This is a genomic window from Flavobacterium sp. WC2409 (assembly GCF_041200085.1).
Taxonomy (GTDB): domain Bacteria; phylum Bacteroidota; class Bacteroidia; order Flavobacteriales; family Flavobacteriaceae; genus Flavobacterium.
This window is the reverse complement of the sequence record NZ_CP165625.1, coordinates 1,146,714-1,262,056: the sequence shown is the minus strand read 5'-3', so window position 1 is coordinate 1,262,056 and position 115,343 is coordinate 1,146,714. Positions and strand designations below refer to the sequence as shown.

Below are 115,343 nucleotides of genomic sequence, written 5' to 3'. Positions count from 1 at the left end.
AAAAGAGTTAGGAATGAGTCCGATTGAATTTGTTATCAATGAAAAAATTCGTTGTGCTAAGAAATTACTAAAAAATCCAAGCATACAAATTAATGAAGTTTGCCATTTATCGGGTTTTGAAGACAGCAATTACTTCATTAGATTGTTTAAAAAACACGAAGGAATTACCCCTAAACAATACCAGTTATTGTACGTGAATTAATTTATTCAATATATTTTACGGGTTCTAAAGTGAGTTCTTCTTCAGGAGTAAAAATCCGATAATCAATTTGAAAGGTTTTCTTCAAGGGCGTTTCTAGTGAAAATCCACCTACTCCGAATGCATCAATTACTTTTAAAGTAAAATGGGCATGTTTCCAGTATTCAAATAAATCTTTATCAACCCAGAATTCGGTTTCTTCAATGGTACCAATACATACATCGCCCATTCTTTGATAAAAACCTCCTTTTTCAAAACACTGTGGTTGCGTTCCTTCACAACAGCCACCTGCTTGATAAAACATTAAATCACCATGTTTTTCTTTGAGTATTTTTATTAATTCTATTGCGTTTTCTGTGGCATCAATTCTTTTTATCATTTTTTTATATTTAAAATAAAACCTGACAAATCATACAATCTGTCAGGTTTATCATTAACAATAATCTCAATCTACTAAAAGAAACCTAATTTCTTTTTATCGTAAGAAATCAACATATTTTTTGTTTGACGGTAATGACCTAACATCATTTTATGGTTTTCACGTCCAATTCCTGATTGTTTGTATCCTCCAAAAGGAGCGCCTGCTGGATAAGAATGGTATTGATTAATCCAAACACGACCCGCTTGAATAGCTCTTGGTACTTGATAAATTTCATGTGCATCACGTGTCCAAACTCCTGCACCTAATCCATACATAGTATCATTTGCAATAGCGATAGCCTCTTCAGTAGTTTTGAAAGTAGTAACAGCCAATACTGGTCCGAAAATTTCTTCTTGAAAAATCCTCATTTTATTATTTCCTTTAAAAAGTGTTGGCTGAATGTAATATCCACCCTCTAGGTCACCTCCAAAATGATTGGCATCCCCACCTATTAATAACTCGGCACCTTCTTCTTTACCCAGTTTTATATAAGACATGATTTTTTCTTTTTGAACTAATGAAGCCTGTGCTCCCATCATAGTCGTTCTGTCTAATGGATTACCCACTTTGATTGCTGCCGTTCTTTCAATTACTCTAGCTATGAATTTTTCATAAATATCTTCATGCACTAATAATCGAGAAGGACAAGTACAAATTTCTCCTTGATTTAAGGCAAACATTACTGCACCTTCAACCGCTTTGTCAAAGAAATCATCATCAGCATCACCTACTGATTTCATAAAAATATTAGGAGACTTCCCTCCTAGTTCCAGCGTTACTGGAATAATATTCTCAGTAGCGTATTGCATTACTAAACGTCCTGTAGTTGTAGATCCTGTAAAAGCAGCTTTAGATACTTTTTTATTAGTAACCAAAGCTCTACCTAGCTCAGCTCCAAAACCATTCACTATATTAATCACTCCTGGAGGTAATATATCCCCTATCAATTCCATTAATACAAGTATTGAAATTGGTGTACTTTCTGCAGGTTTTAAAACTACTGTATTTCCAGCAGCCAATGCTGGAGCTAATTTCCAAACGGCCATTAGTATTGGAAAGTTCCAAGGTATAATTTGTGCTATTACTCCTAATGGTTCACTTAATGCAATTGAAACTGTTTGTGAATCCAGTTCGGCAATCGAACTTTCTTCAGCTCTAATTACTCCTGCAAAATATCTGAAATGGTCAATTGCCAAAGGAATATCAGCAGCTAAAGTTTCCCGTATAGCTTTACCATTGTCTATTGTTTCAACTGTGGCAATATATTCCAAGTTATCTTCGATTACTTGTGCAATTTTATTTAATAAATTACTACGTTCCGTCACAGAGGTTTTACCCCAAGTTTGAAACGCTTCATATGCTGCATCCACAGCTACATCCAAATCTGCTTTGGTTGAATGCGCTGCTCTTGTAAATACTTTTCCATCAATAGGAGAAACCACGTCAAAATATTGACCTCCGATTGGTGCTACAAATTTTCCACCTATATAATTATCATACGTTGCCTTAAATTCAGGTCTTTTTGCTATGTTGCTCATACTATCTCGATTTTTAATTTTATCAAATTTACCTTAACCATTTCAATTTATGTAGCATTATTCATTCAGTTAATAGCATAAAATTTACATATTCGTTTATTTAACATAATATTAATAATTTATTCGTAAATAATTTAGATTAAAATTACACTATTTCTATTTTAAAGTCATTATAGACATTAAAATAATGTACCAAAAAACCAAAAAAATTGTTTCTTACTACAAACTGCAATCCTTATATTTGCAACCTTATTAAAAATGACAGATGAAAATATCTTACAACTGGTTAAAACAGTTCCTTAAAACAGATTGGAATTCCGAAGAAACAGCAGCTTTACTTACTGATCTAGGTTTAGAAGTAGAAGTAGTTGAAAAATACCAATCCGTAAAAGGAGGTTTAGAAGGTATTGTAGTAGGGCATGTACTTACTTGTGTTCCCCATCCAGATGCTGACAGACTAAAATTAACAACAGTTGATCTTGGAACTGGCACACCTATACAAATAGTATGTGGAGCTGCTAATGTAGATGCTGGGCAAAAAGTACCCGTTGCAACTATAGGAACCGTTTTATATGACAAAGAAGGAGCAGCTTTTACTATTAAAAAAGGGAAGATACGCGGACAAGAAAGTCATGGAATGATATGTGCCGAAGATGAATTAGGCCTTGGAACAAGCCATGATGGAATCATGATTCTTGACGCGTCTTTAGTTCCTGGAACAAAAGCATCTGAAGTTTTTAAAATAGAAAATGATGAAGTATTCGAAATTGGATTAACGCCCAATCGTGCGGATGCGATGAGTCATTTAGGTACGGCCAGAGATTTAAGAGCTGGATTATTACAAAGTGGTGTAAACGTTGAATTGATTACGCCTTCTGTTAGTAATTTTAGAGTGGACATGAGAACCTTAAAAATAGATACCATTATTGAAGAGACAACATTAGCTCCTAGGTATTGTGGTGTGACTATTTCTGGAATTACAGTAAAACCATCACCTAGTTGGTTGCAAGATCGTTTAAAAGCGATTGGAATCAATCCAAAAAATAATATTGTCGATGTTACTAATTATGTTTTACATGAATTGGGACAACCGCTTCACGCTTTTGATGCATCAAAAATAAACGGGAAAATTATTGTAAAAACAGTACCTGCAGGAACCAAGTTTACAACTCTTGATGATGTAGAAAGAACGTTACATGAGGAAGATTTAATGATTTGTGACGAAAAAGGACCTTTGTGTATTGCAGGAGTTTTTGGAGGGAAAAATTCAGGAGTATCTGAACATACTACTTCTATTTTCTTAGAAAGTGCTTATTTCAATCCTGTTAGTATTCGAAAAACAGCCAAAAGACATCAATTGAATACCGATGCTTCTTTTAGATTTGAAAGAGGAATCGACCCAACCATTACGGCATATGCCTTAAAACGCGCTGCTATTTTAATTCAAGAAATGGCAGGTGGAGAAATCACATCGGATGTAAGTGATGTATATCAAAAGAAAATTGAAGATTTTTCAGTGTTTCTAAATTTTGCTAATGTGGCAAAAATTATTGGTCAGGAAATTCCAAAAGATACAATTAAACAAATTTTAGTTTCTCTAGAAATAAAAGTAAATAGCATTTCAGAGGCAGGATTAGGATTAACAATTCCTTCTTACCGTGTAGATGTACAAAGAGAAATTGACGTTATTGAAGAAATTCTTAGAGTGTATGGATACAATAACATTAGCTTTTCTAAAAAATTCAATGCCACTGTTTCTAATTCACCACGAAATGAAGATTATAAATTACAAAATATAATTGCCACACAATTAAATTCACAAGGATTTAATGAAATGATGGCCAATTCATTGACTACTGCGTCTTATGTTCAACTTTCGGATATGTTGAAAGAAGAATATAATGTGACTATGTTGAATCCATTGAGTAATGATTTAGCTACTTTAAGACAATCATTATTGTTTTCTGGATTAGAAGCTTTATCATACAATATCAATCGTAAAAATAGTGATTTAAAACTTTTTGAATTTGGAAAAACATACCATAAATTCCTTTCTGGATTTGAAGAACACAAGCATTTAACTTTATTTCTTACAGGAAATAGAAATCAAGAAAGCTGGACAAGTGCTCAAAAACCATCTGATTTCTTTTTATTTAAAGGATACGTAGATGCAATTCTTGCCCGATTTGGAATACAAAAGACACAAAATAGCCCAGTAACATCAGATGTATTCTCAGAAGGAATAGCAATAGGAACTGGACACAATGCTTTGGTTGAATTTGGAGTAGTTAAAAAATCAATACTAAAACATTTTGGCATTAAACAGGAAGTGTTTTATGCTGATTTTAATTGGGATGTAATTATAAAAATGATTTCAAGTAAAATCAAATTTGTTGAAATTCCAAAATATCCTGAAGTTCGAAGAGACTTAGCTTTACTAATTGATCAAAGTGTTACTTATGATAACATTTATGCTATTGCTAGAAAAACAGAAAAAACACTTTTAAAAGACATTAATTTATTTGATGTTTACGAAGGGCAAAATCTTCCAGAAGGTAAAAAATCCTATGCTTTAAGCTTTATCATTCAAGATAGTACAAAAACATTGACTGATGCACAAATTGATAAAATCATGGGCAAACTGCAACATAATTTTGAATCTGAACTTGGAGCAATCTTAAGATAAGTTAAACTATTTATAAAATAAAAATCCCAATTCTAAAAATAGAATTGGGATTTTTTTTAATTGAAAAAGTCTTGACTAAATCAAGACTTTTCAATTAAAAACCAACCTTTTAAGATCAATTAGTTTTTAGGCAATAAAACCGCATCTACAACGTGAATTACACCATTTGATTGATTAACATCAGCAATTGTAACTTGAGACATACCTCCTTTTTCATCAGTGATGTATAATTTTTTACCTTTCATCCAAGCAGTCAATGTACCACCACTAACGGTTTTCAACATGGCTTTACCATGACCTTTCTTAATCGCCATAGCAATATCTGAAGAATTCATTTTTCCTGCAACTACATGATACGTAAGTATCGTTTGCAACATTTTTTTATTCTCTGGTTTCAATAGCGTTTCTACAGTACCCATTGGCAATTTAGCAAATGCTTCGTTTGTTGGTGCAAAAACAGTAAACGGTCCTTTTCCTTGTAGCGTTTCAACAAGATCTGCTGCTTTTACTGCGGCAACTAATGTAGTATGGTCTTTAGAATTAACTGCATTTTCGATAATATTTTTCGAAGGATACATAGCTGCTCCACCAACCATAACTGTTTTTTGAGCGAAAGATGTTGCTCCAAATACTAATGCAAATAATGCTACTGATAAAAATTTTCTAGTTTTCATAAATCTATTTATTAAGTTATATAAAAGCATTTACGCTAAGAAAACGGATATGGTTTTAAAAAAAAATATTTTTTTTTTAAACACCATCTAATCAATACTATGAAAACAAATTTATCTAAGAATAAAATCTCATTTAATCGTATAAAATAAAAAAGCGCTCCTTTGCAGGAACGCTTTTTTATTTTATTATTTATTTAAATTTAGAAAATATATCTGATTCCAAATTGAGCTTGCCATCTAGACAACAAACTAGCGTCATAATTGAATGTTTTAGTTTGACTACCACTAAATGTATATGTTGGAATTTTTGTTGTTGGATCAACAGAAACACCTATTGGCTGCACACTTGTTGGAACTTGAACTAATCCCCAGTCAGAATTAATTAAATTCCCTAAGTTCAACACGTCTAAACTAAGTTGAATTGTATTCGTTTTGTTAGAACTAGAAGAAGGTTTAAAGTTATAATCTTGCATTAATTTAAGATCCCATTTTCCTCTCCATGGAGACAAAGCACCATAGCGTTCTGCATACTGACCTCTTCTTCCGCTTAAATAACTATCTTGACTGATGAATTTATCAAAAGCCACACCTTGTCCAGCCCCAGAGAAAATCATTGTACTAATTTGAGCAGTAGTTGGAATATAAATTAAATCATTTCCAGATGCTCCATCATTATTGATATCTCCTCCGTAAGTATAGTTAAAACGTCCACCTTGAGCATATTCAAAAAATGTAGAAACTGTAGTTGCCCATTTGTCATTACCGTATTTCCATACTTTAGAAGCCACTCCAATAAAACGGTGTGTATCTCCATATTTAGAATTTGCTAAAACAGCATCATTCACATTTCCTAAAGCTGGATTAAATGAAAAAGCATCACCTGTAATTTCTGCTTCAATCGAGTTCACATCTTTTGATTTTAAATAGTTATATGCCAAACTAGCAAATAAACCATTGTCAAATGTTTTTTGAACTTTTACTGACGTATTAAAAGCACTTCCTTTATTTGTATTTGTTAATACATATCCATTAGTTCTTGCTGGAAAACCATAATCAGTCCAAACACCATAGTCAGAATCGCCATATATAGCTCTGTTATCAGCACCTGCTAAAGTACTAGTTGGTTTTTTCAATCCCCAGTTTTGAATGTGTACTCCATTTATATCTTTATTGTATGACATATCAACTGTAACAATAAAGTTATTGTCAAATTTATGATCAACTCCTATGCTTGTTCTCCAAACTTGAGGGAATTTAAAGTTTTCATCAACCACTTCATAGAAAAATGGATCAGTACCACCTACTTGATTACCTATCCACACAAATGGTAGTTTACCAGTAAAAATACCAGTACCTCCTCTTAACTGTGTCGTTTTATCTCCATTCACATCCCAATTAAAACCTAATCTAGGAGACCACAATAAAGCATTTCCAGGTAATTTTGTTGAATCAAATTTCTTAACACTACCGTCATTTGGATTGTAATATTCAATATTTGGAACATATCCTTCTGAATTATCTGTGTCAATAAATTTTTGAATTAATTTTGAAGTATTAAAGTATAAAGGCTTATCAGCTCTTAAACCGTAAATCAATTTGAAGTTGTCATTAATATTCCATTCATCTTGAGCATAAAAAGCCAATTGACCTACATTCAGTTCAGCTAAATTCCAACCACCATTTGAACCATCAGGAAGTTTGTTTTTTGTATCGTAGGTTGCTTGCGCATCAGCAATTGCAGACGCGTAATATCCACTTGCAATGTTAGCATCAAAACCAGCCATATCAGTACTACCAAACACATCAAAACCATATCCTTTAAGGTTAAAAGAGTTTTTAAAACTGAATTTTTCAAAAGAGAAACCAGCTGTAAAAATATGATTACCCTTTACAATATTTAAATTGTTTGTAATTTGAATTACTTTTTGATCCAATTTATTGTTGATAGAAAATGGTTCATGTCCAGCAATAATATATGGAGAACCATCTTTTGTTATATTAATTACTGGAGCTGGAGCAGAAAACGGGTCTCTAAAGTCATTGAAATGCGTATAACCCGCTTGTAGTTTATTAGAAACTGTTTCACTGAATTTTGAATTCAATTCAACCAAAAAAGAACTAATTTGATTATTTATTTGATATCCTGAATTTTGAAATTGCAATGTATTAGCATCAGGTCCTCTACGTAAAATTGCAGTAGGGTGTGCTGGCTTGTCTTTAGATGCATCTAAAAAATTATAGATAAATGCTAACTTATGATTGTCATTAATATTCCAATCAAACTTGATAATTCCTTTATTTGAATTAGAATTATGAGTAAAACCTTGATAAGCACCGGTATCATAACCTAATTTACCCAACTCTGTAGAAACATGCATTAAATCAGTTGCTAGCACTCTAGACTCATTTACATCTGTAGTTCCATTTCCATCGTTAGCAACAAAATTAGAACCTAAATCACTTCTTTGATCTATTTCATAATTTGCAAAGAAAAATAATTTGTTTTTAACAATTGGTCCACCAATGCTAAAACCAGCTTGAGTTTGCTCCAATGAAGGAACAAATATTTTTTCTCCTTTTATTTTATTACCCGTTAAATCTTGATTTCTATAGAAAGCATAAGCTGTTCCATGAAATTCATTCGTTCCTGACTTGGTAACGGCATTTACAGAAGCACCTGTAAATCCAGATAATGTTACATCATATGGTGCCGTAGCCACTTGAATTTGATCAATTGCATCAAGAGATATTGGTTGAGAACCTGTTTGCCCTCCTGGAGTAGCAGCGTCTAACCCAAAAGGATTATTAAACACGGCACCGTTCAAAGAGTAATTGTTGTATTTGTTATTTCTCCCACCAAAAGAACCACCACTTGCAGAAGGCTCTAAACGAGTAAAATCATCAGCTGATCTAGAAATCGTAGGCAAGGCCGACAATTCTCTTCTACCAATTGTAGTTTCAGCACCGGTTTTTCCACTTTGAAAAACTTTGTTCTTAGATCCTGTAATTTTAACTTCATTTAGTTGCTGACTTTCATCTTTCAGAAGAACATTTAAATTAAATGGTTTTCCCAATTCCAAGAAAATATCATTAAATTCCTGAGTTTGAAAACCAATAAAAGTAACAATAACTTTGTAAGGGCCTCCCACTCTCATATTCAACATATTATATCTTCCGTCTTCATTTGATAATGAAGAATACTTAGATCCTGTTGGAATATGAATTGCAAGCACAGTTGCTCCTGGAAGCGACTCTGTTTCAGAACTTTTTACAGTTCCCTTTATACTCGACGTAGTAGTTTGGGCTATCATGGAATGCAGACCAAAAACCAGAACCAAAAAAGTAATAATTTTTTTCATTTGTTATATTTTGCGTTATTTAGCGCAAAATTAGACAAAAAAAAATCACTCCGAAGAGTGATTTTTACATTTTATTAACAAACAGTTAACAAACTGTTATTATTCTGCGATAATTTCATAAGGTAATTCAACAATTACATCTCTATGTAAACGAACACTTGCAGTGTATTTACCAGTACGTTTAACGATACCGCTAGTGATGAATTTTCTGTCAATTACTTGACCACCTTTTGATAAAGCTTCAGCGATGTCAATATTCGTGATTGAACCAAATAATTTTTCTCCACCTGCTTTAGCAGTAATTTTAATTTCGATAGCTTTAATAGTTTCAGCTAATGCATTTGCATCTGCTACTACTTTAGCTTCTTTATGTGCTCTTTGTTTTAGGTTTTCAGCCAATACTTTCTTTGCAGAAGCAGTTGCTAATTGTGCGTGACCTTGAGGAATTAAAAAGTTACGACCGTAACCATTTTTTACCGTTACCACATCATCTTTAAAACCTAAATTTTGAACGTCTTGTTTTAAAATCAATTCCATGTTGTTGTCCTTTATTATAGAAGTTAGTCCCGATAGTTATCGGGACAACAAACTTTATTTTTAATATTATTTAAGTAAATCAGCCACGTATGGCATTAAAGCTAAGTGACGTGCTCTTTTAACAGCAACTGACACTTTTCTTTGGTATTTTAATGAAGTTCCTGTTAAACGACGAGGAAGAATTTTTCCTTGTTCGTTTACGAATTTCAATAAGAAATCAGCATCTTTATAATCGATATATTTAATACCTGATTTTTTGAAACGACAGTATTTCTTTTGTTTGTTAGTTTCTATGTTTAAAGGTGTAAGATATCTGATATCCCCGTCTTTTTTTCCTGAAGCAGATTGTTGTAATGTTGCCATGATAATTAAGCTTTTTGAGATTTAAGTTTTGCTCTTCTTCTTTCAGCCCAAGAGATAGCATGTTTGTCAAGACTTACAGTTAAGAAACGCATAACTCTTTCGTCACGTCTAAATTCAGTTTCAAAAGCAATAAGAACTTCACCTGATACTTTAAATTCGAACAAATGGTAAAAACCACTTTTCTTGTTTTGGATTTCGTAAGCCATCTTTTTAAGACCCCAGTCTTCTTTAGATACCATTTCTGCTCCTCTACTAGTAAGAAAATCTTCAAATTTGCTTACTGTTTCCTTTACCTGAACATCAGATAAAACGGGATTTAAAATGAAAACAGTTTCATAATGATTCATAAATATATATTTATTTGTTATTTTGGGTGCAAAAGTAGTCTTTATTTCTGAATAACCTAATGTTTTTTCTATTTAATCGTTAAAAGGTAAAAAAAACAAGATAAAGTATAAATATTTTAAAATTTTAAATTATATTTACTATTCCAAATCTTAAATTATGAAATTATGAAACTAAACTGTGTCGTTGTCGATGATAGTTCTATACAAAGAATGATCATCGCAAAGTTAGTCAATAATCATCCAAACTTACACTTAATAGGAGACTTTTCTAATGCTATTGAGGCAAGAAGTTGTATGTCTATACATAATGTAGACCTAATATTTCTTGATATTGAAATGCCTGTTATAAGTGGTTTTGATTTTTTGGATGGATTAAAAATTAAACCACAAATCATTTTCATTACTTCCAAAGCGGAATACGCTATGAAAGCTTTTGATTATGATGCTACCGACTATCTTCAAAAACCTATTGCAATAGATCGTTTCAACGCTTCTGTTAAAAGAGCTGTAGATGTACATCTATATAAAAAGGATATTAAAGAAGAAGAAGGAGAACACATATTCATTAAAAGTAATTTAAAAAAACTAAAAGTTTTCACTGCTAAAATAAAATGGATTGAAGCTTTTGGTGATTATGTAAGAGTCGTTACTGAAGATGATAGTAATTTAGTTCTTTCTACAATGAAATCTTTTGAGAATGATCTTTCTAAAAAGAAATTTGTAAGAGTTCATAAGTCATATATTATTAATATTGATAAGGTAGAACGTTTCAATAGTAAGTTTGCTGAAATTGGCGTTACTAAAATACCTTTGAGTAGAAACAAAAAAGAAGATCTAGTAAAAGCCTTATCATTTGCATAAAAACTACTTTTAATAAAAATCTACATTTATCATAACTTTTATAGCTCTGTATTGAGCAACTGCATCAAAACTATTCAACATCTTTTGAATAGTTTTTTTTGTGTTTACTATAGACGAGTTTTGTGGAATTTTAATAATTATAGTTCTGATATACTCATTCCTAATTCTGTTTATTGCTGGCTCTTCTGGTCCAAGTACAGGTACATTCAAATTTTGACTTATAACTTGATACAACCACATTGCACCTTCTTTTAATTTATCAAAATCACGATGTTTTAAGGTGACTTTTATAATTCTAAAATAAGGTGGATATTTATAAATTTGCCTGTCATACAATTGCTCATTATACATCCCTATATAATCATTCTTAGTAACTTGCTGTATGGTATTATGATCCGGATTATAAGTTTGAATAATTACTTTTCCTTGCTTACCAGATCGTCCTGATCTCCCTGAAACCTGCATCATCATTTGAAAACTTCTTTCAAAGGCTCTAAAATCTGGATGATACAACATATTATCTGCGTTCATGATTCCAACTAAACTCACATTGTCAAAGTCCAATCCTTTGGCCAACATTTGTGTCCCTACCAAAATATCTACTTCCCTATTTTTAAAACTATCAATAATTTTTTCGAAACCAAATTTTCCTCTCGTAGTATCCTGATCCATTCTCCCGATTTTATAATCGGGAAATAAAATCGTCAATTCTTGCTGAATTTGCTCTGTTCCAAAACCTTTAGTGGTCAAATGAACACTAGAACAACTATGACAATGTGTAGGTTTTGCGATAGAATACCCACAATAGTGACAACGCAATTGATTTTTATGCTTGTGATACGTTAAACTCACATCACATTGCTGGCATTGTGGCACATGGCCGCAAGTCAAACATTCTAATAAAGGGGAATATCCTCTTCTATTTTGAAACAATATTACCTGCTCCCCAATCGATACGGCATTAGTTATACTTTCAATTAAGACATCGCTAAAATGTCCATTCATTCGTTTTCTAAAATATTTATCTTTTAAATCAACCAGTTCAATATCAGGCATCATGACATTCCCATATCGTTTTGTGATTTCAACTAATCCATACTTTTCTGACTTCGCATTAAAATAGGTTTCGATACTTGGTGTTGCTGAACCCAACAAAACTTTAGCTTTATGAAAATTGGCTAAAACAATTGCAGCATCACGCGCATGATACCTAGGAGCAGGATCCATTTGCTTAAAAGTTTGCTCATGTTCTTCATCTACAATGATGAACCCTAAATTAAGAAAAGGCAAGAATAATGCCGATCTCGCTCCTATCACTATCTGTGCTTTTTCTGAATTTTGCAATACTTGATTCCAAACCTCAATACGTTCGTTATGATTATATTTCGAATGAAAAACAGCCACTTTATTTCCAAAATGAGCACTCAGTCTACTTACTAATTGTGTGGTAAGCGCGATCTCTGGTAACAAATACAAAACTTGTTTTTCTGAAAGAAGATACTCTTCAATCAATTTTATATAGATTTCCGTTTTACCACTTGAAGTTACCCCATGCAAAAGACAAACTTCTTTTTTATTTAAGGACTCTTTAATTTCATTCAGACTTTTATGTTGAATTTCACTCAATCGCAATTCATTTTCCTTGCCATTACCTGAGAAACTTACCCTATCTTCTTGCAAATAGTAGTCTTCAAATATCTGTTTGTCGATTAATGTTTTTATAATTGCCGAAGTCGAATTAGCAGTATCTATTAATTTTTTTACTGTTAATGGCTTCTTTTCTGTAGCAAGTAATTGAAAATAAGTAAGAACAATCTCTTTTTGTTTATTCGCATTCTTAAGGGTTTCCAGCAATTCCCCTAAACCGTTATTAGATTCGTATTTTGAATGTAGCCGAACATACCGCACCAATTTAGGTTTATAGTTTTCCAACATTTCTTCTTGCAGCACTATAATTCCTTTATCAATCAGTTTCTGAATAACAGGAAAAATATTTTTCTTATTTAAAATTGATGCGATATCATTTATTTTAAGTGAAGATTGCAACTGTAGCGCCTGATAAATTAAATACTCTTCATCTGAAAGTAAACTTTCATCAACAAAATCAGTTGCTTTTTGAGATATTATAGTTTCACTTTCTAATAATAAAGCGCTTGGCATTGCCCCACGATATACATCCCCAATGGCACACATATAATAACTGGCAATCCATTGCCAATGCGCAATTTGAATTTCAGTAACAATAGGGTTTTCATCAAGGATTTGATGTATTTCTTTTGCTTCGTACAGGGTTGGTTTCTCTTGATGTTTATCTATAACCAGAGCGGTATAGATTTTATTTTTACCAAAAGGAACTGCAACTCGCATTCCTTTTTTAACATAAAGATACTCTGATTCCGAAACGCAATAAGTAAAGGTTTTAGCAAGGGAAAGCGGTAAAATAACTTCGACAAAAAAAAGCATTCAATAAAATGTTATAATTAAAAAAGACAAGAAGAAAAAGCTACTTCACTCTATACCAGTATTGTGTTCTTCCTAATAATGCAAATCCAATATAACCACGAATTTTAAGTTTTTCATTACTCTCTAAAACAATATAACATTTATACACTTTTCCAGTTTTAGGATCCATAATTTTCCCCGAATTATATTCGTTACCATCTTTCGAAAGTCCTTTTAAGATAGTCATGCCAATAATAGGTTTGTTATAATCTTCTCCACCACATTCATGACAAAGATCTTTTTTATGTTCTTTATCCAAAATATCAATTACTTTCCCATAAACTTTTCCTGATTTCTCATAAATTTCTATAATTGATTTGGCTTCACCGGTTTCATCATCTATTGTTTTCCATTTTCCCGTAACACTATGATTTTGAGCAAAAAAAAACGTACTAATAAAGAGTGCTATAATTGTAATTGTATTTTTCATGACTTTAATTTTTAATTTTGATTAAACTAAGATTGTAAAATTGCTTGTATCTCTAAAGGTTAAAATCAAAATAGTTCTTAATTTTAGTGACCACAACTATAAAGTTAGCTAAATTATTTCTGCAATTTTAGAACTATTATTTTTCTTTTTTAATTTATTTATCGCTGCATTCAATTCAAAACCTAATAATAATATCATGCAATTAATCCAAATATAAAACATTACGATTAACAAAGTACCTATTGAGCCATAAAGCTGGTTGTATTGTGAAAACCGTATTACCCAAATTCCGAAAAAATAAGAGATAATTATCGTCAATATTGTTGTGAAAACGGAGCCTATTGATATAAATGCCCTCGATTTATCATGTTTGGTTCCAAACTTAAAAAGGATAGAAGTTGTAATTAAAATCATTAGAATTAAAAAACCATATCTCCCCATAACGATCAAAGGAATCTGATCATTTAAAACTTGATGCGCGTTTAATTTTTGAATAAAAACCTCAAAAACAACGATTATCGCAACCGTAAGTATCAATAAAATTGATAACAATACTGACATACCAACTGCTACAAAATATTGCTGAAAAAAACCTCTTTTCACTAATACATGACGAGAAGTTTCAAAACCTCCTAAAATAGCATTCAATCCATTTGCCATCAATAAAATAGACAATAAAAATCCCCAAGACAACAATCCTGAATGACTGTTGTGTAGAATATCATCAATAATATTTGCAATTGCATAATAAGTATTTGGAGGAACTCCTTCAGAAACAAATTTCAAAAAATCTTCTTGAAAACCTTCGATAGGAATATAAGGAATAAGATTTAAAATAAATAATGTAAAAGGGAATAATGCCATAAAAAAACTAAATGCAATAGAACCTGCACGATTAGATAAAGCTCCTTCAGCAATACCAATTCCATATAGCTCTAATAAGTCATAAAGCGTCAATCCTTCTAACCAAGGCAATTTTACCTTTTTTAGATAGCTGGCTAAATCCCTAAGTACTGGTATTCTTTGAATACTTTCTTCTATTTCTGCTGACATTAAATATAAATCACTTTAAAATTAAGTTCTTTTATTAGTTGCAATTCTATTTAAATCGCTTTTAAACTTAAATCCATGTTATAAATAGAATGAGTTAATGCTCCTGATGAAATATAATCAACACCACATTGTGCATAACTACGAATCGTATCTTCATTAATATTTCCCGAGGATTCTGTTAGACAGGAATCTCCTATCAAAGTTACCGCTTTTCTAGTTGTTTCATAATCAAAGTTATCTAGTAGAATTCTATACACCCCTTTACAGTCCAATATTTCTTTTACTTCCTCTATATTTCTGGCCTCCACTATAATTTTCAAATCACGGTTCTCTTTCTTAAGATACTCTTTTGTTTTAGCTATTGCTAAAGTAATTCCACCTGCAAAATCAATATGATTGTCCTTAAGCATAATCATATCATACAGAGCAAAACGATGATTCTCTCCACCTCCTATTTTTACAGCCCATTTTTCGGCTACCCGAAAACCAGGTGTCGTTTTACGAGTATCTAATATTTTTGTATTTGTTCCATCTAACAATTTTACGTAACTATTTGTCTTAGTAGCTATCGCAGACATTCTTTGCATCGAATTTAATACCATTCGTTCTGCCTTTAAAATAGATTGTGAACTTCCCGAAACATGAAAAACAACATCTCCATATTTAACTGGAGTACCATCTTCAATAAAAGTTTCAACTTTCATGTTTGGATCAACATAATTAAAAATCATTTTCGCAAATGCAACTCCTGCTATGATTCCATTGTCTTTAACTAAAAGTTTTGCATTACCTTGTGCTTCTACTGGAATACAAGCCAATGAACTATGGTCACCATCCCCTACATCTTCGCGGATAGCATTAGATATTAGTATTTGTAACTCGTCTTGAAATTGTGTTTCACTAATCATTTTTCAAAAAATTATATTTACTGCTAATGTAGTAGTTTTTTTGTGGATTGAAAAACTTGTTATAAAACCCTTTTCTAATAAATTACAACTTCTGTACTATCATTTTAATAAATCATTAAAAATAAGTACTTTAATAGAGCAACGTGGTGGCAGTAGGATTTACATTCATTAAACCTGAAAATAATGTTTGAATTTACATTAGACTATTTTTCTTTAAAATGAAACTTTAGACTATTGAAAATGAAACTAGAATAACCTACGCGCTCCATTTCTTTTTAATAAGTTAGTACTCTTCTAATTTCTATCAAAGATGAATAGATCTCATAAACGCTAGGTACGATTACAGTAAACTTGTTAATTAAAAAATTGGTGTCAGTAAAGCTTGAAAGTCACACTAATACTCAAAACTACAAAAGGATTAGGCGTTTTAAGTAAATACAACGCGTTACAATTTTTAGCTATTTAAATAAAAAGGTGTTAATTTAGTCCCAAAGCTATATTTATGAAAGAAAACGTACTCTTTGTCATGCAACGTATAAAAGAAAAATTATGGTTCAGACCCTTAATATTTTGTTTTGTTTCGATTTTAGCTGCTTTAATTGCTCAAATTGCCGATAGTACAAGACTACATGAAATTGTTCCGGATATTAAAACCGAATCACTATCTGAGTTACTCAATATAATTTCAGCAAGCATGCTTGTGATTGCCATTTTTACTGTAGGATCAATGATATCCGCATTTGCTGCAGCAAGCAATACTGCTACACCCCGCTCTTTTAAATTAATTATCGCAGATGATGTTTCTCAGAATGCATTATCTGTTTTTATTGGCTCTTTTATATTTAGCATTGTTGCTCTAGTAGCGCTTAAAAATGGTTATTACGGCAGAGCAGGTTATTTCACACTATTTATTTTTACACTCTTATTTTTTAGTTTAGTAATTCTAACTTTCTTACGATGGGTAGAGCGAATATCTAAATTGGGCAGAATGGGACATACAATTCAATTAGTTGAAGATGCAACTACAAATGCCATTCAAAATCGCTTAGTATCACCTACTCTAAACGGAATTGCAGTCCATCCTTCAAAAAATAAAGGGGAAGCCTTGTATAGCGATCTAACAGGCTACATTCAACAAATTAACATGTCTGAATTGCAAAAAATAGCCAAAAAGATGGACGCCGTTTTTACTATAAATGCGATCCCTGGAAAACTCGTTTCCATAGATCAGCCCTTGTTATTTATTGCTTTAAAAAACAAAGAGGAAAAAATAGACTACAATACTATAAAAAATGCATTTACGGTTGGTAATATGCGTTATTTTGACCAAGACCCCCGTTTTGGTTTAATCACCTTAACTGAGATTGCTAGTCGAGCTCTTTCACCTGCTGTCAATGATCCAGGAACGGCAATTCAAATCATAAGTAGCCACATTAGACTGTTCTCCTTATGGAATTCCGTTAAAGAAACAATTCCAGTTAAAGAAGACCTTTTTGATCGTATTGCTGTTCCTCAATTAGAACTATCCGATTTATTTGAAGATGCGTTTAGACCTATAGCCCGCGATGGTGCATCAAACATTGAAGTAATGATCAGACTCCAAAAATGTTTTCAAATTCTTTCTAAAAATAGCAATACAGCGATTCAAAAATCTAGTTTTTATAATTCTAAACAAGCATTTGAAAGAGCAAAAATGGAAATGAAACTTGAAGCTGATATACTACTTTTAAAAGAAAACTGTTTATTTGTATAAAAGTCATAACTTTCCAATCAAATTATTTTATGTTTCGATCTAAAAAAAAAATAGCACTATCCATCACCGTAAAAACTCTTATTCTAAGTTTTTTTGTGGTTCTTTTTACTCAAAAAACAGTAGCACAACAAGATAGTATCAATAAAAAGAATGATTCGTTAAACACTTCCATAATTAAAAATTTCAATGAAAAACTGGCAATAATTGAAGGACAGCGTGTCAGTGATTCCATTAAAAAATCAGAATTAGAGACACAGCTTTTATCATTAAAAAAAACCGATAATTTAAAAAAAGAAGCGCTACAAAAAGAATTAGAAGTATTAAATACGAAAGAATATAAAAGGCTTGCCGAAAAAAAAGCTCAAATTGATTCTTTGCGCTTAACCGCAAAAGGATACCCAGTAACTGGATTTTTCAACGATACCTTATTCACTATTTATAGTAAATTGGGAAGCTTTTCGGCAAAAGACAGAGCAGATGCCATAAGTGTTCGAATTAAAAATCTCTCTGATCAATTTAGATTTAAGGGTGACTCAATAAAAATTGTTGATGCCGAAACCACTATAGATCTAGTATATAAAGAAGGTATTATTATTAGCGTTTCTGAAAATGATGCGATTTGGAATAACAGTACCAAATTAGAATTGGCAAAAAAATATCAAGACATTATCAAGAAAGCTTTAGCTCTGTATAAAAGTGAAACTAGTGTGTCGACTTTAGCAAAAGAAATTGGATTGGCACTTTTAGTTTTAGTAATAATGTTTTTTTTAATATCAAATTTAAGAAGGTTTTTTCGCTGGACTGCACAAAAAATAGAACACGAAGAAAACAAACGCATTCAAGGAATTAAGATCCGAAACTTCACTCTATTTGATGCTAAACAGCAAGTAAATGCTTTATTGAACGTTAACACCACTTTAAAATGGGTTCTCATCTTATTATTAGTTTATATTGCTTTACCTATACTTTTTGGAATTTTTCCTTGGACAAAAGATTTCGCAGCTACTCTTTTTGGTTATATACTAAATCCTCTTAAAAAAATAGCTTTAGGTTTTTGGAATTATCTTCCTAATTTAATTACTATACTAGTTATCATTTTTGTATTTAGATATGTTTTAAAAGGAATTCATTTTCTAAAAAATGAAATCGAAAAAGGAAATTTAGAACTACCTGGTTTTTATGCCGATTGGGCAAACCCTACGTATCAAATTGTACGAGTAATCGTTTTTGCTTTTATGGTAGTGGTAATTTTCCCGTACTTGCCTGGTAGTGATTCTCCCGTTTTTCAAGGGGTTTCCGTTTTTCTAGGTTTCTTATTTACTTTTGGTTCAGCAGGATCGCTTTCGAATATCATTGCTGGTTTAATCCTTACTTATATGCGATTATTTAAAATTGGAGACCGAGTTAAAATTGGCGAAGTCGTGGGGGATATTATCGAAAAATCATTGTTGGTAACCCGAATTAGAACCATAAAAAATGAAATTATTTCTATTCCAAACTCAACTGTAATGAGTAGTCATACTATAAATTACAGTAGTGATGCTCCTGAAAAAGGATTGATTATCCACTCGACTGTTACCATCGGTTATGATGTACTCTGGAAAGAGATGCATCAAGCTTTAATAGATGCTGCCTCTAAAACAGAGTTTGTATTACAAGAACCAAAACCTTTTGTATTACAAACTAGTTTAGATGATTTTTATGTCTCGTATGAAATCAATGCATACATAAAAGAACCTAATAAACAAGCAGTTATCTATTCTAATTTGCACCAAAACATTCAAGATGTTTGCAATGAAAGAAACATTGAAATTATGTCTCCACATTATCGTGCAGCAAGAGACGGGAATAAAACCACAATTCCAGAAAACTATTTGGATAAAAATTATAAAACACCCCCTTTTAATGTGAATTTTAAAAATGACAACACTATTTAACGTTTCATTTTAAATTTTTAAACTTTAAAATAGCTAGAAACATTTTGTTTTATTCTTTTAATAAAACAAAATGTACTGCTAACATGTATTTATCAGCGGTTTTTTTTATTCTATTTATAACTTATATTTGTCTCAATTTTGAACAAAAAAAGTAAACTAAAAACAATGAGTTTCTAGTTTGTTAATATATAAATCAAGGTTATATCTTAAAAAAACGCTATGAAGTTATTATATACATTAATTTTTTCAGTTATACTTAATATTGGATATTCACAATCTTCAGTAAATCAATACTTCGAAAAAATTAGAAACAATGAAGCCGCATTGACCGCTTTCTTTTCTCAGATGCCAAAAGGTGGGGATTTACATCACCATTATAGTGGCTCAATTTATGCCGAACCCTTATTAGAAGATGCCATATCAGCTGATTTTTACTTAAATACAGCAACTATGCAAGTTCTAAAAGAAAAGCTTACAACTGGAAACTGGGAACTTTTTTCTACACTAAAAAGTCGCGGAGAATTGAATAGCTACAAACAAAAAATAATGGAAAAATGGTCCGTGAAGGACTACAATCATGTTGACTACCCTTCTGATAAATTATTTTTTGAATCTTTCGGTAAATTTAGTCCCGCAATAGTAGGTAATTTTGGACAAGGATTATTAGAACTAAAAAATAGAGCTATTACTGAAAATGTAAGTTATATTGAAACCCAACTTTCAACTATTCCTTCCAATATAAACACGGACGATCTAACTGATTTTAATGCTAAATTAAGAGCACTGGCTATAAATAGAGATGAAGCTGGAGTTACCCAACTACTCGATTCCATTTATGGAACTTTATTACAAAGGGACGCTGCCGTTTATGCCGAAGATTTCAACACCAATTTTGTCGCTAAATTGCATAATGATCTTAAAATTGACGATGATCGTTTCACCATGCGTTACCAAAACTTTGTATTGCGCTTTATGGAACCCGTTGACCTTTTTAAAAATTTAGTAGTTGCTTTCATTTCAGCTGATACGAGTTCGCTAATGGCAGGTGTAAATATCGTTTCACCTGAAGATGGCGAAACAGCAATGAAAGATTATTGGTTGCACATGGTGATGTTTAAGTATTGTCATTCTCAATTCCCAACAGTAAAATACTCCATGCATGCAGGTGAACTTACCTTAGGATTAGTTCAACCTGAAGATTTAACTTGGCATATTCGAGATGCTGTATATACAGCGGGAGCCTACCGCATAGGTCATGGTGTAGATATGGCCTATGAAGAAAAATCATATGAACTTTTACGATATATGGCTAAAAATAACATTGCGATCGAAATTAACTTAGTGAGCAATGAATTTATTTTAAAAGTAAAAGACAGTCGCCATCCTATAACATTGTATAAAGAATTTGGAGTTCCAATTGTAATCAGTACTGACGATGCTGGTATTCTTCGAACAAACATGACGGAACAATATGTGTTACTTGCCAAACGTTACAAGCAAGTTTCGTATGTCAATATCAAACAATATGTATATAACAGTATCTATTATAGTTTTATAAAAGACGAGCAATTAAAAAAACAATTAATATCAGATTTAGATTTACGATTTAAAACCTTTGAAGCTAATTTTCCTTCTAATTAAATAAAATATGATTTTAGAAACGGCAATTCTTTATGTAAAAAAAGGAGAAGAAAAACAGTTTGAACATGATTTCAAAATTGCAGGTCAATACATTAGCGCAATAGATGGCTATCTTGGACACAGTTTAAGAAAATGTATCGAACAAGAAAATAAATATTTACTACTGGTAGATTGGGAGAAACTAGAAGACCATACTATTGCTTTTAGACAATCTGAACAATATTTAGAATGGAAAAAGCTACTACATCATTATTATGATCCTTTCCCTATAGTGGAACATTATGAAGTCATTTTAGAAAAAATTAAATTAGCATAACTCAAAAATATTGATTGATTACTTTTGTAATCCTGTAAAAAATCAAAAATGAATATCAAACTCATCGCCATTGGCAAAACCGATAACAAAGCATTACAATCTTTAATTGACGATTACACGAAACGTTTGTCTTTTTACATCAAGTTTGATTTAGATATTATTCCGGATATCAAGAATGTAAAAAAATTATCGGAAAGCCAACAGAAAGAAAAAGAAGGGGAATTAATTTTGTCCAAAATTGCACCAACAGACCAACTTATTTTATTGGATGAAAATGGAAAAAACTTCTCTAGTGTGGGTTTTTCAGAGGAATTGCAAAAGAAAATGAATTCTGGTGTAAAAACATTAGTTTTTGTTATTGGAGGACCTTATGGCTTTTCGGATACCGTTTATGCTTCTGCAAAAGGTAAAATTTCGCTTTCGCAAATGACTTTTTCTCATCAAATGGTGCGCCTGTTTTTTATCGAACAATTGTACCGTGGATTTACGATTTTGAGAAATGAACCGTATCATCATCAGTAAAAAAAAAGTTTAAAGTTTAGAAGATGAATTCTTTTTCGTGATTAATCCAGATTCCTTTTTTCGTGATTTTTAATTTTTTAATAAGAATTTTGCTTTGAAGATATTCCCCGTAAGACATATTTTTATCGAAAGAAAATATAATTTCAGATTCATGCTCAATAAATAAATTATTTAGAACACTTTCTAATTTTTCTTTTGGAAATGGGTTTTCATTCGATTGATTAAATTCAATCATTCCACCTTTTATAAACCGCAAAAAGCTTGTGAAAACAGGTGGTTTCACCATTTTATAATACACATTTGTAAAAGGAATAAAAGCCATATTTTTACCTATACTATCTGCATAGGAATAGTAGTTTTCGGCTTTTTCATTTTTATGTGCTTTTTCTTTGCGTTTTTTGTCTTGTAGTTTCATAACCTCCGGAATCACGATTCGTAAAGGCAAACGCTTGTCTATATTCAGAATCCAATTGGTAGTGATAATACTGTTTTTTCTATTGACCTCGGCTAGAGTGTCTTTATCTTTAGTTCTAAAAAAAATATAAATAGGTGAATGATCTTGCACATCCTTTACGATCGTAACATTCGATTTTGGCAATAAGATATCCTCTTTGTTTCCGCACGAAAGAAATAAAAACACAACAATCAGGCTTAAATATTTCATATTTAAAAATTCAATTTTTCATATAATTTCACACACTCAACCGCTTCTTTTACGTCATGAACTCTCAATATATTTGCACCTTTTGTCAGTCCAATTGTATTTAGAAAAGTGGTTCCATTTAGAGCTTCATTAGCAGTTGTTTCTAATACTTTATAAATCATAGATTTTCTAGAAATTCCTACCAATAATGGCAAATCTAACATTTGAAATAATTCCATTTTTTTCATCACCTCATAATTTTGCTCCAATGTTTTAGCAAAACCAAAACCTGGATCAATAATTAAATCATTAATTCCAAAACTTCTAGCTTTGGCAATTTTTTCAGAAAAATAAAAAAGCATTTCTTTGACAATATCATTATAACTTGTCATGGTTTGCATCGTTTTAGGTGTACCTCTCATTTGCATCATGATGTAAGGAACATTATACTCTGCTACAACTTCAAACATTTTTTCATCTAGGTTGCCTGCGGCAATATCATTAATAAGTGCAGCACCATTTTCTAGAGAAGCCTTTGCAACTCCAGCTCTAAAAGTATCAATAGAAAGTAACGTTTCTGGATACTGTTTTAAAATTAATTGAATGACAGGAACAATTCGGGCAATTTCCTCTTCTTCAGTAACAAACTCCGCATTAGGCTTACTAGAATAGGCACCAATATCTATAAAAGTAGCCCCCTCATTTAGCATTTTCTTAACCTGAGAAAGTATTTCATTTTCATCATTGTACTTTCCTCCGTCAAAAAAAGAGTTAGGCGTTACATTTAAAATTCCCATCACTTTTGGATGCGCTAAATCAATCAGTTGCCCTTTACAATTTATTGTCATTACTTCTTTATTTAAAGTTTCTAGTTTAAAGTTTAATGATCTTGACCAATAAAACGGATGCATTCCTGCAACTTTAAACTTTAAACGCTAATTTTTTTTAAATTTTATCCCTATTTTTGAGAAAATTTTAGACAAATATACATCAATAATGAAGAATACTTCTCAAGAATATGATAACATAGTCGCAATTTGTCGATCACTATTTATCAATAAAATGAAAGATTATGGAAGTGCTTGGCGCATATTAAGACTGCCATCATTAACCGATCAAATTTTCATCAAAGCACAAAGAATTAGAAGTTTACAAGAAAATGAAATCCGTAAAGTCGACGAAGATGAAACCGGTGAATTCATAGGAATTATCAACTATTCGATAATGGCATTAATTCAATTAGAATTGGGCGTAGTCGACCAACCTGATTTGAATGTTGAAAAAGCTACCGAATTATATGATGCCCAAATTAAATTAACCAAAGAATTAATGGAAGCCAAAAATCATGACTACGGTGAAGCTTGGCGTGAAATGCGTGTGAGTTCTTTGACCGATTTAATTTTACAAAAATTACTTCGAGTAAAACAAATAGAAGATAATAAAGGGAAAACCATCGTATCTGAAGGAATTGATGCCAATTATCAAGATATGATTAACTATTCGATTTTTGCACTTATATTAATGAATTTTAAAGGAAAATAATGAAAAACTTAATTACTCAATTCTCTAGGATTTTCGTAGGATTACTATTTATTATTTCAGGATTAATAAAACTAAATGACCCTGTAGGTTTCTCTTATAAATTAGCCGAATATTTTAGTGAACCTGTATTTAACATGCCTTTTTTAGTGCCATTTGCTTTAGGTTTGGCCTTGTTTCTAGTAATTGTAGAAGTGGTTTTGGGTGTCATGTTACTCATTGGATATAAATCAAAGTTTACTATTTGGAGTTTGCTTCTTATGATTGTGTTTTTTACTTTTTTAACATTCTATTCTGCTTATTATGATGTGGTGAAGGATTGTGGTTGTTTTGGTGACGCACTACACTTAACTCCATGGCAATCATTTGCTAAGGATATTGTTTTATTGTTTTTTATATTAATTTTATTCATCAACAAACGACTAGTAAAACCTTTATTTCAAAATAGCATACAAAATATTATTGCCTATGCAAGTATTCTTTTATGCATGCTGATGGCGGTTTGGGTACTAAATCACTTGCCTATTATTGATTTCCGACCTTATAAAGTAGGAAACAATATTGAAAAAGGAATGGAAATTCCAGAAGGCGCTCCAAAATCCGTTGTGGAAATGACTTTTATATACAAAGTGAATGGTGTTGACAAAGAATTCTCAGAAAATGATTTGATGAATCTGCCTGAAGGAGCTGAATTTGTTGATAGAAAAGACAAAGTTATCACTGAAGGTTACGTTCCTCCTATTCATGATTTTACGATGATGAAAGACGATTCAGACTATAAAGAAGAATTGTTACAAGAACCTAAATTATTGATGATTGTTACTTATGATTTAATTACAGCTGAAGAAGGTGGTATGGTAAAACTAGAAAAGTTAAATCAAGAAGCTACTGCTAAAGGATATAAAGTAATAGGGATGACGAACTCCTCTTTAGAAGAAATTGCTAAAGCAAAGAAAAAATACGGACTTCAATTTGACTTTTATACATGTGACGCAATAGCCTTAAAAACAATTGAAAGAGCAAATCCTAGTATTGTAATTCTTGAAAAAGGAACTATCAAACAAAAAGTGCATTATAATGATATTAAAGATTTAAAGTTGTAATAATATAGGTTTTACAAATTGCTATTAATTTGATTCTTTAAAAAAAATAATTTATGCAAAATTTATTTAAAATTTTATTGCTAGTCTTAATAGTTGTATTTGTAGGATGTACCAATCAATTAGAATCAAATCGAAAATTATGTTTCACTCCACCAAGTGGTTTTAATTTTGAAATTGTAAATAAAACTTCAGGAGAAAATCTATTCACAAATGGAACGTATCAATCCAATCAAATTACAATAATTGACTTATCAAACAATAGCAAAGTGCCTTTTACATTTATTGCGGAAAACGGACAAAACATCATCAGTATCCATACTATTGGTTGGAAAACAGAAAAAATAAATTATTCTATTACAATACAAGAAAAAGCACTTTTTAGTTTATATGTAGATGCATCCAGAATAAGTGATGGTTGTAGTTACACCGAATTTAATGAAGTTGCCATAAAGAATTCTGATTTTGAATTCAATCAAAATACAGGAATTTATAAAATTTTTGTTCCGTAACTAATTCTGAAAAAAAAACGAATAAGCCACGTATGAACTCAAATCATCGTGGCTTTTTTCAATCGTTTTGTGTCTATTTTGTTATTTTTACTAACTATATCGATATTGTTTTTGTAATTTCAAATTCTATTTTCAAAAAATGATATTCTATATATTACTTTCCAATTGTTTGTTTAACTTTACTAAAATTTTTATTTAATGAAAAAAATACTGGCTCTATTCGTTGCATTCGCTACATTTTCATGTTCAAATGCACAAAAAACGGAATTTACAAAAGAAGCATTATCTGAAACATTATTAACTCCAGAAGGAAACCAAGTAGCTTTTCAAGATATAATCAAAAAAGCGGAAGGAAAAACGGTAGTAATTGAAATTTGGGCTTCCTGGTGTGGTGACTGTGTAAAAGCAATGCCAAAAATAAAAGAATTACAAGCCAAAAATCCTGATGTAGCCTACATATTCATTTCAATGGACAAAACAGCTGATAAATGGATCGCAGGAATTGAAAAACACGAACTTAAAGGGGATCATTATATGGCTAATGATCAAATGAAAGGTGTTTTTGGAAATGCTATTGATTTAGATTGGATTCCAAGATATATTATCCTTGACAAAACAGGAAAAATAGTTTTATACCGAGCAATTGAAACTGATTTTGATAAAATCAATGCCACATTAGCTAAATTAAAATAAACGTTACACAATAAAGAACTAAAAACAAATATTGAAATATAATACAAACTAAAATGAGAAAAAAGATAGTTGCAGGAAACTGGAAAATGCATAAAAATGCAGAGCAAACAGAAGATTTATTGAATGAATTAATTGCTAAAATACCTACTGATACAGATGCTAAAGTTATTGTAGCTCCTACATTCGTAAATCTAGCTTCAGCAGTTGATCATTTACAGTTTACTAATATCGACGTTGCTGCACAAAATGTACATCAAGCAGAAAGTGGCGCTTTTACAGGTGAAATTTCAGCAGATATGTTAAAAAGTGTTGGTGTAGATATTGTTATACTTGGACACTCTGAGCGTAGAGCTATTTTCAATGAAACGGATGCTTTAATTGCAAGTAAAGTAAATACTGCTTTAGAGCATGACATGATGGTTATTTTCTGTTTTGGAGAAGAATTGAAAGATCGTCAATCTCAAAACCATTTCAACATTGTTGAAAACCAACTAAGAGATGGATTGTTCCAAATCGAAGCAAAAGATTGGGAACATGTTGTTTTAGCTTATGAGCCAGTATGGGCAATAGGAACTGGAGAAACTGCTTCACCAGAACAAGCACAAGAAATGCATGAATTCATTAGAGAAACGGTTCGCAAAGCTTTCGGAAGTGATATTGCTGAAGATGTTTCAATCCTTTATGGAGGTAGCGTTAAACCAGAAAATGCAAAAGAAATTTTCTCTAAACCAGATGTAGACGGTGGTCTTATTGGTGGTGCTGCATTAAAAGCTGATGATTTTGTTGCAATTGTAAATGCAATCTAAAATAAAATTAACATATTAAAAAAGCGGTAAAATGTATTTTACCGCTTTTTTTATTTTTATATAATTCCATAAAAAGAGAAATACTACCTTTGCAAAAAAATTAAACATGTCAAATATTTATATAGGATACCATTTTACAATTGAACCAAAAGAAATGGGTTCAGAAATATTAATTGCAGAGTTAGGTGAAACTGCTTTTGAAAGTTTTACTGAAACTGAATCTGGTATATCCGCTTTTGTACAAAAAGATTTATGGGATGAAATGATTCTGGAGAACATCAATATTTTAAAATCGGAAGAATTTGAAATTGATTACACTTTTGAAGAAATAGATCAAGTGAACTGGAACGAGGAATGGGAAAAGAATTTTGAACCTATCGATGTAGAAGGAAACTGTCATGTACGTGCACCTTTTCACCCAAAAACGGATGCTGAATTTGATATCTTAATTGAACCAAAAATGAGTTTTGGTACAGGTCATCATGAAACTACACATATGATGATTCAACATTTATTAGAAATTGACGTAACTGGTATGAAAACCCTAGATATGGGATGTGGAACTGCTATTTTAGCTATTCTTGCTGAAATGAAAGGAGCGCAACCAATTGATGCAATAGATATCGATAACTGGTGTTACTTGAATTCTATTGAAAATGCAGAGCGCAACCACTGCAAACACATTACAGTTTATGAAGGTGAAGTTTCTTTATTAGAAGGAAAAAAATATGATCTAATCATTGCTAATATCAATCGAAATATTTTGTTGAACGATATGCAAGCGTACGTAGATTGTCTAAATCCAAAAGGAACCCTTCTTTTAAGTGGTTTTTACACGGAAGACATCCCTTTTATAGATGCTTCATGTACAGAAAAAGGGTTAACTTATGTTAAAAAATTTGAAAGAAATAACTGGGTTTCATTAAAATACGTAAATTAGTATTAGTTTTATTAATAACGAAAGTACAAAAACCTACAAAATGAGTACTAAAGAAAAAATAAGAGAAAAAGTAAGTCGAAAAGAAGCACCTACATTAAACAACGAAATTATCGTGTATAATGATGATGTAAATACTTTTGACCATGTAATCGACACTCTAATGCGTGTTTGTGAACATACACCTGAACAAGCGGAACAATGTTCTTTAATTGTACATTATAATGGGAAATGTACTGTGAAAACAGGACCTATTGATAAATTGAAACCACAATGTACACAATTACTAGAAGCAGGATTAAGTGCTGAAATTGTTTGATTTCAAACAATAAGGCAATTAAATAGCTTTTTATTTAACGATAATTCATTAAACGTTCTATTTTATTCTATATTTGAATAAAATAGAACGTTTTTTTTTATGGAAGAATATGGTAAAATATTAATCATTGCGATGCCTCTTTTTTTGGTACTAATTATTATTGAAAAAATGTATGATTTATACAAAGGGGAGAATCATGTTCCATTAATGGACAGCGTTTCCAGTATTAGTTCCGGAATTACAAACGCAGTTAAAGATGTATTAGGACTTAGTATTACTTTTATTTCTTATGAATGGATCGTTTCAAAAATAGCTATTTATCATATTGAAAATACTATTGCAACCTATTTAGTAGCTTTTATTGTCATCGATTTTTATGGATACTGGACACATCGATTGTCACATCAAGTAAATTTTTTCTGGAATAAACATGCTATACATCATAGTAGTGAGGAGTTTAACCTAGCTTGTGCTTTACGTCAAACGGTTTCCAGTTTTATTAATCTATTTACTTTTATACTTATTCCAGCAGCACTTCTGGGCGTTCCTGCTAAAGTAATTGCAATAACACTACCTATTCAACTATTTTTACAATTTTGGTACCACACAAAACATATTAAAAAAATGGGGTTTTTAGAGCATGTCCTTGTAACTCCATCACATCATCGAGTTCATCACGCTATAAATCCAGAATATCTTGATAAAAATCATTCACAAATTTTTATTATTTGGGACAAATGGTTTGGTACTTTTCAAGAAGAATTAGACGAAGTACCACCCGCTTTTGGAATAACTAGACCAGCCGGAACTTGGAACCCTATTCGAATAAATTATCAACATTTAGGACTATTAATTATGGATGCTTGGCGTACCGAAAGCTGGAAAGACAAATTGACAATTTGGTTTAAACCCACTGGCTGGCGACCAGAGCATTTTGAAGAAAAATATCCAGTAAAAAAAATATCAGATGTTTATAATTTTAAAAAATATGGTGCCGAGAACTCAACTAAATTAATTAGTTGGTCTATTATTCAAGCACTGATTACTTTACTATTTGTTAGCTATTTATTTAACAATATAGCCCAAATAGGTTTGCCTAATATCTTCATTTATGGATTTTTTATTTTTATAACTATTTTCAGTTATACGGAATTAATGGATAAAAATAGATTTTCAATCTATTGGGAAACCTTCCGATTGTTATTTGGTCTTGGGATTTTAATTTACTTTGGAGATTGGTTTGGACTAAATTCTATTTTACCTATGGGTAATTATATAATAATTACTTACCTCCTATTTTCATTGGGAATAGCAATTTATTTTACGCTATTTGATTTCAAAATAAAAAGTGCTGTATCTGTTAACTTATAAACTCATAACATGAAAAATAATAAATTATTAATTGGATATTTGGGTTTAAGTATTGTTTATTTACTCCTTCTCCTTGTTGATCAAGAATCAATTGCTTGGTTTATGAAACCCCTTTTGCTTCCGTTTCTTATTTTAGGAGTTTATTTTAGTGGAGCGTTTTCTTCTAAAAAATACCTTTTAGCAGCATTAACTTTTTCATGGTTTGGAGACATCATTCTCCTTTTTGCAGATCGTGACGAACTATTTTTTATAGTGGGGTTAATTGCATTTTTGATTTCCCATATTATCTATATATTGCTTTTCAATAAACAATTAAGATATAAAAACAGAAAAAACAAAGCGGTATTCTGGATTGGAGTTACTACAATTATAATGTACTTAATCATTATGATTTCTATTCTACTACCCAATCTAGGTGATTTAACAATACCTGTATTTATGTATGCTCTAGTTATTTCCACTATGCTTTTATTTGCCTTTAAAGGTTTTTTGAACTGGGAAGAACCAGGCAACTGGTACATTTTGATTGGTGCAATCGCTTTTGTAACTTCAGATAGTATTTTGGCGTTCAATAAGTTTTATACCCCTGTTGTAATGAGTTCATTTTTCATTATGATAACCTATCTAATTGCTCAATATTTGATTGTAGTGGGAATTTTAAAATTAAATAAAAAAAATAGCATTCCCTTTTTATAGAAAATGCTATCAATAATGCAATTATAATAAATGTTAATGAGGTAATTTATCTTTAAAAAATCCATACAAATAGGTTCCAAATAAAGCGCCAAAAAGCACAATAAGAATACTCCAAAAACCAGCTCCTAATAATATATAAATAGGTCCTGGACAAGCACCAACTAATGCCCAACCCAATCCAAATAAAATACCACCAACCCAATAGCGGATTGATCCTGGTTCTTTATCTACAATTTCAATTGGCCTCCCTTTTATGTCTTTAATGTTTTTCCTTTTTATAATTTGGATACCAATAACACCCGTACCAATTGCGACCATAATGATTCCGTACATATGGAAAGATTGAAACTGAAACATTTCATAAATTCGGTACCAAGAAACGGCTTCCGACTTTGTTAATACAATTCCGAATACAAAACCAACTAATAAATATTTTAATACTTTCATTTTCTAAAAAATTAATGGGAATATAAAATAAGCCATAATTAAACCACCAACAAAAAAACCAATAACTGCTTTTAAAGAAGGAATTTGTAAATTACTCAATCCCGAAATAGCATGCCCAGAAGTACATCCACCGGCATATCTAGTACCAAAACCAATAAGTAGACCACCAATAAGAAGAATCAGGATACTTTTGGGTGATTGAAAAACTTGAGGGCCAAAGAGTGAATCAGGAACTAACTTCCCATTTGGAGCATCAATTCCTAGTTGAGCTAATTGCTCAATAGTCTTAGGGTTAATTGAAACATTTGATGGATCACTCATGAAATGTACTGCTACAAAACCACCTAACATAGCACCTAAAACTACAACTAAATTCCATCGCTGTGATTTCCAGTCAAAGTCAAAAAAAGCAGTGCGCTTCCCTGCCCCTAATATCGTACACATTGACCGAAGATTAGATGACATTCCGAACGATTTACCAAAATAAGTTAAACATAGCATGATCAATCCAATTAAAAAACCAGATATGTACCAAGGCCAAGTTTGAAAAAAGATACCCATAATTAATTCTATTTTGATGCAAAAGTAAGGATTCTACTATTTACAATTCTAAGAATTTCATCACAAATATTTATTGTAGTAGTAATCCCCTATATAGTTCTCAGTATATTTGTACTACAATAAATTTAAAAGAATCTAATTTCATCACAATCATGAAAAAAGTCCTGCTTTATTTTGCATTAGTATCATTTGCCATTTCATGTGTAAGTACCAAGTCAACTTTGAAAAACGTTGATGATAATGCCCCAATTCCAAAATTAACCTCTGATAATACTTTTGTAATTACCGAGTATAGTAAAGACAAAAAATACGGATATGATAAAGATTATCCGATCAATGTATTTTATTATAGCACGCGAAATGAAACCATCAATCAAGAACGTTTTTTGAATGCCTTAACTGGACCAAAAGGGGAAAAAATAAGCTTTAGTAAATTAGAAAGTTGTTGTCCATTCCCAACAAAAAGAAGCGAAATGGGTGCAGGATTTCTTGATGTATATGAAGTAAAATGGGATGGTTTAAAAAAACCTATTCTATTGTATATGAACATTTATGAAAAAGGAATTTTGAAAGTTCCAGTTGGCTTTGGATTGAAGAAAAATAATCAATAAACAACTCCCCTAGCCCTGATAGAAGCGGTATCCTTCTTGTTTTTCTTTTAAAAACAAGAAGATACAAGCGTATAGCAGGAAATAGCTCCAAAACATACTATTATTCTCTATAAAAAATGTTAATAAGTAAAGACTAAATCGTAAATCATAACTACCTTTGCACTTTAAAAAATCATACTCAAATGAACATACAACATATCCCACAAATTAAGCATACTGATAGCGGAAACTTCTTTTTATTAGCTGGTCCTTGTGCCATTGAAGGCGAAGAAATGGCGATGAGAATTGCTGAAAAACTGATTGGTATCACTGATAAATTACAAATTCCTTATGTTTTTAAAGGATCTTTTAAGAAAGCAAATCGCTCTAGAATTGATAGTTTTTCAGGAATTGGTGATGAAAAAGCTTTAAAAATTTTAAGAAAAGTTTCGGAAACTTTTGGAGTTCCAACTGTGACTGATATTCATACAAATGAGGATGCGGCAATGGCAGCTCAATATGTAGATATTTTACAAATCCCAGCTTTTTTAGTACGTCAAACGGATTTAGTTGTGGCTGCTGCCAATACTGGTAAAGTAGTCAACTTGAAAAAAGGACAATTCATGAGTCCAGAAAGCATGAAACATGCAGTACAAAAAGTATTGGATTGCAATAATGAGAACGTAATGGTTACAGATCGTGGAACTATGTTTGGCTACCAAGACATGATTGTTGATTTTAGAGGAATTCCTACTATGCAACATTATGCTTCGACAGTACTAGATGTAACACATTCTTTACAACAACCCAATCAAACTGCTGGTGTAACTGGTGGAAGACCAGACATGATTGAAACGATTGCCAAAGCAGGAATTGCTGTAGGTGTAGATGGTATTTTTATTGAAACTCATTTTGATCCAGCAAATGCAAAAAGTGATGGTGCTAACATGTTACATTTAGATTATTTTGAAGCTTTAATGACCAAGTTAGTCGCTATTAGACAAACGGTTAATAAATTTTAATTTTTATAATACACGCATTGAAAAAGATATTTTTATATACAGCATTCTTAGCTTTATGCCTTTCTAATATAGCAAACGCTCAAGAAGAAATTAAAATACAAGATAAATATACTGCTCACAACAAAGGAAAATTCTTTGTGTCATGGGGAGGAAATAGAGAGAGCTACACCACATCGGATGTGAATTTTCGTGGTAAAGATTACAATTTTACTTTGGATAACATGACTGCACATGACAAACCAAAAGGATGGCATGTGGACTATATAAATCCTACAAGAATGACTATTCCTCAAACGAATTTCAGAATGGGGTATTTCATTAATGACCATTATAGCATTGCTCTTGGTGTGGACCATATGAAGTATGTTATGACACAAGATCAAACCGTAAATGTGACTGGAACAATCGCAACTGGATCAGAGTTTGATGGGACGTACAACAATACTCCAACAGTAATGACTGAAAAATTCTTGATGTATGAACATACAGATGGTTTGAATTATGTGAACACTGAATTTTCAAGACATGATGATATTTCATCATTATTTAAAATAGGGAATACTGATAAAATCCAAGTAAATTTAACTGAAGGTGTTGGTGTAGGTTTATTATATCCCAAAACGAATACAACACTATTAGGTAAAGAACGCCACGATGATTTTCATGTTTCAGGATATGGAACTTCATTGAAAGCAGGTTTAAATGTCACTTTTTTCAAACATTTTTATGTTCAGGGAGAATTAAAAGGTGGTTATATAAATATGCAAGATATTCGTACAACACAAAGTGCCGAAGATCGTGCTTCACAAGACTTTTTCTTTTTTCAAAGACTAATTGCTTTTGGAGGGATTTTTAAAATATAATTAAAGTTGTTTAGCTTAAAAAAAGGAGATTGTTAATTCTAACAATCTCCTTTTTTATTTTAAATCTATAGGTATTTATACTCTAAAATAAGCAAAAACCCTTATTTTATAATAGTTTTGGCTCATAAATTGGGTGCTATTTAATTTATAATTGTTACTTTAGTAATATTAAAAGATGGTTTTAGTTTTAATTTATAAAATTCTGTAAAATAAAAAATTAAACAAAATGATACGAGCTGAAGGAAAAGCGGTAAATCATGACCCAGAAACATTCAAAAATTTTGAGATTTTTTTCGATACGTCTCCTGATTTATTATGTGTCGCTGGTTATGATGGTTTTTTTAAGAGGATAAACCCTGCCGTTTCTAAATTACTAGGATATACTGAAGAAGAATTACTGTCAAGACCTATCAATGATTTTGTATACACTGATGACAAAAACAGTACTGAATCGGCTCGAAATGAGCTAAAAAAGAAAATTCCATTATTCAATTTCGAAAACAGGTATTTAACTAAAAATGGGACAATCGTTTGGTTGTTATGGACGTCTTTACCTATAGACCATGATCAATTAGTTTATGCAATAGCAAAAAACATAACTTACAAAAAAGAAATTGAACATGAACGAAACATCCATATTGCAGAACTAACAAAAATCAATGAAGATTACAAACAGCTTACTTATACCTCTGCACATGATTTAAGATCACCTGTAAATAATTTACTTTCCGTTTTTGAACTTTTGGATACTTCACAAATAACAGATTCCGAAACACTTGAATTAATTTCAATACTAAAAACAACATCCGATGGGTTAAAAAATACCCTAAATGATTATGTTAAAATTTTGGACAAAAAAAATGATCTCATTGCCAAAATTGAAAAAATAAATTTAAACGACTCTTTACAAGAAGTACTGCTTTCCATTAATTCATTAATTCAAAATTCATTGACATTAATAAATATTGATTTTTCAAATTTTGAAACAGTTAATTTTAATAAGGCCTATTTAAAAAGCATTTTTTTAAACTTAATTACCAACTCTATAAAATATGGTAAAAGAGATAAATCACCAGTTATTACTATCTCTTCTAATTTAGATAATGGAGTAAAACAATTGATTATTACAGATAATGGAATAGGTTTTGACATGGATAAAGTAAAAGATAAGATTTTTGGCTTGCACCAAAAATTTCACACAAATCTTGACAGTAATGGTATTGGATTATATTTAGTTTACAACCATATAACAAGTCTAGGTGGTCATATCGCTTTAGAAAGTAAAATAGATGAAGGAGCCAAATTTATTATAACTTTTCCTGATTAATAGCAGTATATTGTACTATTCTTAGTAATTATAAAAACGGAATTGTGTAAAAAAAGAAACTCTAACTTTAAAATTCAAGTGTTTTTATGATACCAATTTCTAAAATACCAAATACAGGATCTACCAGTTGGAAATTTTCTACAACCAAGATATTACAATCCGTTGTACTCGTTTGTGTTATTCTTTATTTTGGTAAAACACTATTCATTCCCCTTAGTTTTTCATTATTGATTAGTTTCATTCTTTATCCCGTTTGTAAATGGATGGAACATAAGGGAATGAGTCAAACGATTGCTATCCTAATCGCAATCTTTATGGTGCTCTTTATAAGCAGTGGCATTTTATACCTGCTTTTTTTACAAATAAATGAATTTTTAACCGAATGGGAGCCGTTTAAAATAAAGTTACTAGAAGCATTAGCTCAAGTTAGTGTTTACACCTCTGAACATTTCGGCATCACTACAGAAGAACAGACTATTTTTTTTAAAAACGCAATAAATAATTCTGGATCAGAAACTTTTTCAGCATTCAAAACTATTTTATATTCCTTATCAGGGTATGCTTTTTTTATTTTAATAATACCCGTTTTTTCAGCCCTTATTCTATATCATCGTAGCATGTTAGCTGAAGTATTATACCAAATTTTTCCATCTGACAAAAAAGAAACCGTTCATGAAGTCCTAGTTGAAACCATCAGTGCTTACTATAATTTTATAAAAGGAATGGCTTTAGTGTATCTAATCGTTGGGCTTTTAAACAGTATTGGGCTTGCAATTATTGGAATCCCTCACCCTTTCGTGTTTGGTTTCATAGCCTCTATTCTTACTTTTATCCCCTATATCGGCATAATGATTTCGTCACTATTACCAATAGCGATTTCATGGATTACCTTTAACTCTATTTGGTATCCATTAGGTGTTATTCTTGTTTTTTCGATAGTTCAAATTTTGGAAGCCTATGTAATATTCCCTTTTGCCGTAGGCAGCCGTTTAAAAATAAATACACTTGTTATCATTTTAATGATTACAGCTGGTGGCATTTTATGGGGCGCTTCGGGAATGATTTTGTTTATTCCGTTCATCAGTATCATAAAACTAATTGCTGAACGTACTGAGAGCCTAAAAACTCTCTCTCTTTTATTAGGTGATGGCATTCACAAAAAAGAAAAACCTTAATTTATTTTAAAACATAAAAAAACCACAAGAATCAACTTGTGGCATTTAGTATTATAACTTAAAACTATTCTACAATTCCATTTTGATCTACTAAATAAATCAAAGAAGCCATTGTTGCTGCTCCCAGTTCTAATTCTCTTTTATCAACTGCATCAAATTTATCATTTGCTGCATGATGGTAATCAAAATAACGTTGTGAGTCTGGTTTTAAACCTGCTTTTACTATTTTTTTAGAAGTTAATGGACCAATGTCAGATCCACTATGTCCTTCTACAAAACTATGAATTAAGTATGGTTCGAAGAAAGTAGTGAAACTGGCGATTTTTTTAAAATTTACGGCATCACATTCTAATGAAAAACCTCTTGGACTAAACCCACCTGAATCACTTTCTAAAGCAAATATGTGGTTTTCTTTGTTTTTTTGAGCTAATTCTTCATATTTATTTCCTCCTCGTAAACCATTTTCTTCATTCATGAAAAGAACAACACGCATCGTATTTTTTGGTTTATATCCTAGATTTTTAAAAATATTCATCACTTCCATACTTTGCACTACTCCTGCTCCATCATCATGAGAACCGTCAGCTAAATCCCAAGAATCTAAATGACCTCCAACAACCATAATGTTTTCTGGATGCTCCATACCAGTAATTTCTCCTACTACATTATACGATAAAACATCATCATACTGCTTACAAGATTGTTTAAAGTGAAATTGTAGTTTTGGGTTATTCTTCAGTGTTTTGCTTAATAATTCAGCTCCATTTGTACTTATTGCAGCGGTTGGAATGTATTGCGCTTTTGGAATATCACCATAACTCTGAGCTCCTGTATGTGGAAAATCATCTAATCTCAAATTCATGGAGCGTACGATGGTCCCAACAGCACCAAAATTTGAAGCCTCCTTAGCTCCCGCGTACCTTTGATCTACAGCACCAGAATACGCATGAAACGATTCTATTTGTTCGTTATCCATGGGTCTGTTGAAAAATACAATTTTGCCCTTTATTTTTTCTGTTCCCAATGTTTTTAATTCTTCCAAAGAATGTACTTCAATCACTTCTGCAGTTAGTCCATTTGAAGCAGTAGCTATAGAACCACCCAAAGCACAAATAGGCACCGTAGTTTTTGTTTTATTATCTAAAATATAAGCGGTTTCTTTTTCGCCTCTTACCCATTTAGGGACCATTACTTCTTGCAAATAGACTTTGTCAAAACCTATTTTTTCCATTTCCCCTTTAGTATACAAAACTGCTTTCTCTGCATTTGCAGATCCTGATAAACGGGAACCAATTGAGTTAGACAAATGATCCAACCAAGAATAACATTTAGAATTTGTTAATGCTGATTTGTAAATTTCTTTTAGAACTTGTTCATCCGTTTTTTGAGCATATAGAGCCGAACTTCCAATTAATAATAGCGCTAATAAAGTTGTTTTTTTCATAAATAGTTAAGTTAATTTCAAAATAGGTTCCGCATTTTAAAATCCTGATTACTTTAAATATTGCAGGTTTTTTTTATTTTATTGGTTCAAAACTAATAGCAGTTCCTCCACCTGGAGCCAAGTTCAAATTGATATTAGATTTACTCGTAACTTCCATTGTTTTTATTTTGTAAGCAATTGGATTTTTTTTCCAATCGGCATCTTTTGCGTCTTCGTAGATTGTTGCTTTGTATTTTTGTCCTGGAGTCAAGAAATCAAGTTTAATTGTTGATTTTCTAGCGTTTTCATCAGTAATTGCACCTAGAAACCATGATTCTTTCCCTTTTGCTTTTCTGACTACCGTTAAATAATCACCCGGTTCTGCTTCAAGGTATTTGCTTTCATCCCAATCTACAGCGACATCTTTGATGAACTGAAAAGCATCGGGATATTTTTCATAATTCTCTGGTAAATCGGCTGCCATTTGAATTGGAGAATACATAGTCACATACAAAGCCAATTGTTTTGCTAATGTTGTATGCACTTGTTCCGTTTTATTTTTGTCATAATAACTCATTTTTATTTCAAAAATTCCTGGAGTATAATCCATTGGACCTCCTAGAAGTCTTGTAAATGGTAAAATTGTTTCATGCATTGGAGGATTTCCAATACTCCACGCATTGAACTCCGTTCCACGAGCGGCTTCGGCAGCCACATAATTAGGATAGGTTCTACCATAACCTGTAGGATGTGATGATTCATGTGAATTGACCATTAATTTATAATCGGCGGCACGTCGTGCAACATAATTAAAATGATTCACCATGGTTTGTCCGTCGTGAAATTCTCCGCGAGGAATAATTTTACCCACATAACCCGTTTTGGTCGCTGGATAACCGTATTTCACCATGTTCTCAAAATTACGATCTAAATGACGCTCAAAATTAGCAACAGAACCCGAAGTTTCATTGTGCATAATCATTTTCACGTTTTTTGATTTGGCGTAAGCCGAAATAGCAGCTATATCAAAATCAGGATAAGGCGTTGTGAAATCAAAAACTTCCTCTTTCCAGTTTCCATTCCAATCTTCCCAACCTACATTCCATCCTTCTACTAGAACGCCATCAAAACCGTTTTTAGCAGCAAAATCAATATATCTTTTTGTATTTTCAGTAGTCGCTCCATGTTTTCCTGACGCTTTGGGAGCATCGGCAAAATTAGTAGCATTTTGAGAACCTGCATAATCCCAAGTTGATTTACCTACATGCATTTCCCACCAAATTCCAACATATTTCATTGGTTTGATCCATGAAGTATCTTCAATTTTTGAAGGCTCGTTTAAGTTTAAAATCATTTTGGAACTCACAATATCTCTTGCATCGTCACTCACCATAATCGTTCTCCAAGGCGATACACATGGCGTTTGTAAATAGGCTTTATCTCCAATCGCATTAGGAACTAATTGAGATGTTAATTTATAATTGTTTACATCCACATTTAAATGCATCACAGGATAATTCACTACTGCTGCTTCAAAAATATTGAGATATAATCCTGCCGGAGATTTCATCATCAATGGCGTTTGAACCATATATTTCCCTGGAATTGATTTTACACCAATACCATTGTTCATATTGATTTTGGTATTATCAATTTCAGATAATTTGGTTTCATTATATTCGTATTCATTACTGTCAAAATCGCCAGGAATCCAAAAAACTTTATTGTCGTCAGTTAAATTAAACTGTGTTTCTTCATCAGAAATGATGAAATAATTCAATTCTTTTTGTCTTGGAAAATCATATCTAAAAGCGACTCCTTCATCAAAAACTCGAAAAATGATATTCATTTTTACATTGGTTCCTTTTTGAGTTAGTGCTATTGTAAGTTCGTTGTAATGATTAACGATATTGGCTTGTTCTCCTAAAACGGGTTGCCAAGTCTCATTGAATGTTGCTTTTGTAGATGTTGTAATTTCAAAATTAGCGTCTAAAGCTGGTTTTTCTTTTAATTTTATTCCAAGAATACTTTCAAGAATAACTGTCTTATTTTTATAATTAACGGAGTAAGCAGGTTGTCCATTTCCAGCAAGTTTAAAATTTAAAGTTATTTTATTGGAAGGAGATTGAATACTTTGTGCGTGAAGTAAACTCATCGCAAACAGAAGGAAAAAAGAGAAATAGTATTTCATTTAGTAACGTTTTTAGAATTGCTAAAATAGCAAATTCTTACCTTATAAGTAACAGATAGTAGCATACAATTTTACATAAAAAAACCCTCCAGTACTTAAACTGAAGGGTAAACCAAGTAAAATAAAAACCAAACTATTTATTCAACTCAAAAACAACTTTCATATCCGTATCAGAATTTGTACCTACAAAAGCCTCAAAAGCACCCGGCTCAGCAGCAAATTGCAATTCGGAATTATAAAATTTTAATGTTTCTTCTGATATTTCAAAAGTCACTGTTTGTGTTTCTCCTTTTTTAAGGAATATTTTTTGAAATCCTTTTAACTCTTTTATGGGTCTGGTAACTGAACCCACTAAATCTCTAATGTACAATTGAACTACTTCTTTTCCATCGTAATTTCCGTCATTAGTAACGTCAACACTTACTTTTACCGTATCATTGACGTTCATTTTCTCCGATGAGATTTTTAAATTTGAATATTTAAATGTGGTATAACTCAATCCAAAACCAAAAGGATATAAAGGTTCGTTTCTTTCATCAATATAATTTGATCTGAATTTTTCAAACTTTCCTTCTTTATTACCAAGAGGTCTTCCTGTATTTTTTTGATTGTAATAAATAGGCACTTGTCCTACACTTCTAGGAAATGTTGCTGATAATTTACCCGAAGGATTTACATCACCAAATAAAACATCGGCAATTGCTGAACCAGCTTCGCTACCCGCAAACCAAGTATTCAATATTGCTGGAACAGTTTCGTTTTCTTGTACTAAAACCAATGGACGTCCTGTAAACAATACCAGAACAACTGGTTTTCCAGTTTTAAGTAATTCTTGCAATAAGTCTTTTTGAGCTTGCGGAATTTCCAGTTTAGTACGGCTACTGCTTTCCCCACTCATCTCAGCAGATTCTCCAAGCGCAGCAACAATCACATCTGATTGATTGGCAATTTTTAAAGCTTCCGCTACTAACTCCGCACTTGTTCTATTGTCACGATGCAATGTTTTACCAAACATGGTTGCGTTTTCTTCAAAAACAGCATCATAATCTAGATTACTTCCTTTGGCATACAGCACATTCACATTTCCTGTTACTTCCTTAATTCCTGCTAAAAGTGAAATAGATTTATCCATATTGGTTGCTACACTCCAAGTTCCTGCCATATTTTCTTTGGCATCAGCCAAAGGGCCAATAACAGCAATGGTTCCAGTCTTTTTTAATGGAAGTAATTGATTTTGATTTTTAAGCAAAACCAAAGATTGTGCCGCTGTATTTCTAGCTTCGGCTCTGTGATCTTTGGTGAAAATTTCTGTTTTTGCTCTATTTACATCACAATATTTATATGGATCTTGGAACAAACCTAAATCATATTTTGCTTCTAGAATTAGTCTAACTGCATTGTCTATTTGTAAAATGCTAACTTTCTTTTCGTCTAATGATTTTTTAAGCGTTGTTAAAAATCCTTCTCCCACCATGTCCATTTCAATTCCGGCATTTAATGCTAAAGCTGATACCGTTTGCAAATCACCCATACCATGCTGAATCATTTCTGGAATTCCTGTAAAATCAGTCACTACAAAACCTTTAAACCCCCATTGTTTTCTCAACACATCTGTCATCAACCATTTATTCCCTGTAGCTGGAATTCCATCAATCTCGTTGAAAGAAGCCATTACAGAACCTACACCAGCATCAATCGCCGCTTTGTAAGGAGGAAAATAATCATTGTACATTTTGATTCGGCTCATATCGACCGTATTGTAATCACGACCTGCTTCTGGAGCACCGTATAAAGCAAAATGTTTTACACAAGATAAAATAGTATTGTTGTTTGCTAAATTATTTCCTTGGTATCCCTGCACCATTGCTTTTGCAATAGCACTTCCTAAAAATGGGTCTTCACCAGAACCTTCAGAAACTCTTCCCCAACGTGGATCTCGAGAAACATCAACCATGGGTGAAAAAGTCCAGTTAATCCCATCGGCACTGGCTTCTTGTGCTGCAATTTGAGCACTTCTTTCAATCAATTTCATATCCCAAGTACAAGAAAGTCCTAGCGGAATAGGAAAAGTGGTTTCATAGCCATGGATAACGTCCATTCCAAAAAGCAATGGAATTTTTAGTCGGCTTTTTTCAACAGCAATCTTTTGAACTTCTTTAATTTTTTGAACTGATTTGATATTGAATAAACCACCTACTTTTCCTTCTTCAATATTTTTAGCCACATTCGAACTATTGGCAGCCCCAGTAGTAATATCACCCGAAGTAGGTAAATTTAATTGACCTATTTTTTCATCCAAAGTCATCTTTGCCATTAATTCGGCAACAAACTCGGCTTTTGGTTTGATTGTTACGGCTTTCGTGATTTTCTTTTTTTGGCTGAAGCCAAAGACTGAAAAACACAAAAACACTATGATAAATTTGTTATTCATTTCTTATTGTTTTTTTATTTGTTGGAACATCCAATCATAAATTTCTTTGTTATCATACACTCTTGTCCAACTATCATGACCAGCATCATCAAAAATGGTCAATTGAATATTGGTATTACACGCTTTTAATTTTTTGTAAATTGTTATGGAATAATTTACATCTACAACATCATCAAGCAAGCCATGAAAAATTCTAATTGGAATAGTGGCAATTTTACAGTTTTCTATCATAGGTACTCTATCTACAAAACCTGCAATAGGCACTAAAGCAGCGAAGGTTTCAGGATGCGCAAAAACCAGATTCCAAGCACCCCAACCTCCCATACTTAAACCGGTAAGGTAAATTCGGTTTGGATCAATGTTATTCTCTTTTTGAATTTTTAAAATAAGACGATACAATACTTCTGAATCCCAATATTCATTTTCAGGACATTGCGGAGCCAGAACATAAGCATCCAATTCATGTGTTTTTAAATATTTAAAAGGCCCATGAATTTTTACTTTTTCAATGTCCGTTCCTTTTTCACCTGAACCATGAAGAAAAATGATTAATGGTTTTTTCTCTTTTGTATTCACTGGAATATGTAAGGCGTAACCCATCTCGTGTTTTTGCACGATTTCGGTTTTTAATATTCCATTTACTTCCTGTTGAGCATAGGTTATAAAAGAAAATAAAAGTGCAATTAGAAAAATTTTATGCTTCATAATTCTTTAAAAATTATATTTAGTCGAATGAAATCCTAGTTTTTCTAAGCCTGGTTTTACTTCTGGAGCATTCATAAATAATTTCCAAATTAAACCCGAACGGTAATTTTCAATCATGGGAGCAATCGTTCCTTGATCAATCGCTAAATAACGTGGTGTAACCCAGTTGTAATTCGGTGAAAATGCATCATAAGGTCCTGCAATTCCTACGTAATCTGATTTTTTCTCATCATATAAATAATGTAGAAACTTCATGGATTCCGTTGGCGTATATGGAAAAGATGAAAGTGCAGCGGTTGGCGTGATCACTCCTAAATCATTATCGGTGTCATGAGCTGAATAGCCGGTTGTTCCGTCAGCATTTCGAGAATAACTAGCGGTAAGCCCCCAGCATTTATCTGAATACCCTTTCCATCCTTTTGGATTAGCGATACAATGACTATAAATAATTTTGGCTTGATTTTGTGTTAAATCCCAATAGTTTGCATACTGATCCGATAATTGTGAAGGATCTAGTCCTAAATACGAATATTGTGCCCAAAACAAAGGCCCCGCATTTCCTGAAACCGTATTGTATTTAAAAATTAAAGGAATTCCGTATTGTGTTTTTCCAGTTACAATAGTTCCGCTTCTTGCCCATCCTTCATGATATGCCGCAGCAGGAATTGGATGAGTAGGTGAAGCTGCTCCAAGTATGTAAGCAATCAAACATTCGTTATATCCTTCTAATTTAAATTTCATTTCCCATTGATAGGTAGGAGACCAATGCCAATACATGGCGTTTTCTCCATTAGTATACCAACTCCATTCTACCCCTTTCCATAAATTATCAGCTTTGGCCGATAATGCCATTTCTTGGGTATTTCCGTTTTTAAAATATTCTCTAACAGCAATCAATCCTTGACACAGGAAAGCTGTTTCAACGATATCACCACCATCATCTTTATTACCAAATGAGATGGCATGCCCTGTTGTTCCATCCATCCAATGTGCCCAAGCACCATGAAAACGATCTGCTTTATCCAAAAAATCCATGGCAGAAGTCATTCTAGTTACGGCTTCAACTCTTGGAATAAAACCTCTATCAACACCAACAATCAATGACATTAACCCAAAACCAGAACCTCCAGTTGTGACTTTGTTTGCCTCGAAACTAGGATTGTCTGTATGATAGCGTTCTCTTCCTAATTTTGAGTTGGGTTCAGCATAATCCCAAAAATACTTTATAGCATCTTTTTGAACTTGGTCTAAAACTTCAGCATCAGACAAAACTGGAACTGGAACTGTGGGAGTAGTAGGTAATGGAGTTCCTGTACCTCCTTTTGTATCAGGACCAGATGACGAACAAGAATTAAAAAGACTAATTAGCGCTATGAAACATAATGAAATCTTCATTTAATAATATAATTAGGATTAATAATTAAACCTCTAGTTTTTTAAACTAGAGGTTTATAAGATTTTTTATCTATTGTCTTTTTCTAATAAATACAATGCTTTCACATCATTATTAGAAAGGGAAACATTATATATTCTAAATTCATCCATTAATCCTGCATAACTAGTAGCCCAATCTTGTTGTGAACCATTATTAAGTGCAGGTGTAGTTTCAAACTGGTGTGTTCCAAAAACAACTTTGCCATTGGTACCTGCCATTTCAAAATTTCCGTATTTTGGAGCATTATTGATATTGTCTACACTTCCTGGATTATCAGCATACCAGGTTGCTACACCTGCAACACCTGCTGAAGGTGCATAAGCAAAACCAGATAAATTAGTAGCTAATTCACCGTTTACATAGGCCGAAATTGTACTATTTGTAGCATTATAACTAAATACAACATGGACCCATTGGTTCAAACTATTGTCTAAATTCATAATAGCTCCTTGACCTCTCCAAGCAACACCTGCTCTTCCATTTTCAACACCTAATTTTAATCTTATTCTGTTTGGGAAAGCGCCATCAGGATTTTCCATAAAAACATTAATTCCACCCCAAAATTCAACTGGTCTTACAATAGAAAAAATACCTTGTGCCCCTTTACCTTGACCTGGAGTTCCAGGATCAACAGTATTAGCCGTATTCATCCAAAATGAAATTGTATAATTGTTTAAAGATGTAATTGCAGTTGTAGCATTTCCAATTGCATAACGCTCTTCAGAGCTTGAACCATTATAGGCATTCCCTTTTATTCCTTGAGTGTACCCAACGTTTTTACCAACTAATCCAGTAATATTGTTTTTACTATCAGTTAAATTATCATCAAAACTTAATTTAACAAGTAAGTTACTTGCAGCAATATCATCTGAGTTATCATAGCCCCCAATTGCTTCATAGGCAATTGGGCTATTAACTGTGTCTAAGCTATCTCCTGCACAACTTACAAATAATGGAGCTGCAACTATAGTAGCAAGAAAGTATATAAATTTATTTATTTTCATAATTACAATTTTAAAAAATTAGTACCCAGGATTTTGAGTCGATAAACCATTGGCTTCACTTAAAAACTTTTGAGGTATTGGGAAAAGTTCGTTTTTACCTACGGCAAACGTTTTTCCATCAATAGCAAATGCAGCTGGTGCTTGACCCGTTCTTACCAAATCATAAAATCTATCATGCTCAAAAGCCAACTCAACTCTTCTTTCTTTCCAAATAGCAGTTCTAACATCTGCTTGAGAAACGGCAGTAGTATTAGCCAAACCTGCTCTATTTCTAATTTGGTTTAAAATTGGAATTGCAGTCGCCGTTTGCCCAAGTTCATTCATAGCCTCTGCTTTTATTAATAAAACTTCGGCATATCTTAAGTATTTAATATTTACGTCAGAATCCCAAGCATCAGTATAAGCTGAAGAATACGCTTTGTAATTGTATCTTGGATTTTCAACGGTTAGTGGTACTACTCTACCATCATATAAAGTGGTTCCTGCAAAAATGATAGTCGCATTTTTTCTAACATCACCAGTTTCATATGCATTTACTAAACTCATTGAAGGAGTATTGAAACCCCATCCCCATCCACCAGCACCACGAGCACCTTGGGTAGCAGAATATCCTTGAATTCCTTTGGCTGGAGTTGAACCAGTACCTTGAATTTCAAAAATAGATTCCGAATCATTTTCTCCTGTAATTTTATATTGAGAAGCATAATCAGTAACTAATGAATATCCCGTAACAAGGTTTGCATTATCCAATGCTTTTTGCCATTCTTTTTGGTATAAATACACTTTAGATAATAAAGCATAAGCAGCACCTATAGAAGCTCTTCCTTTTTCAGAAGCAGCATAAGAACCTTTCGCAGGTAAAACAGCAATTGCATCTGTTAAATCACTTACAATAAATGCATATACCTCTGCAGTACTTTTACGAGTTAATTGCATCACTCTATCTTCATCTGAAGAAGGATTTGGTAAATGATCTACAATTGGAACTCCTCCATATGTTTTTACTAATGTAAAATACATAAATGCTCGTAAAAACTTGGCTTCACCTATTAATCGAGCTCTCAAACTAGCATCAGCTTGGTCTAATTGAGGAAGGAATGACAGTGCTTGATTGCATTTATTAATTCCTTGATAATTAGCAGTAAAAACCTCTTCAACAGATCCACTAGAAGCATTATATGTTAACGCATCCATCAAATCTTTATCTGATCCTGTGTCCCCTGGAGAAGAACCTTTATCCGCATCATCAGATGTAATACTTGATAGCCCTATCCATGAGAAAGAACTCATATTCCAATCTGTGAACTTACTGTAAATTGCAGTAACAAAACCTTGAGCTCCAGCATTATTGTTAAACAAAGCTAAATCTGTAGTTGATATGGTTTCTGTTTGCTTTGTATCTAAAAAATCATTTGTGCATCCTGAGAAAAACAATGCCGAAAGCACAAATGCTGATATATATATCTTTTTCATCTTATTAAAATTTTAAATTAGCACCTAATACGAAAGATCTCAAAACAGGATATGCATCCAGTTCAACACCTTGTGAACCATAAGGATCTCCATCACCATTTAATTCAGGTGAAAATCCTGAGAATTTTTGAGTAATAAAAGGATTTATTGCGTTGCAGTAAATTCTTGCTGAATTGATAAACGCACTTTTTATAGGTAGTTTGTATCCTAAGGTAATGTTATTTACTCTGAAGAAATCACCTGATTCCATATAGTAAGTTGATGCAACTGGCACTTGATTGAAAGGAGCTGGATTTACAGCTGTAGTATTATTAACAGTAAAGAAATCTGTTGCCAATACATTTTCAATGTTTTCACCAGAAAAACGTTGTGCTTTTTTACCATTGTATACTTTACTACCGTTCGTTCCGTATCCATCAACTGAGAAATCAAAGTTTTTATAATTTACACCCAATGAAATTCCGTAAGTTGATTTTGGTAATATTGAACCAACATATTTTCTGTCTTCAATACTTAATAATCCTTGGCTAACAATTGAACCATCGGCTTTTAAATATTGCATTTGACCATTTGCATCATAACCTGCATATTCATATAAGAAAAAGCTCCCTAAGGGTTGTCCTATTGAAGTACTGTTCAACAATTTTGTCCATTGTCCATTTCCTAAACCTCCACCAATTTTATCAGGTAAATTAGGATTACTTAAGCTTGTCAACTCATTTTTATTATTTGAGAAGTTACCACCTATCCAATACGATACATTATCATTTATTTTATCATCCCAACGTAATGATAATTCATACCCTTTGTTTGAAACCGCACCTACATGTGCTGGTGAGGTAGAACCTACACCTGCTGTTAAATAAGGTTTAGTATCTAAAATTACATTGTTAGTTTTTTTATCATATAAATCAATAGCTCCTTTTAATCTGCGGTCCATAAACTCAAAATCTAAACCTATTGTTTTTTCCTCAGTAATTTCCCAAGATAAGCTAGGGTCAACTTGTGAATCAACACTTACGCCAGGATACAATATTGAACCTCCTAAATAACTGTCTAAACCAGAAGCAAAAGATTGATTATTCAATGGAACATTTTGATTTCCTAATTTACCCCAACCTCCACGTAATTTTAATAGGTCGATTCCTTTAACATCAGCTAAAAAACTTTCTTTAGAAATAATCCAACCTAATCCTACTGAAGGGAAAGTTCCCCAACGATAATCTTTGGCAAATTGAGAAGATCCATCTCTTCTTACCGTTCCTGTAATCAAATATCTATCCATAAACTTGTACTGGAAACGACCAAAATAAGAAGACAAACTTCTTTCATTATTGACAACATCAGTCAAACTCGTAACATTAGCAGCATAATCAACTCCAGATAAGGACCAATAGTTTTCATTTGCATTCACATTTTTTCTTGAGATTTTTATGTGTTCTCTTGCGCCTTTTGATGATTGCTCCACACCTGCCATTAATTCGATATCATGATTGCCAATTACCTTATTATACACTAAATAATTTGATAAATTCCAATTGAAATAATCTTCATTTTCTTTAGTCAATAAATTGATATTGGCAGTAGATGAATACGTACTTGCTACTCGTGTAGGATCAGCAGCCAACCAAATTTTTTGAGTGTCTTCATAATTGTAATTTTTCCAAGTATAATATTCCGCATTAAACTGAGAAGTGAATTTCAATCCTTTAAGTAACTCAACATCTAGTTTTAAACCACCTTGCATGGTGATACTTTTTTGTTGTTCATCAAAAAAGTTTAATTGCGCAACTGGATTCCCCACATTATTAAATGCAGATCCGCTTGTAGAAGCAAAGCCGTTTGAACCAACAAATGGTACACCATATTGTCCAGAAGGAAAATACACGGGAACGATTGGTGATTGCTTATACGCATTTGTAAATGCTGATAACGGTTTTGGAGTTGAATGCGTAAATCCTACACTGAAATTTTGAGATAAATTGATTCTTTTAGAAATTTTGAAATCATTGTTACTTCTTAAAGTCAACCTATTATAATCCAATCCATCCAAAATTCCTTTTTCATCATAGTGACCCAAGCTAAAAAAGTATTTTACATTTTCAGATGAACCTGAAACTGAAACATTATTTTGTGTGTATGATCCTGTTCTAGTAATTGCTTTGTACCAATCCGTATTAGTTGGTTGGTCTTGTGAGAAAGTAGTATTTCCCAAAGCTACATTAGAATAATAAGAATACTTGTTGCTACCCGCCATTTTTACATTCTTTAATGCATTTCTAAAACCGGCATAAGATTCAAATTCAACAGTTGCTTTCTCTCCACTCCCTTTTTTTGTTGTAATTAAAATTACCCCATTTGCTGCTCTATTACCATAAATTGCTAATGCAGATGCATCTTTCAAAATATCGTAAGAAGTAATATCATTTGTATTAATATTATTTATGTTTTCTACTGGCATTCCGTCAACAACATACAAAGGAGATCTTCCTCCTAAAGCAGTTCCTAAACCTCTAATCACAACCGTTGGAGTTGAACCAGGCAAATCAGAAGCAATAACTTGCACCCCTGCTGCTTTACCTTGAATAGCTTGTGATGCATTCAATACTTTAGTTTTCGAAATTTCTTCTGCCTTTATTGAAGTAGTTGCCGAAGTATTATCGGATCTTTTTCTAGTTCCATACCCAATTACTACTACCTCTTTTAGTGCAGTGTCTTTGGAATCCAACAGTGTTATAGTCATTGGGGCAGCTGTAGCAGTTATAGAAACAGCTTCAAAACCCAACATGGTCACTTTTAATGTCTCGCCTACTTTGGCATTGATATTAAAATTTCCGTCAAAATCAGTATCAGTATTTGAACTTGAAGATACCACAATTGCTCCTGGTATTCCCATTCCATTTTTATCTAATACTTTTCCCTTAATTACTTGACCAGACATATAAGCTGGAAGTAGGATGAGTGCTATAAAGCTCAAAATAAAATTTCTCATGTATTAATAATTTGTTAAAGTTAGTGGAGCCAAATTAGATAATTACAACGTTATAGTAACTATAAAGGAATTACTACATAGCCACATCAAATGAAAAGAAACAACTAACAAATCAACGCTATAAAGAGGCTGTCAAGGAAAATGAGTACTCGACTACATCGTTATGATGTAGTAATGATGAGTTGTAATTCCGTAAAAAAATAATGTAAATAATAAACTATCTATAAAAATAGAGTTGTTTTTATATCATTAATAAAAATTTGGATAGATTTTCATCCTGAACAAGGTTCAATTTCTTTCTAAGACGGTAACGGTGTAATTCAACCCCTCTATATGAAATATTCATCATGGGAGCGATCTCTTTTGAAGAAAGGTTCATTTTTAAGTAAATGCAAAGCTTGATATCTTTAGGTGTCAGAATTGGAAACTTTTTAGAAAGATTTATTATAAACTCATTATGAATCTGATTGAGATTAGTTTCAAAAGTTTCCCATTCATGTTTATTAACTGCGTTAATTTTTATCGCCTTTTTAATTTCACTCGTTAATTTATTAATATCGGTTTCCGTATTTAAAATCCCTTGAATTTTTTCAATCATCTCACTTTGCTTAGCTATCGAAAGTGATTTTCCAGCAACTTCTGATGATTTAGATTGCAATTCTAATTCTAGAATGTGTTTTTCATACTCTTGACTGTTTAGCTCATTCTCCGCTTTCAATTCCATTTCAAGAATTTTCTTTTGATGCTTTAACTCTTCTTCTCTTAAAGCTAATTTTTGAATGTATCTAATTTTATTCCATCTATAATACACATATAAAATGACACTAATTACAATAAGGTACAATAGAATCATCCAAAAAGAATAATACCATGGTTTAGCTACTTCATAACTAAACTCAGCTACTTTGTTATAATTTAAACCATCATGATTATAAATAGAAACTGCATAATCACCACTATCCAAATTATTAAGAACGATCGTTCCTTCTTTTACCCCTAAAAATTCTTTTGAATCATTAATTTTATAAAATAGACTAGGCTTATTTGCTCCATATATACCTGAAATTACATGCAGTTTTAATTCTGAGTTATAATCAATCTTTGATTGATTGACTACTAATTGATCTACATTAAATGCTTCTACCTTGATTTTTGGGATCGGTTTATTATTGTATTTTAGTTGCAATTTTATAAAACCATCATCTAAATTTAATAGATAATTATCATTACTCTTGAACACATTCAAATTGTCATTAATGATTTTACCTTTGTAATATTTTTCTTGAACTATATTCCAAATAAACTTATTTTTATTAGCAAAAATGTGATACAAAAGGCCATCTTTAAGCACCATAAAATGATTTTCATCAATAGTCACTATATCGGAAACGTTTTTAAAATTCACATTAAATAATTCGTTTTCTTCTAATTGATTAGTAATTGAATTGTACGTATACCAAGTATGATGTATTAAAAAAAGAATTTCATTACGGAATTCCACTATTTTAACCCCAAAATCATTCGTTATCTTACTCAGTTGTGTTACATTATCTACACTTAGTGTTTCATATGCATCATTATAGACTATTCGATAAAGACCTCTGTTATTATCAGCGGCCCATATTTCATTTTTTCTATTCTGCGCAACATATTTAATTGGTTTCAATACTCCCTTCACTACAATATGTTTGCTTAAATCGTTAACATCATTGTAAATTACCACACCGCTATAAGTAGCTTGAATAAAAGAATTATTGATGCTACTCTTGGTCATATTCCAACCTCCATTTATAGAACTCAATTTATAAAAGGAATCATTTTCATAAATAAAAGTCCCCTCATTATGACCAATAAGGAATTTATTATTGATTTTACTAATATTCCATGCTTGACCTTCTGAATTGGGAATTAGCAATAACTGTTTGTAAACATATTTATATACCCCGTGATTAGAAGCCATTAAATACCCTTTTGGAATACTGGCAACAGAATAAACCGATCCTAGAATACCGGAGCTGTCATAAAAAATAGATACAGGTGAGTTGACTTCGATATGTGCAATTCCATTATCCAAGCCTAACCAAAGATCATCTTCTTTATCGTGGCCAATACTCAAAATAGAATTATTCATCAATACATTATTTCTATTGATGTTTGTATAAGAACCATCATTTAAATCAAAAATAAAAACTCCTTTACTTGCGGTACCAATTACTAATTTATTATTTTTAATGAATTCAGCCACATTTATATTTGCTGATTTCAGCATCGTGTTTAATGCATTTTTCCATGGAATAAGAGTATTATTTTCTAATACATAAACTCCATTTTTTTTAGTAAAAAAATAGGTCTTGCCGTCGTGTTTTTGAATGGCATGGATTACATTATTTTCTAAAATGGACCATTCATTCACTTTTTGAATAATCCCTTGATTCATTTTATAAATCCCTTTCTCTACTGATGCTATCAATAGTTGATTGTCTACAACAAAGCAATAAGAAGCTAAAAAAAGAAATTTTATTTGCTTGATTGCTTTTCCGTCAAAAAGGAAAAGACTATTAAATGACTGAAAATAAATTTGTCCTTTAAATTTAATTATCTTCCAAATTTCTTCATTATTCTTGTCATCAAATACTTTGTTCCCTTTCGATAGCGAAACATATTGCATCTTACCGCCTTTACGAAACCAATACCCAAATTCTTTATAAGAACCTGAATATATTCGGTCTCCGTCTACCATTATAGATCGAATAATTGTTTTGTTTGGCAAAGAATATTTTTCCCATTTTACACCATCATAACGCAACAAGTTATAATTATTAGCAAAATACATGGCATCATCAGTTCCTTGAGCTACATTCCAAATTTGGTTGTCGCCTTGGTAATTGGATTTGCTGTAATTTTCTACAAAAGGCAGTAAATCCTGAGCGCATAGTTGAATAGATAGAAAAAAGAAAAAGAATAATGGTATTGTCTTGGCTTTCAATTTTGGGAAGTTTTTATTTTCAAATATAATCAGATTTATTCGATTTTTAGGCATAAAAAAAGCTCCTCAACCGAGAAGCTTTTTACAAAACAGGATTAGTTTTAACTCAAAAGTAAATGATAAACTTGATTTGCAATTTCTATTTCTTCGTTAGTTGGAATCACCATAATTTTAGTTTTTGAATCTAAAGTGTTGATTTCCCGAATTTCTTTGGAACGGGTTTCATTTTTAGCATGATCCAATTCAATACCATAATAATCCATATCGGTACATACTAATTTCCTGATATAAGAAGAATTTTCTCCAATTCCTGCGGTAAAAATTATCGCATCCAGACCGTTCAAAACAGCAGCATAAGAACCAATGTATTTTTTAATTCGATAGGCATTCATTGCTAATGCTAACTGGCAATCTAAATTCCCTTTTTCAGCATTATCTTCAATATCCCGTAAATCACTATATCCAGTAAGACCTAACATCCCACTTTGTTTTTGCAACATTGTATTCACTGAATCCAATGAATAGCCTAATGAATTAACCAGATAAAAAATTACTGATTGATCAACATCACCAGAACGTGTTCCCATAATTAGCCCGTTCATAGGTCCAAAACCAAGCGTATGATCGATACTTTTTCCGTCTTTAATGGCAGTCATACTGCAGCCATTACCTAAATGAATTGTAATTATTTTTGAGCTTTTCTCTAAATAATCAATCGCTTTTTCCGAAACATATTTATGACTGGTTCCATGAAATCCATAGACCCTAATCTTATTTTCTGTCAAAAGATAATTTGGCAACGCAAATTTATGTGCCAAAACAGGAATCGTTTGATGAAAAGCAGTATCAAAAACAGCTACTTGTTTTGCCGTTCCAAAAATCTCCTCAGCAACTATAATCCCTTCTAAATTCGCTGGATTATGCAACGGTGCTAAATCAAAAAGTTGTTTTATTTTTTCTTTTACATCAGTATCGATAATTACAGTATCCGAAAAACTAGCTCCTCCATGCACTACCCGATGTCCAACAGCATCAATTTCTTTTGTACTCCTTATCACTCCTACTTTGTCATCCATCAACAACTGAGCAATTTTCTCTAATCCAATTTTATGATTGGCAATTGGCAAAATTTCTTCTAAACTGTCTTTATCTGTTTTATAAGTAAAATTAGAAGTTTCCAATCCTATTCGATCAATCATACCATTACAAATTACCTCCTTTGATGGCATGTTAATTAGTTGGTATTTTATAGATGAACTGCCTGAATTTATTATGACTATTTTCATTAAACTTAAATTTAAAAATTGAAAGATTGAAAGATGAAACAACTATTATTTAAATCATTAAATTTTCAATCTTTAAATAATATTTTACAAACCTTGTGCTTGAATCGCTGTAATCACGACTGTATTTATAATATCATCTACCGTACAACCACGGCTTAAATCATTTACAGGCTTGTTTAAACCTTGTAACATTGGTCCTATAGCCAAAGCTCCTGTTTCTCTTTGAACCGCTTTATAAGTATTGTTTCCTGTGTTCAAATCAGGAAAAATAAGCACACTGGCTTGTCCTGCTACTTCTGAATTTGGCATTTTACTTTGACCAATTTCCATATCTACGGCAGCATCATATTGTATAGGCCCTTCGATTTTTAAGTCGGGGCGTTTTTCTCTTACAATTTCTGTTGCTTTTCTTACTTTATCTACTTCATCTCCTTTTCCAGAAGCTCCTGAAGAATAAGATAACATGGCGATTTTAGGTTCGATACCAAATGCCGCACTTGAATCGGCTGAAGAAATCGCAATTTCAGCCAATTGTTCTGCAGTAGGATTTGGGTTAATGGCACAATCTCCAAAAACCGAAACTCGATCCTCTAAACACATAAAAAATATAGAGGAAACAATACAAGTATTTGGTTTTGTCTTGATGAATTGTAAAGCGGGTAAAATGGTATGTTGTGTAGTATGTGCTGCACCAGAAACCATTCCGTCAGCATCTCCTTTATACACCATCATGGTACCAAAATAGGATACATCTTCCATTAAATCTTTGGCCATAGTTATAGTTACATTTTTGTTCTTACGCAACTCATAGTAGGTGTTTACATAATCTTCATATTTCTCAGACTCAATTGGATTGATAATATCCACTTTTGAAAAATCAAAAGCAATACCCAACTCTGCTACTTTGTGCTCAATTTGCTTTTTATTACCAATAATGGAAATATCGACTACATCCATTGCCAATAAACGAGAGGCCGCAATAATGATACGTTCATCATTCCCTTCTGGTAAAACAATGTGTTTTCTATGTTTTTGAGCTCTCTTTACTAGATTGTATTGAAACATTTTTGGAGTCATTCCATCTGCGTGAAAAGCACTTAATTTAGCAGATAAATCATCCACATCAACAAATTTCTCAAAGGTATTTATCGATGTTTCTATCTTATGTGTATTATCAGCATAGATTTGAGATTTTATATTACCTATTCTGTTCGTAATACTATATGTTCCTCCTACTACAGATATTATAGGGACTATACTAGTCAATCCTTCAATCAATTTTAAAATACTATCTTCTGGGATAATGTTTCCTGTTAATACTATTCCTGAAATAGCTGGATAATTAGCCGATTCATTAGCTTGCAAAGCACCCAAAATAATATCGGCTCTATCTCCTGGAGTAATCACCAATGCATTTTCTTTTAAGTGCAATAGATAGTTATGCAATTGCATGGCACCTACACTAAAGTTCCCAATTTCATTATTTAAAAACTCTTTTCCAAAAAGAACTTTGGCATCTAATTCGTCAACAATCTCTTTAATAGTTGGGTTATTTAAACTGGATATAATCGGAATTGCATTTACTAATACTTCTTTTGGTAAACTGGCTTTCAAGCCATCAGTAACTAACTTAACATTCTGAGGTTGCACTTTATTGGCAATAACAGCCAAAACTTCTACTTCTTTTACTTTGAAAGAATCGTAAGCTAAATACAAACTATCAATTAGTTCTTCTAAAGTTTTACCAACACCCGAACCCACAATAATTGTTGGTATTCCAAGATTTTTGGCAATAAGCACATTCATATCTAATTCTATAACCGTGCCTTCACCACTAAAACTAGTTCCTTCTACTAGAACAAAATCAAACTGTTCCTCCAGTTTTTTATATTTTTCAATAATCAAATCTAGCACCTCACCTATCTTACCTTTGTTCTTTTTTTTGATTAATTTGCTCTTGGTAATAGCAAAAGCATCTTCAAAATCAATATCCAATCCAAAATGGGAAATTACAGTTTCAATATGGTTGTCTAATTTTCCATCTTCAAAATCTTCAATTATAGGCCTAAAATAACCCACTTTGGCCGTTTTACCTATCAACATACTCATCAAGCCAAGAGTTACGATAGACTTCCCGCTATTGTGTTCACTAGTTGCAATATATACAGCCTTGTTCATTCTATTTATTTTATATTATTATTTTGATTTCCAATTATAAAAATCCCAACTCATCCCTAAACTACTAATTCTCTTCCCTTTTAGTCTATTCTCTGTCTTCTTTCCTCTTTCTTCTTTCTTCTTTCTCCTCTACACCCTATGCACTAAACTCAAAACCAACGCCTTCTTTTAAAATAGAAAATCATTATAATTCCTATTAATAACATTATACCTATCACTGTATAATAGCCATTTTCGTACTTTAATTCTGGCATATGTTCAAAGTTCATTCCATAAACTCCTACTATAAACGTCAACGGAATAAAAATTGCCGATACAATGGTAAGTGTTTTCATAATCTCATTCATCTTATGGGATTGTGATGAAAAAAAGAAATTGGAAGCACTCTCTAGCATTCCCATATCTGAATCTATTTGTTCCAATAACTCTAACGTTTTTTGATGTAATCTTGAAAAATAACTGAATGTTTCTTGCTCTATTATTTTAAAATCATCATCCTCTTTTAAACTTTTAATTGCATATAAGGAATCTCGAAGCGGAATAATAGATCGTTTTAAAAAATTAAAATTATCGCGGTGTTTTTCAATTCGGACTAAGATTTCTGGATCAGCACTACTTTTAGAAATATTGATTAACTCCTCTACTTTGTCTTCTTCATTCTCAATAGTCACATAAAAATTTTCCATAATTGCATCCAAAAGAAGATACAGTAAAAAGTCAGCTTTTTTTAATCGCACCATACCAGAGTGATCTCTTATTCTTTCTCTGATATGTGTGAAAAAATCAGAACGTTTTTCTTGAAATGAGATTAAAACACCGTCCAGTATTAAAAAACTAATTTGTTCAGCACTTATATTATCTGAGTTTTCAGTAGGTAATAAAGATTTTATATTAAAAAACAAATTGTTAGAAGACTCCTCTACTTTTGTTCTTCTTGTTGTATTTAAAATATCCGATAGTATAAAGTTGTCAATTTTAAAAAACTCCCCAATAGCTTCAATGATTTCAAATTCATTTAAACCGTGTAAATTGAGCCAATTGATTTTATCTTTAAAAATGCATTTTTTTAAATCTTCAATTTCAAAATCATCATATTCCGTAACTTCTAAATCATCATATACAAATAATTGCATTTCTGACTCAAACTTTTTATGCTTCCCAGTATATTCTAATGGGTTGGATTGTGATTTACGGCTTTTTTTAAATTTAATTTTTCTCATGCAAAATAGTATCTACAGTAATATTACAAAAAACTTTTAGGAATCTAATAGTCCTTAACATATTTGAAATACCAATTTATAATTTTTTTATAATCTAAAACAAAAATAACTACAACTGAAGTCTTTTTCTATGAGAAAAATCATATTTTCATATAAAACAAAAAAAAACCGTTCACTAGTAGTGAACGGTTTTTGTATGATGTAAGAGACATAATAAATCATGTCTCTACAGAAATGATTATTTTACTTCTTCGTAATCTACATCTTGAACATTGTCTCCTTCAGCTTCAGCTTGTGGCTGTGCATCCGCTTGCCCTTGTTCTCCTTGAGCATACATTGCTTCAGTAGCAGTTTTCCATGCAGCATTGATGTTATCAAGTGCAGTTTGAATAGCTGGAATGTCTTGAGATTGGTGAGCCATTCTCAATTCAGTCAATGCATATTCTACAGCAACTTTGTTCTCATCAGATAATTTTGCTCCAAGGTCTTTCAATTGAGTTTCAGTTTGGAAGATCATTCCATCTGCTTCGTTCAATTTTTCAGCTCTTGATCTTGCAACTTTGTCAGACTCAGCGTTAGCTTCAGCGTCTTGTTTCATTCTTTCGATTTCTTCAGCAGTTAATCCAGAAGAAGCTTCGATACGAATATCATGAGATTTTCCAGTTCCTTTATCAGTTGCAGAAACTTTGATGATACCATTAGCATCAATATCAAAAGTTACTTCAATTTGTGGAACACCTCTTGGTGCTGGTGGTATACCATCTAAATGGAAACGACCGATAGTTTTGTTATCAGCAGCCATTGCTCTAGCTCCTTGTAAAACGTGGATTTCAACAGTTGGTTGAGAATCTGCAGCTGTAGAGAAAACTTGAGATTTTTTAGTTGGAATAGTTGTATTAGACTCAATTAATGTAGTCATAACACCACCCATAGTTTCGATACCTAAAGATAAAGGTGTAACGTCAAGTAACAATACATCTTTTACATCTCCAGAAAGAACTCCACCTTGAATAGCTGCTCCAATTGCAACAACTTCATCAGGGTTAACTCCTTTAGACGCTTTTTTACCAAAGAATTTTTCTACTTCGTCAGCAATTCTTGGCATACGAGTAGAACCTCCTACAAGGATCACTTCGTCAATATCAGAAACTGATAAACCTGCATCTTTAAGCGCTTTAGCAACTGGTGCCATAGAACGTTTAACTAAAGAATCAGTTAATTTTTCAAATTGTGCTCTAGTTAATTTTTTAACTAAGTGTTTTGGTCCTGAAGCTGTAGCCGTTACGTAAGGTAAGTTGATTTCAGTTTCAGTAGAAGAAGACAATTCAATTTTTGCTTTTTCAGCAGCTTCTTTCAAACGTTGCAAAGACATTGGGTCAAGACGCAAGTCAATTCCTTCTTCAGTTTTAAATTCGTCAGCTAACCAGTCAATAATTTCGTGGTCAAAATCATCTCCACCTAAGTGAGTATCTCCATTTGTAGATAACACTTCAAAAACTCCGTCTCCTAATTCAAGAACAGAGATATCAAAAGTACCTCCACCTAAATCGTAAACTGCAATTTTTTGATCAGTTCCTTTTTTATCTAATCCGTAAGCAAGTGCCGCAGCAGTTGGCTCATTGATGATACGCATTACTTTAAGACCTGCAATTTCACCAGCTTCTTTTGTCGCTTGACGTTGTGCATCATTAAAGTAAGCAGGAACAGTAATAACTGCTTCAGTAACTGTTTGACCTAAATAGTCTTCAGCAGTTTTTTTCATTTTTTGAAGTGTCATTGCTGACAATTCTTGAGCAGAGTATAAACGACCATCAATATCAACACGTGGTGTATTGTTGTCCCCTTTTACTACTTTGTAAGAAACTCTTTTTGCTTCGTTTGTAATTTCAGCAAAAGAATGTCCCATAAAACGTTTAATAGAAGCAATAGTCTTAGTTGGATTAGTTACTGCTTGTCTTTTTGCAGGATCTCCCACTTTAATTTCTCCACCTTCTACAAAAGCGATGATAGATGGCGTTGTTCTTTTTCCTTCTGCGTTAGGAATAACAACTGCCTCGTTACCTTCCATTACAGAAACACAAGAGTTTGTCGTACCTAAATCAATTCCGATTATTTTACCCATTTTTATTTATATTTAATTATAATGTATACTAATTTTATTAACTCAAGGTGCATAAGTCAATCTTTGTGCCAATGCTTATGGTCATAGGAAATTGTCAGTTTTTGTTAAAATTGGCGGAAATAAATCTGACAAGATGACATTTTAAGCAGACTGTCATTGAGAAAACGCTATAATCAGGGTGACAGTTTTAATAATGATAAGGAGCAACTTCCCGCTATCCGCTGTATCTTTATGTTCTTAAAGAAAGAACATAAAGGATGCCGCTCCTATCGGGGCTAGGGCATTTAGGTTTTGAATGTAGTTTAATGGAGTAACATTACAAACTGAATACAACAAGAAACAGTTTAGATAATTAAATTTATAGATTACAAAAATTGCATACATTTGATGATATATACAAGTTGTAGTCAATGCCCCCGATTTTTACGCAGAAAAAATATAGAAATATAAACTTTAAAAGAATGTTCAATATATCATCTTCAACAGCAGACACTATTTATAACTATGCAAATATTGCTCTAATCCTTGGCACTACAATCACTTTAATAGCAACAATCGTAGCGATTAAAAGTGGTTCAATTAGAGAACAATATAGCAATGAGAGAACAGCGAAAAATGAGAGTATGACGATTACTGCAAAAGCTGATGCAGCTAAAGCCAATGAAAATGCTGCAATTGCAAATAAAGTTGCTGCGCAAGCAAATAAAAGTGCTGCAAAATCTAATCTTCGTGCAGCTGAAGTTGAAAAGCAGAACATAGAGTTGAGGATAAAATTTTCTAGTCGACATATTGATCAAAAACAATATGGAATTTTAGTTACTGAACTTTCGAAAAATCCATCAACGTTTAATATTGAAACTATGGGGGATCCAGAATCTGGTATGTACGCGGCAGATATTTTTAAAACTTTTCTTGACTCGGGTTGGAAAGTTGACAAAAAAGAATTCCCGCTAGGAGTAATTTGGGAAGGTATTATTATATATCAAACAAATGATCCAGCTGCGTTGCGAATTGCTGATGCTTTTAAAAAAGCTGCAATTAATTTTAAAATTGGAGATCAATTTCACGAAAAGGCAACAATAATGATTGGTGGAAAACCACAAACATTTTAAAGCACTAACTACAACCGCCATTTAGCAAGATTGTGGTTTTAGTGGAATTATCGTTTTTAATAACGTTTACGTTCAGCAGAAAGTACTCGTTTTCATAACTCCACAACCTAGCTAAGTGGCATAACGTTATAGCTTAAAGTTTTATAAACGAATAAAAGACTAATAACATATGAAATTATTGGATAATTTAATTCTTTTAAATGAGACCAAACGAAAATGGTTTTCAATAACAATCACTGTAATAATTGCAGGACTTTTATCACTTTTCGGTATCTATGGAATTGGAGAATACGGAATTGCACTTTTTATCCTAACACCTTTTCTAATTGGATTTTGCTCAACAATACTTTATGGTTACAAAAATATAATAACTAAAAGTGAAGCAATTTGGATTGGGCATATAACTCTCGCAATTTGTACATTAGCTCTAATTGTGTTTGCAATTGAAGGCTTAATATGCATTGCAATGGCAGCACCAATAGGAATAATATTAACTTGGATAGGAAGCCTTATCGGATACTCTTTATCAAAAAAATTAACAACTTCTACTCCATCAATTTTATTAATCCTTATTGCAATAATTCCGCTAACTTCATTTATTGAAAATAAAATTAAACCCGAATTGACTTCGGTAACAACTTCAATTATTATAAATGCAAAACCCATGGAGGTTTGGAAAAATGTAATTGAATTTCCTCAATTAAACGAACCTACTGAATTTATATTTAAAACAGGAATTGCTTACCCAATTAACGCAAAGATTATAGGAAAGGGAGTTGGCGCAATTAGACATTGTAATTTTACAACTGGAAGCTTCGTTGAGCCTGTAACGGTTTGGAATGAGGGAAAACTATTAAAATTTGACGTACTTGAACAGCCAGCACCAATGAAAGAATTGAGTTTTTGGAATATTGATGCGCCACATTTACACGATTATTTTGTATCAAAAAAAGGGCAATTTAAATTAACTAAATTAGAAAATGGTAAAACTTTGCTTGAAGGAACTACTTGGTATTATCACAATATAAAACCTATGTTTTATTGGCAAGTATGGAGCGATTTTATAATTCATAAAATTCACGATAGAGTATTAACTCATATTAAAAAGAATTCCGAACAAAAGTAAATTAAAAATGAAAGATTCCTCAATACTCCCAAGCAGCATTTCTTTTTTGAATAACTTAGCAATAAACAACAATAGAGATTGGTTTAACGATAACAAGGAAACCTACATTGAAGCGCAAAGTAATATGATCGCTTTTGTAGATCAGCTCATCGTGCTTATGAATAGCCACGACGCTATTGAAAATACTTCAGCTAAAAAAAGTTTATATCGCATTTATAACGATGTCCGTTTTAGTAAAGACAAAGCACCTTATAAACCTCGATTTGCTTTTAGCTTACAACGAGCTACTAAACTAAAAAGAGGCGGTTATTATATGAATATTCAACCCGGTAACAATTTCTTAGCCTGTGGTTTTTTCTCTCCTAACCCAGAGGACTTAAAAAGAATCCGAAAAGATATTGAGTTGAACCCAGCAGTTTGGTATAAAATTTTAAATGCAAAACCAATCAAAGATAATTTTGTTGCATTGGCCGGAAATAAAGTTCCTACTTTCCCAAAAGGATTCCCTAAAGACCATGAAGCCATAGATTTAATCAGACACAAACAATTTATACTGCGACATAATTTTACAGATGAAGAAATACTTGACTCCGCATTTGCTAACAAAGTAAACGACATCTTCAAAACCGTACGCCCGTTTTTTGATCATCTGAGTTTTGTTCTTACGACTGATTTAAATGGAGAAATTAAAATATGAAAGACGACTATATTAAAAGAATCAATACTATTTTCTTGTTTATTGACGAAAATTTAGACCAAGAATTAAATTTGGAAACTATAGCTAAAGTTGGGTTTTATTCTCCATTTCATCTGCACCGAATTTTCAAAGCAATAACCAATGAAACTTTAAACGAATATATTACTCGTAAAAGAATTGAAAAAACGGCCTCAATTCTTTTACATAAACCAGAAACTACAGTTACTACGCTTTCTTTACAGTATGGGTTCAATAGCAATTCCTCATTTACCAGAACTTTTAAAAAATTTTACGGATTAAGTCCTACCGCATTCAGAAAGTCAAATCCTAATAAATATAGCAAGATTAGTACAATTGAAAGCAAGAATGGACAAGAAAAGGAAACATTCGAACAATATATTTGCAACATTAATAATCATCAAAATTGGATTAAAATGAAAGCAAAAACTGAAATTAAAGAAATGCCTCAACTGCATCTAGCCTTTATTACACAAATTGGCCACATTGGAATGGAAAAGACCTACGACAAATTAATTAAATGGGCGACACCAAAAGGACTATTACAAAATGAAAATTTAAAAATAGTTACGATTTATCACGATAGCTTTAAAATAACAGAGCCTGAGAAAGTAAGAATGAGTGCTTGCATTTCATTGAACCAAAAAGTTGAAGTTAGTGGCGAAATTGGACTAACAACAATTGAAAAAGGAAAATGTATCGTTGGACATTTTGAAATTGCATTAAATGAATTTGAAAAATCGTGGATTAGTTTATTTATTTGGATGAATGAAAATGGATATAAAAAAGCAGACCGAAATCCTTATGAAATCTATTATAATAATTTTAATGAACACCCTGAAAAATTAAGCATTGTTGATTTGTGTATTCCAATAGAATAAAAAAAACATCCTAAATGGTAGCTTATATTGTTTGTTTTTTTTTCTAATGATAGTAAAATCAAATGACCCCTATTCTTTTTCAACTCCGTTTTATATTTATAACTTAATTTCATTTCCTTTTTTAGTTTTTTTTATTACATTTAAATTTTAGAGAAATATATGCTAAGGAGTTTTTGAAAACTATAAGAATTCTAAACTTAGAAAAGTTACTTTAATAGAAAACTAGGTTTAACTGTAACTCCTAAAAATCAAGTTTAGAGTACATCAAATTAGTCAAAATGAAGAATGATACCACTACCAATCCAAATAAATCAATAGTTGAAGATGCAATTCCAGATCCCAGAATAAAAATTGCTGGTTTTTTACCCGATCCTCAATCCCGTTTAGATTCCACAGTGATGAAGTACAAGCCCATTTGTGACTCCAGCATCCCGTTTAGAGACTTAACAAACCCCACAACAAAACGTGAGAGCATTGCTCGCCTGATCGAAAAACTAGATGTTACTAAAAACATTCGCTATAAAAGGACAGTAGAAGACACCTATTGCAATGTTTATTCTTATGATTATTGTTATTTTTCTAATGTTTATATCCCTACTGTTTGGTGGACAGATGAAGCAATCCAAAAAATATTGGATGGACAAGAAGTAGAAGCTATTTATAATGAAACTGTAAAAACAATTTATTCTAGTGCGATCCATGATTGGTTTTTGAAATGGGGAAGCAGTTTTGGCTGGAAAAGAATATTTAGCGTCGAAGAAATGCAAAATAAAGTAAATACCAATGGAGGTGTTGCCATTATTTGTGCCAAAAGAAAACAAAAAGGACTCTCAGGACACATCGTTCCCGTTGTACCCGAAACAGACACAAATAAAGCATACCGAGAAAATGGCGTAGTTCTATATCCATTGCAATCACAAGCTGGAAAACTGAACTACAATTACTTCTCTGAAGTTAAAAAAGATTGGTGGAATGATCCGTTATATTCTTCCTTTGTATTTTACTATCATGACTAAATTTAAGTTCTACATAATACCATTAAAGGAACACTTATAGGCATCTTAAAATAGACCAATACTTTCAATTAAAAAAAAGAGTTTTCAACTATACTCATTGGCATAATTAAAATTTTATTTAATTTAATATTAAAATATTCACAATCAACACATTAAATCCTTTATTTTTTAAATAAATTACTCTTCCTTTTTTAAAATTAAACTTCCTTCTTTTTTCATAATTTTCATTCCAATATCTAGTTGGAAATGACATAATAATAAAGTACTTTTGCAACTTGGAAAATCACAAAAATGGCAAAATTAAAATTTAGCTATTTATCTACATAAATCATTGATATAAAATAAATTAAAAGCAGTTCAAATTTTACAATAACATTATAAAATTTGGATTCTTATCAATCATTCAGTCGATACAAACACAAACTTTCTGAGACTGAAATTAAATTCCTGTAATTTAAAAGTAAAAAGCGATTAAATGGTTGTAAATACTTATTTCTAATGCAGCAAAACGGCATTAAAATGATTGACAACTAATACGATTTTGTACACCTATAAAAAAATTATATAATCATTAACCATAAAAAAAAGAACTCGTATAAATGAAAGAAAATCAGACAACAAAATATTATTGGGGAATTGGATTAGAAAACGAAACCTACATGCAATTTGAAGACCCCTTAATAGTATCTGGTGATTTTATACAAGAAAAAATTGGTTTTGAGAAATACAGTATTGATTATAGAAAATGTTATAAACCAGAAAGCATAGCGCCTTTATTAGTAACTGCTTTTAGCTCAGACAAAAATTATAAAGTGAGCCGAATGATGAATAGTCATTCCTTAGAAAAGCTTGACATCAATTTCCAACACAAAACAATACCAGCAATAAATGCAGTAACGAATAGTGATCAAGCTGCTGATGGAAAACCGCAATCCATAGACAATCCCGAATATATTGGGCAGTCAATTATGGAACGTTTTCTAGAGAAGGAACCGTACAATATTCAAAGTATGATTACTCAAAGAGAAAAAACGATGGGATCTGTACATTTTGATGGTGATTCTATCGAATTTGTAACTAAATATTTTGAAAATAGAACTATCGTTGATTCTTGCAATGAATTGAAAGCAACCAAAAAGTTATTCCTTGACAAAATCAACGAATCATCGGTACTAAAAGAAAAGTTGAGTTTTCCAGATTATAATACTGGTCTTAATATGTTTATGACTAATCAAGAAAATCTTGTTTTGTTTAATAATGGAACCTACCATTTCCATATCACCTTACCTACTCTAACAGAAAACAGTAGAATTGTTGATTACCCAGCTTTTGATAAAACACATGCTAACGCAATTTACTTACTGCAATGGTTTGAGCCTTTTTTTATTGCCACACTAGGAAGCCCAGATATTATGGGAGTGATTAGTAATACTCATAATTTAGACAAAAACTTCACTTTAGGTTCTATGCGAAATGCCATGTCTCGTTATATTGGAGTTGGTACTTATAATAAATCAATGCCAAAAGGAAAAATCTTAACCTACAAAGTTGATGATTTTAGAGCCCTTTTACAATTTAAAAAAGAAGACAACATTTGGTGGAGAGATCAAATCGAAAAGGAAATGGAATATGAATTACTTCCTGAAGTAGGTCTTGATTTTAATCAGGAAAAAATGTACCAAAGTGGTTTTGAATTTAGAAGCCTTGACGAATTCCCAGCAACCTACTTAAATGATGTTCTTTTTTCTATTATCTTAATCTGTGAACATGCTTTAAACCTTCCCGATGTTAAATGGGGACACGATAGTGAAGCTTGGAATAATTTGGTTTTTAAAACCTTAAAATATGGTTATTTAACAGAAATTAACCCCGAAGAAAAGGAAGAAGTATTGGATTTATTACAGCTAATCAATCCTTCAGATGCAAATTGTAATACGCTTAAGTCAGAATTTGATACCATCGTACTGCTTGATGAATTTTTCTTTAAAATTGTAGCAGTGCTACACACGAAGTACAAAGACAACAATGTATGTGTCGACGCGATGTGCGGACAAAAAACAGATTTCCCTCCAAAATGGGACAACTTTAATAAATACCAAACGGAACAACATCAATTACAAATTAGAGGTGTAGCGTCTCCTAAGATTAGCTACATTCGGAAAAAAAATCATAAAAATAAATTGCTTACTCAAGTTTAATGACCCGTTAGGCATTAAAAAAAATATTTTCTATAAATTAAAATGCTGAATATAAATAAGTCGCAACTTATTAATATTCAGCATTTTATTATACTAAAATTCGTAATACAACTCAGCTGCTTCAGCCCAATATAATGTTAAAAAAATACTGTGGCACAGTTGTTGAATTTACAGAAAATGTATATACGAAACGAATAAAAAAAAATTAAATATAATTCTAAAATATAGAAAATATGAAAACCTTAAAATTAATTGCCGTTGGAATAATTCTACTTGTATCAAGCACATCAAATGCACAAATTTCAATTAGTCTAAACATAGGGACTGCCCCTGTATATCAAAATTCAGCAAATGTAGCTGTAGGATATTATTATTTGCCAGACATTCAATCCTATTACGATGTTCGCGCTAATCAATATATTTATTTGGAAAGAGGGAACTGGGAACGTTCAAGATACTTACCTAATCAATATAGAAACTATGATACCAGAAATGGTTATAAAGTAGCATTGAATGACTATCATGGAAACCAACCGTACAACAACTTCAATAATGACAGAACTAGATATTATGAAGGATACAGAGGAGAGAATCATAGATTTGTAGAGAATCGTAAAGACAATCGTAAAGAGTATAATAAAAACAAGTCTAAAGATTGGAAAGACAATAGATATGCTTCAAATGATCGCAACCAAAACGGGCGTGATAAATACGAAAACAATAACAGACGTTAATTCATTACATTTATTTAAATGCAAAAGAGAGTTTCAATATGAAACTCTCTTTTTTTTTGCCTTACATTTTCTGTTTGCGTACTAAAAATAGTTGACTAACTTTATCCATGGAAATAAATCAATTGTAAAGCGAGGAGAAAAAAAATAAAAAAGGATCTCATCAATAAGAAAAACTTAAATAATAATAATAATAATAAATATATGTTTACTCTAGAACAAATCAAACAAGCGTACGATAAAGTCCAAACAGAATCTGATTTTGCAATTTACATTCAAGAATTAATTCATTTAGGGATTAAAGGATATGATACTATCGTAAGCGATAGTAGAGTTGTTTATTACAGCGATACCGATTACGAAGTAAGTACCGATAAAAAATACGAACCATTATACATCACACCCACTGGTAATAAAGAGCGTTTTATTGAATGTCTTGTGATGCATGAAAGTGGTCAAACAGATTATTTTACCTTTTGCCAACAGGCTGCTCAATGTGGAATTGCTAAGTGGCGTATTGATATTATTGAAATGACATGTACCTATTTAACAACTGCAGGGGATGCACTTATCATCGAAAAAATTCCTACTTAATACAATCTAAATTATCAAATTAAATTATCAATCAAAGAATTAATCATTTAAACTATCCATTCATGTATCAACATTCCAAGTACTTTGTATGCAAGACACTCCTTATTGTTCTCTTCGTTCAACTGGCAACCGTAACAGTTTCCAATGGACAAACTAAAGCCGAAAAAATCGATCAATTAATGAGTTTATATTCGGGTTACGGGCAGTTTAATGGTTCCGTGCTAGTGGCCGATGGAGGCAAAGTGATTTATAAAAAAGGATTTGGAATGGCAAATATGGAATGGAATATTCCCAATCAAACGGACACAAAGCATAGATTAGGTTCCGTTACTAAACAATTTACTTCCATGCTAATTCTGCAATTAGTGGAACAAGGAAAGATAAAGTTGGACTCCCCTATTACTACGTACCTACCTGATTATCCTAAAAAATCAGGAGATCAAATCACTATTCATCAATTACTCACCCACACCTCTGGAATTCCAAATTATACGTCGTTCCCAAATTTCGTAAAAGAAGTAAGCATCAACCTGTACAGTCCAGAAGCATTTGTAAAAACATTCGCTAATTTGCCATTGGAATTTACTCCAGGTGAAAAATTTGCATACAGTAATTCGGGTTATTTTTTATTAGGTTATATCATTGAAAAAGTTTCTGGAAAAAGCTATGAACAGTGTTTACAAGATAATATTCTCACACCACTTAAAATGAATAATACAGGATATGATCACCTAGAAACTATTCTAAAAAACAGAGCATCTGGTTATGAGAAAAAAGGGAAAGACTATAGTAATGCCAATTATCTAGATATGTCTATCCCTTACGCTGCGGGTTCCTTATATTCAACAGTTGAGGATCTCTATTTATGGGATCAAGCATTATATACAGAACAGTTACTTTCAACAAAAAACCGAGAGCTATTATTTAATTCTTATATCCCCGCAGGACCAGGATTTTATGGTTATGGTTGGTTTATCAATAAGGTGCCTAATGGCGAAAGTAAAGACAGCTTAACGGTGGTGGAGCATGGCGGTGGAATAAATGGCTTTAACACTATAGTTTCTCGAATTCCATCTGATAAAAATTTAGTTGTTTTACTAAACAATACGGGCGGTGCAAAGTTAAACGAAATGAGTACAGCCATTAGAAACATACTGTACAATACGCCATATAGTTTACCTAAAAAATCATTGGCGAGCGAGCTCGTAGCTATTATTTTAGAAAGGGGAATTGCATCTGGACTTACTTTTTTTAACGAAAATAAAAAATCAGATACCTATGCCCTAAATGAAAGTGAAATGAATAATGAAGGATACCAATTTTTACAAACGGGAAAAGTAAAAGAAGCCATCGCTATTTTTAAACTCAATGTTGAATCATTTCCAAAATCAGGAAATACATATGATAGTTTAGGAGAAGCCTATTTAAAAGACGGTGATAAAAAAGGTGCCATTTTAAATTATAAAAAATCAGTAGAATTGGATCCTAATAATCAAAATGGAAAAAAAGTGCTGGAAGAAATCACAAAATAAGAAAGTGCAAAGTAATAATACCATCAATATGGAACACAAAGGCAAATCTATTCGTCCATTCATAGGAGCAAAAAACTATGCCATGTCGCGTCAATTCTATCAAGACCTCGGATTCCAAGAGATTATTTTAGCTACAAATATGTCCTATTTCAAATCGGATAATTTAGGGTTCTATTTACAGGATGCTTATGTCAAAGATTGGGTTGACAACACCATGATTTTTATGGAGGTAGAAGATGTTCCGCAATTTTACAATAACCTATTAGCACTTGATCTTCCTGCTAAATACATTGGTGTAAAATTAATCCCAATACGTGAGCAACTATGGGGAAGTGAATGTTACCTACATGATCCATCGGGTATTCTATGGCATTTTGGCGCATTTAAAGCTGAAAAATAATTTTGGAAAAAAAATAATTTAATTGTGTTGGAGTATCCTTTTTAAATAATAATAATAATAATAATAATAGTAAAATAATTTATGACATCTTTTAGAAAACAATTATCCTTTCGTTGGTCTGATTTAGATCCTAATTTTCATGTTCGTCATAGTGCATATTATGATTTTGGAGCACAACATCGTATTGAGATTTTGGAAAACCTTGGCTTGACCATGAAAGTATTACAAACCAATCATTTTGGACCAATTCTCTTTAGAGAAGAATGCGTTTTTAGAAAAGAAATCAAACTTTCTGATATCATCTTTATGCAAACTAAAGTATCCAAAATGAAAGCAGATGCTTCTCGCTGGTCCATTGTTCATGAATTCATGAATGAAGAAAGCCAAATATGTGCTACAATTACAGTTGATGGAGCATGGATGGATACTAAACTTAGAAAAATTGCCAACCCAACTCCAGAAATGGCTGTGAAAGCGTTAAGTAGTTTTCCTAAAAGTGATGATTTTGTAAGCCTTTAAAAGAGATTTGAAACAAATAATTATCCTTGATTCTCATTTTGGATACAATTATAAGAGATTGGGATAATTATAAATTTAGTATTCGACTGACATTTGTATTGTTAATTAAACAATTAAATAAAAAGTATGAATACCAATAAAAAAATCGAACTGGGAAGTCAAGGACTTTATGTTCCAAAAGTAGGATTAGGTTGTATGGGAATGACCCAAATTGCAGGAATGGATATTTATGGAAAAGCGGATGAAGCTGAATCTATAGCTACCATTCACCGCTCACTAGAACTAGGATATAACTTTTTAGATACTGCTGATTTATATGGCCCATTATTAAATGAAAGGCTTGTCGCCAAAGCGATCAAAGGAAATAGAAACCAATATACTATTGCTACTAAATTTGGCTATGAAATCGATGACAATGAGCAACTGACTTGGCAATTCAATGGTAAAAAGGATTATGTAAAAAAAGCAGTAGAACGTTCCCTTAAAAACTTAGGAACTGATTATATTGATTTGTATTACTTGCACCGTTTAGATCCGAATACGCCAATTGAAGAAACGGTTCAGGCAATGGCTGAGTTAGTAAAAGAAGGGAAAATTGGTCATATTGGTCTTTCAGAAGTTTCATCAGAAACCATCAAAAAAGCACACAATGTTTATCCTTTAACCGCAGTACAAACTGAATATTCTTTGTTTGAGCGTGGCATTGAAGAAGCTGGGATTCTAAAAACAATTCGAGACCTTGGAATTGGGTTTGTAGCTTACTCTCCGTTAGGTAGAGGTTTTTTATCTGGGGATATTAAAAGCATTGATGATTTTCCTGAAAATGATTTTAGAAAAAGTTTACCTCGTTTTCAAGGCGAACAATTTTACAAAAACATTACGTTGGTAAATGAAATAAAAACATTGGCCAATGAAAAAGAAATTACACCTTCGCAATTGGCTATTGCTTGGATTGTTTCAAAAGGGATAATACCCATACCAGGAACAAAACGAGTGAAATATATTGAAGAAAATAATGCCGCAGCAGAAATTAAATTAAGCACTGAAGAAATAAACCGTTTAGAAACTATCATCCCTTTAGGAACCATAACCGGCGCTCGTTATGACGCTGCAAACATGCAAGCCATCGATCAATAAAACAAATTATACAGTAGGAAAAACTATCTTGACCATTGGTTTTTCCTATTGTATTTATAATTCGTACCATGAAAAAAGAAACTAATGCTCCATATGTGATCAATTCCATTTCTGAGTTGCATCGTTTATTAGAATTACCTAAACCGAAGCACCCTTTAGTATCCGTTATAAATTTGAATGAAATTAAATGTGATTTTGATGATAAAATAAATAATTTTATTTACAATTTTTATTCGGTTTGTACCAAAAATGATTTTAAAGGTAAATTGAAATACGGACAAAATTATTACGATTTTGACGAAGGTATAATGACTTTTTTTTCTCCAGGTCAGGTAATATCTACCGCTGTTAAAGAAGATATTGTTTTATCCGGCAGATGGTTAGTTATACATCCCGATTTTATTCAAAATTATTCTTTGGCAAAAAACATTAAAGACTTTGGTTTTTTCTCTTATGCCACACATGAAGCGTTACATCTTTCGGATGAAGAAGAAATAATGATTACTGATATTATGCAAAGTATTTATATTGAATATTGTTCTGTAATTGATGGTTTTAGTCAGGATGTGATAATCTCACAAATTGAATTATTACTTAATTATTCCAACAGATTTTATAACCGTCAGTTTATCACCCGTAAAAATGCTAGTAATGACCTATTGACTGCACTGGAAAAACTACTTACCGATTATTTTAACACTAATAAAGTAGCCGAATTAGGCCTTCCAACTGTTCAATACATCTCAGAGCAATTGCATGTTTCTCCCAATTATTTAAGTGATATGCTTCGTTCTCTTACAGGACAAAGTACGCAACAACACATCCAAGATAAGTTAATTGAAAAAGCCAAAGAAATCTTGACTACAACCTCTTTATCCGTTAGTGAAATTGCATACCTATTGGGTTATGAATATCCACAGTCTTTTAGTAAATTATTCAAAAACAGAACCAATGTTTCCCCCTTGGAGTATCGAAGTTCTTTCAATTAAATACATTTCTAATAGTAGATCCTATTTCTAATAACAAATCATATCTTTATCGTTTATTACATAGTTATTAAAAATAGAAACATGAAAATATTCTCAATAAAAAAACGAATTTTAAGCCTTATTATCCTAGTAAGTTTGGGGTCATGCTCCACAGTAAAAACAGCGACTGTTAGTGGTAAAATTACAGCTATTCAATCTGGAAAAGACAGATACACAGCGACAATTAAAAACGAAAGAAACAAAATGTATCTGGGAACAATTAGCATTCCCAATTTGAGTAATCCACATTTATTCAAACAAGCATCCGTTGGGGATACTATAGTTGTAAAAGGGGAAGTTTGGAAAATGGGAACAGAAAAACACATTAAAGTTGAAGAAATACTTGAACTAAAAAAGAAAGATAGCGCCGAAGCACAAATCACTGGTATAATTCAAAGTATCGAAAGAGGAAAAGATGGCTATACAGCCAAAATAAAAACAACAAATGGACTGCTTTATTTTGCTACAATCAGTATTCCAAATCTAGGAAGTCCCGAAAAATATCGCTTATTTAAAATTGGAGAAACGGCTAATTTATTTGGGGAATTATGGAAAATGGGGGAAGAAAACCACCTAAATGTTAGAAAAATTTTAGAATAAAACCATAAAAAATTACCCACAAACTATAACCCAAAAAGTTATAGTTTTTTTTATACTTTTATAAAAAAACAACTCAAGTCCTGATTTATGAAAAGGGATAATAAAATATAACTAAAAGAGATGAAAACATTAGGTCTTATCGGTGGAATTAGCTGGGTTTCAACTGCTGATTATTATAAACTTATAAATGAAGGCATTAACAAAGAACTGGGTGGTATCAATTTTGCCAAATGCATCATCCATTCCTTTAACTATGCCGATATTGTAAGAAACAACAATAATAACGATTGGGAATCAACTTTTATCATGCTATCCGAAGCATGTGAAAACTTACAACAAAGCGGTGCGGAAGCGATTCTTTTATGTGCAAATACAATGCACCTCCTTGCGGACCGAATTGAGCAAAAAATAAACATTCCCGTTATCCATATTGCTACTGAAACGGCAAAAGAAATAAAAAAACACCATTTATCCAAAGTGGGACTTCTAGGTACTAAGTTCACCATGGAACTTACTTTTTTTAGTTCAAAACTCAACGACCAAAATATTGAAGCTATTATCCCAGATGCGGAAGATCGAGATTTTATTCAGGATATCATTTACAATGAATTGGGAAAAGGTATCATTAACCCCAATTCTAAAAAGCGCTACATTGCTATTATCAATAAATTAATAGAAAATGGTGCTGAAGGAATTATTCTAGGGTGTACTGAAATTCCATTGTTAATTCAACAAGAAGATGTCACTGTTCCTGTTTTTGACACCGCAATAATACATTCGGCTGCTGCTGTAAAATTTGCTTTAAGCTGAAAAGAATCCTCATACTATTCTATTACTAAAAAATAATACCGTTTAAAAATTAATCAAATTTATTATGAAAACAACCAAAATACTATTTCTTGTGGTTCTTGCTTTTGCAATAACAAGTTTTAAATCATTTAACAAAACAAACCAATCACGAGAATTCTACCAGCTCAAAACGTATACCTTACATTCAGATGAGCAAGTTCAAGCTACCGATAAATTCTTGAAAGAAGCCTATTTGCCTGGATTAAAAAGACTAGGAATTAAGAATATTGGCGTTTTTAAACCGAAAGCAAATGCTACTGATACAGATACCCTAAAAAAAATAATTGTCGTAATTCCTTTTAAATCAATGGATCAATTTCTAAATCTTGATGAGAAATTATCCAAAGACAAAATCTATTTATCGGCGGGAGCAGCTTATTTGAATGCCAATTATAATCAAGCCCCTTACCTACGCATTGAATCAGTTTTATTGAAAGCTTTTACATATCACCCTTTTTTAATTACTCCAGCACTTGACAGTCCTAGAGACAAACGAGTGTATGAATTAAGAAGTTACGAATCTCCTACTGAAGCTATTCATGCCAATAAAGTGGACATGTTTAATGCTGGTGGTGAAGTTAAACTTTTTAACCGCCTTCAATTTAATGCTGTTTTTTATGGCCAAGTACTTTCAGGAGCCAAGATGCCCAACTTGATGTACATGACTACTTTTAAAGATCAGGACAGTCGTGATGCCCATTGGAAAGCCTTTTCTGATTCGCCTGAATGGAAAGGATTAATTGCAATGGAAAAATACAAGAATAACATCTCACATATTGATATTACCTTTTTATATCCAACAGAGTACTCAGATTATTAGTAAAAAATTGAAAAATCAAATTTTAAGGCACCACAACTATAAACGTTGTGGTTCTTTTTTTGATCATTACCAAAAACATGAAAATCCACTTATTATTAGCGTATTAAAGTGTTATATCCTTTATTTCTGCAAATTAAAATCGTAAATTTGAATACTACATTTAAAGGCAAAACCTTTTTTCAAATACAACTAAAAACACATCTGTAATTATTCCGTTTGTTTTGCCTCAATACCTATTAATTTTATTGTTTAATCCTAAAAATAAATAGTATGGAAACTACGATTCAATTTGTTAATACAGAAAAAAACAAAATTGCAGAAAATCTTGTATTGGAAAAACTGGACCAATTATACAAACACTTTGACTGGATTATTCGAGCAAAAGTATTTTTCAAAGAGGAAAAAGACACAAATGGAAAAGGGAAATTGTGCGATGTTACTATTAGCTGTCCTGGACCTCCAATTTTTGCCTCTTCTAACGAGGAAACTTTAGAAGCTGCAGTAGCAGAAACCATAAAAGATTTAACTGTACAATTAAACAAACGCAAGAGTGAAAGACAATTGCATTAGTTCTATTTCAATTAGCATTATTAGAGGAGAAATTAACCCCAAAACAGACCACTATTTATATTTGTAAAGATAAAGTATGCCATAGGCCTACAACCGAAATAAAAATAGCACTACAACAGTTAAATAATTAATTATCAGAATTCTATAATTATATTTTTATTTAAAATACTCTATTACTTAAAAAAATGAGTAACTTAGTAAAGCTAAAATAGCGCTTTAACTTCTCCCCAAGAATACTACTATCTTATTTCAAATATCAAAACTACTATTGTTCTATTGTTTAATCATAAAAAATACTATTATGACGACTTTACTTTACGATCGCTTAGGAGGAAATTCTGGAATTACACAAATTGTCAATGATGTGGTTGAAGAACACATGAATAATCCTGCAATAAATGCTCGATTTATACCCTTTAGGGACCAACCAGAAGAATTGGCAAACATTAAAAAGCACACCATTGAATTTTTTAGCGCAGGTAGCGGAGGTCCCGCAACTTATAGTGGCAAAGATATGAGTACAGCCCACACTGGCATGAATGTAAATCGAGGAGAGTATATGCATGTCATGGAGGATATCTTTCGTGTTTTAGATAAACATAATATTGATGAAGATTCAAAAAAAGAGGTGTTAGCAATTCTTTGGTCATTAAAGGGAATGATTATTTCTAAATAGTAATTCCCACTTGCATAATAAAGCATTTCAAGTCCGCTTAAATCCAACCTTAAGAACAGTTTTCAATAATTTTATTCTTATCTTTAAGTCTATTTATGTCTTATGGATACGCTCAACCATTTCTTTAAACTTGCTGCTGGTGTAGGATTATTCCTTTTTGCCATGTACTTGCTAGAAGAATCTCTCAAAAATTTGTCGGGTCGTAGTTTTAAACTATTTCTACAACGCATTACAAAAAATAAGATTGGAGCTGTAACTGGTGGAGCAATAGTAACAGCCATTCTTCAAAGTAGTTCTATGGTTTCCTTTATGGTTTTGGCCTTCGTAGGTGCAGGTGTATTTACGATGAAAAATGCTATGGCTATAATTTTGGGTGCTAATCTTGGAACCACGCTCGATAGCTGGTTAGTAGCTACATTAGGTTTTAAAACTGATATTGAAGTAGTAGCTTATCCCGCCGTTTGTGTGGGTGGTTTACTATTAATTCTTTTTGGAAGTCGTAAAACCATTAAATACATTTCTTTTTTCCTTTTTGGTTTTGGATTATTATTCATTGGTCTTTCCTTCATGAAAACGGCAATGGAAGCGCAAGTTAAGATTTTTGATTTCTCAAAATATGCCGAAATGCCATTAATCATTTTCTTAGTTATTGGATTTATTATAACCATGCTAGTTCAATCTAGCTCTGTCACTATGGCATTGACTCTTAGTGCACTTCATGTTGGAGCAGTCAGTTTTCCAATTGCTGCCGCTATTGTATTGGGATCAGAAACAGGGACAACCATAAAAATTGTGTTAGGAGCTATTGGCGGTAATGCTTCAAAAAAGCGAGTTGTTTTGGGTAATTTTCTATTCAATGTTTTTGTTACTGTGTTTGCTTTTATCTTGTTAAAACCTATTTTGAGTCTTATTACGGATGTTTTCAATATTAAAAATCCACTGATTGGTTTAGTCACTTTTTCAAGTCTAATCAACTTATTTTCTATCCTTTTTTTCCTTCCTTTCCTTGATAATTTTGCGCAATTTCTAGAACGGTTTTTCAAAGATCTTAATGGAAATACGGCTGCTTTTATTACTCATGCCTCGATCGTTGAGCCCATAACAGCATTGGATTTATTTAGAAGAGAAACCAACTATTTTATACATAATTCCATGCTATTCAATATGGAATTGTTCAAAATTGACACTCACGATTTTCGGGAAAATGCTGTATTTAAAAGCATCAATGATAAACATAAATTTTTCTCTAAAACTAAAGAAGATCAATATGATTTCTTAAAACAATTGCAAGGGGAACTACAAATTTTTTATTTGAAATTAAGACCCAAATTACAGACAGAAGAATATTCCGAAATCAACCAATTAATATCAGCAGTGCGATCTGCAATGCATGCTGTAAAAAGCGTGAAAGATATTGGAACTAATATTTCGAATCTAAGTCATTCTTCTAAAGATATCAAGTACCAATTTTTTATCCATCATAAAGAAGAAACTAAAATCCTTTATATGGAGTTGAACTCCTATTTAACGGAAAAAAATCAAGTTACATTTGAAAAATTACAAAGCTTATTTAATTCCATACAAATCAATTATACATCGGCACTAAACACTTTTTATTCAGAGGTACAAAATGCGCCAATTGAAGATATAGATATTACCACAGTTATCAATTTCAACAGAGAACTTTTTACTTCAAATAAAGCTATGTTTATGGCTATAAAAGATTTTCTACTGAAAGAAAAACTAGCTGAAGACTTTAATGAAATTCCCGTGTATAAAACTTAAAACTACTTGTATATAGAAAATTAAATTCAAAAAATTTTATAAGATTTACTCTAAATTTTATAAGCCAATATGAATATTAATTTTCATCTTTGTGTAAAATTCAATTTTAAATTTAAAAAGAGGTTTTCAGTTTATTCTGACAATTTTAAATCTAAAACAACAACAGTTGAAAAAATACTTACAAAAGAGTTTAAGGTTATTTATTTGGATAGTAGGAACAATCTTTAGCTTGTTTTTAATACTTCTAATCCTCATACAAATTCCTTCGGTACAAAACGTTGCGAAACAAAAAGTGGTATCCTATATCCAAGAAAAAATTCAAACTAAAGTTTCTATAAACCATTTAAAAATTGAGTTTCCCAAAAAAATCATCCTGGAAGGCATTTATTTTGAAGGTCAAAAAAAAGATACGCTTTTGGCTGGTAAAAAAATAGCAGTTGATATTAGTATGTGGCAACTAATAAATAATACGGTTGCTATTAATTCTATTGATTTAAATGGAATCACGGCAAATATAAACCGAAATGCAACAGGAGATTTTAATTTCGATTATATAATCAAAGCTTTTGCGTCCCCAGATAAACAACCCAAAGACAGCACACCAATGATTTTTTCATTGGATGAAGTCAATCTAGACACCATAAACCTAAAATATACTGATGCATTTTCTAAAAATGATTTAACACTAAAACTAAGGCATTTAGAAACGAGAATCAAAACTTTTGATTTGGAAGAAATGAATTTTGAGGTTCCTAAAATCAAAATCAAAGGATTGAAGCTAAAGCTAAAAAAAGGAATTCCAAAAGAAATTACCAGTGTAGCAAATAGTACAGCATCTAAATCGAATTTCAACATTGGACTAGGAGAAGTAGATTTGTCTAAAATTGCCATTGACTACCAAGATGAAAAAAGTAAATTAACCACTACCCTTTCCTTAAAAAAACTATTGGTAAAATTTGATAAAACAGATATCAACAACCAATTTTTATTAATTGATAAAGTTTCGCTAGCCGATGCCGAAGGAAATTTAGCATTTGGAAAGCTAAAAGAAATAGTTGCTACTAGTACAACAGCTACTGATTCTAATAATTGGGAAGTAAAAATAAGGGAACTTAGTTTAAAAAGAGTGGGGTTTATTTATGACAATTATAATGCTACTGTCCTAGAAAAAGGGATTGATTACAACCATCTGAAATTTTCATCCTTAAGTACCGAAGCCAAAAACTTCCGTTATAGCCCCATCAGTATTTCTGCAAATATTGACTCATTCAAAGGGAAGGAAAAAAGTGGGTTAAATATACTCGCTTTAAAATCGGATGTGTTCTACGGAAGAAAGAATGCTTTCTTTAAAAATTTATATCTCAAAACTCCCCAAACCCAATTACAAAACGAAATCCAAATTGGGTATGAATCCATAGCAAATATTTCGAAAAATTTAGGTGATCTAAGTCTGATTGCCAATTTGAAAAAAAGCAGTATTGGTTTTAAAGACATTTTAATTTTTGTTCCTACATTATCCACTACAAAGCCGTTTGATAGTAATCCTAACGCCATCCTTCTTATTGACAGTAAAGTCAGTGGAAAGCTCAATTACATCAAAATACCAAAACTAGAAGTAAGTGGCTTGGGAACGACTAAAGTAAATGCCAGTGGTACAATAACAGGTTTACCTGATGTCAATAAAGCGCATTTTGATTTGGTCATCAATGAATTCAAAACCACTTCTAAAGATATAAACGAATTTATTCCAAAAGGAACGATTCCTAATACCATTGCACTTCCGGCCGTATTTAATGCCGTAGGAAAATTTAAAGGAACGCTAAATGATTTCTATACCGATCTCGTTTTAGGGAGTAGTTATGGAAATGCTACCATTAAGGGGCAGTACAACCAACAAATTAAAAACAAAGAAAAGTACAATCTAGATACAGAACTGACTAATTTTGATTTAGGCAAATTGATAAAAAATAGTGATATTGGTAAAATCAGTTTAAATGCTACTATTAAAGGAACAGGTTTTGATCCCAAAACAGCAAATACATCCATAAGCGGGACCATTCAAAAACTATATTACAATAAATATACCTATCAAAACTTGGATTTAAAAGGCGCCATTCATAATGGTTTATTTAAAATAAATGCAAGCAGCCCTGATCCCAATCTTACTTTTGACTTAGTGAGCAGCGGTAGTTTTAAAGATAAATATCCCGCTGGTACCATTAACCTTAATATTGATATTGCTGACCTTGAAAAGTTAAACCTGCATGCTGGTCCACTAAAAATAAGAGGAACTGTACAAGCTGATATTCAATCAGCTGATCTGGATTACCTCAATGGTAAATTTACTGTTTTAAACTTAACCGTTGCTGATGAGGCAACGCAATATGTCACCGATTCCATTACTTTAATTGCCACTTCTACTGCTGATAAAAATACTTTGGATTTAAAATCTCCATTTATGACTGCTAGCGTAAACGGAAAATACAAACTATCTAAAATTGGTGCTGCCTTGTCTCAGTCTATTTCAAAATATTATTCAACAGATTCATATTCGAAAACTAAAGCAGTTGAAAAGCAGCAATTGGAATTCAAAATTGGAATTGCTGACAGTCCGCTTTTAGTGAAATTAATTCCTGATTTAAAGAGCCTGGAACCTATAGCTATTTCTGGAAGATACAATACCGTAAATGATTCTATTGTTTTGAATGCCGCCATCCCAAAAGTTATTTATGGAGGAAACACAGTGACAAATGCCGTTTTTAAAATAGATACTAAAGACAATTCTTTGGTATACAACTTAATGGTTGATGATTTACAAAACACTCAATTTCAACTGCCGTACACTTCCCTAACTGGTAAAATACAAAACAATACTGCCAATTATGTTTTACAATTAAAAGACTTAAAAGACAAAGAAAGGTATTTGATTGCTGGTACAGTTGAGGCTAAAAATGGAAATAATGACCTTCATTTTGATCCAAAAAACCTATTGCTTAATTACGAATCCTGGAATATAGATCCTGCTAATGTAATCCGTTTTGGTCCTAAAGGATTGTATGCTAACCAGCTTAAACTAAGCAAAGACGGGAGTAGCATTGAATTGCAATCTGAATCTCAAAAAACAAATGCGCCACTGGCTATTAATTTCAAAGATTTTAAACTAGAGACGCTGACTAGCATTGCCGAAAAAAGTGACTTAACCATTAGTGGAACTACAAATGGTGCGGTTCTACTAAAAAATTTAAATCAAACGCCTGTTTTTACTTCTAATCTTACCATTTCTGATTTTGCATTTAAAAAAGACACCGTTGGGACAATCAATATTCAAGTGGATAATATCGTTGCCAACAGCTATAATGCAAAAGTAGCTATAACAGGTCAGGACAATCAAGTGAATTTAGATGGAACTTACAAAACAGGAAATGGTGCAATGGACTTCAACCTGGATATTGTAAAACTAAATCTGAAAAGCATTCAAGGATTTACATTGGATAACCTAAAAGAAAGCACTGGTTTTTTTAATGGTAAATTTAAAATAACAGGAACTACAGATCAACCTAAAATGATTGGTGACTTAAAATTGAATGATATCGGATTCAAAGTAACGCCACTCAACGCCACATTTAAGTCCATGAATGATGCCGTTTCGTTTACCAATGATGCCATTCTATTTGATCATTTTACCATTAAAGATGAGAAAGACAATGATTTAGTTATTAACGGAAAAATCAATAGTGCAAATTTCAATAATTTCGGTTTTGATCTAACATTAGATGCCACAAATTTCAAAGCCTTAAATTCCAAAGAGAAAGACAATCCTTTGTATTATGGAGAAGTATATTTAGACAACCATTTAAGAATAAAAGGAGATTTCAATAATCCTATTGTAGATGGAGATATAAAAGTAAATAAAGACACCAAACTGACTATTGTAATGCCACAATCGGATCCATCCATCGCGGATCGAGAAGGAATTGTGGAATTTATTGACCAAGACAATCCTTCGATGATTGAAACCATTGCTGTAGATGAAAATTTAAGTAAAACAGAAATAAAAGGAATCAATGCATCGGTCAATATAGAAGTCGATAAAGAGGCCGAATTATCTATTGTAATTGACAAATCCAATGGTGACTTTTTAAAATTAAAAGGAGAAGCGCAGTTAAATGGTGGAATTGATCCTTCAGGAAAAACGACCTTAACAGGAAGATATGAGCTAAAAGAAGGAGCTTATGAAATGAATTTTAATTTTATCAAACGAAAATTCGATATTAAGAGCGGTAGTTATATTCTATGGACAGGCGAACCAACATCGGCAGATATTAATATAACTGCTGTTTACAAAAATCAGGCTGCTCCTATTGATCTTATTGATGACCAATTGGCTAATGTTTCGGCAGAAGTAAGAAATACCTACAAACAAAAAATCCCTTTTGAAACCGAATTAAAAATGACTGGGGAGTTAATGAAACCCGTCATCAGTTTTGATATTATTTTGCCCGATGGAAACAATAGTGTATCCACCGAAATTATCAATACAACTCAAGCTAAATTAACGCAATTGCGTCAGCAACCAGACGAACTCAACAAGCAAGTATTTGCGTTACTGCTATTGAATCGTTTTATAGGTGAAAATCCTTTTGCTAGTGAAGCTGGTGGTAGTTCTTTGACATCCATAGCGCGACAAAGTGCCAGTAAAATCCTATCGCAACAACTGAACAATTTGGCCGGAAACTTAATTAGCGGTGTCGAATTGAATTTTGATTTAAATTCAACCGAAGATTATACCACGGGACAACTTGAAAATAAAACCGATTTGAATGTAGGGATTTCTAAAAAATTACTGAACGATCGATTGAAAGTAACCGTTGGGAGCAGTTTTGGGCTGGAAGGGCCACAACAAACCAATGAAACTAACAATAACATTGCGGGTGACGTATCTGTTGAATATCAATTGTCTAAAGATGGACGATACAAGTTAAAAGCCTACCGTTTAAACAAATACCAAGTGGCACTGCAAGGACAAGTAATAGAAACAGGAATTGCTTTTATTATCACTTTAGATTACAATCATTTTAAAGAATTATTTCAAAAAAGTAAAACTCAAAAAGAGAAAAACAAAAAGAAATAATGAATTCTACCTATAGCATTATGAAAAACAAAGCGCCACTACTCTATTTCCTTTTTGTCATCCTGTTCCTATCTGGATGCAGTGGTACTAAATATTTACCCGAAGGAGAACTGCTTTATACAGGTGCAAAAATTAAAATAGAAGGAAATGAACCTGCTAAAAAGGAACGCAAAGCACTAAAATCAGAATTAGAGCTTTTGGTAAGGCCAAAACCCAATTCTTCCTTTCTAGGGATGAGGCCCAAACTGTTCTTTTATAATTTGGCGGGACAGCCAAAAAAAGAAAAAGGAATTCGCTACTGGATCAAAACAAAACTGGGCGAAGCACCCGTTTTATACAGTAAAGTAGATCTAGAATACAACAAAAGTGTTTTACAAAACTATAGTGAAAACAAAGGGTATTTCAATGTAAAATCCACTGCTGATTCCACGAGAACGGGAAAAAAAGCAAAAGCGACGTATACTGTTACACCAAACAAACGTTACTTTATTAGAGACGTAAAATTTCCCGAAGGATCATCGGCTGTGGCTGCAGCAGTGCGTAAAACACAAAGACGCTCTTTATTAAAAAAAGGAGAAGGATACAGTTTAGAAGTTATTAAAACCGAAAGAGAACGAATTGATACCCGACTCAAAGAAAAAGGATTCTATTATTTCAATCCTGATTATTTGCTCGTACAGGTAGACAGTACAGTAGCCGATCATCAAGTAGATTTGATCGTGAAGATAAAAACAGATGCGCCCCAACTGTCCAAAGAGCAATACAAGATCAATAAAGTGGTCGTGTATCCTAATTATTCCATTAATACAGATAATGCCTCCAGCAACAGTGATTCAATTGTTCATTACAAGGATTTTACGATTATAGATAACGAACATTTATTTAATCCCAGCATTTTTGACCGAACGCTTTATTTTAAAAAAGGGGATTATTACAACCGCACCAACCACAATTTATCTTTAAATCGATTAGTCAATTTAGGCACTTTCAAGTTTGTAAAAAACCAGTTTAAAGTAGCCGATACGATAAGTAATTATCTCGATGCCTATTATTATTTGACTCCTTTGCCTAAGAAATCCATTCGTGTAGAAGTGTTGGCCAAAACCAATTCAGCTAATTATACTGGAACAGAACTCAATGTAAACTGGAGCAATCGTAATTTATGGAAAGGAGCGGAACAGCTTACAATTTCAGCTTTTGGTGGAGTTGAAGTACAGGTATCTGGACAAAATAATGGGTTTAATGTATACCGTTTTGGAACAGAGGCTAATTTAATTTGGCCGCGCCTTATTGCTCCTTTTAAATTTCAATCTTCCAGTGGTTTTGTTCCAAAAACAAAAGCAACACTAGGATATGAGTTTCAAAACAGAACCAAATTATATTCCTTGCAAACCCTCAAAGGTTCTTTTGGATATTTATGGAAAGAGAATGAACGCAAAGAACACTTGTTGAATGTCACTGAGATCACCTTTGCCAGTCCACAAAATGTTACGGCTTTGTATCGCGAACAAATTGCTGCCAATGCATCACTTGGAAAAGTAATCGAAAAACAATTGATTTTTGGTCCTACTTACTCCTATACGTATACAAATACCATGGAGAAAAGAAAAAAGAATACCTTTTATTACAAGGGAAGTATTGACCTCGCTGGGAATATAACAGGATTACTATCCGGTGCTAATATAAAATCAGGAGATACCGTTAAAGTATTTAAGGTACCATTTAGTCAATTTATAAAAGTAGAAAATGAATTCAGGCATTACCTAAAATTAGGTGCCGAATCACAACTCGCTAGTAGAATTATCGTGGGAGCAGGTTTTGCTTATGGCAACTCAAATGAAATGCCATTCATCAAACAATTTTTTAATGGTGGTACGAATAGTATTAGAGCCTTTAGAGCACGCTCTATTGGCCCTGGAACCTTTGATGGATCAACGAATGCCAATACCTTTTTACCGGATCAATCAGGAGATTTAAAACTTGAATTCAATACAGAGTATAGAGCAAAAATTTACGGATTGGTTAAAGGAGCTTTGTTCATGGATGCCGGAAATATATGGCTTTTAAAAGACAACATAGACAAACCGGGTGCCAAATTCTCTAAAGACTTTTTAAACGAACTCGCTGTGGGTGTAGGTGCTGGATTGCGATTTGATTTCTCGTTTCTGGTCCTGAGAACGGATCTTGCTTTTCCTATACGTAAACCGTACTTGCCCGATGGTCAACGCTGGGTATTGGACAAAGTAAATTTTGGAAGTGGATCTTGGCGAAATGACAATTTAGTATTTAATCTGGCTATTGGATATCCATTTTAGACCTATTACTTTAATTACCAATAGCTTCAAAATCTACAATGCCTTTTTTTTATTTGATCTATTAAAGAATAATCATAATAAAACCTTAAAACACAATAATTATTACATCTTTATTGCTGTTAAAGGCAATTCATTGCTAATTTCAATTATATTTGTTTAAAAAAATTCGCAACATATGGAAGAGTGTATTTCAGTTTTTGACATGCTTAAAATTGGTATTGGACCATCAAGTTCTCATACTTTAGGCCCATGGCGTGCCGCTGAACGCTTCTTGCAAGAATTGAAAGAGGAAAACCTTTTACCTACTGTTACGCGAATTAAAACTAACTTATATGGCTCCTTGTCGTTAACAGGCAAAGGGCATGCGACTGACTTGGCAGTGATGCTAGGACTTAGCGGTCAAGACCCAGAATATATTCCGGTGGAAAACATCGATGGAATTATAAAAATCATTAAAGATACCCACCTAATCAATTTAGGAAATCAATATCCAATACCCTATCAGTTCGCTGATGATATTAGGTTCAATAAAGAGTTTCTTCCTTTTCATTCTAATGGGATGACATTTACTGCTTTTATTGGAAACGAGATTGCATATGAGGCTACCTACTACTCCATCGGTGGTGGATTTGTAGTAAAAGAAGAACGCATTAACGCCAAGGAAAAAATCAAAATTAAATGTGCTTTCCCTTACATGATCAATAATGCGGCTGAGCTATTGGCCTTTTGCAAAAGCGAAAATAAAAGCATTTCGGAGATTGTTTATGAAAACGAAAAATCCATGCGCACGGAGGAAGTAATCGATCATGAATTGATGCGCATCTGGAACACGATGTTGGAGTGCATGTACATAGGATGCCATACTTCGGGAATCCTTCCGGGTGGATTAAATGTGCGTCGAAGAGCGTTTGACATGCATCAAAATTTAATAGGATTGTCTAATTATAGTGATCCACAAACTTGGTTAGAACAAATACGCTTGACCGAAGTGAAGTTTCGCCAAATCCTAAAATGGGTAAGCTGTTTTGCCTTGGCCGTAAACGAAGTCAATGCAGCACTAGGCCGCATTGTAACCGCACCTACAAATGGTAGTGCTGGAGTAATTCCGTCCGTTTTAATGTATTATTTGGTAATTGAAAACCACAATGCGGGCCCAAAAGAAATCAAACAATTTTTACTGGTGGCTGGAGAAATAGGCAGTATTTTCAAAAAAGGTTCAACCATATCAGCCGCTATGGGTGGTTGCCAAGCCGAAATAGGCGTTTCCTCCTCTATGGCTGCAGCGGCACTTTGTGAACTGATGGGTGGAACACCCGAACAAGTATTGATGGCCGCCGAAATTGCCATGGAGCACCATTTAGGATTGACCTGTGACCCTATAGGTGGTTTAGTCCAAATTCCATGTATCGAACGCAATACGATGGGTGCTATAAAAGCCATCAATGCCGCCGAACTCGCCCTTGAAACCGACCCAAAAAACGCCAAAGTACCATTGGACAAAGTAGTCGATACTATGTGGCAAACCGCTAAAGATATGAACAATAAGTACAAAGAAACTTCGGAGGGCGGACTAGCGATTGCCGTTAATATGGCTGATTGTTAATCGTTGTTCGTTGACCGATGTTCGTTGACCGTTATTCGTTGTTCGATGCACGTTGTTCGTTGTTCGTTGTTCGTTAGTAGATGATCTATCTTGCGATGGACGGTAAACGGTGGACGGTTTTCGTTGTTCGATGCCCGTTGACCTATATTCATTTTAGCTAATCAATAATCGTAATTTGTCCTGCGATGGACGGTAAACGGTGGACGGTTTTCGTTGACCGTTGTTCGTTATTCGTTAAACAGAAAACGATCAACGGAAAACGATAGACGGTAAATGATTTTCACAATCTCCTATTTTTGGGCGTGCCCCAGCTTCCACTCCGTTGCAGCAGCGTCAGGCTCTACGCTACAATCTCCCGAAAAAAATCGGGAGGATTTCCACTTTGATCCTTCACGCAAGATCCCCTTTTGCGACAGCGAAAACAGGCATTTTTAACTATTCGAAATAAAATTCATCATAGACCATTCAAAATCAATAAATTATATGATATTATTTAAAATAAAGTAGTATTTTAGTTACTTCATATACGCCTTATGCAAATAATTGTAAAAAAGATATGGCATCGCGATGCAGATCGAATCGGACTTTTTTTTACCTATGATAGTGGGACTATTTCTCAATTAAAAAAATTGGGAGGAATCTATAGCCAGTCGCTCCGTTGTTGGTATTTTGATTACAATGCTGTAAATTACAAGCTCATAAGTCAAACCTTTGATGATTTGGTTATTGACAACCCAAAAAAGACAAAAACGCAACCGCTGGCCGGCCTTACCATAGGCCGTGACCTTCCAGCCATAGCCACAGGCAACCTTCAGTTAGATTCGGCACTAATGCTGAATAACCCTGAACATATAGCGAAAACAAATTCGTTAGCACCCAACATGCGTTTAGAATTACTGCCTAATTTAGGTAAGTATTGGGTTTTCAAGATGCAGTATTATCAGGCAATAAGCAGGCAATTATTGGCCACAAAAGGAGTCTATTGGAATGCCAATTATAAGGTTTACATGGTGCTAAGGAACACTAATGTAAAATTGCAAGTTGAAAAAATACTTGGCGCATCCTCTTTTTTTCCTGAAAATGATTCTTACAAAAGCGAAACGGTCTTTACATCTGAATCGATTATAGTAAAACCACATCCAGAAGACCCGAAATGGATGGAAGTGTATGTACCACCATTTCTTGTATTGCGAGAAAAAATAAAACGGTTCTCTATGGCTCGTTTTAGTACCATCAAAGATTGTTATTTACTTCCTGCCGCACCTAGTGTATATGAGGCCATGGGAATGCAATTTGAGCCTCATAAAGTACTAATTAACAACCGGCTTCCTAAAGGGTATTTATTGAAACAAAACTTACCTAACAGGAAACAACTCGATTTAAGTAAAACCAAAGCGCAACTATTCAACCAAGTTCCTGATGCAGCACATGACTATATTACGTTAATGGTAGACACTATATTGGCGCTTAATTACAGTAGTTCCACGATGCGAACCTATACCAGTTCCTTTTTAAAATTCCTGCGGGATCACCAGTTTAGAGATCCTCACACCATTACACAAAAAGAAATCATAAAATACTTGGCTTCCATTATGGAGCGCGGTTTATCAGCCTCCTCCGGACACAATATGGTAAATGCTTTATTATTTTATTATCAGCAAATTGAACATCAAAAAGGCTTTGAACTAAAAATTCCTCGACCAAAAAGTGAAAAAAAATTACCGGCAGTATTAACCATGGAAGAATGTCTACAAATTTTTAGAGCTGTAGACAACCCAAAACACAAATTATTATTGTTAATAGGCTATGGTGCAGGCCTACGTGTAAGTGAGATTGTAACTCTAGAGTGGCGCGATATATTATTTGCCGAGCATAAAATTCATATTAAAAATGCCAAGGGCAAGAAAGACCGCCTGGTGATGTTGCCCTACTCTATTGTAAGTTCACTGGAGCTTTATAAGACATTATACGAACCCAATAAATATGTTTTTGAAGGGCAATATGCAGGGGAACCCTACAGCATTGGTAGTGCGCAATCAGTAATGCGACAAGCACTAAAAAAATCCGGATTATCCAAAAGTGCTACTGTACATACCTTACGCCATAGTTTTGCTACCCATTTACTAGAAAATGGAACTGATATTAGATACATTCAAAAATTCCTAGGTCATGCTAGTATTAAAACGACCACAATATACACGCATGTTTCGAAAATGGCTGCTGATAAGATACTCAGTCCATTAGATCGCTTGGTAGATGAAAATAACAAGAAAAAACTGAAAGATTAATCAAAAACATCCAAAAAGATGTATATATTTGATGTTATATACAAGTTATGCGTCAGCTTGGTCGGTATCTCCAAGAAGTTCTGTAATAAAATCTCTAATTTCTTTTAATTCCGATTTATCAATATCAATATAAGCGTCACCGTTACTTGTTTCTAAAATAAATTGACTAAAATCTGTTTGAATTCTGATAAGAAATTTTCCGTAAGAATCTCTTCCTTTTAAATCTGCGTAGTATTTTGTGATTTTTGATTTCATTTTTTTAGGTGTTAAAAAAGCCGAACGCATAACATTTGTTTTGCAACATTTCGGCATAGCGTTTAATTTAATTAGTTTTTTATGTCAGTTTTTATTTGTGATAATCCGAAGCAATACGCTTGCTTAATCCTCAACGTAGCAAAGCAATTTCCGTTGGGCAACACTTTAACAAACAATTGGAGAATTCATAAACGATAAAAAAAAATTAATGTTTAAAACCTGTTATTTTAGAAAACACGAACCTGCTATTCAACTAACGGGAAAATTAAATGCTTTTAACGTGAAAGATTTTTGTTCAGCATTAGATAAATTTTATGAAACTGGAAAAAAAAATCTAACCATTGATTTTGAAAGAGTTGAAAGAGCTTACCCAAGTGGTGTTCTCCCTATAATCACAAGTTTAGATTTGGTAAGAAAAAAAGGTATCACAATTTATGTGAAATTGCCAAAAAATGATGGAACTAGAAAATTATTTAGAAGTGTAAATTGGGCTCATTATCTATCTCCTGAACAATTTGAAAAATCCGAATCAACACACGATAGACATCTAGTAACAAGACGGTTTGAAAATGCTGAACAACAAAAAAAGGTAGTTGATGATTTTATGGATGTAGTTCTTAGAAGTATGCCTGTACCAAAAGATATTTTATCTGGTCTTGAATGGTCAATAAATGAAATAACTGACAATGTTTTAAATCATTCAGAATCAAAATTTGGCGGTATAATACAAGCTAGTACTTATCCCGGCGAACAAACAATTGCATTTGCAATTGCAGACTCAGGAAGAGGAATATTAAAATCAATGCAAGAAGGTTATCCATCTTTAAGAACTGAATTAGACGCAATTGGCGAAGCTGTCAAAGCTGGCGTAACTAGAAACCCGAAATTTGGTCAAGGAAATGGATTAGCTGGTTCTTTAAGAGTTACTACAATGACTGGCGGTTCATTTGACATTACTAGTGGAAACGGTAGACTTGTAGTTACACAAGAAGAAACTGTAAAAAAACCTTTTATTTATAGTAAATACCAAGGAACTATTGTTTGCGGACAAATTAAAATAACAGACGACTTCTCAATATCTAAAGCACTTGATTTCGATGGAAATAAAAGCACTTATATTCCTGTCGATATTGTAGAAATGCAATATGAAATGCAAGATAAAGATTGCTTAATTTTAATAATGAAAGAGGAATCGACAGGATTTGGTTCAAGAAAATCAGGATTACAAATTAGAACAAAAATTAAGAATCTAATGAGCGCTAGACCAAACTACCCTCTAATAATTGATTGGTCAGGTGTACCTGTAATTTCAAGTAGTTTCGCAGATGAATTGATTGGTAAACTTTTTTTAGAAATGGGTGCAATGTCTTTTTCGTCAATAGTTAGAAATCAAGGAATGGAAAATTTGGTACGAGGACTATTAGACAAAGCAATTGCTCAAAGGCTAACTCAAGAAAAAGATGAAGAATAAAAAGCGTCGCCCAACCGCCATTTTGAGCTAGCTGAAATTTAGTGGAATTACCGTTTCGCATCAAGTTCTCGTTTAGCCGAAAATTGAGCGTTTACGAACTTCCAGCCATCTCAAAGTGGCATAACGTTGTGCGAAATATTACCCGAAATCGCTGAAAACAATAACTTATAATACAATGATAACATTAGAAAACGAACAACGAGGTTACTATACATTAGGATTTCTGAATATTAAAATACATACTAAGGAAGATTTAGGAAATTTAAATCAATTAATATCAAAACAAAGTCCAGTTTTCTCAACGTTTTTACATGAATATATTCATTTTTTACAGAATTTTACAACAACAAGTGGTTTATATTCATCCCAATTTTATATCCAATTTTTAAAATATACAATTTCAAAAATTAAAGAGAATGAAGATGATATAATAAATTTGCCTCTAACTATTGATAACGATTACAATCGAGAATCTCTAAATAAATTAAACTCAATATATTTAGGTCAATCTGGTTTTATAAGAAACAGAGTTAGATATGAAAATTATAGTTCTGAAAAAACAGAAATTACGGATATAAGTGATAATAATCTTATAATTGTCAATAAATATTTCATTGAATTTACTGATTTTGATACTCATAAGTTTGAAAAATATCATTTTGGAACTATTGCTTTAAAAGAATATGTTGCTCATAAAATTCAAAATAGTTTCCAAAGTATACAGCATCCAGATATTCCATATTTAATAGCAGAGTTAATAATTGATAAAGAGTTACCTGAACTAAAAGATAATGATAATTTAAAAATTTTATTATGTGATGCTTCATTAATGAACCTTTATCCAGCACAATTTTTTTTTGAAACTATTGAAAGACTTAAACAAAAAGTATATCCAAAAAACCCAACCGAATTTTACAATTATATTTTTAAGGACATAAGTTATGATGGGAAATTGGGCAAATTTGACAATCAAATACAATTGTTTAATTATATCTATGATCAAATAAAATATGATTACAATGATGCGTTCAAATCTAAAATTTTTATAAATGAGTTAAATTGGTTTTTGCACATCCTGAAAAATGCGAGAGAACTTCGCATAAAAAACCCAACTTTCATTCTGAATTTAATTAATTCTAAAGGAAAGTTCACCATTGAACTAAAACGAATAATTAAGAGTTTAGGAACACCCTTTTTTATAAATGAGCTTAATGATGGTGGTTTTGTTCCGCCCAGAAAATTAAAAAAAATCCCAAATCAAACATACATTTTACTTGCGGCATCTGAATTGTTGTTTAATGCATTTGCTAAAAATGAATTTGGTTTATATGGGTTTTGTTCTAAAAATTTTGCTAAACAAAATCCAACAAACGAATTATGTCAAACAAATCCTTTCAAAAAAATGAATGAACCTGAAGCTTGTCCATTTATACAACTAAGCAAAACATGGGGAATTCACGAAAAAGTATACGTAAGATAAAATACTTCGCACAACCGCCATTTTGATATAGCTGGCATTTAGTGGAATTATCGTTTCGCATCAAGTTTTCGTTAAGCCGAAAATTGAGCGGTTACGAACTTCCAGCCATCTCAAAGTGGCATAACGTTATGCAACATTTAAAAACTGACAAATGAAATTAAAGATAATTACAACAATTTTTTATATTTTATTCTTTTGCTCATGTAATCAACATTTCGAAAGGTTATCAGAAAAAAATGCGGAAAACGAAGTTCTGTTACAAAAAATTATACCAAATAATAACGTCAAATATTGGCAAGTTGAACACTTTCCAAATTATAAAACTGAGGAGTTGGATTTTGAAATTTTATTTTCAAAAGGAAATACAGAAAATATATCCATTCCGAAAAATGAATTTAATTTAAATGGATTTTTTTCAGGTTGTCATCCATCACTTTGTGTTTACAGAATTACTTATTTGGAAAATGACCAATGGAAAATCATACAGTCAGAAAAAGAATTAAAAACTTTCATTGATAAGATTGATAATGTATATGAAGCCTATTTGATTGGAAAAATAAATGAATATGACATTGACCAAAATTCAGAAGAAGGAAATGGATTTGTAAAACAAAACGATGGTTACAAGCTTAAAATGATGAAATATAACAATTGTCCAGAATCAAAAGAGAGTTTTACTTTATCTATTAATAAGAATGGAAATATTGAAAACATAAAAAGCAATGGGTTTTATTTAAAAACTACTGATTGCATAGTTTACTGAAATAAAAACGTTGCATAACAGCGGTTTTGCAAGATTGCGAATTTTCTGGTAAATTCACTTTTACGTTTCGCAAGAAATTTTATCTTTAACGGAAAATAATCGGTTACGAAGTTCGCAACCTTGCAAAGCCACATAACGTTAGCAGCAAATATAAAATTAGATTGACCAAAAATCAGAAATAAATTACCTGAATAAAAATGCAAATAATAAAAACATTCTTCGAATACTTCTTCTATAGAATTGCAAAATTGAATTTTAAAAATGGAAATCAAAATAACGCAATTCTAAGCGTAACAGTATGTCAGTTTCTAATTTTGGGAAATATATTAATGGCAATATACATTTCTATTTTTCCTGAAACTAGAAGAAAATTTAACATCTACGAAATAGCATTTATTGTTTTACTCTTTTTTGGAATGGATTATTATAACAGTAAAATCTATAAGGACAAATATGATAAGTATGACGAAAGGTGGAAAAATGAATCCAAAAGAAAAAAACTTACAAAAATGATTTTGGTAGTATTATTTATAATTTTTACGTGGTTTTTGGTTTTTGTAAATGCATTTATATATGATAGATTTAAAAAATATTAGACAAGTAAAAAAATACTACTAATTTAACAACCAAACTGAAAAATATCAGCTGCTAACCGCCATTTTGAGCTAGCTGGAATTTAGTGGAATTATCGTTTCGCATCACGTTTTCGTTAATCCGAAAATTGAGCGTTTACGAACTTCCAGCCATCTCAAAGTGGCATAACGTTATGCAAAATTGTAAGGACGAACCGCTTAATCGAAAAGTCCTTTTTGTTTTTCATAATTAGTTATTAATATTTCAGTTCTACGATTTTTTAAATTTTTTCTTTCTCCAATAATTATTACATTTAAACCTCGTTCTTTTGCTTGGTTAAGAATAAACTCATTATCAAATTCACTCATTGCAAACTTGCAACCTGTGGCTTGTAAGCAGTCAAATAAATCAATGCTATCTTGTTCAGTAAATGAATTACTATAATTGTCATTCGTTCCTAAATATGGTGGGTCGCAATAAATAAAGGTTTTATTTTCATCATTCCTGCCATCATTTTGAAAACCTAATTTTGATAAAAATTTTCTAAAATCAAAATTTGTAAAATTACAATCGTATAAAAATTTAAATGTGTTTTCTACTTCCACTTCAAAACCATCTTTAAAATCCTTAACTCCTCCAGCTCCAGAACTTACTTGGTGTCTAATTGCAGAACCTGTTCCATTTAGAGTAAAATTGCTAATAAATAAAAATCTTAATGCTTTTTTTATAGGTTCGGTTTCTTCATTTTTTTTCCAATAATCCAATAAATCTGAATGAACAGGCATTGAATAAAAATGCTTTTTTAAATTTTCCTTTTCGTTTATTACAACTTGAAACAAATTACAAACATCACTATCCAAGTCATTAAGGATATTATATTTTGCTTTTGGTTTATTAAAAAACATTCCACCAGCTCCAAAAAATGGCTCAACATAAAATCTATGTTCAGGGAAATACTTTTGTATTTCAGAAGCTATTGCTTGTTTATTTCCTAATCTTCTTAATATCATATTTTTTATTTTTAATTAAAACAACTTTGCATAACAAGTGTTTTGCTCAATTGTGCCGAACATACGCACCGCATAGGCACAACTGAAGCAAAGCACCATACGTTGTAGGAAACCCTATAGCTACACGGAACGTTGAAAAAACCTAAAATTAAACACTTGCTATTGTGGAAATAAATACGTAAATTTGCATACTATAATTAGCAAAACGTAATGGGGAGATTTGAGAAAATATTAATAAATTCTAACGGAATAGACAAAAGAGATTCTGGATACTATTCCACTCCTAATTTTATTTGTGATTATATAAGTTCTGAATTATTAAGTTTAAATCCATTTGGCAGAAAAGTTCTTGACCCAGCTGTTGGTGATGAAGAATTACTTAAAACTTTTTTCATTCACGGTAAACATATTGATAGTTTTGATATTATAGAACACGGAAATATTCAATACTCAAATTTTAAAAAACAAGATTTTATAGAATTTTATAAAGAGCAAAAAAAATCCTTATTTTTTGAAAGTTCCATAAATTTAGATTACGATTATTATATTGCAAATCCTCCTTATAATTGTCACGAATTAGACTATATAAAAAATAATAAAAACGAACTAAAAAGCATTTTTCCGAAAGTTGGAGTACATAATATGTATTCTATGTTCTTATCTGCAATTATAGATTGTGCAAAAGAAGGTGCTTTAATCGGAGTAATTATTTCAGATTCATTTTTAACTTCTACAATGCACTCTGGATTAAGACAACAAATACTTGAAGAATGTTCAATTCATCAATTAATACTATGTCCTAACGATTTGTTTTGGTCTCAAAAAGCCGATGTAAGAACTTGTATTTTGATTTTACAAAAAGGTATAAAATTTCAAAATAAAATTGAAATCGTTAACAGACCTAAAAATTCAAATCATTTAAAAAGTATTCTTGAAAACAGAGAATTTATTACAACTGATTTAGATAGTATAGTTTTAAGCAAACAAAAAAATGCAAATCAATTTATAATTGATATTGATGCCGATATTTTAGCATTATTTAAAAACCCACGATTAGGACACGTTTTTAATTGTATCACTGGAATATCAACTGGGAACGACAAAAAATACTTATCGAAAGAACGAAAGAAAGGATTTGAAATTCCTTTTTATAAAAATCCTGGTTCGAAAAAATTTAAAACTGAAGAAGATGCTTATCTAATTAATCACTTTATGGAAGAGTCTTTAGTAGTTAAAGATTTTATGGTTAGAAACAAGCAATTTGTTCTTAAAGAAGGTATTACTTGCTCTTCAATGGGATTAACTTTTAGTGCTTGTTACTTACCCGAAAACTCAACATTTGGGGTAAATCCAAATATATTTACGACTGAAGAAGACCTTTTTTGGATGTTATCATATTTAAACAGCCATCTAATCACTTATTTGGTAAGAGGAATACTTATTAGGTCAAATATGGTTACATCAGGTTATATTTCCCAATTACCAATTATACCATTTACAATTGAAGAAAAAAAACAATTATCTCTAATTTCAAAAGAAGTTATTAACTCAAACTTAGATATTGACGAAGCTATTACAAAAATAAATTTAATTATTTATACAAATTTAAATTTGGATAAAAATATAATCAATAAGATTGAAGATTTTGCTTTAAATTTATCGAAAAGAGTTTAATATTAAGACTCTTCGCCAGTTTCACCAACTTCTTTCCATCTGTTGTTTATTTTTTTGAAATATTTCCCATCTGGTTCTCTAATAATATCTCCCGGTTTTGCATTCTTTTTACTTTGCCCATATCCTAAAGCATTTATAAATAATGAGTGAAATTCTGAATTTGACCTTTTTACCGCATCATTAATATCTTTATAATAAGCAGATTGTAAATTACCATTATTACTTGGATTTACATAAATATCCTTAATCCAAGCTAAAGGAAATACTGTTGCGTGGTCAATTTCAATTGTCATATCATCATTAAACTTTATAAAAAAAGTTCCAATGAAAAAAGTTTTTGTAATGTCTGTAGCATAAAATTCTTCTAACCCTACAGCTTTTGATATATCGTCTTTATTTTTTCTTCCACCAAGAACTGCTGATTTGATATTGATAAATATGGGAGTATTATTACCTTCTATTTTACATTCAAAATCATAAACTGATATTTCAGATTCAGAAGGAACTATACTTTGTAGTTTAAACTCTGTATGGTATTGCTCTAAATTTTGAGTAATTAATTCTTCTAAAATTCTCCAAACGGTTCTTCCTTTTGCTGCTTTTCTCCACCCAAAAGGGAATTGTTCTTTTGTGCCTATTTGAATTGTACTAATCTTAGCAACTAATAAATCAAAACTCTCTTGTAATCCAATACGTAATTCCTCTATTTGTTCTGCTGTCATTTTATTAATTCATTTATATTAACACCAAGGGCTGTAGCAATTTTTTCAATATTAATAAGAGTAATATTCTTTTCAGCTCTTTCAATCATCCCTATATAAGTCCTGTGAACATCTGCTAAATGAGCGAGTTGTTCTTGAGAAAGTCCATTTTTAATTCTGACTTCTCTAACCTTATCACCAAAATTTATTAATATTTTAGATTTTTCTTTCATTGCTAATTAAAGTATGCAAAACTATATGTATTTACAATGCTTAACAACATACTAAAGTTAGCATTGTACGAAATGAGACAAAAATTAAATACCTCGAAATGAGTTGCAGTGGAAAAAAGGGCATCCTACAACAGCCGTTTGGCAAGATTGCGAATTTTGTGGTAAATTCACGTTTACGTTTCGCAAGAAATATTATCTTAGTAGAAAATAAACGGTTACGAAGTTCGCAACCTCGCCAAGCGGCGAAACGTTGCTGTGAATAATCTTGCAAATTTTGCGCTGAAAAATCAGAATGAAATTGTTAAGCAGAAAATAATTGGGTTTAATGAAAGTGATGCCGTTTGCGGCGAAAAATATTCTAGCTGAATTAAATCGTGAAGCGAAAAATACTTTGGTTTAATGAAGTGAAGTAGTTTGCGCCCAAAAATATTCTAGCAGAATCGAATCGTTAAGCAGAAAATAATCTGATTAAATGAAAGTGATGCAGTTTGTGGCGAAATGTATTGCGGAAAAAATAATTGCAGAAAGGACGATTATTGAAATAATTACTCACAGCAACATGCGTTTTGCCGTATTTGGGGCTTTAGTGGAATTATCGTTTTAATTTGTATTTTCGTTAAGCCGAAAATACCCGTTTTCAAAACCCCAAAACACGGCAAAGCACAATAACGTTGCAATAAATTTCTGCCGAATTTTGCGCTGAAAAATTCACTACAAAATCGTTAATCAGAAAGTAATCTGCTTCAATGAAAGCGATGCAGTTTGCGTCTAAAAAATTATAGCGGAATCGTTAAGCAGAAAGTAATCTGCTTCAATGAAAGCGATGCAGTTTGCGTCTAAAAAATTATAGCGGAATCGTTAATCAGAAAGTAATCTGCTTCAATGAAAGCGATGCAGTTTGCGTCTAAAAAATTATAGCGGAATCGTTAAGCAGAAAGTAATCTGCTTCAATGAAAGCGATGCAGTTTGCGTCCAAAAAATTATAGCGGAATCGTTAAGCAGAAAGTAATTTGCTTCAATGAAAGCGATGCAGTTTGCAGCGAAATGTATTGCGGTAAAAAAATAGAATAACTAGAAGTATTGTGCCGAAAAAACTTATTGCAACATCGGTTTTGCAAGATTGCGAGATTTGTGGGAAATTCACGTCTATTTTTCGCGAGAACATTTATCTTAGCGGAAAGTAATCGGTTACGAAGTTCGCAACCTTGCAAAGCCGAGAACCGTTATGCCTCATTATACCTCGATTGCCTCCAAAAGGTGACGGCTTGGGTATTTTTTACCAAAAACAGTCTTAATATCTTCTTCGTCTTTAGCCTCTAATATTTTTGAATGTAGTATTTGTCCTTTGAAAAATCTGCACTTAAAATAACGAGGCATAACAGCGGTTATACAAGATTGTTGCAATTCTGTTTTTTTTGAAATATCAGTCATAATTTTAAATATTAGTTTGTATTTGTGAGGTTGTTTTTTAATTCGGCAACAACCTCGTATAGCCGCAAAACGTCAGGCTGTGAAAAAACCTCCTTTTTTCCTCAAAATCACTCAATTTTCATATCGCAACACTACTAATAAAGCCTTGTAAGAAGGCTAATTTTTTACGCTGCTAATTTAGTTTTATATGATACGAAGGCTAATTTCAGTCTTAAATAGTTCGTTTTTAACCAAAGCAAGACTTTTGCCTTGTAGGGTGAGTTCCATTTTTTTAGTTTGGTAATCAAATCAGGAACGCCCAGGATGTTGATACTGCGTTTGATGTTATAAACTAGCATTATTAAGCTGTGTTCGCCGTTTACTTTTTCCAATCCTGTTAAATTGGTATGATTGTAACCCCATTGCCGCTTGATGGTTCCAAAGATGTGTTCGTTTATCTCCTGCCGTTTGCGGTAGAGTTGTGCATTTGCGTGATAGCGTTTATTGTTTGCTTCTACAGCATCCCCATATTGACTGCGGTCTATTTCCCTGCCTCCTGCTCGACTTGTGCATAAATGTTTTACCGAACATCCTTTGCATTTGGGGGTTCGGTATTTTTTAAAATTATAACTATCTCTATCTTTGCTTTTCTTGTGCCAACTACCTGTCGTTTTTAATACTTCGCCCTTTGGACAAGTATAGCTGTCGGTGGTTTTATCGTATTGGAATTGGGAAACTAAATAGGCTGCGGTTGTTCCATTTTCATTGCTTTTTCCTTGTTCAGGTTGAGCTACTATGGTAGTGATATTGGCTTGCTGGCAAATTTCTATTTGTTTGCCATTATGATAACCTTTGTCTACCAAAGCCGTATAAGTCTCAATGGCTAAGTTTTCTTTGGCTTCCAAAGCGATTGCTGATAATGCACTGCGATCATTACGATTAATGGTGTGAGTTGCAACCACAAGATTATGTTTGGAATCAACTGCAGCTTGGATATTGAAGGAAATCTCGACCACTTGCCCTTGAACTAATAACGCTCTAGCATCGCTATCGGTGGTGCTTATCTGTGGTTCTCCGCTGGCTTTTAGTTTTTCTTCCAGTAGTTCATAACGCAATTTATTCCCCTTTAATCGTTCTATTTTTTGTTGGATGTGCTGTATTTTAGTAGCACTTTCTTTAACATCATTTTCATCCAAAGCAGTTAAGTATTCTTGGGTTTTGGATTCAATATACTCGAGGTGTTTGTCAATTTTCTTTTGGTTGAAATTGGCTTTCTTACTATTATGAGCTCGACTTTTTGTGCCATCAATGGCTATGGTTTCACCGCCTATTAAGTCGGAATCTTTTAAAAAGGAAACAAATAGCTTGAAAGTATTTTTTAAAGCCAAAGGATTATTCTTTCTAAAATCAGTGATACTATGGTAATTGGGACGAATATTTTCTAAAAGCCATTGCATTTCTATATTTCTTGAACATTCTTTTTCTAAGTCACGACCACTTCTGAACCCGTTGAGATAACCGTATAAGTAGATTTTTAGAAAGACTTGGCTATTGAAACTGGGCCGACCTTCGGTCTTAAGCGTTTTTACAGCGAAACCAAGCTTGCTCAGATCAATATGTCCAACGAAGGCATCGATAAAGCGTACCTGATTATCTGTACTTATGGCGTCTTCTAAACTCGAAAAACGCATTTGGTGGCGGGAAATTCCTGTGATGTGTTGCATGACTAAAAATACGAAAATTCCTCTTTTTATTCTAGTATTTTGCTATATTTGATTGAGAATCAAACGAAAGTTTTTTCACAGACTGACGTTAGGTGCAAGCGTGGCTCACGAGAACTGAAAACAACAATAATTTACAAAAAATAAATATTTTTCATGAATAAAACTCTATTTGGTTTAGCTTTACTATCATATAATTGGAATAATTACAAAAAGGATATTTTTGACAGTTACGTACCATTAGTATGCCATACGTTACAAAAAGATACTGATAATTTAACTTGTAGAGAAAAAACACAATCCGATTTACTAGAATATTACGGAATAAATATTTCACTTGGTGCTTGCGAAAGTTTGCTGAAAAGAATGGTAAAAAATGGATTATTAACTAAAAATTCTCCTAATGAATACTTTATTCATTTTGATGCAGTTTCTGAAAATGTAAAATATAGTGAACGTGAAAATTTAGATAGATCTTTTAGATTATTAGTAATTGAAATTAAAAAATATAGTAAAGAAAATTTCGATATTGATATAAGTACGGAAGATATCGAATTAGGTTTAATAAACTTTTTCAGAGATAATGATCTAGATTTGCTCTTTGCTAATAATGATGGTAAAAGTGTATTACCTAAAGTAACAGAAAGCAAAAAAGCAAAATACATAATTGCAAAATTTATAACTGAAATTCAAAAAGAAGATCCTGAAAAATTTTCTATCGTTTTAAAGTTAGCTCAAGGATATGCAATCGCTTCTTTAATTACCTATGAAGATATTAATAGTTTTTCTGGTAGTTTAGAAGACGTAGAAATATATTTAGATGCTCCAATTCTTTTTAGTCTACTAGCATTAAATGGTGAATCAAATTTATTGTTAGCACAAGAACTACTAACAACTTTAAATGCTAACAAAGCAAAATTGAGAATTTTTGAAATTAATTACGGAGAGCTTTTTAAAACAATTCAAGATACGATCCGAAGATTAAATGAAAACGATTATATTTTAGCAAAAAGTTCTAGAGTTTTAAGAACGGCATTAAGAGAAAATATTTCTGCACAACAATTACAAATAAAGCTAAACCAATTAGAAGATATTCTTAAAAGTTACAAGATTGAAAAAAAAGATTTTCCTTCTGGTACTGAATGGAAATATCAAATAGACGAAACTAAACTAACAGACAGTATAGTAGAATTATATCAAGGCTCAAACGATAGCTACAAATTACCGTGGTACAAATCAAATCAAATTGAAAGAGATGTAGAATCAATATCTAATATTTTTAAAATTAGGAAATCAAATCAAGCAATAAGCTTAAAAAATGCTAAAGCAATTTTTTTAACTAACAATGATTTAATTGCTTATGCTACAAAAAAATATGAGCAAAAAGAATGGGAATATAAATCTACAATTCCAGTATGTGTTACTGATATATTTTTATCGACAATTTTATGGGCAAATTATCCAACAAAAAACGATAATTTAAATATAAAACAACTAATGAGTGAATGCTATAATATTATTGAATTAGACAACAAACTGTTGCATAAGTTTTATGAAGATATTACAAAAATGCACAAAGAAAATATAATTACTAACGAACAATTTTACTTGCTAAATTCTTCGAACATAGCATATTCTCTACTTGAAAAGAAAACACTTAACGATATAGAAGTTTATACTGACAGAACACCCGGTGAAATATTAGAGGATATTGAACTTAAAATGAAGGCTGAACTTGATGAAGAAAAAAATAAACTTTCTAAAATTGATAACAATTTGTCAAAGTTTTCAAAATTTATAGCAACAGCTGTTTTTTACTTTATTGCAATTATTTTAATAAGTTTATCAATATTATTTAAAACTCTAAAACCCGCTCTTGATAATGATATTTTCAATATTTCGATTTGGACTGTTTCAGCGCTAATAGGAGTTTTTGGATTTATGAGGTGGATGGATTGGATACCAACAAAGACAGCGTTGGAAAGTAAAATTGAGGTTAAAGTATTTAATAAACTAAAAATATTACTCAACAAATAACGCCAGCACCTAACAGCCATTTTGATATAGCTGGAATTTAGTGGAATTATCGTTTCGCATCTAGTTTTCGTTAAGCCGAAAATTGAGCGGTTACGAACTTCCAGCCATCTCAAAGTGGCAAAACGTTGTGCGTAATACAAAAAAAAAATGCGTAAATGAAAAACATTCTACTACTTATTTCATTCATACTTTTATTAGGATGTAAAAATGAAAACAATTTAGAAAATGAAAATACTAAATCTAAAACACAAGAGGTATATTCTGAAATTGTCGATAACAAATTAGTTTACGCAGTAATCAACTCAGCACTTTTGAATAGAGACAAAGAAAACATAATAAAGAATTGTGATGCAGTAATAAATAGAAAAACAACCGTATTTATAAATTATGATTCGACTTTTATTAAAAAGTTTGATACAATTTTCAACGAAAATGAGAAAAAATTCATCTTAAAACAATACAAAAATGGAAATCATTTTATCTTAGATCAATCTTTTGTAGAAAACAAAAAGGTTATTGAAATTGACACCACAATATTTTATTCAGAAAAAAAGAAGAAAAGCTTTTGGAAGAAAATTAATGAGGACAATAAATGTATTAGTTTTATATATGTTCCTTTATTTAACTTAAAAAAAGATTTAGCAATTGTGGAATGTGGCACACGGGGAGAAACAGGAATATTTATATATAAGCTCGAATCGAACGGAAAATGGAAACTAAACAAAACGGTAGAAAAAATTATCGAGTAACAAGTACTACGCACAACAGCTGTTTTGAGCTAGCTGGAATTTAGTGGAATTATCGTTTCGCATCAAGTTTTCGTTAAGCCGAAAATTGAGCGGTTACGAACTTCCAGCCATCTCAAAGCAGCGACACGTTGTGCGTCAACTTGGCAAATCGTAGTGGAAAAATAAATTATTTAGGAAACAGTGGAAGTATTAATTCATTTTGTGTTTGAACTTATAAAAATCTCAATTTTGGGATGTTTGCACGCTACAATAATAATTTATCTTTTAAAGTTAATAGCGAAGTTTAAGCCGAATACTTTTATCGAGAAAATATTAAATCGAAAAAAAATTGCTTGGTTTACAATTGGATTTTTAGTTTCAATTAGCTTATTCATCTTTTTATTTTCATATTGGGGAAATCACGAACTTGGTGATAGCGCAAGAATTCCTATAGGTTATGACAAAGAAATTTCAAACATAAATTGGACAAAATACGCGAATTTTGAAGGTGTGAAAAGTCTAGATGGTTATGAAATTTATACTACCAAATTTAAAAATGACGGAAAAATACTGTGCGGAAATTACGACAGTGATTTTTACGATTATAAAAATAGTTACTTTGTTTACAATTTGGAAATAGATCAACTAACCGAATTTACAACTGAAGCAGAATATAATACTTATGCCGTAAAAAATGGAATACCAAAAACAAATCAGTTCCTTACTTTTGAAGATAATTATGGGAATTATTGGAATGGTTGGAGATTTTGGTTACTAGCATAAAAGCCGAACGCACAACAACTGTTTTGAGCTAGCTGGAGTTTAGTGGAATTACCGTTTCGCATCAAGTTTTCATTAAGCCGAAAACTGAGCGTTTACGAACTTCCAGCCATCTCAAAGCAGCAAAACGTTAACTGTTATTTTACCTCAAAATCGTCATAATCAATACATCCAAAAAATTCAAATAAAAATAGTATTTTAGCATTCTAATTAATTTTGAATTTCAAATGGCAGATAGAACAGAAAAGGAACTTTTAAGTGAAATTGTAGAATACTTTGAAAAATACATTTTTGAAAATCACATAAATGCATCACTTGCAATTCATTCTAGACTTAAATCATACAACATAAATCCAATTGTTGTTAAATATTTATCTAAAGTTTTAGAAGGTAATTATAGTCCAGAAGGAGTAGCAAAAGCACTTTTTTATCCAAGAGTTTTAGGAACATCAATAAATACATCATTCGGAACTAGAATTCAGAATATGTTTGTTCAACTACAAATCGCTGATGGTTCATTAATTCCTGGAATGGATATTGAGTTTACTGACAAAAGAGATAATAGAAAAAAATGGTGTCAATTAAAATCAGGACCAAATACTATTAATTCAGAAGATGTAAAGCCACTAATAAGAAAATTTACTAACACTATTCAATTAGCAAGAACTAATCAAGCACTTAAAAACATAAATAATACAGATTTTATAGTAGGTGTTTTATATGGTGAAACTAGTGAATTAAGTATGCATTATAAAGAAATAGACAAATTTCACCCTGTAATAATTGGGCAGGATTTTTGGCACATGATAACTGGATTTCCAGATTTTTACAATGGTTTAGTAGCTTCACTTCAAGAATGCATAAACAATCTTGACACAAAGGAACTTATTACTAAAGGTTGTGATGAACTAACAGAAGAAATTAGAAATTCTCCTTTATTTCATTTTTAAACTAGAATAATAGCTATTCAAAAACTTAATAATTGAATAACCAACTTCTTTTCCTAAATTAACAGGAACGGCATTTCCGATTTGTTTGTATTGCTGAGCAACTGAACCTTCAAATTTCCAATTATCAGGAAAAGTTTGAATTCTAGCATATTCTCGAACAGTAAATGGTCGAGTTTCTTCAGGATGACATCTTTCTGTTTGCTTTTGTGCTGGACTACAAGTTAATGTTAAACAAGGTTCGTCCCAACCTATTCTTCTTGCAATTCCTGTTTTTCCACCACCAAGATGAAAGCTTCCACCCATAAATTCTTTTTGAATTTCTATCGGCAAATCTCTCCAATAACCTTTTGGTGGAACCAAATCTAAAACATCTATTTTACTTTTTGGATATTTTGATCCTTCTGATTTTGGAACATCGCAATCAAACAAATCTCCTTTTTTCAGTGCATCTTCTAGATTATATATTTTCTTGTAAGGTTTAGGATATTCATATTTTAAATCAATATCTTTTCTAATTCCGACTAAAATCAATCGTTCTCTCTTTTGAGGAACATTAAAATTAATTGCTTTTAAAACTTGAACAGGAACAACATTATAACCTATTTCATCTAAAATAGAAATCATTCCTTGTAAAGTTTTACCATTTTCGTGACTTAATAAACCGCGAACATTTTCACCAATACAAATTGGCGGATTGACTTCTTTTACAACTCTCGCAAACTCATAAAATAACGTACCTCTTGCATCTGCTAAACCTAATTTTTTTCCCGCATAACTGAATGCTTGACAAGGAAATCCACCAGTTACAATATCAACTTTGTTTTCATAATCCTTAAAACTATGAGTTTTTATATCTCCTTCCAAAACATTCCAATTTGGTCTGTTTTTTCTTAATGTTTGACAAGCCCATTTATCAATTTCATTCAAAGCTACGCACTTTAAACCCGCTTTTTCCATTCCAACAGCTAATCCACCAGCTCCAGCAAAAAGCTCTAAAACAGTATATTCATTTTGAGGCTCAACATAATTTGAAACTGTTTCTTGAATATTTTCATCCAAAAAATCTGCAAATAAAGTATCAACATCAGATTTTCTATAAACTCGATAATTACTCATTGGCTCACGTACTGCAGGCAACTTACCTTCTTTATCCCAACGTCTTAAAGTCTCTTTACTTTTACCAATATATTCAGAAGTTTCTGAAAGTGTCATATACTCACTCATAACCAAATTATTTAACCTTACACAATGGTTACAAATTTAAAAGAAAAAACGGAATAACCAAACAAATGAAAAAGAAAAAAACAACAGTTAACAGCGGTTTTGCAAGATTGCGAATTTTGTGATAAATTCACGTTTACGTTTCGCAATAAATTTTATCTTTAACGGAAAATAATCGGTTACGAAGTTCGCAACCTCGCAAAGCCGCAAACCGTTAGCACCAATGGTAGGACGACATAAAAACAGACCAATGAAAAACATAAAAGCAATTTACTTTTTGACACTTTTGACTTTCACATTAACTGCGTGTGGACAGACAAAAAGTGACATAACTATACTTGGAAAATCATACGCTGAACAAGAACTTAAATCGGCACTTACCGACAAATCCCAACACAACGTAATTGATAACAAGACTTCAATTATTAAAGACAGTTTGACTGCAATAAACATAGCAGAACCAATTCTTTTCAGCATTTACGGCAAAGACAACATTACTAAACAGCGACCATATGAAATTTACTTCATTGACAGTTATTGGGTAATTGGTGGAACACTTCCAAAAGAATATTTAGGTGGGACATTTTTAATAATCATTGACTCAAGAGACTGTAAAATAATTAGAATAACTCACGGAAAATGACAACGAAAGACCGACACGAACGAACCACTGGTGCTAACAGGCGTTTGGCAAAAAAGCGGGTTCAGTGCTTAAAAGAAGTTTCGTGCTTCATATCAAGTTTAGTACTGGCAGACAGTTTAGTGCTTCGAAATCCGCTTCTTCGCCAAGCGCCAAAACGTCAGGCTGTGAAAAAACCTCCTTTTTTCCTCAAAATCACTCAATTTTCATATCGCAACACTACTAATAAAGCCTTGTAAGAAGGCTAATTTTTTACGCTGCTAATTTAGTTTTATATGATACGAAGGCTAATTTCAGTCTTAAATAGTTCGTTTTTAACCAAAGCAAGACTTTTGCCTTGTAGGGTGAGTTCCATTTTTTTAGTTTGGTAATCAAATCAGGAACGCCCAGGATGTTGATACTGCGTTTGATGTTATAAACTAGCATTATTAAGCTGTGTTCGCCGTTTACTTTTTCCAATCCTGTTAAATTGGTATAATTGTAACCCCATTGCCGCTTGATGGTTCCAAAGATGTGTTCGTTTATCTCCTGTCGTTTGCGGTAGAGTTGTGCATTTGCGTGATAGCGTTTATTGTTTGCTTCTACAGCATCCCCATATTGACTGCGGTCTATTTCCCTGCCTCCTGCTCGACTTGTGCATAAATGTTTTACCGAACATCCTTTGCATTTGGGAGTTCGGTATTTTTTAAAATTATAACTATCTCTATCTTTGCTTTTCTTGTGCCAACTACCTGTCGTTTTTAATACTTCGCCCTTTGGACAAGTATAGCTGTCGGTGGTTTTATCGTATTGGAATTGGGAAACTAAATAGGCTGCGGTTGTTCCATTTTCATTGCTTTTTCCTTGTTCAGGTTGAGCTACTATGGTAGTGATATTGGCTTGCTGGCAAATTTCTATTTGTTTGCCATTATGATAACCTTTGTCTACCAAAGCCGTATAAGTCTCAATGCCTAAGTTTTCTTTGGCTTCCAAAGCGATTGCTGATAATGCACTGCGATCATTACGATTAATGGTGTGAGTTGCAACCACAAGATTATGTTTGGAATCAACTGCAGCTTGGATATTGAAGGAAATCTCGACCACTTGCCCTTGAACTAATAACGCTCTAGCATCGCTATCGGTGGTGCTTATCTGTGGTTCTCCGCTGGCTTTTAGTTTTTCTTCCAGTAGTTCATAACGCAATTTATTCCCCTTTAATCGTTCTATTTTTTGTTGGATGTGCTGTATTTTAGTAGCACTTTCTTTAACATCATTTTCATCCAAAGCAGTTAAGTATTCTTGGGTTTTGGATTCAATATACTCGAGGTGTTTGTCAATTTTCTTTTGGTTGAAATTGGCTTTCTTACTATTATGAGCTCGACTTTTTGTACCATCAATAGCAATAGTTTCTCCCGAAATCAAGTTAGCATCTTTTAAAAAGGAAACAAATAGCTTGAAAGTATTTTTTAAAGCCAAAGGATTATTCTTTCTAAAATCAGTGATACTATGGTAATTGGGACGAATATTTTCTAAAAGCCATTGCATTTCTATATTTCTTGAACATTCTTTTTCTAAGTCACGACCACTTCTGAACCCGTTGAGATAACCGTATAAGTAGATTTTTAGAAAGACTTGGCTATTGAAACTGGGCCGACCTTCGGTCTTAAGCGTTTTTACAGCGAAACCAAGCTTGCTCAGATCAATATGTCCAACGAAGGCATCGATAAAGCGTACCTGATTATCTGTACTTATGGCGTCTTCTAAACTCGAAAAACGCATTTGGTGGCGGGAAATTCCTGTGATGTGTTGCATGACTAAAAATACGAAAATTCCTCTTTTTATTCTAGTATTTTGCTATATTTGATTGAGAATCAAACGAAAGTTTTTTCACAGACTGACGTTAGCAGCAAGGCCACACGAAATACTTAAAATCATGAAACAGTTTTTAACTTTAATTATTGCAATAAGTTTTCTGAGTTGCTCAAACAGAAAAGTTTTTGTTTTAAAAGACGCAAATAGTGAAAAATTCTATTTATCGGATTCAATTAACTTTAGAATAGATGCTGGACAATTAACAAGTTCTCCACTTATAGTAATCGATGGAATACCACTCAAGTACAAAAATGAACTTGATACAGTTTATTTGCCAATTGAGAAGAAAGATGTCTATTTATTAACCTTTTTGGGTAAAAAAACAGCAAGCGTAATATATGGCGAAAATGGAAAAAAAGGTGTGGTTTTAATTTCTACCAAACCAAATCCAGAATAAATATAAGCCCAGCAGCTAACAGCTGTTTCTCGCAATTGCGAATTTTGTGGTAATTTCACGTTTGCGTTTCGCAAGAATTTTTATCTTTAACAGAAAATATAAAGTTCCGAAGTTCGCAAACTAAAGGCAAAACGTTGCAGTAAATGATTTTGCAATCGTTTGCGACGAAAAAGAATATAGCGAAATAGCAAAGCGGAAAATACTTTGGTTTAATTAAAGTGAAGCATTTTGTGCATAACAAAAATCTTATAAGCATTTCCCATATTGGGAACTTTTGTTTATCTTTGAAAAAAAAATTAAACATTGAGAATAATTTCGAAAAAGATATTGCGAGATTTTTGGGAAGTTCATGCAGATTCAGAACAGCAACTCAAATCCTGGTTTCAGGAAACCAGCAACGCTGAATGGAAAAATCCAAACGAAGTAAAAAAAGAATATCCAAGCGCGAGTATTTTAAATGATAATCGCTTTGTTTTCAATATCAAAGGAAATAATTACAGATTGATTGTAAGGATAAATTATAATTACCAAATGATTTGGATTCGATTTATTGGAACGCATGCAGAGTATGATAAGATTAACGCTAACGAAATTTAAAAGCTATGGAAATTAAACCTATAAAAACAGAAAAAGATTATAATCAAGCTTTGGAAAGATTGGAAACAATCTTTGATGCAAAATTCGGTTCAGCAGAAGGCGATGAACTTGAAGTATTGGGAATTCTTATCAATCAATATGAAAATGAACGTTTTCCAATTGGTTTACCAGATCCAATCGAAGCGATAAAATTCAGAATGGAACAAATGGGTTATAATCAAAATGATTTGGCAAAGATTGTTGGATTGAAAAGTCGAGCAAGCGAAATCTTAAACCGAAAAAGAAAACTTTCATTAGAAATGATTCGTCAACTTCATGAGAGATTGAATATTCCAACAGATGTGCTAATTCAAACATATTGAAATAAAGCACGTCGGCTAACAGCTGTTTCTCGCAACCGACGAGAAGTGGCATAACTTCAAACTGTCTAAAAACCTCAGTTTTGAGTTTTTGTTCTCGGATTCCTATCTTTGAAAAATATAAAATATGGAATTCTTAGAGAGTTTATTTAGGTTCTTAGACGAACTGACGTTATAGCCAATGCGAAAAAAATGCAGAATCCTGAAATAGATTGAAATGAAATTTGAACTAAAATTTATAACTGATTACGGACAGTTCTATATTGCTGACAAAAATGCGAAAGGAAATACTGGTTCCGAAAAGTTTTGGACTGACGAAGCATTCACCGACAGACTTGCAATAGAAGATGGAATAATTGGCGTTGGAATTGCGAATGATGAAGGAATAGTAAATTGTGAATTTGAAATTTTAGATTCTGAAAGTTTAATTAAAGATTTTGCCGAATTTGACCACGTAGTAGAAGCTAGTATAAATATTCATTCTGGAATTTTACAAGTATTGGACTGCCCAAATTCCGAAATTGAAATTGAAGTAGAAATTGAAAATGGCGCATACAGAATACGTGTTTATTCGTTAAATTTGGAAACAGCTTTTGATGAAAATCCAAGCGATTACTATAAAATTGAAATGTGGAAAGAAGTCAATTCGAAACGGAATGTTTTACAAAGATATACGGAAAAATAACCACTGTCTATAACCGCCATTTGAGCGAGCTGGAATTTAGTGGAATTACCTATTTAAATCACACTGAAATTGAATATAAGTTAAGATAGATGCGGTTTAAGTTACCAGCCTTCATTAAATCCATTTTTTAGTGCCAACTGGTATTTATCTAAATCAAATTTATACAAATCGGGTGCTTTGTGGGCCCCTCCTTTTCTACTTTCGTCTAGTTTTTCAAGGATATCATAACGCAGCATTTTTCGATAAAAATTACCGCGATTTAATTTTTTACTTAAAATAATCTCATACAACTTTTGAAGTTCAGGCATGGTAAATTTTTCAGGCAGTAAACTATGACCAATAGGTTTATGATTTAATTGTCGGCGAAGTGTTTCCAATGCTTTATCAAAAATACTTCTGTGATCCATCATAAAAAGGGGTAATTCCTCAATTGCTTTCCATTCACAAGCATCGGAAATATCGTCCATAACCAAATTGACTTGGTGAAAATCGACTAAAGCATAAAATCCTACCGAAAGAAATCGCTGTTTATTCCATAATGTATCTGGAAATTCGTCAAAAATACCAGCTGACCGATTTAGATCACTAAAAACTTTAAATTCCTGTAAGTAAATATTTTCAGCACCTGTTCTACTAAACAGGATTCTATTGGCTGCTTGTTTCAAATTTTCTGTTTTTAAAACATATCCCCCAGGAAGCGCCCAAAGATCTTTTTCTTTCAATCTTGTAAGCAATACTTTTAAGATGCCATCATGAAATCCAAAAACGACACAATCAACAGATAAATTTGGAATATAAATATCCCAAGCTTCATTTGACTTCTCTTCTATTATTTTATTAAATTCCATTTTTTCAAGTTGGTTGCGAAAATACGAAATAGATTATAATTTTTACTTTAAAAACTGATAATCAAAAAATAAACTCCTTTTTTTTACAAATATTAAAAAAAAATAATTAATATTGCTTCATATTGAAGCAATAAAAACTATTTATTAAATAAACCACATGAAAAACAACACAATTTCACAAATCGTAAAAACTTCGCTGCTATCAGCGTTAGTTGTTTCTGGGATTTCTTGGACAAAAAAACCAGAAATAAATGACCCGAAAAATAGTCCAATCATTACTATAAATGGTTTTACTTTTTCAGATTTAAATAAAAACGGAAAATTAGATAAATATGAAGACTATCGACTTTCTACCCAAGATCGAATTCAAGATCTAATTAATCAAATGAACGACGAAGAAAAAGCGAGTATGCTTATTGGAATCGGAATGCCTGGTTTTGATTGGGAAAAAATGCAATTCACAACAGGGAAAGAAACAGCAAAAGTTCCTGGTTCAGCAGGTGGTACAACTGAAATTTCCAGATTAGGAATTCCATCGGTAATTGTATCTGATGGTCCTGCAGGTGTGCGTATTAAACCAATTAGAGAAGACGATGCGAACACTTATTATGCTACAGCTTTTCCAGTAGGAACGGCATTAGCCTCTACTTGGAATGAAGCACTTATCAATTCAGTTGGTAAAGCAATGGGAAATGAAGTAAAAGAATATGGTATAGATGTACTATTAGGTCCTGGAATGAATATTCACAGAAATCCATTGTGTGGAAGAAACTTTGAATACTATTCAGAGGATCCATTAATCGCTGGAAAAATTGCAGCAGCAATGGTAAATGGTATACAATCTAATGGTGTAGGAACTTCGATAAAACACTTTGCTGCAAATAACCAGGAAAGAAACCGAATGGGTGTTAATGCACATGTTAGCGAAAGAGCTTTACGTGAAATATACCTAAGAGGTTTTGAAATTGCAGTAAAAGAGGCACAACCGTGGACTGTAATGTCTTCATATAACTTTTTGAATGGTACCTATACATCGGCACGTAAAGATTTATTAACCACTGTACTTCGTAATGAATGGGGTTTTAAAGGGTTAGTAATGACTGACTGGTTTGGTGGATACAACGGATTTGGGGCTATAATGAATAAAGATGTTGTTAGTGATGTTACCAAACAACTAACTGCTGGAAATGATTTATTGATGCCAGGTCTACCTGCTCAAAAAAATGCAATTATTGAAAATATAAAAAATGGTAAATTATCTCAAGAAGACATCAACATTAATTTAAGAAGAGTCTTAGAACTAGTAATGAGATCGCCTGCAATGAACAATTACCATTATTCAAATAAACCAAACTTAAAAGAAAATGCACAAGTAACTAGAGATGCTGCTGCAGAAGGGGTAGTTTTATTGAAAAACGAAGGTAATGTATTGCCATTTACTTCAAAATCAGCTCCACTAGCTGTTTTTGGTGTTACTTCTTATGATTTTATTTCTGGTGGAACTGGAAGTGGTGATGTAAATGAAGCCTATTCTATTTCCTTAATTGAAGGTTTAACAAATACTGGTTTTTCAATTGATACCGAATTAGAAGGACTATACAAACCATTTATGGTTGCTCAAAAAGAAATTGAAGCTAAAAGACGTGAAAAAGAAGGTTTATTGGCAACACCAAAAAGACTTCCAGAATTAGAATTAAATGCAGAAATCGTTCAAAATAAAGCTAAAACTTCTGAACTGGCATTAATCACAATTGGTAGAAATGCAGGTGAAGGGGATGATCGTAAAGTTGAAGAAGATTTTAACTTAGCACAAGATGAAATCAATTTAATCAATACCGTTTCGGCAGCTTTTCATGCTCAAGGCAAAAAGGTAGTGGTTGTTTTAAACATCGGTGGTGTAATCGAAACGGCTAGCTGGAAAGACAAAGTGGATGCTATTCTTTTACCTTGGCAACCGGGTCAAGAAGGAGGAAATTCTGTTGCAGATGTTTTCTCTGGAAAAGTAACTCCTTCTGGAAAATTAACAATGACTTTCCCTGTAAAATACGAAGATACACCATCGGCTAAAAACTGGATTGGAACACCTCCAGAAAACCCTACTGATGTAACTTATGAAGAGGGAGTCTATGTTGGATATCGTTATTTCAACACTTTTCATGTAAAACCATCTTACGAGTTTGGTTACGGATTATCATATACTACATTTGATATTTCAAATTTAAAAATGAGCTCAAAAGCATTTACAAACAAAATGGATTTTACAGTAACTGTAAAAAATACAGGTAAAGTAGCAGGTAAAGAAGTAGTACAATTATACCTTTCTGCTCCATCAAAAAGCATTGACAAACCAATTTCAGAGTTAAAAGCTTTTGGTAAAACCAATTTATTACAACCTGGAGAAAGTCAAACAATTACATTAACGTTAAATCCTAAAGATTTAGCTTCATTTATTACAAGCAAAAACGCATGGATTGCTGAAGCAGGTACTTATAAAGTAGCAATTGCAACTTCCTCATTGGACACAAAACATACGGCTACATTCACATTAGCAAAAGAAACAATTGTTGAAAAAACAAATTCTTCCTTTGCTTCTGACTTAAAATTTACTGATTTAAAACATTAGTATACTAATTTATAATAATTCTTTAAAATGGGTTCGATTTTTCGAACCCATTTTTTTGTTTCTAAAGAATTTGTTTTACTACTTTTACAACCTATAACCTGTCACCTTAAAACGGGACAAAAAGTAACAATTCCATGTCTGTAGCAAAAAAAGATTATAAAAGAATAACTACAAAATCATTAATTGAAATGAAAGCCAATGGAGAAAAAATCTCCATGCTTACTGCCTATGATTATTCTATGGCAAAGATTGTTGATACAGCCGGTATTGATGTTATTCTAGTTGGAGATTCGGCTTCAAACGTAATGGCGGGACATGAAACTACGTTGCCTATTACATTAGACCAAATGATTTATCATGCCTCCTCTGTGGTACGAGCTATCGAAAGAGCACTAGTTGTTGTTGATTTACCTTTTGGAAGTTACCAATCGGATCCCAAAGAAGCCTTGCGTTCTTCTATCAGAATCATGAAAGAAAGCGGTGGACATGCGGTAAAACTAGAAGGAGGAAAAGAAATTAAAGAATCAATTAAAAAAATACTGAATGCTGGAATTCCAGTTATGGGACATTTGGGCTTGACCCCACAATCGATTTATAAATTTGGAACCTATACCGT

At 32.2% G+C, this 115,343-nt stretch carries 98 protein-coding genes (2 of these 98 cut by a window edge); 61 read left to right on the top strand and 37 right to left on the bottom strand.

The features are described from left to right. Positions 1–202 carry the end of an AraC family transcriptional regulator N-terminal domain-containing protein gene (locus tag AB3G34_RS05460; RefSeq protein WP_369753708.1) on the top strand. It extends 716 nt beyond the left edge of the window, so only the last 202 of its 918 coding nucleotides appear in the window; the start codon falls outside the window, past its left edge; the stop codon is at positions 200–202. Position 203: 1 nt separating this feature from the next. Here the strand turns inward: AB3G34_RS05460 and AB3G34_RS05455 are convergent, their stop codons facing one another. Both AB3G34_RS05455 and AB3G34_RS05450 read right to left on the bottom strand, forming a co-directional pair. After that, the gene (locus AB3G34_RS05455) at positions 204–578 is read right to left on the bottom strand and encodes a DUF779 domain-containing protein (protein ID WP_369753707.1); all 375 of its coding nucleotides are present in this window, start codon (positions 576–578) and stop codon (positions 204–206) included. Positions 579–652: 74 nt separating this feature from the next. Continuing rightward, entirely contained in the window at positions 653–2,158 is a 1,506-nt protein-coding gene (locus tag AB3G34_RS05450; protein ID WP_369753706.1) for an aldehyde dehydrogenase family protein, read from the bottom strand. 265 nt (positions 2,159–2,423) lie between these two features. Between AB3G34_RS05450 and pheT the strand changes: the two genes are divergently transcribed. After that, entirely contained in the window at positions 2,424–4,844 is a 2,421-nt protein-coding gene (pheT, locus tag AB3G34_RS05445) for a phenylalanine--tRNA ligase subunit beta (RefSeq protein ID WP_369753705.1), read from the top strand. A gap of 119 nt (positions 4,845–4,963) precedes the next feature. On the opposite strand, the gene AB3G34_RS05440 is transcribed toward pheT, so the two are convergent. The 5 genes from AB3G34_RS05440 to rpsF form a co-directional block, all read right to left on the bottom strand. Beyond that, the gene (locus AB3G34_RS05440; protein ID WP_367769584.1) at positions 4,964–5,518 is read right to left on the bottom strand and encodes a fasciclin domain-containing protein; all 555 of its coding nucleotides are present in this window, start codon (positions 5,516–5,518) and stop codon (positions 4,964–4,966) included. Positions 5,519–5,718: 200 nt separating this feature from the next. Next, positions 5,719–8,877 carry a carboxypeptidase regulatory-like domain-containing protein gene (locus AB3G34_RS05435; RefSeq protein ID WP_369753704.1) on the bottom strand — a complete coding sequence of 1,053 codons (3,159 nt, stop codon included), beginning with the start codon at positions 8,875–8,877 and terminating at the stop codon, positions 5,719–5,721. A gap of 99 nt (positions 8,878–8,976) precedes the next feature. After that, positions 8,977–9,414, bottom strand: coding sequence for a 50S ribosomal protein L9 (gene rplI / locus AB3G34_RS05430; protein ID WP_367769578.1), 438 nt, complete (start codon positions 9,412–9,414; stop codon positions 8,977–8,979). 66 nt (positions 9,415–9,480) lie between these two features. Next, positions 9,481–9,777, bottom strand: coding sequence for a 30S ribosomal protein S18 (gene rpsR / locus AB3G34_RS05425; RefSeq protein WP_066077030.1), 297 nt, complete (start codon positions 9,775–9,777; stop codon positions 9,481–9,483). A 5-nt stretch (positions 9,778–9,782) separates the two neighbouring features. Beyond that, entirely contained in the window at positions 9,783–10,124 is a 342-nt protein-coding gene (rpsF, locus tag AB3G34_RS05420) for a 30S ribosomal protein S6 (protein ID WP_072944700.1), read from the bottom strand. Positions 10,125–10,289: 165 nt separating this feature from the next. Between rpsF and AB3G34_RS05415 the strand changes: the two genes are divergently transcribed. Further along, positions 10,290–10,985 carry a LytR/AlgR family response regulator transcription factor gene (locus AB3G34_RS05415; protein WP_367752803.1) on the top strand — a complete coding sequence of 232 codons (696 nt, stop codon included), beginning with the start codon at positions 10,290–10,292 and terminating at the stop codon, positions 10,983–10,985. A 9-nt stretch (positions 10,986–10,994) separates the two neighbouring features. Here the strand turns inward: AB3G34_RS05415 and priA are convergent, their stop codons facing one another. The 4 genes from priA to nadC all read right to left on the bottom strand — a co-directional run bounded on the left by priA (position 10,995) and on the right by nadC (position 15,878). Beyond that, entirely contained in the window at positions 10,995–13,448 is a 2,454-nt protein-coding gene (gene priA / locus AB3G34_RS05410) for a primosomal protein N' (protein WP_369753703.1), read from the bottom strand. Between the two features lie 40 nt (positions 13,449–13,488). Continuing rightward, the gene (locus AB3G34_RS05405) at positions 13,489–13,917 is read right to left on the bottom strand and encodes a DUF2147 domain-containing protein (protein ID WP_369753702.1); all 429 of its coding nucleotides are present in this window, start codon (positions 13,915–13,917) and stop codon (positions 13,489–13,491) included. A 108-nt stretch (positions 13,918–14,025) separates the two neighbouring features. After that, the gene (locus AB3G34_RS05400; protein ID WP_369753701.1) at positions 14,026–14,970 is read right to left on the bottom strand and encodes a YihY/virulence factor BrkB family protein; all 945 of its coding nucleotides are present in this window, start codon (positions 14,968–14,970) and stop codon (positions 14,026–14,028) included. Positions 14,971–15,020: 50 nt separating this feature from the next. Next, positions 15,021–15,878 carry a carboxylating nicotinate-nucleotide diphosphorylase gene (gene nadC / locus AB3G34_RS05395; protein WP_369753700.1) on the bottom strand — a complete coding sequence of 286 codons (858 nt, stop codon included), beginning with the start codon at positions 15,876–15,878 and terminating at the stop codon, positions 15,021–15,023. 502 nt (positions 15,879–16,380) lie between these two features. Here nadC and AB3G34_RS05390 point away from each other — a divergent pair. The 5 genes from AB3G34_RS05390 (at position 16,381) to rlmH (ending at position 22,047) form a co-directional block, all read left to right on the top strand. Next, on the top strand, positions 16,381–17,631 hold the full coding sequence (locus tag AB3G34_RS05390) for a DUF2254 domain-containing protein (protein WP_369753699.1): 1,251 nt from the start codon (positions 16,381–16,383) through the stop codon (positions 17,629–17,631). Between the two features lie 29 nt (positions 17,632–17,660). Then, positions 17,661–19,568, top strand: coding sequence for a mechanosensitive ion channel family protein (locus AB3G34_RS05385; protein WP_369753698.1), 1,908 nt, complete (start codon positions 17,661–17,663; stop codon positions 19,566–19,568). Positions 19,569–19,787: 219 nt separating this feature from the next. Next, the gene (locus tag AB3G34_RS05380; RefSeq protein WP_369753697.1) at positions 19,788–21,209 is read left to right on the top strand and encodes an adenosine deaminase; all 1,422 of its coding nucleotides are present in this window, start codon (positions 19,788–19,790) and stop codon (positions 21,207–21,209) included. A 7-nt stretch (positions 21,210–21,216) separates the two neighbouring features. Continuing rightward, positions 21,217–21,525, top strand: a complete 309-nt coding sequence (locus tag AB3G34_RS05375) for an antibiotic biosynthesis monooxygenase (protein ID WP_369753696.1) — start codon at positions 21,217–21,219, stop codon at positions 21,523–21,525. A gap of 48 nt (positions 21,526–21,573) precedes the next feature. Next, on the top strand, positions 21,574–22,047 hold the full coding sequence (rlmH, locus tag AB3G34_RS05370; RefSeq protein WP_369753695.1) for a 23S rRNA (pseudouridine(1915)-N(3))-methyltransferase RlmH: 474 nt from the start codon (positions 21,574–21,576) through the stop codon (positions 22,045–22,047). Positions 22,048–22,063: 16 nt separating this feature from the next. Here rlmH and AB3G34_RS05365 read toward each other — a convergent pair whose 3' ends face one another. Both AB3G34_RS05365 and folP read right to left on the bottom strand, forming a co-directional pair. Continuing rightward, positions 22,064–22,711, bottom strand: a complete 648-nt coding sequence (locus tag AB3G34_RS05365) for a hypothetical protein (RefSeq protein ID WP_369753693.1) — start codon at positions 22,709–22,711, stop codon at positions 22,064–22,066. 2 nt (positions 22,712–22,713) lie between these two features. Beyond that, on the bottom strand, positions 22,714–23,538 hold the full coding sequence (gene folP / locus AB3G34_RS05360) for a dihydropteroate synthase (RefSeq protein ID WP_367769553.1): 825 nt from the start codon (positions 23,536–23,538) through the stop codon (positions 22,714–22,716). A 148-nt stretch (positions 23,539–23,686) separates the two neighbouring features. Between folP and AB3G34_RS05355 the strand changes: the two genes are divergently transcribed. The 9 genes from AB3G34_RS05355 to AB3G34_RS05315 all read left to right on the top strand — a co-directional run bounded on the left by AB3G34_RS05355 (position 23,687) and on the right by AB3G34_RS05315 (position 30,663). After that, entirely contained in the window at positions 23,687–24,232 is a 546-nt protein-coding gene (locus AB3G34_RS05355; protein ID WP_367752779.1) for a DUF1599 domain-containing protein, read from the top strand. Then, complete coding sequence (locus AB3G34_RS05350) at positions 24,232–25,332, top strand: BT_3928 family protein (RefSeq protein ID WP_367769550.1); 1,101 nt, start codon at positions 24,232–24,234, stop codon at positions 25,330–25,332. The genes AB3G34_RS05355 and AB3G34_RS05350 overlap by 1 nt, the downstream gene beginning before the upstream one ends. Positions 25,333–25,385: 53 nt before the next feature. Beyond that, positions 25,386–25,841: a hypothetical protein gene (locus tag AB3G34_RS05345; RefSeq protein ID WP_367769547.1), complete on the top strand. Its 456-nt coding sequence runs from the start codon at positions 25,386–25,388 to the stop codon at positions 25,839–25,841. A gap of 198 nt (positions 25,842–26,039) precedes the next feature. Continuing rightward, positions 26,040–26,534, top strand: a complete 495-nt coding sequence (locus AB3G34_RS05340) for a TlpA family protein disulfide reductase (protein ID WP_367769544.1) — start codon at positions 26,040–26,042, stop codon at positions 26,532–26,534. A gap of 53 nt (positions 26,535–26,587) precedes the next feature. Beyond that, positions 26,588–27,340, top strand: coding sequence for a triose-phosphate isomerase (gene tpiA / locus AB3G34_RS05335; RefSeq protein WP_367752771.1), 753 nt, complete (start codon positions 26,588–26,590; stop codon positions 27,338–27,340). A gap of 106 nt (positions 27,341–27,446) precedes the next feature. After that, the gene (gene prmA, locus AB3G34_RS05330; protein ID WP_369753692.1) at positions 27,447–28,280 is read left to right on the top strand and encodes a 50S ribosomal protein L11 methyltransferase; all 834 of its coding nucleotides are present in this window, start codon (positions 27,447–27,449) and stop codon (positions 28,278–28,280) included. A gap of 40 nt (positions 28,281–28,320) precedes the next feature. Beyond that, positions 28,321–28,596 (top strand): ATP-dependent Clp protease adaptor ClpS, encoded by a 276-nt coding sequence (locus tag AB3G34_RS05325; RefSeq protein WP_367752767.1) that lies wholly within the window; start codon positions 28,321–28,323, stop codon positions 28,594–28,596. 99 nt (positions 28,597–28,695) lie between these two features. Then, positions 28,696–29,967: a sterol desaturase family protein gene (locus tag AB3G34_RS05320; protein ID WP_369753691.1), complete on the top strand. Its 1,272-nt coding sequence runs from the start codon at positions 28,696–28,698 to the stop codon at positions 29,965–29,967. A 9-nt stretch (positions 29,968–29,976) separates the two neighbouring features. Continuing rightward, positions 29,977–30,663, top strand: a complete 687-nt coding sequence (locus tag AB3G34_RS05315) for a lysoplasmalogenase (RefSeq protein WP_369753690.1) — start codon at positions 29,977–29,979, stop codon at positions 30,661–30,663. A 33-nt stretch (positions 30,664–30,696) separates the two neighbouring features. Here AB3G34_RS05315 and AB3G34_RS05310 read toward each other — a convergent pair whose 3' ends face one another. Together AB3G34_RS05310 and AB3G34_RS05305 are read right to left on the bottom strand one after the other, a co-directional pair. Further along, entirely contained in the window at positions 30,697–31,110 is a 414-nt protein-coding gene (locus tag AB3G34_RS05310) for a DUF6691 family protein (RefSeq protein WP_369753689.1), read from the bottom strand. A gap of 3 nt (positions 31,111–31,113) precedes the next feature. Continuing rightward, positions 31,114–31,671, bottom strand: a complete 558-nt coding sequence (locus AB3G34_RS05305; RefSeq protein WP_367769531.1) for a YeeE/YedE family protein — start codon at positions 31,669–31,671, stop codon at positions 31,114–31,116. A gap of 152 nt (positions 31,672–31,823) precedes the next feature. Here AB3G34_RS05305 and AB3G34_RS05300 point away from each other — a divergent pair, with 152 nt between their 5' ends. From AB3G34_RS05300 to AB3G34_RS05280, 5 genes are all read left to right on the top strand, one after another. Beyond that, complete coding sequence (locus tag AB3G34_RS05300; protein ID WP_367769529.1) at positions 31,824–32,282, top strand: 2-dehydro-3-deoxyphosphooctonate aldolase; 459 nt, start codon at positions 31,824–31,826, stop codon at positions 32,280–32,282. Between the two features lie 182 nt (positions 32,283–32,464). Beyond that, the gene (gene kdsA, locus AB3G34_RS05295) at positions 32,465–33,283 is read left to right on the top strand and encodes a 3-deoxy-8-phosphooctulonate synthase (RefSeq protein ID WP_367752755.1); all 819 of its coding nucleotides are present in this window, start codon (positions 32,465–32,467) and stop codon (positions 33,281–33,283) included. A 17-nt stretch (positions 33,284–33,300) separates the two neighbouring features. Beyond that, positions 33,301–34,146 carry a hypothetical protein gene (locus AB3G34_RS05290; protein ID WP_369753686.1) on the top strand — a complete coding sequence of 282 codons (846 nt, stop codon included), beginning with the start codon at positions 33,301–33,303 and terminating at the stop codon, positions 34,144–34,146. Between the two features lie 226 nt (positions 34,147–34,372). Continuing rightward, entirely contained in the window at positions 34,373–35,473 is a 1,101-nt protein-coding gene (locus AB3G34_RS05285; RefSeq protein WP_369753685.1) for a PAS domain S-box protein, read from the top strand. 86 nt (positions 35,474–35,559) lie between these two features. Beyond that, entirely contained in the window at positions 35,560–36,648 is a 1,089-nt protein-coding gene (locus AB3G34_RS05280) for an AI-2E family transporter (protein WP_369753684.1), read from the top strand. 64 nt (positions 36,649–36,712) lie between these two features. Here the strand turns inward: AB3G34_RS05280 and AB3G34_RS05275 are convergent, their stop codons facing one another. The 13 genes from AB3G34_RS05275 to dnaK form a co-directional block, all read right to left on the bottom strand. After that, positions 36,713–38,092, bottom strand: coding sequence for a M28 family peptidase (locus AB3G34_RS05275; protein WP_369753683.1), 1,380 nt, complete (start codon positions 38,090–38,092; stop codon positions 36,713–36,715). A gap of 73 nt (positions 38,093–38,165) precedes the next feature. After that, positions 38,166–40,262, bottom strand: a complete 2,097-nt coding sequence (locus tag AB3G34_RS05270) for a glycoside hydrolase family 97 protein (RefSeq protein WP_369753682.1) — start codon at positions 40,260–40,262, stop codon at positions 38,166–38,168. Positions 40,263–40,395: 133 nt separating this feature from the next. Next, a complete protein-coding gene (gene bglX / locus AB3G34_RS05265) occupies positions 40,396–42,693 on the bottom strand; it encodes a beta-glucosidase BglX (protein ID WP_369753681.1) in 2,298 nt (765 codons plus the stop codon). Positions 42,694–42,696: 3 nt separating this feature from the next. Beyond that, the gene (locus tag AB3G34_RS05260; protein ID WP_369753680.1) at positions 42,697–43,398 is read right to left on the bottom strand and encodes a prolyl oligopeptidase family serine peptidase; all 702 of its coding nucleotides are present in this window, start codon (positions 43,396–43,398) and stop codon (positions 42,697–42,699) included. 6 nt (positions 43,399–43,404) lie between these two features. Beyond that, entirely contained in the window at positions 43,405–44,793 is a 1,389-nt protein-coding gene (locus tag AB3G34_RS05255) for a glucoamylase family protein (RefSeq protein WP_369753679.1), read from the bottom strand. 66 nt (positions 44,794–44,859) lie between these two features. Continuing rightward, positions 44,860–45,837: a LamG-like jellyroll fold domain-containing protein gene (locus AB3G34_RS05250; RefSeq protein ID WP_369753678.1), complete on the bottom strand. Its 978-nt coding sequence runs from the start codon at positions 45,835–45,837 to the stop codon at positions 44,860–44,862. An 18-nt stretch (positions 45,838–45,855) separates the two neighbouring features. Next, positions 45,856–47,310, bottom strand: a complete 1,455-nt coding sequence (locus AB3G34_RS05245) for a RagB/SusD family nutrient uptake outer membrane protein (protein ID WP_369753677.1) — start codon at positions 47,308–47,310, stop codon at positions 45,856–45,858. A 4-nt stretch (positions 47,311–47,314) separates the two neighbouring features. Further along, a complete protein-coding gene (locus tag AB3G34_RS05240) occupies positions 47,315–50,302 on the bottom strand; it encodes a SusC/RagA family TonB-linked outer membrane protein (protein WP_369753676.1) in 2,988 nt (995 codons plus the stop codon). 241 nt (positions 50,303–50,543) lie between these two features. Then, positions 50,544–53,288 (bottom strand): LuxR C-terminal-related transcriptional regulator, encoded by a 2,745-nt coding sequence (locus AB3G34_RS05235; protein WP_369753675.1) that lies wholly within the window; start codon positions 53,286–53,288, stop codon positions 50,544–50,546. A 101-nt stretch (positions 53,289–53,389) separates the two neighbouring features. Next, on the bottom strand, positions 53,390–54,574 hold the full coding sequence (locus AB3G34_RS05230; protein WP_369753674.1) for an acetate/propionate family kinase: 1,185 nt from the start codon (positions 54,572–54,574) through the stop codon (positions 53,390–53,392). Positions 54,575–54,658: 84 nt separating this feature from the next. Then, the gene (gene pta, locus AB3G34_RS05225; protein ID WP_369753673.1) at positions 54,659–56,752 is read right to left on the bottom strand and encodes a phosphate acetyltransferase; all 2,094 of its coding nucleotides are present in this window, start codon (positions 56,750–56,752) and stop codon (positions 54,659–54,661) included. 149 nt (positions 56,753–56,901) lie between these two features. Then, the gene (gene corA, locus AB3G34_RS05220) at positions 56,902–57,972 is read right to left on the bottom strand and encodes a magnesium/cobalt transporter CorA (RefSeq protein ID WP_369753672.1); all 1,071 of its coding nucleotides are present in this window, start codon (positions 57,970–57,972) and stop codon (positions 56,902–56,904) included. A 238-nt stretch (positions 57,973–58,210) separates the two neighbouring features. Continuing rightward, a complete protein-coding gene (gene dnaK / locus AB3G34_RS05215; protein ID WP_369753670.1) occupies positions 58,211–60,094 on the bottom strand; it encodes a molecular chaperone DnaK in 1,884 nt (627 codons plus the stop codon). 461 nt (positions 60,095–60,555) lie between these two features. Here dnaK and AB3G34_RS05210 point away from each other — a divergent pair, with 461 nt between their 5' ends. The 23 genes from AB3G34_RS05210 (at position 60,556) to AB3G34_RS05100 (ending at position 89,720) form a co-directional block, all read left to right on the top strand. Continuing rightward, positions 60,556–61,206 (top strand): hypothetical protein, encoded by a 651-nt coding sequence (locus AB3G34_RS05210; RefSeq protein ID WP_369753669.1) that lies wholly within the window; start codon positions 60,556–60,558, stop codon positions 61,204–61,206. Between the two features lie 169 nt (positions 61,207–61,375). Beyond that, a complete protein-coding gene (locus AB3G34_RS05205; RefSeq protein WP_369753668.1) occupies positions 61,376–62,332 on the top strand; it encodes a hypothetical protein in 957 nt (318 codons plus the stop codon). 7 nt (positions 62,333–62,339) lie between these two features. Next, positions 62,340–63,029, top strand: a complete 690-nt coding sequence (locus AB3G34_RS05200; protein WP_369753667.1) for a DUF2461 domain-containing protein — start codon at positions 62,340–62,342, stop codon at positions 63,027–63,029. After that, the gene (locus tag AB3G34_RS05195) at positions 63,026–63,928 is read left to right on the top strand and encodes a GyrI-like domain-containing protein (protein ID WP_369753665.1); all 903 of its coding nucleotides are present in this window, start codon (positions 63,026–63,028) and stop codon (positions 63,926–63,928) included. Before AB3G34_RS05200 ends, AB3G34_RS05195 begins: the two co-directional genes overlap by 4 nt. 278 nt (positions 63,929–64,206) lie before the next feature. Beyond that, on the top strand, positions 64,207–64,944 hold the full coding sequence (locus AB3G34_RS05190; RefSeq protein ID WP_369753664.1) for a hypothetical protein: 738 nt from the start codon (positions 64,207–64,209) through the stop codon (positions 64,942–64,944). A gap of 599 nt (positions 64,945–65,543) precedes the next feature. Then, positions 65,544–67,142: a hypothetical protein gene (locus AB3G34_RS05185; protein ID WP_369753663.1), complete on the top strand. Its 1,599-nt coding sequence runs from the start codon at positions 65,544–65,546 to the stop codon at positions 67,140–67,142. Positions 67,143–67,375: 233 nt separating this feature from the next. Further along, positions 67,376–67,876 carry a hypothetical protein gene (locus AB3G34_RS05180; RefSeq protein ID WP_367769467.1) on the top strand — a complete coding sequence of 167 codons (501 nt, stop codon included), beginning with the start codon at positions 67,376–67,378 and terminating at the stop codon, positions 67,874–67,876. Between the two features lie 201 nt (positions 67,877–68,077). Next, a complete protein-coding gene (locus AB3G34_RS05175; protein ID WP_369753662.1) occupies positions 68,078–68,467 on the top strand; it encodes a DUF1398 domain-containing protein in 390 nt (129 codons plus the stop codon). A 62-nt stretch (positions 68,468–68,529) separates the two neighbouring features. Next, positions 68,530–69,999, top strand: coding sequence for a serine hydrolase (locus AB3G34_RS05170; RefSeq protein ID WP_369753661.1), 1,470 nt, complete (start codon positions 68,530–68,532; stop codon positions 69,997–69,999). 28 nt (positions 70,000–70,027) lie between these two features. Then, positions 70,028–70,399 (top strand): glyoxalase, encoded by a 372-nt coding sequence (locus AB3G34_RS05165; RefSeq protein WP_369754079.1) that lies wholly within the window; start codon positions 70,028–70,030, stop codon positions 70,397–70,399. An 81-nt stretch (positions 70,400–70,480) separates the two neighbouring features. Next, positions 70,481–70,918 (top strand): acyl-CoA thioesterase, encoded by a 438-nt coding sequence (locus tag AB3G34_RS05160; protein WP_367769459.1) that lies wholly within the window; start codon positions 70,481–70,483, stop codon positions 70,916–70,918. 126 nt (positions 70,919–71,044) lie between these two features. Then, positions 71,045–72,055: an aldo/keto reductase gene (locus tag AB3G34_RS05155; RefSeq protein WP_369753660.1), complete on the top strand. Its 1,011-nt coding sequence runs from the start codon at positions 71,045–71,047 to the stop codon at positions 72,053–72,055. Between the two features lie 68 nt (positions 72,056–72,123). After that, positions 72,124–73,044: a helix-turn-helix domain-containing protein gene (locus AB3G34_RS05150; RefSeq protein ID WP_369753659.1), complete on the top strand. Its 921-nt coding sequence runs from the start codon at positions 72,124–72,126 to the stop codon at positions 73,042–73,044. An 81-nt stretch (positions 73,045–73,125) separates the two neighbouring features. Continuing rightward, positions 73,126–73,683 carry a hypothetical protein gene (locus AB3G34_RS05145; RefSeq protein WP_369753658.1) on the top strand — a complete coding sequence of 186 codons (558 nt, stop codon included), beginning with the start codon at positions 73,126–73,128 and terminating at the stop codon, positions 73,681–73,683. Positions 73,684–73,803: 120 nt separating this feature from the next. Next, a complete protein-coding gene (locus tag AB3G34_RS05140; protein ID WP_369753657.1) occupies positions 73,804–74,493 on the top strand; it encodes an aspartate/glutamate racemase family protein in 690 nt (229 codons plus the stop codon). Positions 74,494–74,557: 64 nt separating this feature from the next. After that, the gene (locus tag AB3G34_RS05135; protein WP_369753656.1) at positions 74,558–75,352 is read left to right on the top strand and encodes an NIPSNAP family protein; all 795 of its coding nucleotides are present in this window, start codon (positions 74,558–74,560) and stop codon (positions 75,350–75,352) included. Positions 75,353–75,622: 270 nt separating this feature from the next. After that, positions 75,623–75,922, top strand: coding sequence for an HPF/RaiA family ribosome-associated protein (locus tag AB3G34_RS05130; protein WP_367769445.1), 300 nt, complete (start codon positions 75,623–75,625; stop codon positions 75,920–75,922). A gap of 301 nt (positions 75,923–76,223) precedes the next feature. Then, positions 76,224–76,598: a group 1 truncated hemoglobin gene (locus AB3G34_RS05125; RefSeq protein WP_369753655.1), complete on the top strand. Its 375-nt coding sequence runs from the start codon at positions 76,224–76,226 to the stop codon at positions 76,596–76,598. Positions 76,599–76,700: 102 nt separating this feature from the next. Next, positions 76,701–78,383 (top strand): Na/Pi cotransporter family protein, encoded by a 1,683-nt coding sequence (locus AB3G34_RS05120; RefSeq protein WP_369753654.1) that lies wholly within the window; start codon positions 76,701–76,703, stop codon positions 78,381–78,383. A gap of 166 nt (positions 78,384–78,549) precedes the next feature. Continuing rightward, positions 78,550–83,514 (top strand): translocation/assembly module TamB domain-containing protein, encoded by a 4,965-nt coding sequence (locus AB3G34_RS05115; RefSeq protein WP_369753652.1) that lies wholly within the window; start codon positions 78,550–78,552, stop codon positions 83,512–83,514. After that, the gene (locus AB3G34_RS05110; protein WP_369753651.1) at positions 83,514–85,829 is read left to right on the top strand and encodes a BamA/TamA family outer membrane protein; all 2,316 of its coding nucleotides are present in this window, start codon (positions 83,514–83,516) and stop codon (positions 85,827–85,829) included. Before AB3G34_RS05115 ends, AB3G34_RS05110 begins: the two co-directional genes overlap by 1 nt. A gap of 175 nt (positions 85,830–86,004) precedes the next feature. Beyond that, the gene (locus AB3G34_RS05105; protein ID WP_369753650.1) at positions 86,005–87,432 is read left to right on the top strand and encodes an L-serine ammonia-lyase; all 1,428 of its coding nucleotides are present in this window, start codon (positions 86,005–86,007) and stop codon (positions 87,430–87,432) included. 533 nt (positions 87,433–87,965) lie between these two features. Beyond that, positions 87,966–89,720: a tyrosine-type recombinase/integrase gene (locus AB3G34_RS05100; protein WP_369753649.1), complete on the top strand. Its 1,755-nt coding sequence runs from the start codon at positions 87,966–87,968 to the stop codon at positions 89,718–89,720. A gap of 45 nt (positions 89,721–89,765) precedes the next feature. On the opposite strand, the gene AB3G34_RS05095 is transcribed toward AB3G34_RS05100, so the two are convergent. Continuing rightward, positions 89,766–89,975: a hypothetical protein gene (locus tag AB3G34_RS05095; protein WP_369753648.1), complete on the bottom strand. Its 210-nt coding sequence runs from the start codon at positions 89,973–89,975 to the stop codon at positions 89,766–89,768. Positions 89,976–90,183: 208 nt separating this feature from the next. On the opposite strand from AB3G34_RS05095, the gene AB3G34_RS05090 reads away from it, so the two are divergent. The 4 genes from AB3G34_RS05090 (at position 90,184) to AB3G34_RS05075 (ending at position 94,285) form a co-directional block, all read left to right on the top strand. Next, entirely contained in the window at positions 90,184–91,446 is a 1,263-nt protein-coding gene (locus AB3G34_RS05090; RefSeq protein ID WP_369753647.1) for an STAS-like domain-containing protein, read from the top strand. A gap of 175 nt (positions 91,447–91,621) precedes the next feature. Beyond that, positions 91,622–92,926, top strand: coding sequence for a hypothetical protein (locus tag AB3G34_RS05085; protein ID WP_369753646.1), 1,305 nt, complete (start codon positions 91,622–91,624; stop codon positions 92,924–92,926). Between the two features lie 151 nt (positions 92,927–93,077). Continuing rightward, complete coding sequence (locus AB3G34_RS05080; protein ID WP_369753645.1) at positions 93,078–93,689, top strand: hypothetical protein; 612 nt, start codon at positions 93,078–93,080, stop codon at positions 93,687–93,689. Positions 93,690–93,886: 197 nt separating this feature from the next. Then, positions 93,887–94,285 carry a hypothetical protein gene (locus AB3G34_RS05075; protein WP_369753644.1) on the top strand — a complete coding sequence of 133 codons (399 nt, stop codon included), beginning with the start codon at positions 93,887–93,889 and terminating at the stop codon, positions 94,283–94,285. A gap of 195 nt (positions 94,286–94,480) precedes the next feature. Here AB3G34_RS05075 and AB3G34_RS05070 read toward each other — a convergent pair whose 3' ends face one another. Then, positions 94,481–95,272: a DNA adenine methylase gene (locus AB3G34_RS05070; RefSeq protein ID WP_369753643.1), complete on the bottom strand. Its 792-nt coding sequence runs from the start codon at positions 95,270–95,272 to the stop codon at positions 94,481–94,483. 210 nt (positions 95,273–95,482) lie between these two features. Here AB3G34_RS05070 and AB3G34_RS05065 point away from each other — a divergent pair, with 210 nt between their 5' ends. Beyond that, positions 95,483–96,946: an N-6 DNA methylase gene (locus AB3G34_RS05065; RefSeq protein WP_369753642.1), complete on the top strand. Its 1,464-nt coding sequence runs from the start codon at positions 95,483–95,485 to the stop codon at positions 96,944–96,946. Positions 96,947–96,948: 2 nt separating this feature from the next. Here the strand turns inward: AB3G34_RS05065 and AB3G34_RS05060 are convergent, their stop codons facing one another. The 4 genes from AB3G34_RS05060 to AB3G34_RS05045 all read right to left on the bottom strand — a co-directional run bounded on the left by AB3G34_RS05060 (position 96,949) and on the right by AB3G34_RS05045 (position 101,014). Next, positions 96,949–97,668, bottom strand: a complete 720-nt coding sequence (locus tag AB3G34_RS05060) for a hypothetical protein (RefSeq protein WP_369753641.1) — start codon at positions 97,666–97,668, stop codon at positions 96,949–96,951. Further along, positions 97,665–97,880 carry a helix-turn-helix domain-containing protein gene (locus AB3G34_RS05055; protein WP_369753640.1) on the bottom strand — a complete coding sequence of 72 codons (216 nt, stop codon included), beginning with the start codon at positions 97,878–97,880 and terminating at the stop codon, positions 97,665–97,667. Before AB3G34_RS05055 ends, AB3G34_RS05060 begins: the two co-directional genes overlap by 4 nt. Positions 97,881–99,113: 1,233 nt before the next feature. Then, positions 99,114–99,311 (bottom strand): hypothetical protein, encoded by a 198-nt coding sequence (locus AB3G34_RS05050; protein WP_369753639.1) that lies wholly within the window; start codon positions 99,309–99,311, stop codon positions 99,114–99,116. 164 nt (positions 99,312–99,475) lie between these two features. Further along, the gene (locus AB3G34_RS05045; RefSeq protein ID WP_369753638.1) at positions 99,476–101,014 is read right to left on the bottom strand and encodes an IS1182 family transposase; all 1,539 of its coding nucleotides are present in this window, start codon (positions 101,012–101,014) and stop codon (positions 99,476–99,478) included. A 153-nt stretch (positions 101,015–101,167) separates the two neighbouring features. Here AB3G34_RS05045 and AB3G34_RS05040 point away from each other — a divergent pair, with 153 nt between their 5' ends. From AB3G34_RS05040 to AB3G34_RS05025, 4 genes are all read left to right on the top strand, one after another. Continuing rightward, positions 101,168–103,048, top strand: a complete 1,881-nt coding sequence (locus tag AB3G34_RS05040; RefSeq protein ID WP_369753637.1) for a hypothetical protein — start codon at positions 101,168–101,170, stop codon at positions 103,046–103,048. Positions 103,049–103,203: 155 nt separating this feature from the next. Beyond that, positions 103,204–103,797 (top strand): hypothetical protein, encoded by a 594-nt coding sequence (locus AB3G34_RS05035; RefSeq protein WP_369753636.1) that lies wholly within the window; start codon positions 103,204–103,206, stop codon positions 103,795–103,797. A 237-nt stretch (positions 103,798–104,034) separates the two neighbouring features. Beyond that, positions 104,035–104,559 (top strand): hypothetical protein, encoded by a 525-nt coding sequence (locus tag AB3G34_RS05030; RefSeq protein WP_369753635.1) that lies wholly within the window; start codon positions 104,035–104,037, stop codon positions 104,557–104,559. A gap of 224 nt (positions 104,560–104,783) precedes the next feature. Next, a complete protein-coding gene (locus tag AB3G34_RS05025; protein ID WP_369753634.1) occupies positions 104,784–105,506 on the top strand; it encodes a PmeII family type II restriction endonuclease in 723 nt (240 codons plus the stop codon). On the opposite strand, the gene dcm is transcribed toward AB3G34_RS05025, so the two are convergent. Next, on the bottom strand, positions 105,492–106,730 hold the full coding sequence (dcm, locus tag AB3G34_RS05020) for a DNA (cytosine-5-)-methyltransferase (RefSeq protein ID WP_369753633.1): 1,239 nt from the start codon (positions 106,728–106,730) through the stop codon (positions 105,492–105,494). The genes AB3G34_RS05025 and dcm overlap by 15 nt on opposite strands. Before the next feature lie 220 nt (positions 106,731–106,950). Here dcm and AB3G34_RS05015 point away from each other — a divergent pair, with 220 nt between their 5' ends. Next, complete coding sequence (locus AB3G34_RS05015) at positions 106,951–107,370, top strand: YbbC/YhhH family protein (protein WP_369753631.1); 420 nt, start codon at positions 106,951–106,953, stop codon at positions 107,368–107,370. Between the two features lie 249 nt (positions 107,371–107,619). Here the strand turns inward: AB3G34_RS05015 and AB3G34_RS05010 are convergent, their stop codons facing one another. Then, positions 107,620–109,158: an IS1182 family transposase gene (locus AB3G34_RS05010; protein ID WP_369752343.1), complete on the bottom strand. Its 1,539-nt coding sequence runs from the start codon at positions 109,156–109,158 to the stop codon at positions 107,620–107,622. Positions 109,159–109,279: 121 nt separating this feature from the next. On the opposite strand from AB3G34_RS05010, the gene AB3G34_RS05005 reads away from it, so the two are divergent. The 4 genes from AB3G34_RS05005 to AB3G34_RS04990 all read left to right on the top strand — a co-directional run bounded on the left by AB3G34_RS05005 (position 109,280) and on the right by AB3G34_RS04990 (position 111,256). Then, positions 109,280–109,615, top strand: a complete 336-nt coding sequence (locus AB3G34_RS05005; RefSeq protein ID WP_369753630.1) for a hypothetical protein — start codon at positions 109,280–109,282, stop codon at positions 109,613–109,615. Between the two features lie 303 nt (positions 109,616–109,918). After that, entirely contained in the window at positions 109,919–110,212 is a 294-nt protein-coding gene (locus tag AB3G34_RS05000; RefSeq protein ID WP_369753629.1) for a type II toxin-antitoxin system HigB family toxin, read from the top strand. A 5-nt stretch (positions 110,213–110,217) separates the two neighbouring features. Further along, positions 110,218–110,574: a type II toxin-antitoxin system HigA family antitoxin gene (locus AB3G34_RS04995; protein ID WP_367769379.1), complete on the top strand. Its 357-nt coding sequence runs from the start codon at positions 110,218–110,220 to the stop codon at positions 110,572–110,574. Positions 110,575–110,788: 214 nt separating this feature from the next. Next, a complete protein-coding gene (locus tag AB3G34_RS04990; protein WP_367769376.1) occupies positions 110,789–111,256 on the top strand; it encodes a hypothetical protein in 468 nt (155 codons plus the stop codon). A 101-nt stretch (positions 111,257–111,357) separates the two neighbouring features. Here AB3G34_RS04990 and AB3G34_RS04985 read toward each other — a convergent pair whose 3' ends face one another. Continuing rightward, positions 111,358–112,104: an NUDIX domain-containing protein gene (locus AB3G34_RS04985; RefSeq protein ID WP_367769373.1), complete on the bottom strand. Its 747-nt coding sequence runs from the start codon at positions 112,102–112,104 to the stop codon at positions 111,358–111,360. A 157-nt stretch (positions 112,105–112,261) separates the two neighbouring features. On the opposite strand from AB3G34_RS04985, the gene AB3G34_RS04980 reads away from it, so the two are divergent. After that, positions 112,262–114,727 carry a glycoside hydrolase family 3 N-terminal domain-containing protein gene (locus AB3G34_RS04980; protein ID WP_369753628.1) on the top strand — a complete coding sequence of 822 codons (2,466 nt, stop codon included), beginning with the start codon at positions 112,262–112,264 and terminating at the stop codon, positions 114,725–114,727. Positions 114,728–114,861: 134 nt separating this feature from the next. Next, a protein-coding gene (panB, locus tag AB3G34_RS04975) for a 3-methyl-2-oxobutanoate hydroxymethyltransferase (protein ID WP_367752660.1) crosses the window boundary here: on the top strand, positions 114,862–115,343 show its 5' portion. The gene runs 337 nt beyond the window's last position; only the first 482 of its 819 coding nucleotides appear in the window; the start codon lies at positions 114,862–114,864; its stop codon lies off the right edge, out of view.

Coding starts and splice junctions, on each gene's coding strand:
- AB3G34_RS05120 (WP_369753654.1), top strand. CDS start 76,701: ATGGATACGCTCAACCATTTCTTTAAACTTGCTGCTGGTGTAGGATTA.
- AB3G34_RS05200 (WP_369753667.1), top strand. CDS start 62,340: ATGAAAGATTCCTCAATACTCCCAAGCAGCATTTCTTTTTTGAATAAC.
- AB3G34_RS05440 (WP_367769584.1), bottom strand. CDS start 5,518: ATGAAAACTAGAAAATTTTTATCAGTAGCATTATTTGCATTAGTATTT.
- pheT (WP_369753705.1), top strand. CDS start 2,424: ATGAAAATATCTTACAACTGGTTAAAACAGTTCCTTAAAACAGATTGG.
- AB3G34_RS05075 (WP_369753644.1), top strand. CDS start 93,887: ATGCAAATAATAAAAACATTCTTCGAATACTTCTTCTATAGAATTGCA.
- AB3G34_RS05250 (WP_369753678.1), bottom strand. CDS start 45,837: ATGAAAATAAATAAATTTATATACTTTCTTGCTACTATAGTTGCAGCT.
- AB3G34_RS05325 (WP_367752767.1), top strand. CDS start 28,321: ATGAGTACTAAAGAAAAAATAAGAGAAAAAGTAAGTCGAAAAGAAGCA.
- AB3G34_RS05180 (WP_367769467.1), top strand. CDS start 67,376: ATGAAAACCTTAAAATTAATTGCCGTTGGAATAATTCTACTTGTATCA.
- AB3G34_RS05355 (WP_367752779.1), top strand. CDS start 23,687: ATGAAGAATACTTCTCAAGAATATGATAACATAGTCGCAATTTGTCGA.
- AB3G34_RS05345 (WP_367769547.1), top strand. CDS start 25,386: ATGCAAAATTTATTTAAAATTTTATTGCTAGTCTTAATAGTTGTATTT.
- AB3G34_RS05310 (WP_369753689.1), bottom strand. CDS start 31,110: ATGAAAGTATTAAAATATTTATTAGTTGGTTTTGTATTCGGAATTGTA.
- AB3G34_RS05105 (WP_369753650.1), top strand. CDS start 86,005: ATGGAAGAGTGTATTTCAGTTTTTGACATGCTTAAAATTGGTATTGGA.
- AB3G34_RS05150 (WP_369753659.1), top strand. CDS start 72,124: ATGAAAAAAGAAACTAATGCTCCATATGTGATCAATTCCATTTCTGAG.
- AB3G34_RS05270 (WP_369753682.1), bottom strand. CDS start 40,262: ATGAAATACTATTTCTCTTTTTTCCTTCTGTTTGCGATGAGTTTACTT.
- AB3G34_RS05260 (WP_369753680.1), bottom strand. CDS start 43,398: ATGAAGCATAAAATTTTTCTAATTGCACTTTTATTTTCTTTTATAACC.
- AB3G34_RS05025 (WP_369753634.1), top strand. CDS start 104,784: ATGGCAGATAGAACAGAAAAGGAACTTTTAAGTGAAATTGTAGAATAC.
- AB3G34_RS05365 (WP_369753693.1), bottom strand. CDS start 22,711: ATGAAATATTTAAGCCTGATTGTTGTGTTTTTATTTCTTTCGTGCGGA.
- AB3G34_RS05130 (WP_367769445.1), top strand. CDS start 75,623: ATGGAAACTACGATTCAATTTGTTAATACAGAAAAAAACAAAATTGCA.
- AB3G34_RS05195 (WP_369753665.1), top strand. CDS start 63,026: ATGAAAGACGACTATATTAAAAGAATCAATACTATTTTCTTGTTTATT.
- rpsR (WP_066077030.1), bottom strand. CDS start 9,777: ATGGCAACATTACAACAATCTGCTTCAGGAAAAAAAGACGGGGATATC.
- prmA (WP_369753692.1), top strand. CDS start 27,447: ATGTCAAATATTTATATAGGATACCATTTTACAATTGAACCAAAAGAA.
- AB3G34_RS05240 (WP_369753676.1), bottom strand. CDS start 50,302: ATGAGAAATTTTATTTTGAGCTTTATAGCACTCATCCTACTTCCAGCT.
- pta (WP_369753673.1), bottom strand. CDS start 56,752: ATGAACAAGGCTGTATATATTGCAACTAGTGAACACAATAGCGGGAAG.
- AB3G34_RS05135 (WP_369753656.1), top strand. CDS start 74,558: ATGAAAACAACCAAAATACTATTTCTTGTGGTTCTTGCTTTTGCAATA.
- AB3G34_RS05010 (WP_369752343.1), bottom strand. CDS start 109,158: ATGCAACACATCACAGGAATTTCCCGCCACCAAATGCGTTTTTCGAGT.
- AB3G34_RS05315 (WP_369753690.1), top strand. CDS start 29,977: ATGAAAAATAATAAATTATTAATTGGATATTTGGGTTTAAGTATTGTT.
- AB3G34_RS05435 (WP_369753704.1), bottom strand. CDS start 8,877: ATGAAAAAAATTATTACTTTTTTGGTTCTGGTTTTTGGTCTGCATTCC.
- AB3G34_RS05380 (WP_369753697.1), top strand. CDS start 19,788: ATGAAGTTATTATATACATTAATTTTTTCAGTTATACTTAATATTGGA.
- AB3G34_RS05170 (WP_369753661.1), top strand. CDS start 68,530: ATGTATCAACATTCCAAGTACTTTGTATGCAAGACACTCCTTATTGTT.
- AB3G34_RS05375 (WP_369753696.1), top strand. CDS start 21,217: ATGATTTTAGAAACGGCAATTCTTTATGTAAAAAAAGGAGAAGAAAAA.
- AB3G34_RS05190 (WP_369753664.1), top strand. CDS start 64,207: ATGAAGAATGATACCACTACCAATCCAAATAAATCAATAGTTGAAGAT.
- dcm (WP_369753633.1), bottom strand. CDS start 106,730: ATGAGTGAGTATATGACACTTTCAGAAACTTCTGAATATATTGGTAAA.
- nadC (WP_369753700.1), bottom strand. CDS start 15,878: ATGATTAGTGAAACACAATTTCAAGACGAGTTACAAATACTAATATCT.
- AB3G34_RS05080 (WP_369753645.1), top strand. CDS start 93,078: ATGAAATTAAAGATAATTACAACAATTTTTTATATTTTATTCTTTTGC.
- AB3G34_RS05350 (WP_367769550.1), top strand. CDS start 24,232: ATGAAAAACTTAATTACTCAATTCTCTAGGATTTTCGTAGGATTACTA.
- AB3G34_RS04995 (WP_367769379.1), top strand. CDS start 110,218: ATGGAAATTAAACCTATAAAAACAGAAAAAGATTATAATCAAGCTTTG.
- AB3G34_RS05275 (WP_369753683.1), bottom strand. CDS start 38,092: ATGAAAAAAACAACTTTATTAGCGCTATTATTAATTGGAAGTTCGGCT.
- AB3G34_RS05205 (WP_369753668.1), top strand. CDS start 61,376: ATGAAATTATTGGATAATTTAATTCTTTTAAATGAGACCAAACGAAAA.
- AB3G34_RS05455 (WP_369753707.1), bottom strand. CDS start 578: ATGATAAAAAGAATTGATGCCACAGAAAACGCAATAGAATTAATAAAA.
- AB3G34_RS05415 (WP_367752803.1), top strand. CDS start 10,290: ATGAAACTAAACTGTGTCGTTGTCGATGATAGTTCTATACAAAGAATG.
- AB3G34_RS05400 (WP_369753701.1), bottom strand. CDS start 14,970: ATGTCAGCAGAAATAGAAGAAAGTATTCAAAGAATACCAGTACTTAGG.
- AB3G34_RS05285 (WP_369753685.1), top strand. CDS start 34,373: ATGATACGAGCTGAAGGAAAAGCGGTAAATCATGACCCAGAAACATTC.
- rlmH (WP_369753695.1), top strand. CDS start 21,574: ATGAATATCAAACTCATCGCCATTGGCAAAACCGATAACAAAGCATTA.
- AB3G34_RS05280 (WP_369753684.1), top strand. CDS start 35,560: ATGATACCAATTTCTAAAATACCAAATACAGGATCTACCAGTTGGAAA.
- AB3G34_RS05045 (WP_369753638.1), bottom strand. CDS start 101,014: ATGCAACACATCACAGGAATTTCCCGCCACCAAATGCGTTTTTCGAGT.
- tpiA (WP_367752771.1), top strand. CDS start 26,588: ATGAGAAAAAAGATAGTTGCAGGAAACTGGAAAATGCATAAAAATGCA.
- AB3G34_RS05155 (WP_369753660.1), top strand. CDS start 71,045: ATGAATACCAATAAAAAAATCGAACTGGGAAGTCAAGGACTTTATGTT.
- priA (WP_369753703.1), bottom strand. CDS start 13,448: ATGCTTTTTTTTGTCGAAGTTATTTTACCGCTTTCCCTTGCTAAAACC.
- folP (WP_367769553.1), bottom strand. CDS start 23,538: ATGACAATAAATTGTAAAGGGCAACTGATTGATTTAGCGCATCCAAAA.
- AB3G34_RS05015 (WP_369753631.1), top strand. CDS start 106,951: ATGGTAGGACGACATAAAAACAGACCAATGAAAAACATAAAAGCAATT.
- AB3G34_RS05065 (WP_369753642.1), top strand. CDS start 95,483: ATGGGGAGATTTGAGAAAATATTAATAAATTCTAACGGAATAGACAAA.
- AB3G34_RS05300 (WP_367769529.1), top strand. CDS start 31,824: ATGAAAAAAGTCCTGCTTTATTTTGCATTAGTATCATTTGCCATTTCA.
- AB3G34_RS05085 (WP_369753646.1), top strand. CDS start 91,622: ATGATAACATTAGAAAACGAACAACGAGGTTACTATACATTAGGATTT.
- AB3G34_RS05090 (WP_369753647.1), top strand. CDS start 90,184: ATGTTTAAAACCTGTTATTTTAGAAAACACGAACCTGCTATTCAACTA.
- AB3G34_RS05110 (WP_369753651.1), top strand. CDS start 83,514: ATGAATTCTACCTATAGCATTATGAAAAACAAAGCGCCACTACTCTAT.
- AB3G34_RS05095 (WP_369753648.1), bottom strand. CDS start 89,975: ATGAAATCAAAAATCACAAAATACTACGCAGATTTAAAAGGAAGAGAT.
- AB3G34_RS05165 (WP_369754079.1), top strand. CDS start 70,028: ATGGAACACAAAGGCAAATCTATTCGTCCATTCATAGGAGCAAAAAAC.
- AB3G34_RS05255 (WP_369753679.1), bottom strand. CDS start 44,793: ATGAAGATTTCATTATGTTTCATAGCGCTAATTAGTCTTTTTAATTCT.
- AB3G34_RS04990 (WP_367769376.1), top strand. CDS start 110,789: ATGAAATTTGAACTAAAATTTATAACTGATTACGGACAGTTCTATATT.
- rplI (WP_367769578.1), bottom strand. CDS start 9,414: ATGGAATTGATTTTAAAACAAGACGTTCAAAATTTAGGTTTTAAAGAT.
- AB3G34_RS05040 (WP_369753637.1), top strand. CDS start 101,168: ATGAATAAAACTCTATTTGGTTTAGCTTTACTATCATATAATTGGAAT.
- AB3G34_RS05320 (WP_369753691.1), top strand. CDS start 28,696: ATGGAAGAATATGGTAAAATATTAATCATTGCGATGCCTCTTTTTTTG.
- rpsF (WP_072944700.1), bottom strand. CDS start 10,124: ATGAATCATTATGAAACTGTTTTCATTTTAAATCCCGTTTTATCTGAT.
- AB3G34_RS05340 (WP_367769544.1), top strand. CDS start 26,040: ATGAAAAAAATACTGGCTCTATTCGTTGCATTCGCTACATTTTCATGT.
- AB3G34_RS04985 (WP_367769373.1), bottom strand. CDS start 112,104: ATGGAATTTAATAAAATAATAGAAGAGAAGTCAAATGAAGCTTGGGAT.
- AB3G34_RS04980 (WP_369753628.1), top strand. CDS start 112,262: ATGAAAAACAACACAATTTCACAAATCGTAAAAACTTCGCTGCTATCA.
- dnaK (WP_369753670.1), bottom strand. CDS start 60,094: ATGGGTAAAATAATCGGAATTGATTTAGGTACGACAAACTCTTGTGTT.
- AB3G34_RS05245 (WP_369753677.1), bottom strand. CDS start 47,310: ATGAAAAAGATATATATATCAGCATTTGTGCTTTCGGCATTGTTTTTC.
- AB3G34_RS05100 (WP_369753649.1), top strand. CDS start 87,966: ATGCAAATAATTGTAAAAAAGATATGGCATCGCGATGCAGATCGAATC.
- AB3G34_RS05050 (WP_369753639.1), bottom strand. CDS start 99,311: ATGACTGATATTTCAAAAAAAACAGAATTGCAACAATCTTGTATAACC.
- AB3G34_RS05185 (WP_369753663.1), top strand. CDS start 65,544: ATGAAAGAAAATCAGACAACAAAATATTATTGGGGAATTGGATTAGAA.
- AB3G34_RS05405 (WP_369753702.1), bottom strand. CDS start 13,917: ATGAAAAATACAATTACAATTATAGCACTCTTTATTAGTACGTTTTTT.
- AB3G34_RS05145 (WP_369753658.1), top strand. CDS start 73,126: ATGAAAATATTCTCAATAAAAAAACGAATTTTAAGCCTTATTATCCTA.
- AB3G34_RS05385 (WP_369753698.1), top strand. CDS start 17,661: ATGTTTCGATCTAAAAAAAAAATAGCACTATCCATCACCGTAAAAACT.
- AB3G34_RS05035 (WP_369753636.1), top strand. CDS start 103,204: ATGAAAAACATTCTACTACTTATTTCATTCATACTTTTATTAGGATGT.
- AB3G34_RS05160 (WP_367769459.1), top strand. CDS start 70,481: ATGACATCTTTTAGAAAACAATTATCCTTTCGTTGGTCTGATTTAGAT.
- AB3G34_RS05305 (WP_367769531.1), bottom strand. CDS start 31,671: ATGGGTATCTTTTTTCAAACTTGGCCTTGGTACATATCTGGTTTTTTA.
- AB3G34_RS05070 (WP_369753643.1), bottom strand. CDS start 95,272: ATGATATTAAGAAGATTAGGAAATAAACAAGCAATAGCTTCTGAAATA.
- AB3G34_RS05175 (WP_369753662.1), top strand. CDS start 68,078: ATGTTTACTCTAGAACAAATCAAACAAGCGTACGATAAAGTCCAAACA.
- AB3G34_RS05005 (WP_369753630.1), top strand. CDS start 109,280: ATGAAACAGTTTTTAACTTTAATTATTGCAATAAGTTTTCTGAGTTGC.
- kdsA (WP_367752755.1), top strand. CDS start 32,465: ATGAACATACAACATATCCCACAAATTAAGCATACTGATAGCGGAAAC.
- AB3G34_RS05390 (WP_369753699.1), top strand. CDS start 16,381: ATGAAAGAAAACGTACTCTTTGTCATGCAACGTATAAAAGAAAAATTA.
- AB3G34_RS05140 (WP_369753657.1), top strand. CDS start 73,804: ATGAAAACATTAGGTCTTATCGGTGGAATTAGCTGGGTTTCAACTGCT.
- AB3G34_RS05125 (WP_369753655.1), top strand. CDS start 76,224: ATGACGACTTTACTTTACGATCGCTTAGGAGGAAATTCTGGAATTACA.
- AB3G34_RS05055 (WP_369753640.1), bottom strand. CDS start 97,880: ATGAAAGAAAAATCTAAAATATTAATAAATTTTGGTGATAAGGTTAGA.
- AB3G34_RS05210 (WP_369753669.1), top strand. CDS start 60,556: ATGTTCAATATATCATCTTCAACAGCAGACACTATTTATAACTATGCA.
- bglX (WP_369753681.1), bottom strand. CDS start 42,693: ATGAATAACAAATTTATCATAGTGTTTTTGTGTTTTTCAGTCTTTGGC.
- corA (WP_369753672.1), bottom strand. CDS start 57,972: ATGAGAAAAATTAAATTTAAAAAAAGCCGTAAATCACAATCCAACCCA.
- AB3G34_RS05060 (WP_369753641.1), bottom strand. CDS start 97,668: ATGACAGCAGAACAAATAGAGGAATTACGTATTGGATTACAAGAGAGT.
- AB3G34_RS05450 (WP_369753706.1), bottom strand. CDS start 2,158: ATGAGCAACATAGCAAAAAGACCTGAATTTAAGGCAACGTATGATAAT.
- AB3G34_RS05230 (WP_369753674.1), bottom strand. CDS start 54,574: ATGAAAATAGTCATAATAAATTCAGGCAGTTCATCTATAAAATACCAA.